Source organism: Pseudomonas sp. BN415 (genome assembly GCF_029871195.1).
GTDB lineage: Bacteria > Pseudomonadota > Gammaproteobacteria > Pseudomonadales > Pseudomonadaceae > Metapseudomonas > Metapseudomonas resinovorans.
The window spans coordinates 56674-169539 of the sequence record NZ_SSOK01000053.1 but is presented as its reverse complement, the minus strand read 5'-3'; the positions used below and the strand labels follow the sequence as shown (position 1 = coordinate 169539).

Below are 112866 nucleotides of genomic sequence, written 5' to 3'. Positions count from 1 at the left end.
ATCGGGTAGCTGGGGTTAGGGACCAGCACCGTGTCGCCATGATCCAGGGTGGCGAGCATCAGGTGCGCCAGGCCTTCCTTGGAACCGATAGTCACGATGGCTTCGGACTCTGGATCGATCTCCACGTCGTAACGGTCCTTGTACCAGCGCGAGATGGCTCGGCGCAAGCGGGGAATACCGCGGGAAGTGGAGTATCCGTGGGTGTCTTCACGCTGGGCGACCTGCACGAGCTTTTCCACGATATGCGGCGGAGTGGCGCCGTCGGGGTTGCCCATGGAAAGGTCGATGATGTCCTCGCCGCGACGGCGCGCTGCCATCTTGAGTTCGGCGGTGATGTTGAAGACGTAGGGGGGGAGACGATCGATGCGCGCAAAACGGCGCGGTGAACGCTGGTCAGCCATGCTTTCCTCGGATACGTAAGCGCCCGGAACCGTCCGAGCGACGTCGGCCACTGTGGTGGCCTGGCGGCGAAGATAAGGGCTTCGCAGTGCCCTTGTCGAGGTCTGTTTCGCCTGCGCCCACGGATTAGCCTGATGGCGCACCGTCGGGCAGGAGCGGGCTGCGCTTCCCAGAGAGGAGCCCGCGCTTACAAGAAGGGCCGGGTCCGGGCTTCAGTTTCCCAGCATGTCGTGCATGGCGATGATCTGTTCGGCTACCTGGATCAGCTTCTGCTGGCGACTCATGGCCTGGCGCCGCATCAGGGTATAGGCGTCTTCCTCGTTGCAGTTTTTCATCTTCATGAGCAGCCCCTTGGCCAGTTCGATGCGCTTGCGCTCGGCCAACTGCTGATCGCGCACGTTGAGCTGTGCGCGTAGGGCTTGGTCGCTCTCGAAGCGGGCCATGGCGACGTCGAGGATCGGTTGCAGGCGGTCGGTCTGGATGCCTTCGACGATGTAGGCACTGACGCCGGCCTGGATGGCCTGGCGCATGACCTTGGGGTCGTGCTCGTCGGTGAACATGACGATGGGGCGGGGCTGGTCACGGGTGACCAGAACAACCTGTTCCATCACATCTCGGCCCGGGGATTCGGTGTCGATCAGGACCACGTCTGGGCGAATAGCCTCGACTCGGGCCGGCAGGTCGATCGTCAGACCGGATTCGTCGATGACTTCGAAGCCGGCTTCCACCAGGGCGGCCTTGAGGCGGCCGACTTTCTTGGCAGTGTCGTTGATCAGCAGGATGCGCAGCATGGCGGCGGTCTTCCCTAACGGCTACTGGGCAATGGCGCGGGCATTGCCGGCCAGGGAATGGATGGGGAAGCTGCGAGCGTAGCCAGCGGGGTCATTGCCGTCCCAGGTACGACCGTCAATCAGTGTGGCGCTGCGCATCGGGGCGGGAACGGGGATACCGAGGGCTTCGGCGGCTTCGCGGTAGCGATCCAGCCGCTGGACACGCTGGGCGATGGCGAAATAGTCGGGGTCTTCCCGCAACAGGCCCCAGCGGCGGAACTGGGTCATGAACCAGATTCCGTCAGAGAGATAGGGCATGTTCACCTGGCCGCCCTCGAAGAAGCGCAGCGGGTGATCGTCCTCCCAGGCGTTGCCCAATCCATCCTCGTAGTGGCCAAGGAAGCGCGGCTCAACGGCCGACAACGGGACGTCCACGTAGTCGCTGCCGCTGATCAACTGGGCGGTGCTGCGCCGGTTCTCAAGGCTGGCGTCGATAAAGCGGCTCGCTTCAAGGACGGCCATGGCCAGGGCTCGGGTAGTGTTGGGGTATTGCTCGGCGAACTCGCGGGTGACGCCGAGGACTTTCTCCGGATGGTCCGGCCAGATCATCTGGCTGGTGGCCAGGGTGAACCCCTGGCCCTGGTCCACCGCCAATGCGCCCCAGGGGCCGCCAGCGCAGAAGCCATCAATGCGAGCGGCCTTGAGGTGAGCGACCATCTGCGAGGGCGGTACAACGACCGTATCGACATCCCGCAACGGATGGATGCCCTGGGCGGCCAGCCAATAGTTCAGCCACATGGCGTGGGTGCCGGTGGGGAACGTCTGGGCGAAAGTCAGTCGTGCACCACCATGGCGCACGTAGCGGGTCAGTGCCTCGGAACTGGTCACGCCGATGCGCTTGAGTGGTTCGGAGAGGTTGATGGCCTGGCCATTCTGGCAGAGGCCCATGAGGATGGCCATTTCGGCGCAGGGGCCGCCAATGCCCAGCTCTATCCCGTAGATTTGTCCGTAGAGTGCCTGTGCGGCGTCCAGTTCGCCGGAGAGCAGCTTGTCGCGCAGCGTGGCCCAGGACGATTGGCGCTGGAGGTTAAGGGTAAGGCCATATGGCTGAGCGAAGCCCTGGGTGGCGGCGACTATGAGGGAGGCCGAGTCGGTCAGGGGCATGAAGCCCAGGTTGAGCATGCACTTCTCTGGCGCGTCGCTGCCTGCGACCCAGGCCAGATTGTCTGCGCGCGTGGTGTTCTGCTTGTCGGTCATCTTGGTTGCCACCTATCAGCAAAATGGCGCCGATCCGGAGCAGCCGGGGCCGGCCGGAATCGACGCCATTGTCATCAACTCGCTCCGCCGTTGGAGTGAGTATTGTTGATGCTGAGCAAGCAAGCGATATGCCAGAGGGGGAAGAAGACCTCGCAGGGTAGTGGTTCGAACTCGGAGCCACCTCAGCGTTCGATGATCTGTTTCACCTGTGCTTGCGGGATTTGCTGACTGCGGCCTTCGTCATCCTCGAATTCGAGCATGCCGGTGTCCCTGTCCAGTTCGGGTTTCTCGTGGGTCGTGATGATCTGGCCGTCGGTCGTGGCGATCAGGTATTCGCTGGAGCAACCAACCAAGCCAAGGGCGCAGAACAGGATCAGGTTCCAGAGTTTCATGACGACGCTCCCCGTCGTGGCAACTGATAACTGGAACATAGCTGCTGACGGAGCAGCTGCAAGGCAGAGAGGTCGCCCTTCTGTCGAAAGTGTGGGGCCTGGCGGAGGCGTTCGGTGCGGCTCTGATCGACCTGAGGTCGCCTGACGGCGCAAAGAAAAAACCCCGCGCAAGGCGGGGCTTCTTCGTTACCGGGATACCGATGCAGGCTTAGGCCTGGACCACCGGAATCTTGGCGTTTGCAGCGGCTTCCTTGTACTCGGCGATCTGGTCGAAGGACAGGTAGCGGTAGATATCGGCAGCCATGCTGTCGATGTTCTTCGCGTATTCCATGTACTCCTCGACGGTCGGCAGTTTGCCCAGGATCGAGGCAACAGCCGCCAGCTCGGCGGAGGCCAGGTAGACGTTGGTGGCGTCGCCCAGGCGGTTCGGGAAGTTACGGGTGGAGGTGGAGACCACGGTGGCACCGGTCTGTACGCGAGCCTGGTTACCCATGCACAGCGAGCAGCCCGGCATTTCCATGCGCGCGCCAGCCTTGCCGTAAATGCCGTAGTAGCCTTCTTCGGTTAGCTGGTGCTGGTCCATCTTGGTCGGCGGGGCCAGCCACAGGCGGGTCGGGATACCGCCCTTGACCTTGTCCAGCAGCTTACCGGCAGCGCGGAAGTGGCCGATGTTGGTCATGCAGGAACCGATGAACACTTCGTCGATCTTGTCGCCGGCCACGGTGGACAGCAGGCGGGCATCGTCCGGGTCGTTCGGCGCGCAGAGCACGGGCTCCTTGACGTCGGCCAGGTCGATCTCGATCACGGCAGCGTATTCGGCGTCCTTGTCGGCTTCCAGCAGATTCGGCTTGGCCAGCCAGGCTTCCATCGCCTGGGCACGACGTTCCAGGGTGCGGGCGTCGCCGTAGCCTTCGCCGATCATCCAGCGCAGCAGGGTGATGTTGGAGCGCAGGTACTCGGCGATGGCCTCTTCCGGCAGCTTGATAGTGCAACCGGCAGCGGAACGCTCGGCCGAGGCGTCGGACAGCTCGAAGGCTTGTTCTACAGTCAGCTCGTTCAGGCCTTCGATCTCGAGGATGCGGCCGGAGAAGATGTTCTTCTTACCTTTCTTCTCGACAGTCAGCAGGCCGGACTGAATGGCGTAGTAGGGGATGGCGTGCACCAGGTCACGCAGGGTGATACCGGGCTGCATCTTGCCCTTGAAGCGCACCAGTACCGATTCCGGCATGTCCAGCGGCATTACGCCGGTGGCGGCGGCAAAGGCGACCAGGCCGGAACCGGCCGGGAAGGAGATGCCGATCGGGAAACGGGTGTGGGAATCGCCACCGGTGCCGACAGTGTCAGGCAGCAGCATGCGGTTCAGCCAGCTGTGGATGATGCCGTCGCCCGGACGCAGGGACACGCCGCCGCGGGTCTTGATGAAGTCCGGCAGGGTGTGGTGGGTGTTGACGTCGATGGGTTTCGGATAGGCGGCGGTGTGGCAGAAGGACTGCATTACCAGGTCGGCGGAGAAGCCGAGGCAGGCGAGGTCTTTCAGCTCATCGCGGGTCATCGGGCCGGTGGTGTCCTGGGAACCGACGGTGGTCATCTTCGGTTCGCAGTAAGTGCCCGGACGTACGCCCTGGCCTTCCGCCAGACCGCAGGCGCGGCCAACCATCTTCTGCGCCAGGGTGAAGCCTTTGCCGCTGTCAGCCGGGGACTCCGGCTTCTTGAACAGGTCGGAAGCACCCAGGCCGAGTTCGGCACGGGCCTTCTCAGTCAGGCCGCGGCCAATGATCAGCGGGATACGGCCGCCGGCGCGGACTTCGTCCAGCAGGACCGGGGTCTTCAGTTCGAAGGTGGTGACCACTTCGCCGCTGTCGTGGCGAACGACCTTGCCTTCGTACGGGTACACGTCGATGACGTCGCCCATGGCCAGGTTGGTGCAGTCGAATTCGATCGGCAGGGCGCCGGCGTCTTCCATGGTGTTGTAGAAGATCGGGGCGATCTTGGTGCCGAAGCAGAAGCCACCAGCGCGCTTGTTCGGAACGTACGGGATGTCGTCGCCGAAGAACCACAGCACCGAGTTGGTGGCGGACTTACGGGAAGAGCCGGTACCGACCACGTCACCGACGTAGGCAACCGGGAAGCCCTTGGCCTTGACCGCTTCGATCTGATTCAGCGGGCCGACGGAGCCCGGCTGGATCGGCTCGATGCCATCGCGGGCCATTTTCAGCATGGCCAGGGCGTGCAGCGGGATGTCGGGGCGGGACCAGGCGTCAGGAGCCGGAGACAGGTCGTCGGTGTTGGTTTCACCGGGGACCTTGAACACGGTCAGAGTGACTTTATCCGGTACGGCAGGCTTGTTGACGAACCACTCGCCGTCGGCCCAGGACTTGAGCACGGCTTGCGCGGAGGCGTTGCCTTTCTTGGCACGCTCGGCGACGTCATGGAAGGCGTCGAACATCAGCAGGGTGTGCTTGAGCTGTTCGGCGGCAGTGGTGGCCAGTTCGGCGCTATCCAGCAGCTCGACCAGGGTGGCGATGTTGTAGCCGCCCTGCATGGTGCCCAGCAGTTCGGTTGCGCGGGCCTTGCTGATCAGCGGGGAGGTGGCTTCGCCTTTGGCGACAGCGGAAAGGAAACCGGCTTTGACATAGGCGGCTTCGTCGACGCCCGGCGGAACACGGTTGGTAATCAGGTCGAGGAGGAAGGCCTCTTCGCCGGCCGGCGGGTTCTTCAGCAGTTCGACCAGGCCTGCGGTTTGTTCGGCGTTCAGCGGCTGGGGCACAACGCCCTGGGCGGCACGCTCTTCTACGTGTTTGCGATAGGCTTCAAGCACAGTTTTACCCTCATCAGTGGCCCTGGAATGTCCAGGGCGCTCATCCAGGAATCCGCCGAACGCATGCGCCGCACAGCTTTTTGGGCTGTCTGGCCAAGGTTGCGGCGGCCTCCATCGAGAAGCTGTTTTCAAAGTTTTACGCCGGAAGGAAGACCTGATGAGGGCTGGCGGCGGACATCCCTGGCGGGATGCCCGGCGCCATTATTTCCTGCCGGATGAACTGTGCTCGTGACGCTTTGAAAACAGCTTCCAACGGATATCGGCGCCTTAAATGGCGGGCTGATTCTAAAGGAAAGGCTCGGCAAAGTTAAGACGAAATCCCGAATTCACTGAGGGTGACCCTGATTAGACAAAGGGCTAAGATGGCTGGCCTGTTTTACCTGCCGAATGCTCCTTCACCATGTCAAACCAGCGCATCAAGACGCCTTGCGTCGGCCTCTGTTCCACTGTCTATGGCGATCATGTCTGCCGGGGCTGCAAGCGTTTTCACCATGAAGTGGTGAACTGGAACCTGTACAACGAGGACGAGAAGCGAGCGGTGTGGCGGCGCCTGGAAATCCTCCTGGTGCAGGTGATGGCGGCCAAGCTGGAGGTATTCGATCCAGTGCGACTGCGTCATCAGCTGGAGCTGCACCAGGTGCGATTCGTACCCGAGCAGTCCCATTATTGCTGGGCATATCAGTTGATCGCGCGGGCCTCACGCATGATCAGTCGCCTGGATGCCTATGGCGTCGCGCTCCTCCCCGAGTTTCGCGACTGGGCCTTGCCGGACGTGCGGGAAGCCATCGATCGGGAATTTTTCCTGCTGTCCGAAGCTCACTACGAGCGTTACATCGCGCCGCGCTTCCTGCGCGAAGGTGTCGAGATTCGCGTCTGACGTCACGAAAGAAGCTGCCATCAGGCGGCCTCTTTCGTTCAGGTGGAGTTAGCGCTGGGCGACCAGCTCTTCCAGGTGGGCGATGATGGCCTCGGGCTTGAGCACCAGCACATCGCTCTCCAGGGCATCCAGCACCACCTCAGCGGTATTGCCAATCAGCGCGCCGGAAAGGCCGGAGCGGGCTACGGTGCCGATCACCGTGACCACTGCTTCCAGTTTGTGAGCGACATGGGGGATGAGTACATCTGCCGGACCTTCCTCGATATGCAACCGTTCGTCGCTGACGTCGTACTCTGCCTGGAAAACGCGACATTCGTCGCGGTAGCGGGCTTCAATGGTTTCCTTGAGCTGGAACGTTGGGTCCGCCGCCGAGAGCATGGGGGAGGGGTGGGCGCTGATCACGTGCAGGGTGCCGTGGGCGAGTCCGGCGATGTCGTAGCCGTGGCTAACGATGGTGGCGTGCAGCGTGCGGTGCTCGCCATCGCTATTGCCCACGTCGACCGCGGCGAGAATATTGCCGTTGGTCCAGGGTTTGTCAGTCTTTACCATCAGCACGGGGCCTGGGCAGTAGCGCAGGAGCTTCCAGTCATCTGGAGTGAGCAGGGCCTTCTTCAGCGGGTTGTCCGGCACATGCTGTTTGATCACCAGACCGCAGCCCTCGGCCTGCTGGGACGCGATGATGGTCAGGTGCTGACTGTCCAGCCAGCTCTGCTGGGTGCTGACGCTATAGCCCTCGGCCTTGAGCGAGTCGGCCAGATCGCTGAGGTAGTCGGTGTGGTCGCCCTTGCGGTCGCAGATCAGGAGGTGCAAGTGCGATTGGGTCACCCCTGCGATCAGTTTTGCCCTTTTCAGGGCAAGGCCCTCCGGCCGGTCCGGTTCCAATACCACCAGAATGCTGCGAATGGCTTGCATGGTCCTCATCTCCCTGTCGATGGCTTATAGCCAAATCAAATGTAGTCCCGATTCGGCTTTTGCGTTCTTGACATATATCAAGTGTGTCGGGCTGGTCGTCGAGTCCTGCATTCGTATAATGCTCCGCCTTCGGGAGCCCGGCCAGTGTGGCGCCCAGCATGATGAGAGCTACTTGTGAACTTGCCTGATATCCATGATTTTCTTGGCTGCCGTACCCCTGATGCCTGGGTAGCGGCTGCACTGGCCGATCAGGAAACCCTGCTGATCGACCACAAGAACAACGAGTTCAAGGCGGCATCCACGGCCATGGCGCTGATGGCCAAGTACTCGACTCATCTGGATTTGATCAACTTCATGTCGCGACTGGCTCGCGAGGAACTGGTACACCACGAGCAGGTGCTGCGCATTATGAAAAGGCGCAGGATCGACCTCATACCCGTGTCTGCGTCGCGCTACGCCTCTGGACTGCGCAAGCTGGTGCGCAGTCATGAGCCTCAGAAGCTGGCGGATACGTTGGTGGTGGGTGCCTTCATCGAGGCTCGGTCCTGCGAGCGTTTCGAAGCCTTGGTGCCGCATCTGGATGAGGAACTGGGCAAGTTCTATGGTGGCTTGCTGAAAAGCGAATCCCGTCACTACCAAGGCTATCTGAAGCTGGCCTACCAGTACGGCGAGACTCAGGACGTTGATCGCACCATCGAGAAAGTGAGGGCGGCGGAGCGGGAGCTGATCGAGTCGACGGACGAGGAGTTCCGCTTCCACAGTGGCGTGCCGGCCTGACCGACCTACAAAAAGCGCCCGGGTGGGCGCTTTCGTTCGGTTGGGTTCTAATCCTTGACCTTCATGTCCAGGGCCAGGTCTCGGGCGGCTTTGGTGGCGAGCACGCCCATCAGTTGGCCGATCTCGTCCTGTCGGCTGCTGGCGGAGGTCTGCCCGCCGGCCATCATGACGCTGGGCACTGGTGCTTGGGCGGCGGCTTCGGCCCAGACCTTGTTGATCGCAATCAGCGCATCCAGCTTGGGTTGCAATGCGCCGTCCGCCTTGATGACGGCTTCGCGGGCATAGGCTTCAGCGTCGGCGGTGATCTTGGTGGCGTCGGCGGTGATGGAGGCCTTGTCGCGCAATAGCTCTGCAGTCTGCTTCTCGATTTCGGCGCGGCCTTTTTCCCTTTCGGCGTTGATGATCGCGAGTTGCTTCTCGGTTTCCGCCTGGGTGGTGCGCTCGATCTGGTCGCGCAGGGTTTCCTGGCGGCGTGCTTCGACTTCCTTCTCGCCGCGCGCGGTAACCAGCAGTTTCTCTTCCTCTTCCTTCAGGCGGTTCTGCCGGGCCACGGCGAGTTCGGCGAGGGCCTGCTGCACCTTGACCATGCGTTGCTTGTACTGCGGGTTGGGGTCGACGTTGGTGATCCGCGCTTCCACCACTTCCACGCCGTATTTGCGGAACTGCTGTTGCTTGCGGACGGGAATGCCTTTGGTATCGGTGACCTTCTCGGTGACGAACTGGCTGGCGCTGTTGTCGCCGAAGGCACCTTGCTCGGTGCCAGCCTGAAGGATGGCCGTCTGGTGAGGCATGGCGCCACGGGGGGCGCGGACTTCCTTGCGTTTGATCAGGTAGAGGCCGTCGTTGAGCTGGTTTTCGAACTCGGCGGCGAACTCGCTGCGCGCACCCGCGTAAAAGTCGTCGGCACTCATCAAGGACGCCGTGGCTTGCAGGGTTTCCTTGATGGCAGGTACCAGTGCGGTGCCGATGAAGTTCTCGGGATTGCGGTATTCCTGGGCAATTCTCAGGAACTGGTCGCCGCCGGGCAGGCGGAAGCGTGCGGAGGACTCCACCTTGGCGTCGACGTTGCCAAGGAAGACGATCGGGAAGGCTTCGATGGTGGCGCCGAGAGAATCGTTATCGCTGTCGTCGTTGCGGCTTTTCTGGAGTGCCTCGGTCAACACCGACTGCACGCTAAGTGCTTTCTTCCAGGCCGTTGCGCGGCCGAACCACTTGGTGGCGTAGCCGACGTCATCGACTACCTTTTCCTCGCCGAAGATGGTTCGCACGTGAGTGGAGAAGCCGGCCTCGTTATAAAAGAAGATGCCGTTGAAGAGGGCGAAGGCGAGGGTGGCGAGGACGACGGGGCCGCCCGCGTATTTGATGAGTTGTGCCTTGGTAAGAGGCATGGTCGCTCCTTGACGTTGAATCGGAGCGGCGATGCTGCTGGCCGATGGCCACCCCGTCAAGAGGCGGCGAGTCGGCCTGCGAGGAACATCTCGCAGGAAATGTCAGACGAGGTTGAATGGGGTCTGCAGGAATCCATGCTCGTCTACCTGCAGCGCCCAGCCTTGTCGGTCCCAGTCCCCCAGGACGATGCGTCGGGCGGATTGACCGTCAAGGTCCAGTTCGTGGACGTCCGGGCGGTGAGTGTGGCCGTGGATCAGAGTCCTGACGCCATATTGGCGAAGGATGCGCGGGATTTCTCCAGGGGTGACGTCGGTGATTTCCGCAGCTTTCTGGCGGGTTTGCATCCGACTTTCCTTGCGCAACTTGCGTGCGAGCTTATGGCGGGTGGTCAGCGGCAAGTGGCGCAGGATAAACAGGGTCACGGGATTGCGCAGCCACCGGCGCAAGCGCATGTAGGCTTTGTCCTGGGTGCACAGGCTGTCGCCATGCATCAGCAGCACCGGCTCGCCATTCATCTGTACCAGGCTCGGGTCCGGTAGCAGGGTGCATCCTGCTTCGCGACAGAAGTCATTGCCGATCATGAAGTCGCGATTGCCATGCATCACGTAGATGCGCGTACCGCCATCGGCCAGCGTGCGCAGCGCCTGGGCGATGGCGTGCTGGAACGGTGTCATGGCATCGTCCCCGATCCAGGCTTCGAAAAAGTCGCCGAGTATGTATAGAGCTTCAGCGCGCGGGGCGCGGGTCTGCAGGAAAGAAAGAAACGCCCGGGTGATGTCCGGGCGTTCCTCTTCAAGATGCAGATCGGAGATCAGCAATATCACTCGATGATCTCGGCCTTCTCGATGATCACGTCATCAACCGGAACGTCTTGGTGGCCGGACTTCATGGTGGTGGCCACGGCTTTGATCTTGTTCACCACGTCCATGCCTTCGGCTACTTCGCCGAACACGGCATAGCCCCAACCCTGGACGGTCGGCGCGCTGTGGTTCAGGAAGGTGTTGTCGGCGACGTTGATGAAGAACTGCGCGGATGCCGAGTGCGGCTCCATGGTGCGGGCCATGGCGACGGTGCCGACCTTGTTGGACAGACCGTTGTTGGCCTCGTTCTTGATCGGGGCACGGGTGGACTTCTGCTTCATGCCCGGCTCGAACCCACCGCCCTGGATCATGAAGTTGCCGATCACGCGGTGGAAGATGGTGCCGTCGTAATGGCCGGCCTTCACGTACTCCTTGAAGTTGGCCACGGTATCCGGGGCTTTGTCTTCAAAGAGTTGCAGGGTGATGACGCCGTGGTTGGTATGCAGCTTGATCATTTGGCTATTCGCTCTATCGAGAAATCCAAGGCCTGTCAGGGGATTGACAGCTTCGGCTATGATAAGCGCTTTGATTTGGCCGGCCTACCCTGAGCCGCGCACCAGCTAGATGTAAGGACCCCATGAGCAAGCCAGAGACTCCCGCCGCTTCCAACTTCCTGCGCCAGATCGTCCAGGCGGATCTGGACGCCGGCAAGCACACCAAGATCGTCACCCGCTTTCCGCCGGAGCCCAACGGCTACCTGCATATCGGTCATGCCAAGTCGATCTGTCTGAACTTCGGCCTGGCCAAGGAGTTCGGCGGTGATTGCCATCTGCGCTTCGATGACACCAACCCGGCCAAGGAAGACCAGGAGTACATCGACGCCATCGAAAGCGATGTGAAGTGGCTGGGCTTCGATTGGGTCGGCGAGGTGCGTTACGCCTCCAATTATTTCGACCAACTGCACGACTGGGCCGTCGAGTTGATCAAGGCCGGCAAGGCGTTCGTTTGCGACCTGTCGCCGGAAGAGGCGCGCGAGTTCCGCGGCAGCCTGACCGAACCGGGCAGGAACAGCCCCTTCCGTGATCGTTCGGTTGAGGAGAACCTGGACCTGTTCGCCCGTATGAAGGCCGGTGAGTTCCCGGATGGCACCCGTTCCCTGCGCGCGAAGATCGACATGACTTCGCCGAACATGAACCTGCGCGATCCGATCCTCTATCGTATCCGCCATGCCCACCATCACCAGACTGGCGACAAGTGGTGCATCTACCCGAGCTATGACTTCACTCACGGTCAGTCGGACGCCATCGAGGGCATCACTCATTCCATCTGCACCCTGGAATTCGAGGATCACCGCCCGCTCTACGAATGGTTCCTGGAGCATCTCTCGGTCCCGGCCCAGCCTCGCCAGTACGAGTTTTCGCGCCTTAACCTGAACTACACCATCACCAGCAAGCGCAAGCTCAAGCAACTGGTTGATGAAGGTCACGTCAGCGCTTGGGACGACCCGCGCATGTCGACCCTGTCCGGCTACCGTCGCCGCGGCTACACCCCGGAGTCCATCCGCAACTTCTGCGAGATGATCGGCGTGAACCGTGCCAGTGGCGTAGTGGATATTGGCATGCTGGAGTTCAGCATCCGCGATCACCTCGACGCCACCGCACCGCGTGCGATGTGCGTGCTGAAGCCCCTGAAAGTGGTCATCACCAACTACCCGGAAGGCCAGGTTGAGAACCTTGAGTTGCCGCGCCATCCGAAGGAAGACATGGGCGTGCGCGTCCTGCCGTTCTCCCGCGAGCTGTACATCGATGCCGGTGACTTCGAGGAAGTCCCGCCGGCCGGTTACAAACGCTTGATCCCTGGCGGCGAAGTACGCCTTCGTGGCAGCTATGTGATCCGCGCTGACGAGGCGATCAGGGGTGCTGACGGTAGTATCGTTGAGTTGCGCTGCTCCTATGACCCGGACACTCTTGGGAAGAACCCCGAAGGTCGCAAGGTCAAGGGTGTGATCCATTGGGTTCCGGCTGAAGGCAGTGTGGAGTGCGAAGTGCGTCTGTACGATCGCCTGTTCCGTTCGTCGAACCCGGAGAAGTCGGAAGAGGGTGGTAGCTTCCTCGACAACATCAACCCGGATTCCCTGCAGGTGTTGACCGGTTGCCGTGCTGAGCCGTCCCTGGTCCAGGCAATGCCTGAGGATCGCTTCCAGTTCGAGCGTGAGGGCTATTTCTGCGCCGACCTGAAGGACTCCCGTCCCGGCAAGCCTGTTTTCAACCGTACCGTGACCCTGCGTGACTCCTGGGGCCAATGATGACGCTGTCGATCTACAACACTCTGAGCAAGATCAAGGAACCGTTGAAGCCGCTGGTCGGCAATCAGGTTCGCATGTATGTCTGCGGCATGACGGTCTATGACTTCTGCCATATCGGCCACGCTCGTGTGATGGTGGCTTTCGACGTGGTGGCGCGCTGGCTGCGTCATCGAGGTTACGACCTTACCTACGTGCGCAACATCACCGACATCGACGACAAGATCATTCGTCGCGCCAATGAAAATGGCGAGCCATTCGAGGCGCTGGTGGAGCGCATGATCTCCGCGATGCATGAGGATGAGGCGCGTCTGTCGGTGCTGCGTCCGGACATGGAGCCGCGTGCCACTGGCCATATCGCTGGCATGCACGAGATGATCCAGGCGCTGATCGACAAGGGTTTCGCCTATGCCCCGGGTAATGGCGATGTCTACTACCGGGTCGGTAAGTTCGTCGGTTACGGAAAGCTCTCGCGCAAGAAGATTGAAGATCTGCGCATCGGTGCCCGAATCGAAGTGGATGAAGCCAAGGAAGATCCACTGGATTTCGTGCTCTGGAAAGGCGCCAAGCCTGGTGAACCTAGTTGGGAATCGCCCTGGGGTCCCGGTCGCCCGGGTTGGCACATTGAGTGCTCGGTTATGTCCACCTGCTGCCTGGGCGAGACCTTTGACATACACGGCGGTGGTCCGGACTTGGTATTCCCGCATCACGAAAACGAGATTGCCCAGAGTGAGGCGGCCACCGGCAAGCTCTATGCCAATGCCTGGATGCATGCGGGGGCTGTGCGGGTGGATGGTGAGAAGATGTCCAAGTCCCTGGGCAATTTCTTCACCATTCGCGAGGTGCTGGAAAAGTACCATCCCGAGGTAGTGCGCTACCTGCTGGTGTCCAGCCACTACCGCAGCCCGATCAACTACTCCGAAGAGAGTCTCAAGGAAGCCAAGGGCGCCCTCGAGCGTTTCTACCATGCTCTGCGGGGGCTGCCCGATGCGCCTCCGGCAGGTGGCGAGGCTTTCATCGAGCGATTTGCGGCAGCTATGGACGATGACTTCAACAGTCCGGAAGCCTGTGCGGTGCTCTTCGAGATGGTGCGTGAGGTGAATCGCCTGCGTGATAGCGATCTGCGGGCTGCTGCTGCCCTGGCAGCGCAGCTCAAGACATTGGGGGGATTGCTCGGTGTTCTGCAGCTGGAGCCGGACGCCTTCCTGCGCGCAGGTGCTGAAGGCAAGGTGGACGCTGCTGAGGTCGAAAGGCTGATTCAGGCGCGTCTGCAGGCGCGTGCGGAGAAGAATTGGGCCGAATCCGACCGCGTCCGCGACCAGCTGAGCGCCATGGGTGTAGTGCTGGAAGATGGGAAGGGTGGTACCACTTGGCGCCTCGCTGACTGAGTCGACTCAATCGGATTCGCCCAATAGAAAAGGCCGCTTGATGCGGCCTTTTCTATTGGCTGGTGTCTTACGCGTGAAGCGTTTCGGCGGCGTAGAGAGTGTTTTCCAGCAGGCAGGCGCGAGTCATGGGGCCGACGCCGCCTGGGACCGGAGTGATCCAGCTGGCGCGCTGTTCGGCTACATCATATTCCACGTCCCCCACCAGCTTGCCATCGTCCTGGCGATTGATGCCGACATCGATGACGATCGCGCCGGGCTTGATCCACTCGCCTTTCACCAGGCCGGGCTTGCCGGCGGCCACTACCACCAGGTCTGCGTTGGCTACGTGGCCGGCTAGATCCTTGGTGAATCGGTGTGTAACCGTTACGGTGCAGCCAGCGAGCAGAAGTTCGAGGGTCATGGGGCGGCCGACGATGTTGGAGGCGCCCACAACAACGGCGTTCATGCCGTAGAGGTCGGCGCCGGTGCTTTCCAGGAGGGTCATGATGCCCTTGGGAGTGCAGGGGCGAAGCAGGGGGATGCGTTGGGCCAGGCGGCCGACGTTGTAAGGGTGGAAACCGTCCACGTCCTTGTCGGGGTGGATGCGCTCTAGCAGCTGCGAGGCGTCCAGGTGTTCCGGCAGCGGTAGCTGAACCAGGATGCCGTCGATCGCCGGGTCTTCATTGAGGCGATCGATCAGGGCCAGCAGCTCAGCCTGGCTGGTGCTGGCGGGCAAGTCATGGGCCTGCGACAGAAAGCCGACTTCCTCGCAATCCTTGCGCTTGTGGGCGACATAGACCTGGGAGGCGGGATCGCTGCCGACCAGGATCACTGCGAGGCCGGGGACGCGAAGTCCTTGCTGGCGACGCTCGGCGACACGTAGGGCTATCTGCTGGCGGAGGCGGGCGGCGATCGTTTTGCCGTCGATCAGTTGTGCGGTCATGACGCTAGATTAACCATCGGGAAGGGCTAAAAAGGGCGCGTATTCTCGCATGGAGGGGCGGGCGGGCAAAGGCGGGCGGTCGGCATTTTGTCCTGACGCTTATATCTTTCTGATTTTTTTCAATTTTCCAGTTGACGAGGGGTAGGGCTGGCTATAAGATGCGCCCCGCTTGTCGAGCACAGCCTGTCGCTGGGTAAGACGGTAAAGACGAATCCAAGTGATTCGGTCTTGGCCGAAGCTTTATAGTCTGCTCGCAGATATAAGCGCCCGTAGCTCAGCTGGATAGAGCATCCGCCTTCTAAGCGGATGGTCGCAGGTTCGAGTCCTGCCGGGCGTGCCATTTGGCACATTTGGCTCAAGCAATGCGTAATATGGTGGGCGTAGCTCAGTTGGTAGAGCACAGGATTGTGGCTCCTGGTGTCGTGGGTTCGATTCCCATCGTCCACCCCATATTCCAGAGAGCGCCAGGCAACGTGCCTGGCGTTTTCGTTTCAAGTGTTGTCTCTGCGGACGTGGTGGAATTGGTAGACACACTGGATTTAGGTTCCAGCGCCGCAAGGCGTGAGAGTTCGAGTCTCTCCGTCCGCACCATGATGTTCGAGTCGTGCTGAATAGTGGATGCTCCGCGGGTTCTTGGCGATTCTGGTTGTAAAACGGTGGCCCCAGTGGCTACCGTTGCTGATGAAAATCAGTGAATGCGCGATATGGTGGGCGTAGCTCAGTTGGTAGAGCACAGGATTGTGGCTCCTGGTGTCGTGGGTTCGATTCCCATCGTCCACCCCATATTCATGAAGACGCCAGGCTCAGTGCCTGGCGTTTTCATTTCCGGATCGAGGCGCCCCCGACGCAGTGTGGAGTCGGGGCACTGCCCGCCCTCGCGAAGCATCGCGAATTCCTTTCTTCTCTCTCTTCAATTTTCCGGCTGTTTCTGGCGGGTGACTTCTGTAAATCGAGCCACTAGAATGCATGCCCTTGATTCTGGGGCCGGAACGGCCGGCTTATGTCTGTGCAACGAGGATTATCCATGCAAGTTTCTGTAGAAAGCACCTCCGCTCTTGAGCGCCGCATGACCATCGGCGTGCCGGCCGAGCGCGTCGAGAACGAAGTGACCAAGCGCCTGCAGCAGACTGCCCGCCGCGCCAAGGTTGCCGGTTTCCGTCCGGGCAAAGTGCCGATGAGCGTCATTCGTCAGCGCTTCGAGGACTCCGCTCGTCAGGAAGTCCTGGGCGACCTGATCCAGTCTTCCTTCTATGAAGCTGTTGTCGAGCAGAAGCTGAATCCGGCCGGTGCCCCGTCTGTCGAGCCTAAAGTGTTCGAGAAGGGCAAGGATCTTGAGTTCATCGCCACTTTCGAAGTGTTCCCCGAATTCAAGGTTGCCGGTTTCGAAGAGATCGCCATCGAACGCCTGCAGGCTGAGGTTGGCGACGCTGATGTCGACAACATGCTGGACATCCTGCGCAAGCAGAACACCCGTTTCGAGGCTGTTGAGCGCGCCGCCGAGAACGGTGATCAACTGAACATCGATTTCGTCGGTAAGGTTGACGGTGAGGCCTTTGCTGGCGGCTCCGCCAAAGGCACCCTGCTGGTGCTGGGTTCCGGTCGCATGATTCCGGGCTTCGAAGAGGCTCTGGTTGGCGTCAAGGCCGGTGAAGAGCGTGTGATCAATCCGACCTTCCCGGCTGACTACCAGAACCTGGACCTGGCTGGTAAGACTGCAGAGTTCACCGTGACCGTGAACAGTGTTTCCGCTCCTCAACTGCCTGAGTTGAACGATGAGTTCTTCTCCCTGTTCGGCATCAAGGAAGGTGGTCTGGAAGGCTTCCGCGCCGAAGTTCGCAAGAACATGGAGCGTGAGCTGCGTCAGGCCACCAAGTCCAAGGTGAAGAACCAGGTGATGGACGGTCTGCTGGCTGCCAACGCCGTTGAAGTGCCGAAGGCCCTGATCGGCAACGAAGTGAATCGTCTGCGCGTCCAGGCTGTTCAGCAGTTCGGTGGCAACATCAACCCCGAGCAACTGCCGGCTGAGCTGTTCGAAGAGCAAGCCAAGCGCCGCGTGGTCCTGGGCCTGATCGTGGCCGAAGTGGTCAAGCAGTTCGAGCTGAAGCCGGACGAAGCTCGCGTGCGCGAGCTGATCGAAGAGATGGCCTCCGCCTATCAGGAGCCTGAGCAAGTCGTGGCCTGGTACTACAAGAACGACCAGCAACTGAACGAAGTCCGTTCGGTTGTGCTGGAAGAGCAAGTTGTAGATACTGTCCTGCAGAAGGCCAAAGTGACCGACACGTCGGTTTCCTACGAAGAGGCAGTCAAGCCGGCAGAAGCTCCGAAAGCCGACTGATCGTTCCGCCTCCTTCGAATACACCATAAGCCAGCCTCCGAGCTGGCTTATGCGTCTTTGAGACATGACTATCTAATTAGGGAGTGATCGCAGGACATGTCCCGCAATTCTTTCGTGCAGCAAATGCCTGACATCCAAGCCGCTGGCGGTCTGGTGCCGATGGTGATCGAGCAGTCCGCCCGTGGCGAACGTGCTTATGACATTTATTCGCGCCTGTTGAAGGAGCGCGTGATCTTCCTGGTGGGCCCCGTAGAAGACTACATGGCCAATCTGGTGGTGGCGCAGCTGCTTTTCCTCGAGGCCGAGAACCCTGACAAGGACATTCAGCTCTACATCAACTCCCCGGGTGGCTCGGTGACTGCCGGTATGTCGATCTACGACACCATGCAGTTCATCAAACCCGACGTTTCAACCCTTTGCATTGGTCAGGCGTGCAGTATGGGAGCCCTGCTGCTGGCTGGTGGTGCTGCGGGCAAGCGTTTCTGCCTGCCGCATTCGCGCATGATGATTCACCAGCCGTTGGGCGGTTTCCAGGGGCAGGCCTCGGACATCGAGATTCATGCCCGAGAGATACTCACCATTCGCGAGCGCCTGAACAAGATCCTGGCCGACCACACTGGTCAGCCGATTGACGTGATCGCGCGCGATACCGACCGCGACAATTTCATGAGTGGTGACGAGGCAGTCAAATACGGCCTGATCGATCAGGTGCTCAGCAAGCGCCAGCTCGTGGGCTAAGCCCATCCGCAAGACTGCGGCCGGAGAATATCCGGCCGTTTCGCGGGGTTGAAAATGCCCGCATTTGCCTTCATCTTGTGTTTCAAGCCTACCCGATTGGATCGATCGAATGACTGACACCCGCAACGGCGAGGACAACGGCAAACTGCTTTATTGCTCTTTCTGCGGCAAAAGCCAGCACGAAGTACGCAAACTGATTGCCGGTCCCTCCGTATTTATCTGCGACGAGTGCGTCGACCTGTGCAACGACATCATCCGTGAGGAGGTGCAGGAAGCCCAGGCCGAGAGCAGTGCGCACAAACTGCCCGCGCCCAAGGAAATTCGCACCATCCTCGACCAATACGTGATTGGTCAGGAGCGCGCGAAGAAGGTTCTCGCGGTAGCGGTGTACAACCACTACAAGCGTCTGAACCAGCGCGACAAGAAAGATGACGTCGAACTGGGCAAGAGCAACATTCTGCTGATCGGGCCCACCGGCTCGGGCAAGACGCTGCTGGCTGAAACCCTGGCTCGCCTGCTTAACGTACCCTTCACCATCGCTGATGCCACTACCCTCACAGAGGCGGGTTACGTTGGCGAAGACGTTGAGAACATCATCCAGAAGCTGCTGCAGAAGTGCGATTACGATGTAGAGAAGGCCCAGATGGGTATCGTCTATATCGACGAGATCGACAAGATTTCCCGCAAGTCGGACAACCCCTCCATCACCCGCGACGTATCGGGCGAGGGTGTGCAGCAGGCCCTGCTGAAGCTGATCGAAGGCACCGTCGCCTCGGTTCCGCCGCAAGGCGGTCGCAAGCATCCGCAACAGGAATTCCTGCAGGTTGATACCCGCAACATACTGTTCATCTGCGGTGGTGCGTTTGCTGGCCTGGAAAAAGTGATCCAGAACCGTTCGACCAGAGGTGGTATCGGTTTCAATGCCGAAGTCCGCAGCAAGGATCTGGGCAAGAAGGTGGGCGAAGCCCTCCGTGAAGTCGAGCCGGAGGACCTTGTGAAGTTCGGCCTGATTCCGGAGTTCGTAGGTCGACTGCCGGTCATTGCCACCCTCGACGAACTGGATGAGGCTGCGCTGATGCAGATCCTCACCGAGCCGAAGAACGCGCTGACCAAGCAATACGCCAAACTGTTCGAAATGGAAGGAGTGGACCTCGAGTTCCGCCCGGATGCGCTCAAAGCCGTTGCCCATCGGGCGCTGGAGCGTAAAACCGGTGCACGCGGCCTACGCTCCATCCTCGAAGGTATCCTGCTCGACACCATGTATGAGATTCCCTCTCAAACAGATGTAAGCAAGGTAGTCATCGACGAAAGTGTCATCGAAGGATCGTCCAAGCCTCTGTTGATCTACGAGAACAACGAGCAGCCTGCCAAGGCGGCGCCTGACGCTTGATGAAACAAAGGGGCCTACGGGCCCCTTTGTATTTACTGCCTTAAAGCTTGTTTTTTCCCGGGCCTAACCCCATCTTAGGGCCAAGGGTTTTCCCATCTGTTTACGGCCCAAGGGCCGCCGTAGAGCTGATACCATGAATACGACTGCCGAATTACCTCTCCTGCCATTGCGCGATGTCGTGGTCTATCCGCACATGGTCATTCCCCTTTTCGTGGGGCGTGAGAAATCCATCGAGGCTCTCGAAGCTGCGATGACGGGGGACAAGCAGATCCTCCTGGTTGCCCAGAAGAACCCGGCCGACGATGATCCGGGCGAAGATGCCCTGTATCGCATGGGTACTGTCGCCACCGTTCTGCAACTCTTGAAGCTACCCGATGGCACAGTGAAAGTGCTGGTTGAGGGCGAGCAGCGGGGCGCCATCGAGCGTTTCATCGAAGTTGACGGTCATTGCCGCGCCGAAGTCAGCCTGGTCGACGAAGTCGATGCAGGCGAGCGCGAATCTGAAGTATTTATCCGCAGTTTGCTCAGCCAGTTCGAACAGTACGTTCAATTGGGCAAGAAAGTCCCGTCCGAGGTGCTTTCGTCGCTGAACAGCATCGATGAGCCGGGTCGCCTTGTGGACACCATGGCTGCCCACATGGCGCTGAAGATCGAGCAGAAGCAGGAAATCCTCGAACTGACCGACCTTTCCGAGCGTGTCGAGCATGTCTTGGCGCTGCTGGATGCCGAGATCGATCTGCTGCAGGTCGAGAAACGTATTCGTGGCCGCGTCAAGAAGCAGATGGAGCGTAGCCAGCGCGAGTACTACCTGAATGAGCAGATGAAGGCTATTCAGAAAGAGCTGGGCGACATCGATGAAGGCCACAACGAAGTCGAGGAGTTGAAAAAACGCATCGACAACGCTGGGTTGACCAAAGAGGCGCTTGCCAAGGCTAATGCCGAGCTGAACAAGCTGAAGCAAATGTCGCCAATGTCCGCCGAAGCGACTGTGGTGCGCTCCTATATCGATTGGCTGGTCAATGTCCCATGGAAGGCCGAAAGCAAGGTTCGACTGGATCTGGCCAAAGCCGAGGATATCCTCGACGCTGATCATTACGGCCTGGAGGAGGTCAAGGAGCGTATCCTTGAATACCTCGCCGTGCAGAAGCGCGTGAAGAAGGTCAAGGGGCCAGTTCTCTGCCTGGTGGGCCCGCCCGGTGTCGGCAAGACCTCGCTGGCCGAGTCTATTGCACGTGCCACCAATCGCAAGTTCGTGCGCATGGCCCTCGGCGGCGTACGTGACGAGGCCGAGATTCGCGGTCATCGTCGTACCTACATTGGTTCCATGCCCGGTCGTTTAATCCAGAAGATGACCAAGGTCGGTGTGCGCAACCCGCTTTTCCTGCTCGACGAGATCGACAAGATGGGCAGCGACATGCGCGGTGATCCTGCGTCTGCGCTGCTGGAAGTGCTTGATCCCGAGCAGAACCACAATTTCAACGACCACTACCTGGAAGTCGACTACGACCTCTCGGACGTGATGTTCCTGTGCACTGCCAACTCCATGAACATTCCGGCACCGCTGCTGGATCGTATGGAAGTGATTCGACTGCCTGGTTACACCGAAGACGAGAAGGTCAACATCGCCGTCAAGTACCTCGCACCCAAACAGACCAAGGCAAACGGCCTGAAGAAGGGTGAGTTGGAGTTCGACGAAGAGGCCATTCGCGACATCATTCGTTACTACACCCGAGAAGCCGGTGTACGCAGCCTTGAGCGTCAGCTCGCCAAGGTCTGCCGCAAGGCTGTGAAGGAACACGCTCGCGAGAAACGCTTCGCCGTGCAGGTCACCGCCGAATCGCTGGAGCACTTCCTTGGCGTGCGTAAATATCGCTACGGTCTGGCCGAGCAGCAGGATCAGATTGGTCAGGTAACTGGGCTGGCGTGGACTCAGGTTGGTGGCGAATTGCTGACCATCGAGGCAGCAGTCGTTCCTGGAAAGGGGCAACTGACCAAGACCGGTTCGCTGGGTGACGTGATGGCAGAATCCATTACGGCAGCTCTTACCGTGGTGCGTAGCCGGGCGAAGAGCCTGGGTATTCAGGCGGACTTCCACGAGAAACGGGATATCCACATCCACATGCCCGAGGGCGCTACTCCGAAGGATGGCCCCAGCGCTGGTATCGGCATGTGCACTGCGTTGGTTTCGGCCATGACGCAGATTCCGGTTCGTGCTGATGTGGCTATGACCGGGGAAATTACACTGCGGGGTCAGGTACTGGCGATTGGCGGTCTGAAAGAGAAATTGCTGGCCGCACATCGTGGTGGAATCAAGACCGTGATCATTCCCGAAGAGAATGTGCGCGATCTGAAAGAAATTCCCGAGAATATCAAGCAAGACTTGGCGATTAAACCAGTTAAATGGATTGACGAGGTCCTGCAAATTGCGCTGCAATACGCCCCGGAGCCCTTGCCCGATGCGGCTCCGGAGATGGTTGCAAAGGATGACAAACGCGAGACTGATTCCAAGGAGCGAATCAGCACGCATTAGCCGGGGGGCTTCCTTGACACATTTTTAGAGCCCTTGTTATAAAGCGGCTCTTATGTGTTAGCAGGCCAACCAGCACCCGCTTTGCTTACACCAAACAACTAAGAAACAACTCAACAGAAATAAGGGGACTTAAGAGTGAACAAGTCGGAACTGATTGATGCTATCGCCGCATCTGCTGACATCCCGAAAGCTGTAGCTGGCCGCGCGCTGGACGCAGTTATCGAATCCGTTACTGGCGCTCTGAAGGCTGGTGACTCCGTGGTCCTGGTTGGCTTCGGTACTTTCGCAGTTAAAGAGCGTGCCGCTCGTACTGGCCGCAACCCGCAGACCGGCAAGCCGATCAAGATTGCTGCTGCCAAGATCCCTGGCTTCAAGGCCGGCAAAGCTCTGAAAGACGCCGTCAACTAAGCGTCTTTCGGGCTTTGCCCGACCGGGCCGGGCAAGCCTGGCCTGATAGCGGAGCGGTGGAAGCGAAGGGTTTCTTCCTACCACCAGAGAGGTCGAATCTCAGACTCCGCAAGCTACGAGAAGGCGCATCCTAGGATGCGCCTTTCTCTTATTCGGATACTCTACCCGCGTTACTCGGCTGCGACTCAATGTGGCCGTTTCTGGGGGACCCATGCTGCAGAACATACGGGACAATTCACAGGGGTGGATTGCCAAAACCATCATTGGCGTCATCATCGCGCTGCTGGCGCTGACCGGCTTCGACGCCATCTTCAATGCCACCAGCAATCGCCAGAGCGCGGCTGAGGTGAACGGTGATGAGATCACTCTGGACCAACTGAGCGAAGCCGTGAACATGCAGCGCCGCCAGTTGCAGCAACAGTTGGGTAAGGACTTCGATGCCTCCCTGTTGGACGAGAAGCTGTTGCGTGAAGCCGCGCTGAAGGGGTTGATCGAACGTAAGCTCTTGCTGCAAGGCGCTGGAGAGGCCGACTTTGCCTTCTCGCAGAGTGCTATTGACCAGTTGATCCTGCAGACGCCGGAGTTCCAAGTGGACGGCAAATTCAATGCCGACCGCTTCGATCAGGTGATTCGTCAGATGAACTACAGCCGCCTGCAGTTCCGCCAGATGCTCGAGCAGGAGATGCTCATCGGCCAACTGCGTGCTGGTCTGGCTGGTAGTGGTTTCGTGACCGATGCAGAAGTTGAAGCTTTCGCTCGTCTGGAGAAACAGACTCGCGATTTCGCGACACTGACCCTGAAAGCTGACCCGGCTGCAGTCAGCGTTTCTGATGATGAGCTCAAGGCCTACTACGACGGTCACGTCGACCAATTCATGAGCCCCGAGCAGGTGGTGATCGAGTACGTCGAACTGAAGAAAGCTGCCTTCTTCAGTCAGGTTGAAGCCAAGGAGGAAGACCTCCAGGCCCAGTACCAGAAAGAGATCAGCAACCTTGCCGAACAGCGTCAGGCCGCCCACATCCTGGTAGAGGTCAGCGACAAGCTCAGCGAAGAGCAGGCCAAGGCCAAAGTCGAGCAGATCAAGCAGCGTCTGGACAAGGGTGAAGACTTCGCCGCCCTGGCCAAGGAGTTCTCTGACGACTCCGGCTCCGCTACCAATGGCGGGGACTTGGGCTTTGCCGGCCCTGGCGTCTATGACCCGGCTTTTGAAGAGTCGCTGTACGCGCTGAAGCAGGGCGAGGTTTCCCCTCCGGTGCTTACCCAGTACGGTTGGCACCTGATCAAACTGCTGGGTGTGCAGGCGCCCGAGGTACCGAGTTTCGAGAGCCTGAAGCCGAAACTGGAACACGACATCAAGGCTCAGCAGGTCGAGCAGCGCTTCGTCGAGGTAAGCAAGGAACTGGAAGATGCCGCATTCGAGGCTTCGGACTTGGCGCAGCCTGCGCAGGAGTTGAACCTTGAAGTGAAGACCAGCGCCCCGTTCGGTCGTGAAGGTGGCGAAGGCCTGACTGCAAATCGCCAAGTCCTCCAGGCCGCGTTCAGTCCGGAAGTGCTGGAAGACGGCGCCAACAGTTCTGCCATTGAGCTCGATCCGGACACCGTAGTCGTTCTGCGTGTGAAAGAGCACAAGAAGCCCGAACAGCTGTCGCTGGACAAGGTCAGTGACAGTATCCGCCAGCACCTGATGGAGCAGAAGGCCGGCGAAGCCGTCAAGACCAAAGGTGACGCCCTGATTGCCAGCCTGCGCGAAGGTAACACCCCGGTTGAGCAGGCCCAGGACGGTCAATCCTGGCAGGTGGTAGAAGCCGCGACCCGTAGCCAGGAAGGTATCGAGCCGGTTGTGTTGCAGGCCCTGTTCCGCATGCCGAAACCTGCGGCCGCCGACAAGCCCGAGTTCACTGGCGTGAAACTTGGCAACGGCGACTATGTGGTGATCCGTCTGAACGGCATCAGTCAGTCGGAAGAGAAGCTTTCGGAGCAGGAGAAGGCGATGTACAGCCGCTTCCTCGCCTCGCGCAGTGGCCAGCAAGACTTTGCTGCCTACCGTCGCCAGTTGGAAGAGAAGGCGAAGATCGAACGTTTCTGACGTGTGATGTATGAAAGAGGCCGCTCTATGCGGCCTTTTTCTTTGGTCGGTGTCCCAGACCGTTCGAATGGCGGGGTGAAGCGTTAGCCTTGCTCAGGTATCACGGTTCCGCTCAGCTCGGTATGGTGGATTGATTAAACGTGATTGGTCCGGTAACAGGCTCCGCTTGGCCATCGCCCACAAAAAAGCCCGCACTTGAGTGCGGGCTTCTTCGTAAGTGCGGCTATCAGTCTTCGATGTTGCCCATGGCTGTGGTGTTGAAACCGCCGTCCACGTACATGATTTCGCCGCTGATACCCGAGGCCAGGTCGGAGCAGAGGAAGGCACCGGCGTTGCCGACTTCCTCGATGGTCACGTTGCGACGCAGGGGGGTCTGTTTCTCGTTCGCAGCGAGCATCTTGCGGAAGCTCTTGATGCCGGAAGCCGCCAGGGTCCGGATCGGGCCAGCGGAGATGGCGTTCACGCGCGTGCCTTCCGGGCCGAGGCTGCCGGCCAGGTAACGTACACCGGCTTCCAGGCTGGCCTTGGCCATGCCCATGACGTTGTAGTTCGGCATGGTGCGCTCGGCGCCCAGGTAGGACAGGGTCAGCAGGCTGCCGTTGCGGCCTTTCATCATTTCGCGACCGGCCTTGGCCAGGGCCACGAAGCTGTAGGCGCTGATGTCGTGGGCGATGCGGAAGCCATCACGGGTGGTGACTTCGGTGAAGTCGCCGTCCAGTTGGTCGCCTGGAGCGAAACCGACCGAGTGGACGATGCAGTCCAAGCCGTCCCACTTCTTGCTGAGGGCCTCGAAGACAGCGGCGATTTCTTCGTCGTTGGCCACGTCGCAGGGGAAGCAGAGCTCGGCATTGGAGCCCCAGCTTGCGGCGAATTCTTCGACGCGGCCTTTCAGCTTGTCGTTCTGGTAGGTGAAGGCGAGCTCGGCGCCTTCGCGATGCATGGCTGCAGCGATGCCCGATGCGATGGACAGTTTGCTGGCTACGCCAACGATCAGTACGCGCTTACCGGCGAGAAAACCCATGTGCTTTCATCCTCTTCTGGTTAATGGGCAGTTTCTGGAACCAGGAATGCGGCTTCCAGCAACTGCTTCGTATAGCTGTGCTGCGGTGCGGCGAAGATGCCTTCGGCTGGACCCTGCTCGACCACCTGCCCGTGCTTGATCACCATCAGTTGGTGGCTCAATGCTCGGACCACCGCCAGATCATGGCTGATGAACAGGTAGGTCAAGTCGTACTTGGTCTGCAACCTACGCAGCAACTCCACCACTTGGCGCTGAACCGTCCGGTCGAGCGCCGAGGTGGGCTCGTCCAGCAGGATCAGTGCCGGTTTCAGCACCAACGCCCGGGCAATGGCAATCCGCTGCCGCTGCCCGCCGGAAAACTCGTGGGGGTAGCGGTGCCGGGTTTCCGGGTCCAACCCTACCTCCAGGAGCGCGTCGATGATGGCCTGTTCCTGCTCCGCCTCGGTGCCGATGCGGTGGATCCGAAGCCCCTCGCCGACAATCTGGCCCACGCACATGCGCGGGCTGAGACTGCCGAAGGGATCCTGGAAGACCACTTGCATCTCGCGCCGGAACGGCCGCACGTCCTTCTGCGACAGTCCGTCCAGTGCCTGGCCCTGGAAACGGATGCCGCCCCGGCTGCCCAGCAGCCGAAGAATCGCCAGGCCCAGCGTGGACTTGCCGGAGCCGCTTTCGCCCACGATACCCAGGGTCTGGCCCTGCAGCAGGCTGAAATTGACGCCGTCCACGGCCTTCACGTGATCCACGGTGCGTCGCAGCAAGCCCTTCTTGATCGGGAACCACACACGCAGGTCATCGACCTCCAGCAGTGGTGCTCCCACCGGGTTCTGTGCCGGCTGGCCCGACGGCTCGGCGCCGATCAGTTCCTTGGTGTAGGGATGCTGCGGTGTATGGAACAGCTCATCACACGACGCTTGTTCGACGATGCAACCTCGCTGCATGACACATACGCGATGCGCAATTCTCCGCACCAGGTTGAGGTCGTGGCTGATCAGCAGCAACGCCATGCCCAGGCGTGCCTGCAGTTCCTTTAGCAGCTCGAGGATTTTCAGCTGGACGGTGACATCCAGCGCAGTAGTGGGTTCGTCGGCGATCAGGAGTTCCGGCTCGTTGGCCAGTGCCATTGCGATCATCACCCGTTGCCGTTGCCCACCGGAGAGTTCGTGTGGAAAGGCCTTGAGGCGTTTGTGCGGCTCGGGGATGCCGACCAGCTCCAGCAGTTCCAGTGTGCGTTTGGTGGCGGCCTTGCCAGTCAACCCCTTGTGCAGGCCCAGTACTTCGTTGATCTGCTTTTCGATGCTGTGTAGCGGATTGAGCGAGGTCATGGGCTCCTGGAAGACCATAGCGATGCGGTTGCCACGAATACCGCGCAGCTTGTTTTCGGGTAGCTTCAGCAGGTCCTTGCCGGCGTAGTTGATGCTGCCGTTCGGGTGGCGGGCGAGCGGGTAGGGCAGAAGGCGCAGGATGGAGTGCGCGGTTACCGACTTGCCGGAGCCGCTTTCGCCCACCAGGGCCAGGGTTTCGCCTTTGCGGATGTCGAAACTGACGCCTTCGACCACGCGCTGGACCTTCTCACCGGTGACGAACTCGACGGCGAGGTCGCGTATTTCGATCAGGTTCTCGCTCATTTCACTTCCTTGGGTCGAACGCATCGCGCGCGGCTTCGCCGATGAACACCAGCAAGGTCAACATGGCCGCCAGCACCAGGAAGGCAGAAATGCCCAGCCAGGGAGCCTGCAGGTTGGATTTGCCCTGGGCTACCAACTCGCCGAGGGAAGGGGCTCCCGGTGGAAGGCCGAAGCCAAGGAAGTCCAGCGCGGTCAGGGTGCCGATGGCGCCGGTGAGGATGAATGGCATGAAAGTCATGGTGGACACCATGGCATTGGGCAGGATGTGGCGGAACATGATGGCGCCATTCTCCATGCCCAGTGCGCGGGCCGCGCGCACGTATTCCAGGTTGCGGCCACGAAGAAACTCGGCACGCACCACGTCCACCAGGCTCATCCATGAGAACAGCAGCATGATGCCCAGCAGCCACCAGAAGTTCGGCTGCACGAAGCTGGCCAGGATGATCAGGAGGTAGAGCACGGGCAGGCCGGACCAGATTTCAAGGAAGCGTTGGCCGGCCAGGTCCACCCAGCCGCCGTAAAAGCCCTGCAAGGCTCCGGCGATCACGCCGATGATGGAGCTCAGCAAGGTCAGGGTCAGGGCGAACAGCACCGAGATGCGAAAGCCGTAGATGATCCGAGCCATCACGTCGCGCCCCTGGTCATCCGTACCCAGCCAGTTTTCCGCCGAGGGCGGCGCCGGAGCCGGTACCTTGAGTTCGTAGTTGATGGTGTCGTAGCTGAAGGGAATGGGGGCCCAGATCATGCTGCCGCCCTTGGATTCGATCAGCTCGCGGATATAGGGCGTCTTGTAGTTGGCTTCCAGCGGGAACTCGCCGCCGAAGGTGGTTTCCGGATAGCGCTTGAGGAAGGGGAAGTACCACTGGCCGTTGTAGTCGACCATCAACGGTTTGTCGTTGGCGATCATTTCGGCGCCCAGGCTCAGGATGAAGAGGATCAGGAACAGCCAGAGCGACCACCAGCCGCGCTTGTTGGCCTTGAAACGTGCGAAGCGGCGCTGGTTGATGGGGGAGAGGGCCATGCTCAACCCTCCCGGTTTTCGAAGTCGATGCGAGGATCGACCAGGGTATAGGTGAGATCGCCGATCAGTTTCACGACCAGTCCCAGCAAAGTGAAGATGAAGAGTGTGCCGAACACCACGGGGTAATCGCGATTCAGCGCGGACTCGAAGCTCAGCAGACCCAGGCCGTCGAGGGAGAAGATCACCTCGATCAGTAGTGATCCCGTGAAGAACAGGCCGATGAAGGCCGCCGGGAAACCGGCGATGATCAGCAGCATCGCATTACGGAACACGTGGCCATAAAGCACGCGGTTTTCCGATAGGCCCTTGGCGCGGGCAGTGGTCACGTACTGTTTGTTGATCTCGTCGAGAAAGCTGTTCTTGGTCAGCAGGGTGAGGGTGGCGAAGTTGCCGATCACCAGCGCAGTCACTGGCAGGGCCAGGTGCCAGAAGTAGTCGAGCATCTTGCCGGTCAGGCTCAGTTCGTCGAAGTTGTTCGAGGTGAGGCCGCGAAGGGGGAACCAGTCGAAGTAGCTACCGCCAGCAAACAGCACGATCAGCAGGATGGCGAACAGAAACGCCGGGATGGCGTAGCCGATGATGATTGCCGTGCTGCTCCAGACGTCGAAGGCGCTGCCGTGGCGCACGGCCTTGGCGATCCCCAGGGGTATGGAGACCAGGTACATGATCAGGGTGCTCCAGAGCCCGAGGGAGATGGACACCGGCAACTTCTCGATGATCAGGTCGGTGACCTTGGCATCACGGAAGAAGCTATTGCCGAAATCCAGTTTCAGGTAGTTGGTGATCATCAGCCAGAAGCGTTCCGGAGCCGGCTTGTCGAAGCCGTACATCTTCTCGATCTCGGCCACCAGTTCCGGGTCGAGGCCCTGGGCGCCGCGGTAGTTCGAGCCCGCCGTGGCCACTTCCGAGCCGCCGCCGGAGATGCGTCCGGTGGCGCCACCGGCCGCGGCATCGAAGCCTTCCAGTTTCGCGATCATCTGTTCCACCGGACCACCGGGAGCGGCCTGGATGATGATGAAGTTGATCAGCAGGATGCCGAACAGGGTGGGAACGATCAGCAGCAGTCGACGCAGTATGTAGGCGAGCATTTACTGGGCATCCGGCTCGGAGATGGCTTGCTCGGACTCGTTAGCAGTTTCCGTGCCCGGTTTCTGCCACCAGGTCATCAGGCTGTAGTCATAGAGCGGCGTCGTTTCGGGGCGCTGGAAGTGGTTCCAGTAGGCCACGCGCCAGGTGTCGACGTAGTAGTTGGGCACCACATAGTGACCCCAGAGCAGTACCCGATCGAGGGCGCGGGCGTGTTTCACCAGGCTTTTGCGTGAGTCGGCGCGGATCAGGCCCTCCACTAGCTTGTCGATGGCAGGGTCGCGCAGGCCGATGAAGTTGCGGCTGCCGGCACTGTCGGCGCTGCGCGAGTGCCAGAACTCCATCTGTTCGTTGCCCGGCGAGCTGGACTGCCCCCAGGTGGCCGGGATCATGTCGAAGTCGCGCGAGCGCAGGCGGTTGATGTACTGGGAAACGTCCACGCGGCGAATCTGCAGGTCGATGCCTAGCTCCGCCAGGTTGCGCTTGAAGGGCAGGATCACGCGTTCCAGGTTGGCCTGGGCGATGAGGATCTCGAAGGCCAGGGGCTTGCCGTCCGGGCCGACCATCTTGTCGTTCTCGATCTTGTAGCCGGCCTCCATGAGCAACTGGTAAGCGCGGCGTTTCTGGTCGCGGATGATGCCGCTGCCGTCACTCACCGGCGGTTTGAACACCTGGGTGAAGACTTCGCCCGGCACCTGGTCACGCAGCGGCTCGAGGATTTTCAGCTCCTCGGCATCAGGCATCTCGTGGGACGCCATCTCCGAGTTCTCGAAGTAGCTGCTGGTGCGTTTGTAGGCGCCAAAGAACAGCTGCTTGTTGGCCCATTCGAAGTCGAACAGCTGGGCGATGGCCTCGCGTACCCGGCGGTCCTGGAATGCTGGTCGGCGAATGTTGAAGGCAAAGCCCTGCATCCCGGTCGGGTTATGGTTCGGGATGGCTTCCTTGACGATCTTGCCAGCGCGCAGGGCAGGGCTTTCGTAGCCGGTAGCCCAATCCTTGGCGGAGTACTCCAGGTTGAAGTCAAACTGGCCGGCCTTGAAGGCCTCCAGTGACACCGACATGTCACGGTAGTAGTCGACGGTTATCGCATCGAAGTTGTAGTAACCGCGCGTGACCGGAAGGTCTTTGGCCCACCAGTCCTTGACCCGCTCATAGCGAATGGAGCGGCCAGCGTCCACCTTGGCGATTCGGTAAGGGCCGCTGCCGAGCGGCGGGGCGAGGTCGGTCTTACCGAAGTCGCGACCCGCCCAGAAGTGCTTGGGCAGTACCTGGATCTGGCCGAGGATCAGCGGCAGTTCACGATTGCCCGCGTGCTTGAAGTCGAAGCGCACGCGCAACGTGTCCTCGGCCTCCACCTTGTCCACGTCGGCGTAATAGTGGCGGTACATGGGGTCGCCATGCTCGACGAGGGTGTTGAAGGTGAATATCACGTCCTCGGCCGTCACCGGCTGGCCATCGTGGAAGCGCGCCTTGGGATTCAGGTAGAAGCGCACGTAGCTGTTGTCCGGCGCCTTTTCGATCTTCTCCGCCAGCAGGCCGTACTCGGTGAAGGGTTCATCCGGGGAGTGGAAGGTCAGGCTGTCGTAGATCAGGCCGATCTGGTCGGCCGAATTGCCCCGCGGAATGAAGGGGTTGAGGCTGTCGAACCCGCCGACGCCGGCGAGACGCAGGGCACCACCCTTGGGCGCATCCGGGTTGACCCAGGAAAAGTGCGTGAAGTTCGCCGGGTACTTGGCAGGCTCGTCATACAGGGTGATGGCGTACTTGGGTTCGGCCGTGGCGAGGCCGGCCAGGGACAGCAGCAGGGCGCCACAACCTTGCAGGCATTGGTTGCGCAGCGTTTTGCTCATCGGGCGTTCTCCGTGGGCTTCAGCCACCAGGCACGCAGGCCCAGGGTGTAGGGCGGTGTGGTGACGAAGGCGAACCGGTTGCGGTAGGCCAGGCGGTGATAATTGATGTACCAGTTGGGGACGCTGTAGTGCTCCCAGAGCAGGGTGCGGTCGAGTGCTCGCGCGGCGGCCAGTTGTTCGTCGCGGCTCTGGGCGCCGAGAAGTTTGTCGATCAAGTCGTCGGCCACCGGGTTGGCGACGCCCGCGTAATTCTTGCTGCCCTTCACGCCCACCTGGCTGGAGTGGAAGTAGAGGTATTGCTCCAGGCCCGGACTCAGGGTCTGCGGCAGGGTCATCAGGATCATGTCGTAGTCGAAGTGGTCGAGGCGCTGTTTGTACTGCGCGCGGTCCACGGTCCTCAGGCTGACGTCGATGCCGATGCTGGCAAGGTTTTCGCGATAGGGCTGGAGGATACGTTCAAGGTTCGGGTTGACCAGCAGGATTTCAAAACGCAGCGGCTGGCCACGATCATTCACCAGGCGCTGGCCGGACAGTTTCCAGCCGGCTCCGGCCAATAGACCTAGGGCGCGGCGAAGGGTTTCCCGCGGGATGCCGCGCCCCTCGGTGGTGGGTACCTGGAACGGCCGGATGAACAGCGACTCCGGCAACTCCTTGCGGTGGGGTGACAGCAGCAACCACTCGTGCCCTTCGGGCTTGCCCTGGGCGCTGAACTCGCTATTGGGGTAGTAGCTCGTGGAGCGCATATAGGCGTTGTTGAACAGGGTACGGTTGGTCCATTCGAAGTCGAACATCAGTCCCATCGCTTCGCGCACCTTGCGGTCACTGAATATGGCGCGGCGGGTGTTCATGAACAGGGCCTGGGTCTGGGTCGGGATCTGGTGCGGGATCTCGGCGCGTATGACGTCGCCACGGGCGATGGCCGGGAAACGATAGCCATTGGCCCAGTTCTTCGCCTGATGCTCGATGTAGAAATCGAACTCCCCAGCCTTGAAGGCTTCGAACGCGACGTTGCTGTCGCGGTAGAACTCCACTTCGACCCGATCAAAGTTGTACTTGCCACGGTTGGCCGGCAATTTCTCGCCCCACCAGTCCTTCACCCGCTCGAATACCAGGCTGCGTCCCGGCCGAACCTGAGCGATGCGATAAGGGCCGCTGCCCAGGGGGGGCTCGAAGGTGGTGGCCTTGAAGTCGCGGTTTTCCCAGTAGTGCTGGGGGAGAACGGGCAACTCGCCAAGGCGCAGGATCAGCAGCGGGTTGCCGGCGCGCTTGAGTACGAAGCGAATGCGGTGGCGGTTGAGGATGTCGACCCGCTTCACTTCCTGCAGGCTGGTGCGGTATTGAGGATGGCCGTTCTCGACCAGCGTGCGGTAGGAGAAGGCCACGTCATAGGCGGTAATCGGCTTGCCGTCGTGGAAGCGGGCTTCCTCGCGCAGGTTGAACACCACCCAGCTTCGGTCCTCGCTGTATTCGACGCTCCTGGCGATCAGCCCGTAGCTCGAGGCGGGTTCGTCCCCGGAGGGGTCGTACTGGCCGGTACCCACCATCAACGGCTCGTTCAATTCGGTGACGCCGTACTGCAGGAAGTTGGGCGTGGCCGCCGGGCTGGTGCCCTTGAAGGTGTAGGGATTGAGGGTGTCGAAGTTGCCGAAGGCCATGACCCGCAGTGTTCCGCCCTTGGGGGCACTGGGGTTGACCCATTCGAAATGGTCGAAGTTGGCGGGGTACTTCAGCATGCCGAACTGCGCATAGCCGTGGCTTTCAATCAGGCTGGCGAAGCTGGGTTGGGCCAGCAGGCCGATGAGCATGAACGCAAGGCGACGCATCAGGCGGGGGTCCGATCCATGGCTGTTGTGTCGGGCATATGAGCGCTGGCCTCGCTGGCGGGAAGGCGCGGGCCTCGGGCCGGCGAAATCGTGTCGGGGGTCACGCGCTGCGGGTGTCGGCGGTGACGGCTGGCAAGTACAGTAACAGCTTGTACAGGCAAGAAAAAAGGGCCAGCCTGCGGCTAGCTGGCCAGCATTCTGACCACAATCCGGAAATTTTCGCAGAGGTACCAATCTTGGGTGAACGTAGCCATGGTTTGCAGTCATGGATCGACCGCCTCAACGAGGCCGAATTGCCCGCGCTGGCCGCGGTGGTGCAGGACTTGCACCAGATGGCCCAACAGGACAAATCCTCCGTGCAGCAGTTGGCCGATGTGCTGCTACGTGACGCGACCTTGACGTCCAAGGTGCTGAAGGTCGCCAACAGCGTCTATTACAACCCCTCCCAGGAGGCGATCCGCACGATCTCCCGCGCCATCGTACTGATCGGTTTCGAGAGCGTGCGTCTGATAGGTCTTTCAGTGAGCCTGATCGACAGCCTGCTGACTTGCGGCCCGCGGGAGCAATTGCCGGCGCTTCTGGCGCGTTCCTTCCATGCCGCAGTGCAGGCACGCAACATTGCAGGCTACCTGCTGGCGCGCAGCCAGGAAGAGGTATTCATTGCCGCCCTGCTGCACAACCTGGGGGAACTGGCGTTCTGGGGCTGTGGCGGCGATCAGGCCGACGAGCTGGCTGCCGCCCTGTCGCAACCGGGGATCGACGAAGAGCAGGCCGTACGCGACGTGCTGGGTACCAGCTTTCGCCAACTCACCTTGGGTCTGGTGCGCAGCTGGAACCTGGGGGAGCTGGCGAGCCTCGCCCACGCCGGCTCGTCCCAGAGTGACCCTGCGGTGAAGGCTGTGAGCTTGGGTGTGCGCATCAGTGAGTCAGCCCTGCAGGGCTGGGACTCTCCAGCCATGACGCTACTGGTGGAGCAGTTTGCCAGCCTGGTGGGCCTCGGTCGGGAGGAGGCGATGCAGCAGGTTCTGGCCAATGCCGATGAGGCGGTCAAGGTGGCGACGACCTTTGGCGCCAGCAAGCTTTGCCACCTGATTCCTCACACTGACCCGGAACAGATTCGCGTGCAGCGCGAGCAGCGCCAGGCGCGGTTGCTTCAACCCAACCTGCTGGTCATGCAACAGGCCCTGCAGGAACTGGGCATGCTGGTGTCGCGCAAGGCAGACGTCAACCTGGTGCTGGATACCCTGCTCCAGGGCTTGCACAGGGGGGCCGGGATAGAGCGGGTAATGGTGGCGGTGCTGGCAGACCAGCGCAGTCGCTTCACGGCGCGCCGCGCAGTGGGTGAGGGCAGCGAGCGATGGCTGAGTGACTTCGCCTTGCCGGCCGACCTGCCCGAACAGGCCAATCTGTTCAGCTACGTCTTGCGTACTCGCGAGACCTTGTGGATGGGCGTTCCCGCCAGTTACAGCCTGAACGACCTGGTGACGCGCCCGATGCGCGAGTGGCTGGGGCAGGGGATGTTCTTCGTCGCGCCACTGCTGGCCGGCAAGCGCGAGATCGGGGTGATCTACGCTGATTGCCGACTTTCGGGCCGGGCGCTCAGGCATGAGCAGTTCGTGGCATTTCAGCATTTCGCCCAGGCAGCGGGGCGGTGCCTGGCGGCGATGGCGCAAAAGTAGCCGCGGGCAGCGGGCGCGAGGCTCAGCGGGCGGGCTGCAGGCGTATTGGGGGCGCGCCTTGGTCGGCGCCCATCTGTGCCCTATGGGCGGAGGGTGTCAGGGCAGGTAGACGGTCAGGGTCTGGCCCGGCTTCAAGCCGGTGCCACTGCGCGGATTCCAGCGTTGCAGGTGTTTCATCTCGACGTTGAAGCGCTTGGCGATCAGGTAGAGGGAGTCGCCCCGCTTGACCTTGTAATAGGTCACTGATTCACGGTCCTTGCCCTTGGACTTGCTGCCTTGGCTGGCGCTGGCGACCTGAATGGCGCCGCCTTGCAGTTTCAGGACCTGACCGGTCTTCAGGTGATTGCCCTTGAGCTGGTTCCAGCGCTTGATGTCCTGCACATTCACCTTGTAATCGCGAGCGATGGTCCAGAGGTTGTCGCCACTCTTCACCTTGTGGCTGCGCGTTGGGGTGGGTGCAGGAGCATTGGCGACGTTCTGGAACAGCGGTTGTCCGGGCTTCAGTCCTGGCTCGACCGGAATGCTCAATTTCTGGCCTACACGCAGGTGGTTGCCGGAAAGGCCATTGATTTCCTTCAGGGTCTTGACCGTTACGTGATAGCGGTTGGCGATGCCGTGCAGGCTGTCGCCATTGCGCACCCGGTACTGCTGCCAGTCCACCAGCTCCTGGGGTTTCATCAGGGCGAGGTTGGCGGTCAGTAGCTCGGCCTTCTCGGTCGGCACCAGCAGGTGCTGCGGGCCGTCCATGGTGATGCGCTTCTTGAAGGCCGGGTTGAGCTGGTACATCTCGTCGGCGTCCATGTCGGCCAGCTCGGCCACCTGCGACAGGTCGAGGCGCTGCTGCTTGACTTCCACCACTTCGAAGTAGGGTTCGTTGGCGATGGGATCGAGGTTCACGCCATAGGCTTCAGGTGCCATCACCAGTTGCGATAGTGCCAGCAGCTTGGGCACATAATCCTGGGTTTCCTTGGGCAGCGGCAGGTTCCAGTAGTCGGTCGGCAGGCCGAGCTTCTGATTACGCTCGATGGCACGGCTGACGGTGCCTTCGCCCGCATTGTAGGCGGCCAGTGCTAGCAGCCAGTCGCCGTTGAACATCTCGTGCAGGCGTTCCAGGTAGTTCAGCGCGGCGTTGGTGGAGGCGGTGATATCGCGACGGCCGTCGTACCAGTTGGTCTGGCGCAGGTTGAAGTAGCGGCCCGTGGACGGAATGAACTGCCAGATGCCCACGGCTTGGCTGCGCGAATAGGCAAAGGGGTTATAGGCGCTTTCCACCACCGGCAGCAGGGCAAGCTCCAGGGGCATGTTGCGCTCTTCCAGGCGCTCTACCACGTAGTGGATATAGAGGCTGCCACGCTCGCTGGCGCTTTCCAGGAAGGAGGGCTTGCTGACGTACCAGAGGCGCTGGCGCTCAATACGCGGGTTTACGCCGATTTCATCCTGCAGCTTGAAACCGTTGCGCATGCGGTCCCAGATGTCCTGAGGCTCGCGCTCGGTTTCGGCTTCTTCCAGCCACTGGGGATGCTGGTTCATGCCCAGCGCGCGGTCTGTGTCGCGGCCCTGGTCATCGTCCTTCTGGCCCATGCCAGAACAGCCTGCAAGCGTAGCCGCACACACCACAACGAGCGCTCGCGCGGCTCGTGCCAATGCATCCAGGTCGAAGGTTCTGAACGGCGTAGATAACATTGGCTGTGAGGTTTTTCCGGCAAAAAAGTCCGGCGATTCTAGAAATCGACCTATGGTTGGTCAAGTTTTCACCAGTCCGCCAAAGCTTGACCGACTGTTCAGAACTGGTCTTTCCAGGCTCGGAGGGTGGCGAAGACCTCGGTTGGCGTAGGGTTATCCCGGCCGGCCCGCTCGTCGGCCATTTGTTTAACGGATGTTTCGGTTACCCGCAGGAAGGGGTTGGTGGCCAGTTCCAGGGCGATGGTAGATGGCAAGCTGATCCCCCCTTGCTCGCGCAGCCGGGTGACTTCGTCGAATCGCGTGGACGTAGCACGGTTGGTGGGCTCCACTGCCTTGGCAAAGCGCAGGTTGCTGAGCGTGTACTCATGGGTGCAGTAGATGCGGGTGGTCACCGGCAGTGCTGCCAGACGGGTGAGGGAGTGGTGCATCTGTTCCGGGGTGCCTTCGAACAGACGGCCACAGCCGGCGGCGAATAGCGTATCGCCGCAGAACAGTAGCGGTTGCCTGGCGTCCGCATGGTAGTAAGCGATATGGCCCAGGGTATGGCCAGGGACTTCGATCACCTGGAACTCCAGGCCCAGCACCTGTACCCGGTCGCCTTCGTCCAGGGCCTGGTCGCGCGAGGGGATCTTTTCCCGGGACGGCCCCAGCACGCGGGCGCCGCAGGCTTCCTTCAGGCGAGCCACGCCGCCGATGTGATCGTGGTGGTGGTGGGTGACCAGGATGTCCGTCAGCTGCCAGCCGGGATGGGCTTCAAGCCAGGCCAGTACCGGCCCGGCGTCACCCGGGTCGACCACCGCGCAGCGGCGGTTTTCGGCATCTTGCAGCAGCCAGAGGTAGTTGTCGGAGAAGGCGGGGAGGGCATCAATCTGGATCATGAAGGGAGTCGCCAAGCAGAGAGCAATGGAGCATCTTAGGGCTCTGACGCAGGAGATTGCCATGACCGAGAAAGCATTCGCTCAAGCCGATGCCGACTGGCTCGAGCTGATCACCGGGGCTCGTTCCTGGTTTGCAGGCCCGTTGGGCGGGTTGATGCTGTTCGAAGAGCAGCGGTTGCTGGAGGACGAACTGGCGCGCTACTTCGGCGGTTACCTGGTGCATTACGGCCCGCGCGCGGAATTACCACCCGGCGCCAAGCAGATCCAGCGCTGCGTCCACTTGGGTGCGCCCCTTCCGGGGGTGGAAATCGCCTGCGAAGAGGCCGCCTGGCCCTTGAGCGAGCATGCCGCCGACGTTGTGGTGTTGCAGCATGGCCTGGATTTCTGTCTTTCTCCCCATAGCCTGTTGCGCGAGGCTGCACGCAGTGTGCGGCCCGGCGGTCACCTGATCATCGTCGGGGTCAATCCATGGAGTGCCTGGGGCGTGCGCCATTTCTTCGCTCGCGATGCCCTGCGCCAGGCGCGCTGCATCTCGCCAACGCGGGTCAACGACTGGCTCAACCTGCTGGGGTTCGCGCTGGAGAAACGACGCTTCGGGTGCTATCGTCCGCCGCTCGCTTCAGCCGCCTGGCAATCCCGCCTGGCCCGCCTGGAGCGTTGGGGCGCCGCCGGACAAGGATTCGGTGCGGGCTTCTATCTATTGGTGGCGCGCAAGTTGGTGATCGGCTTGCGGCCACTGCGTCAGTCCCGGCGTGAGCCCATGGGCAAGCTGGTTCCGATGCCGGTGGCCAAGGTCAGCCGGTGCGATTCGAAACATGAGGCATAAGTGAGCGATCTGGTCGAGATCTATACCGATGGCGCCTGCAAGGGCAATCCCGGCCCTGGCGGCTGGGGTGCGCTGCTGGTCTACAAGGGCGCCGAGCGCGAACTTTGGGGTGGCGAGCGCGATACCACCAACAACCGCATGGAGCTGATGGCCGCCATCATGGGGCTGGTCGCGCTAAAGCGTTCATGCGAGGTGAAAATCATCACCGACTCCCAGTACGTGATGCAGGGCATCACTGAATGGATGCCCAACTGGAAGAAGCGCGGCTGGAAAACCGCGTCCAAGCAGCCGGTGAAGAATGCCGATCTCTGGCAGGCCCTGGACGAGCAGGTGAATCGCCACAACGTGCGCTGGCAGTGGGTGCGCGGCCATACCGGCCACCCCGGCAACGAGCGGGCCGACCAGTTGGCCAATCGGGGTGTCGCTGAGTTGAATGCCCGCTAGAATTCCGCCCCTGCGGCAATCTCCTTCATAGGTTCTGAACATGCGTTATGTAGTGCTCGACACTGAAACCACCGGCATGCCGGTTACCGATGGTCACCGGGTCATCGAGATCGGCTGCGTCGAGATGGAAGGTCGGCGCCTGACCGGGCGGCACTTCCACGTTTACCTGCAACCTGATCGCGAGGTGGATGAAGGCGCTATCGCGGTGCACGGTATCACCAACGAGTTCCTAGTGGGCAAGCCGCGCTTCAAGGATGTTGCCGATGAGTTCTTCGAATTCATCAAGGGCGCCGAGCTGATCATCCACAACGCGGCGTTCGACATCGGCTTCATCAATAACGAGTTCGCCCTGTTGGGGCAGTCCGACCGCAGCGACGTCACCGAGCACTGCACAGTGCTCGACACCCTGATGATGGCCCGCGAGCGCCATCCGGGGCAGCGCAACAGTCTGGACGCCCTGTGCAAGCGCTACGACGTCGACAACTCCAACCGTGAACTGCACGGCGCATTGCTCGACGCCGAGATCCTCGCCGACGTCTATCTGGCGATGACCGGTGGCCAGACCAACTTGTCCCTCGCCGGCGATGGTGGCGACGGCAGCGGTGGTCGTGCTCAGGCTTCGCCAATCCGCCGTCTGCCCGCCGATCGCCCACGCAGCCGAGTGATCCGCGCCAGTGAAGAAGAGCTGGCTGCCCATGCTTCCCGCCTGGCGGCCATCGAAAAGTCTGCCGGCTCACCCGCACTCTGGGTTCAGATGGACGCGCCGCCGGCTTCCTGATTGCGACTTTTACGTACAGCCAGTGGCAGCAGGGGTACCGCCCCTGCGAACGAGCTTCTACCCTGAGGGCATAGGCGGGCAGGCCCGCCCCTCAGGGAGCCGCAATGTATAAAGAGCTCAAGTTCCCCGTCCTCATCGTCCACCGCGACATCAAGGCTGACACTGTTGCCGGCGACCGGGTGCGCAGCATCGCCCGTGAGCTCGAGCAAGAAGGCTTCACCATTCTCTCCACCGCCAGCTCCGCCGAAGGGCGCATCGTTGCTTCGACCCATCATGGTCTCGCTTGCATCCTGGTCGCTGCCGAAGGCGCCGGGGAGAACCAGCGGCTGTTGCAGGACATGGTGGAGTTGATCCGCGTTGCGCGGGTGCGTGCGCCGCAGCTACCGATCTTCGCCCTCGGCGAGCAGGTGACCATTGAGAATGCGCCGGCTGAGGCCATGGCGGACCTCAACCAACTGCGCGGCCTGCTTTATCTTTACGAAGACACCGTGCCTTTCCTGGCACGCCAGGTGGCCCGCGCCGCTCGCAGTTATCTGGAAGGGTTGCTGCCGCCGTTCTTCCGCGCCCTGGTGGAACACACCGCGCAATCCAATTACTCCTGGCACACGCCGGGGCATGGTGGCGGCGTCGCTTATCGCAAGAGCCCGGTAGGCCAGGCGTTCCACCAGTTTTTTGGCGAAAACACGCTGCGCTCGGACCTTTCGGTATCGGTGCCGGAACTGGGGTCTCTGCTCGATCACACCGGTCCGCTGGCCGAAGCCGAAGCGCGGGCGGCGCAAAACTTCGGGGCCGACCACACGTTCTTCGTGATCAACGGCACCTCCACTGCGAACAAGATCGTGTGGCACTCCATGGTGGGCCGCGATGACCTGGTGCTTGTGGACCGCAACTGCCACAAGTCCATCGTCCACTCGATCATCATGACAGGCGCCATTCCGCTGTATCTGACGCCGGAGCGCAACGAGTTGGGCATCATCGGGCCGATCCCGCTCAGCGAGTTCAGCCGTGAGTCGATCCAGGCAAAAATCGACGCCAGCCCCCTGGCCAAAGGCCGCGAGCCCAAGGTCAAGCTGGCAGTGGTGACCAACTCCACCTATGACGGCCTCTGCTACAACGCCGAACTGATCAAGCAGGCCCTGGGCGACTCGGTGGACGTGCTGCATTTCGATGAGGCCTGGTACGCCTATGCCGCCTTCCACGAGTTCTACGCTGGGCGCTACGGCATGTGTACCGGCCGGGATGAACGCTCGCCGCTAGTGTTCACCACCCACTCCACCCACAAGCTGCTGGCGGCGTTCAGCCAGGCTTCGATGATCCACGTGCAGGATGGCGGCGCGCGCCGGCTGGACCGGCATCGTTTCAACGAAGCCTTCATGATGCACATCTCCACCTCGCCCCAGTACGGCATCATCGCCTCGCTCGATGTGGCGTCGGCGATGATGGAAGGGCCCGCCGGGCGCTCGCTGATCCAGGAAACCTTCGACGAGGCGCTGCGTTTTCGCCGGGCACTGGCCAATGTGCGACAGAACCTGACGACCGACGACTGGTGGTTCGGCATCTGGCAACCGCCGCGGGTGGAAGGCGCCGACAGCGTAGCCACGGTGGACTGGCTACTGCGCCCGGATGCCGATTGGCACGGTTTCGGCGATGTGGCGGAAGACTATGTGCTGATCGACCCGATCAAGGTCACGCTGGTAACGCCGGGCCTGACCGCCGATGGCAAGCTGGGCGATCAGGGCATTCCCGCGGCCGTCGTCAGCAAGTTCCTCTGGGAGCGTGGGCTGGTGGTGGAGAAGACCGGCCTCTATTCCTTCCTGGTGCTGTTCTCCATGGGGATCACCAAGGGCAAGTGGAGCACGCTTCTCACCGAGCTGTTGGAGTTCAAGCGCGGCTACGACGCCAACCAGAGCCTGGCCGAGGCGTTGCCCTCGATCGCTACCGCCCATGCGGCCCGTTATGCCGGCATGGGGTTGCGCGACCTCTGCGACGCGTTGCATGCCTGCTACCGCAACAGCGCTACGCCAAAAGCGTTGCGACGCATGTACACGAAACTGCCGGAGCTGGCGATGAAGCCAGCCGATGCCTACGACAACCTGGTGCGTGGCGAAGTGGAGGCCGTGCCGCTGGACAAGCTGCAAGGGCGCATTGCGGCTGTGATGCTGGTGCCCTATCCGCCGGGCATACCGCTGATCATGCCGGGTGAGCGCTTCACCCCGGAAACCCGCGCAATAATCGACTACCTGGAATTCGCGCGCACCTTCGACCTGAGCTTCCCTGGGTTCGATATCGATGTGCATGGCCTCAACTGTCAGGAAAGTCCTACAGGTCGCTGCTATACAGTGGACTGCATCAAGGAATAAATCGGCCAGCGGGGGACGCGATGGCGACTGGGGAAGGGGAGAAGATGCGGGGCAGCATGGGCTTCTGGACCTGCACCGCGCTGGTGGTCGGCAACATGATTGGCTCGGGGGTGTTCCTGTTGCCTTCCAGCCTTGCGGCCTACGGTGGGCTTAGCCTGTTCGGCTGGCTGATCTCCAGCACTGGCGCCGTGATCCTCGCCCTCACCTTCGCCCGCCTGGCGCGGCTCAGTCCGGCGGCTGGCGGACCTTATGCCTACACGCGAGACGGATTCGGCAACTTCGCCGGCTACCTTTGTGCCTGGACCTACTGGAAGGCAGCCTGGATCGGCAATGCCGCCATTTCGGTGACGCTGGTCGGTTACCTGCAGGTATTCATCCCGGCCTTGCGCGACCCGGTGCTGATGGTGGCCACGGCGATCGGCGCCATCTGGCTCTGTACCCTGATCAACCTGCGTGGCATCGGTGCCTTCGGCCTGGCGCAGAACCTGCTGACGGTGCTCAAGCTGGTGCCCCTGCTGCTGGTGGGCGTGCTGGGCTGGTTTTCCTTCAATCCCGAGTACCTGCGAATACCCGAGGCAAGCGAACTTCCCGGTGGGGTTGGCTACGCCCAGGCCATCGCCACCACGGCGGCGCTGACGCTCTGGTCCTTCATTGGCCTTGAGTCGGCAACCGTGCCGGCGGACCACGTGGAGAACCCGAAACGCACCATCCCGCGGGCCACGGTGTTCGGCACCCTGGTGGCGGCCGGCGTGTACATCCTTTCGATCACTGCTGTGCAGGGCGTGTTGCCACCCGAGGTGCTGGCGCGCTCCACCGCACCCTTCGCCGACGCGGCGCGGGTGCTGGTAGGGGAGTGGGGCTACCACCTGGTGGCCGGTGGCGCGGTGATCGCGTGTCTCGGTGCGCTGAACGGCTGGGTCCTGCTGCAGGGCCAGATCCCCATGGCCACCGCCCGCGACGGCCTGCTGCCGGAGTCCCTGGCCAAGACCAACAAGCACGGCGTGCCGGCCAATGGCCTGCTGATTTCCGGGGTGCTGGTCACCGCGCTGGTGCTGGTGGATGGCCAGGGCGATCTGGTGGACGTGTTCAACGTGATCATCCTGCTCGGCACCATGACGGGCGTCGTGCCTTATGCCTTCTGCACCGCCGCCCTGCTGCAGCAACTGGCGGTGAAACCCGGCGATTTCTCCGAGGGCGAGCGTGGGCGGCTGGTGGCTATCGGCGTGCTGGGTTTCGTCTACTCCATCTGGGCCCTGTATGGCACCGGTGAGCAGGCCATCTTCTGGGGCTTCCTCGTGCTGATGGCCGGTATCCCGCTCTACACCTGGCGCCAGTGGCGCAACCGGGTGCAGGCGGACGCCGCCGTCAGAGCCAATGGCTGACAGCCCACCAGCCGAGCACGCCCATCACGATGGTGTAGGGCAGCGCCATCCACACCATGCGTCCGTATGACAGGCGCACCAGCGGTGCGATGGATGAGGTGAGCAGGAAGAGGAAGGCTGCCTGGCCGTTGGGGGTCGCCACACTGGGCAGGTTGGTGCCGGTATTGATGGCCACTGCCAGGGTGTCGAAGTGCTCGCGGGTCATGCCGCCGGAGTCCAGCACGTTCTTCACTTCTGTGATGTAGATGGTGGCGACGAAGACGTTGTCGCTGATGGCCGAGAGCAGGCCATTGGCGATGAACAACATGCCTGGCTGCTCATCCGCCGGCAGTGCCAACACCGCGTGAATGATCGGGGTGAACAGGTGCTGCTGCTGGATGACCGCCACCACCGCGAAGAATGTCACCAGCAGGGCGGTGAAGGGCAGGGCATCCTGGAAGGCGCGGCCGATCTGGTGTTCATCGGTCACACCGTTGAGGCTGGTGATCAGCACGATCACCAGCAAGCCGATCAGGCCCACCTCGGCCAGGTGCAGCGCCAGGCAGAGGATCAGGATCAGCGCCGCCGCGCCTTGCACCATGAGAGCGATGCGCTGGGACTGGGTGCGTCGGGCATTTTCTTCAGCGTCGAAATGGGCCAGTACCTGGCGCACGCTCTCCGGCAGTTCGGCGCCGTAGCCAAACCAGCGCAGCTTCTCCAACAACACGCAAGTCAGCAGGCCCGCAGCCAGCACCGGCATCGAGACCGGTGCCACGCGCAGGAAGAACTCCTTGAAGTGCCAGCCGGCCTCATGGCCGATCAGCAGATTCTGCGGCTCGCCCACCAGGGTGCAGACGCCGCCCAAGGCGGTACCCACAGCGGCGTGCATCAGCAGGCTGCGGAGGAAGGCGCGGAAGGCGTCGAGGTCATCACGGCTGGCGCTGGTCACTTCATGGTCGGAGTCGTGGCTGTGCTCGTCACCCGCGCCCTTGCCGGAGGCCACGCGGTGGTAGACGGCATAGAAGCCCACGGCAACGCTGATGATCACCGCGGTCACGGTCAGGGCATCGAGGAAAGCCGACAGGAAGGCCGCCAGCAGGCAGAACATCAGCGCCAGCACGGTCTTGCTGCGCACCCCGAGCAGCAGGCGGGAGAACAGCAGGAGCAGCAGGTCCTTCATGAAATAGATCCCCGCCACCATGAACATCAGCAACAGGAGCACCGGGAAATTGTGCTCCAGCTCCTTGTACACCGCGTCGGGAGTCGCCAGGCCGAGTAGCAGGGCCTGTATCACGAGCAGGCCGCCGGGCAGCAACGGATAGCACTTGAGCGCCATCGCCAGGGTGAAGATGAACTCGCCCACCAGCAACCACGAACACAGAACGGGGCCCAGCAGCCAGAGCACCAGCGGGTTCAGCAGCAGGAACGCGATGATCGACAGCTTGTACCAGCGGGGTGAGTTGCCGAGGAAGTTGCGACCGAGGGCGGCGGCGGGCGAGGCGGGCATTGAGGTTGTCCTTGGTCTTCTAATTGTTGGAGGGCGCTGGGAAGGTGCCAGCCCGGTCCCTGTAGATCAAGCGTTTAAGCCGGGTTTTCGATGTGAAGTGGCAGTTGCATGGCGTGGTCTGCGTCACAGTGGGCAGCATCGACTTTTACATCGTGCTTGTTATAGTTGCCGGGCTTCCTGAACGACTCCATTTCTGTGGCGCACGCCGAGGACTGTCCCGTGCCTGATTACAAAGCCTTCCGCGTAGAGTTGGCAGACAAGATCGCCCATGTGCAAATCAATCGTCCGGAAAAGATCAACGCGATGAACGCCGATTTCTGGAAAGAGATCGTCGAGATCTTCCGCGAGATCGAAGACAACGACGAAGTGCGGGTGGTGGTGCTTTCCGGTGCGGGCAAGCATTTCTCGTCCGGCATCGACCTGATGATGCTGGCTTCTGTCGGCGCGCAATTGGGGCCGGACGCGGGCCGCAATGCGCGGGCCTTACGACGCAAGATTCTCGAACTGCAGGCCTCGTTCAACGCGGTCGACAACTGCAGCAAGCCAGTGATCGCAGCTATCCAGGGCTATTGCCTGGGTGGTGCCATCGACCTGATCTCCGCCTGCGATATGCGCTATTCGACTGTCGACGCGCAGTTCTCCATCAAGGAAATCGACATCGGAATGGCGGCAGATGTCGGCACTTTGCAGAGACTGCCGCGGATCATCGGTGACGGCATGATGCGCGAGCTGGCCTACACCGGCCGCACTATCGACGGTGAAGAGGCGCAGCGCCTTGGGCTGGTCAACCGCACCTACTCCGACCAGGACAGCCTGCTCGATGGCGTGTTCGGCATCGCCCTTGAGATTGCCGCCAAGTCGCCCATTGCAGTGCGCGGCACCAAGGAAATGATCCGCTACATGCGTGACCACCGCGTCGACGATGGCCTTGAGTACATCGCTACCTGGAACGCCGCCATGCTGCAATCGGCCGATTTGCGCGTGGCCATGACAGCCCACATGAGCAAACAGAAGCCAGAGTTCGCTGACTGATGCGCTACCGCACACTCGCGCGGGAGGCGCATTAAGGCATGGTCACTGGAGTCACTTCGCTTGGGCTGGTGCGCGACGAATTGTTCGCCACCATGGAGCAGGCTGAACACAGCCTCGAGCAGTTCATCGCCGAACGCCAGAATGGCAGCCTGTTGCAGCAGGCGGTAGAGGCCATGCACCAGGTGCGTGGCACACTCAAACTGATTGAGCTGACCGGCGCTGAACTCCTGGCCCAGGAACTGCTGGACCAGGCGACGGACATTCCCACCGGAGCAGGTGAGGAGCGCGACGTCCAGTTGGCAGCCCAGAGCAATGCGCTGCACGTGCTGCGTCGCTACCTGGAAAACCTGGATGTGCACCGCCAGGAAATGCCTGAGTTGCTGCTGCCGGCGATCAACGACCTGCGCCAGGCCGGCGGCCAGCCGCCGCTGCCGGAAAGCTATTTTTTCAGCGTGCGCCTGGACCAGACGCGCCAAGGGGCGACTGCATGCAGTTTGCCGGCTGGTGCTGATCCGGAGGCTTTGGCCCGACGTTTCCGTCAAGCCTACCAGCAGGGTCTGCTTGGCTTCCTGCGCGGGCAGAAGGTACCCAGTGCCCTGCGCATGATGGAGCGCGCCCTGGGTGGCCTGGAGCGCCTGTTCGCCGAGCAGTCCCGTGGCCGTCTTTGCTGGATCGGCGCGGCCGCCATCGAATCGCAGCTGGACGGCCAGTTGCTGGCGCGCAAGTCGCGCAAGCAACTGTTCTCGCGCCTGGACCGAGAACTCAAGCTGCTTTTGGCCAACTCGGCCTACGAGGCGCCACGCAGCTTGCAGAAAGAACTCCTCTACCTGGTGGCGCTTGCCGACAGCAAGGGGTCACGCTCCCGCGAACTGCGCGAAGTCTTCGGCATGACCGCGCTACCGTTCTCCGATCAGCTCCTGGAACAGGAATACCAGCGCCTGTCAGGGCCGGGGCAGGCGGTGATGCGTTCGTTGTCCTCGGCCATCTTCGAAGAGCTGAACAGCGTCAAGGACATGATCGACCTGATCGAGCGTGGCACCGCGCCGATGGAGTCCTTCGAGAGTCTTCATACCCTGCTGGGCAAGCTGGCCAAGACCTTGGTCATGGTTGGCTTGAACTCCCCCGGCAACGCCTTGCAGTCGCAATTGCCGATGGTTGTCGCCTGGAGCGCAAGCGCGCCGGTTGAGCCCAGTGAGTTGCTCAAGCTGGCCGATGCCGTGCTCTATGTGGAAAGCATGGTGGCCGGTCTCGACAGTGGTGAGCGTCGGGGTGCTCGGCTGGTGGCTGAACCCGGGCACGAGGCGGAATCCTTTGCAAACCACCAACTGGCCGAAGCGCGTATCGTGGTACTGGACGAGGCCCAGGCCGGACTGGCATTGGCCAAGCGCGCCATTACCGCCTACCTCGAGTCCAACGGCGAAAAACCGCACCTGGCCAACGTGCCGGTGAGCCTGCAGGCCGTTCGCGGAGGGCTCTGGTTCCTTGGTCAGGAGCGTGCTGCTGCCTTGGTCGGTGCCTGTGCCGAGTACATCCAACAGCAGATGCTGGAGACCTCTCTCATGCCTTCGGAGCAGATGTTGGAAACCCTGGCGGATGCCCTGACCAGCCTTGAGTACTACCTCGAAGGCGGTGCCGGAATGCGCCGTGGCTTCCAGGTCGACGTCCTCGACCTGGCTGCCAACAGTGTGCGGGCCCTGGGCCTGCCAGTGGCGGCCTGACATGACCGGTGAACGCTGGCATTCCGGCTTGCTGGATGTCTCCAAGCCTGGAGGCTGGGCTGTGGCCCATTGTCGCCAGCAGTTTCTCACCGACAGCAACGGCGTGCTCTTCCCACGTGAGTGGCTGAAGCGCCAGGAACTGCCGGTGTTGGCCGAGCATGGAATCGGCCACTTCGACGGCGATTCCATCTACCTGCTTGAACTGGCCCATCCAACTGAAGTGCCTGGCTGCCATTGGCAGGGCCTGCGCCAGGTCATGCTGCAGGGTGATCCCGATGTATTCCGCATGCTCGGCTATGCCAGCCAGATCGGAACCTGGGCTGACCAGAACCGCTTCTGTGGTAGCTGCGGCCAGCGCATGGAGCCGGTTGCGGGCGAGCGGGCGATGCGCTGTCCGAGTTGCGAAGTCCACCACTATCCGCGACTGTCGCCGAGCATGATCGTGCTGGTCAGTCGTGGTGATGAACTTTTGCTAGCGCGTTCTCCGCGCTTCGTCAGCGGCGTCTACAGCACGCTGGCCGGCTTCGTCGAACCGGGTGAGTCGGTGGAGGAGTGCGTGGCCCGCGAAGTGCGGGAAGAAGTCGGCGTGGAAATCGGCAATATCCAGTACATCGCCAGCCAGAACTGGCCTTTCCCGCATTCGCTGATGCTCGGTTTCCATGCGGAGTACCGTAGCGGCGGGATCGTGCCGCAACCGGGTGAGATCGAAGACGCCCGCTGGTTCCCGGTGGATGCGCTGCCGCCCTTGCCGGCTCAGCGCTCCATCGCGCGCTACCTCATCGACCTCTACGTGGCGCGGCGCCTCGGCTTAGCCGATCCAGTGCTGCCACGCTAGGCGCGCGGTCAGCGCCAACACCACCAGTATGAACACCGGGCGGATGAACTTGGCACCGCCCTTGATGGCGGTCCGCGCGCCCAGGAAAGCACCTGCCATCAATGCCACCCCCATGCTGATGCCCAGCGCCCAGGCCACCTGTCCTGCGGCGATGAAGACCACCAGGGCCATGGCATTGCTGACAAAGTTCATGCTGCGGGCGACGCCACTGGCGCGTACCAGGTCCAGCGGGTAGAGCAGCAGGCTGCTGACGGTCCAGAAGGCACCCGTGCCCGGGCCGGCCACACCGTCGTAGAAACCGAGGCCGAGGCCCTGGGGCCACTGGCGGCCGCGAGGGATGACAGCATCCTGGCTATGCGCCACGTCCGGGGTCTTGCCGAAGAGCAGGTAAAGGCCGCATCCGAAGACCACCACTGGCAGCATCTGATTGAGCCAGGCAGCGGGAAGCCAATGGGCGATCACTGCGCCCAGGGCCGCGCCGATGGCCGTGGCAATCAGTGCATGGCGCCATTTGCCGGGATCGAACAATTTGCGCCGATAGAAGGTGAAGCTGGCGGTGGCCGAGCCGAAGGTGGCGCAAAGTTTGTTGGTGCCCAGTACCAGGTGCGGCGGCAGCCCGGCGGTAAGCAAGGCGGGGATGGTCAGCAGTCCGCCGCCACCGGCGATGGCGTCGATGAATCCGGCGAGAAAGGCGACAGCGGCGAGAATCGCCAGTGTGGCGGGATCGACCGCCAGCTCGAAGGGGAATGGCATGGAAAACGAGGTCCGTGTCTACAACTGCCGCGTGGCTTGTGGCTGCGGCGTGGGGAGTTGCGCATAATGCCGGCATTTTCACGCATAAGGAATGGGCTCCATGCAGTATGACGGCCTGGCCTGGGTAACCGCCCTGCTGGCAGTGTTGGTCGCGGTGGTGGCGGGACGTATCCTCTTCGATCGCGGCTGGTTTCTGGGTTGGCTTCGCGGTACCTGCGGCTTGGCATTCCTGGTTCTGGCGCTGCTGGTGGCATTGGTAGCCAAGGACCTGTGGAGCTACAACGCACTGCCTGAAGACAAGCCGCTGGTGACCCTGAACTTCAAGTCCACGGGCTCGCAGAGCTACCAGGTCACGCTACTGGAGGGCGGCACCGAGCGTGAGGTGTTGCTGGATGGCGACCTGTGGCAATTGGATGCGCGACTGTTCAAGTGGAAAGGCCTGGGTGAGTTGCTCGGCCTGCAACCGGGCTACCGCCTGGAGCGACTATCCGGGCGCTTCCTCGCCATCGAACAGCAGGCGCTGGCCCAGCATCCTCGTGTGCAATTGGCGGCGAGCCCATACGGCGTTGATCTGTGGCGCTGGTTGCGACTGGACCAGCGTGACTTCTTCCTGTTCGTGCCAGAGGCGCAGCGCGTGACCTATCTGCCAATGGCCGATGGGGCCGTCTATTCCGTGAGCCTGTCGCCCACAGGTCTGCTGGCTCAACCGTTGAATCAGGTGGCCAAGGAAGCATTGAAGGACTGGCGCTGATTCCGGGCTCGTTGTCTGGGAAACCGCACTTTGGGCTAATTCGCGCAGGATGCGACGCCCAAAGATCGATTCAGCGGTAGGGTGGACCACGCTTCACCGGTCCACCAATCGAGGACCGGCCTGGCGCAGCCGATGGATGAAAAGCGCCGTCCACCCTACTGGATTACGGCGTTGACATTGAATCTCCCACTAAATCGCAGACATGAAAAAGGGAGCCCTCGGGCTCCCTTTTTTCATGGGCGACATCCTCAGGAAAGGAAGCCGCCGTCGACGTTCAGGGCAACGCCGGTCGTGTAGCTGGAGGCATCGCTGGCGAGGTAGAGGACCGTGCCGGCCATCTCGCTTGGGTCCGCGACGCGCTTGAGCGGGATGCGTTGCAGGGCGACGTTGAGGATGGCGTCGTTCTTCACCAGGGCCGAGGCGAACTTGGTGTCGGTCAGGCCCGGCAGCAGGGCGTTGCAGCGAATGCCGAACTGGGCGCATTCCTTGGCGAAGACCTTGGTCATGCTGATCACGGCGGCCTTGGTCACCGAATAGATGCCCTGGAATTCGCCCGGGGATACGCCGTTGATGGATGCGACGTTGATGATGCTGCCGCCGCCGTTCTGCTTCATCAGCTTGCCGGCTTCGATGGACATGAAGTAGTAGCCACGGATGTTGACGTCCACGGTCTTCTGGAAGGCCGACAGGTCAGTGTCCAGCACGTTGCAGAACTGCGGGTTGGTGGCGGCGTTGTTGACCAGGATGTCGAGGCGGCCGAACTTCTCGCGGATCTCGGCGAAGACGCTCTGGATCTGCTCCATTTCGCCGATGTGGCAGGCGATGGCGGTGGCCTGGCCGCCTTCGGCGATGATGGCGTCAGCAACGGCCTGGCAGCCTTCGATCTTGCGGCTGGAAACGATTACGTGGGCGCCTTGCTGGGCCAGCAGCTTGGCAATGGCTTCACCGATACCGCGGCTGGCGCCGGAAACGAAGGCGATCTTGCCGTCGAGGTCGAACAGATGGGTCTTGGACATGGGGTACCCCTTGTTGTAAGCCGGTTTACAGCCGTGATTGGTTGATGACTTGCAGGCTCATCTGCTCCAGCAGCTTGTTCATGTGAATGAACTGTGCGAAGCGCTTGTCCTGCGTCTGCCCGTGGAAGTAGCGGTAGTAAATCTGCTGCACAATGCCGGCCAGGCGGAACAGGCCGTAGGTGTAGTAGAAGTCGAGGTTGTCGATGCGCGGCAGGCCGGCGCGCTCGGCGTAGTAGTCGGCGAACTCCTGGCGGGTCAGCATGCCTGGCAGGTGGCTCGGCTGACGACGCATCAACTGCACGGGGGCCGGGTCTTTGGCTTCAATCCAGTAGGCGAGGGTGTTGCCCAGGTCCATGAGCGGATCCCCGATGGTGGTCAGTTCCCAATCCAGTACCCCGATGATCTCCATCGAGTTGTTCGGATCGAGGATCACGTTGTCGAAGCGGTAATCGTTGTGGACGATGGCCGGCTTGTGGTGGTCGGCCGGCATCTTGTCGCGCAGCCACGCCTTGACCGGTTCCCAGGTCGGGGCGTCCGGGGTCAGGGCCTTCTCGTAGCGGTCGGTCCAGCCGGCGATCTGGCGCTGCACATAGCCTTCTGGCCTGCCCAGATCGCCCAGGCCGCAGGCCTTGTAGTCGACATTGTGCAGCTCCACCAGCTTGTCGATGAAGCTCAGGCACAGTTCGCGGGCCTGGCCTTCATCGAGCGTCATGTCGGCCGGCAGGTCGGCGCGCAGGATCACGCCGTTGACGCGTTCCATCACGTAGAACTCGGCGCCGATCACCGATTCGTCGGTGCAGTGCACATAGGCCTTGGGGCAGTACGGGAAACCGGCGTTGAGCTGGTTGAGGATGCGGAACTCACGGCCCATGTCGTGCGCGGACTTGGCCTTGTGGCCGAAGGGCGGGCGGCGCAGCACGAACTCCTGGTTGGGGTATTCCAGCAGGTAGGTCAGGTTGGAGGCGCCGCCAGGGAACTGGCTGATGCGCGGGGTACCTTCCAGGCCGGGAATGCTGGCCTTGAGGTATTGGTCGATAACGGCGGCGTCGAGCTCTTCGCCTTCGCGGATACGGGTGGACTGATCAGTAAGCGTCATGCTTATCCCTTCTACTTATGATGGGGGCCCGAGACTATTCGCTAATCTAATGCCGCTTCAGGGGCGTCACAAGCCGAACGAGCCGTTATAGACAAAGGTGTTGCAGCACAATCAGGCTGCCTGATTCGCCCGTGCCGCTTGCGTCGGGCGAAAAAAAACCGGAGCCCATGGACTCCGGTTTCTTGGTGCATGGCTTGTCGCGAGGAAAGCTTAGACCGGGAACAGTTCGCCGAGCTTCATGGCCAGCATCATGTCGCCTTCGGCGCGCAGCTTGCCCGCCATGAAGGCCTGCATGCCGTCGGTTTCGCCGGTCATGATGCCCACCAGGGTGGCGCTGTCCATGATCAGGGTGACGTTCGGGTTCGGGGCATCGCCTTGCTGTACGTCGCAGGTGCCGTCCTTGACCACCAGGTAGTGGTTGTCGCCGTCTTCGATGTTGAACTGGAATACCAGGTCCAGGCCAGCGGCGGCACCGGCGTTGAACTTGGACTGCATGGTTTTGACGATGTCAGCAACGTTGGTCATGGTGTTTTCCTTTTTCTAGGGTTTTTTCTAGCGGCTTGTTCCAGCCGCAATGGGCCGGGCTCAGCGATAAGTGATGAGCTCCGGCGCCTTCAACAGTTCCAGGTGCACATGACTGTTGAAGGAAGCCAGGGTCACCTCGCTACCGCGGAACTTCAGGCGATTGAGCGAGGTGTTGACGATCTGCCAGTTGAGCCCGAAGGCGCTTTCGGCCGGAATGCCGGCAACCAGGTGGAGCAGGGCGGTGATAGTGCCGCCGGAGGTGAATACGGCAATATTCTGTTTGCTGTCCGCCTGGGCCAGGATGCGCTCCAGGCCTCCGCGAACCTGTTCGACGAACTCCAGCCAGCTTTGTAGCCCCGGCCTGTGGTGGGTGCCTGAGACCCAGCGCAGGATCAGCTTGGAGAACAGTCGTTGGAACTCGGCGCGGTTTTGCGCGGCATTGCGCAAGACGTGCAAGGCTTCGGGCTCTTCCGGTAGCAGGTCGGGGAGCAGGGCGCGGATCACCGCGTCTGCATCGAACTCGTTGAAGGCCGGGTCGATATCGATGGCGGGCGCTGCCAGGCCGGCAGCGCTGAATTGCGCCAGGGCAGATTGCGCCGTGTGCTGTTGGCGGCGGAGGTCACCGCTGTAGCAGCGATCAAAGCGCAAGCCCAGTTGGGCGAGGTGCTCGCCGAGTATCTCTGCCTGACGAATGCCGATGGGCGAAAGCACATCGTAGTCGTCGGCGCCGAAGGAAGCCTGGCCATGTCGAATCAGGTAGATGCTGCCCACGTACGCTGCCGTCCCGCGAGGTTGAAAGTTCCGCGAGGGTATGAGGAAGCCTTAGGCCTGTCAACGAAAAAACATACGCTTGTTTGAATGCATTCCCACTGTTTATGCAGACGTTTCAGCTCGCTGGCGAGCAGGGGTTCGCACCGTTATGCTTGCTGGTCTTTGCGCCGCCGAAAGGCTGGCGCCAGTGGGGATGACAAGGGGGATACACGTGGAATTCTTTGCCGAGTATGCAGGCTTTCTGGCCAGGACGGTGACCGTGCTGGTGGCCATCCTGGTGGTGCTGGCGGCTATCGCCGCACTGCGTGGTCGCAACCGGCGCGTGGCCAGCGGCCATCTGGATGTCCGCAAGCTCAACGATTTCTACAAGGACTTGCGCGAGCGCCTGGAGCACTCGGTATTGGACAAGGCGAGCCTGAAATCACTGCGCAAGGCCGAAGCCAAAGCGGCGAAACAGGCGAAGAAGTCGGCAGGGCAGAAGTCGCGGATCTTCGTGTTGGACTTCGATGGCGATATCAAGGCCTCGGCTACCGATCACCTGCGTCATGAAGTGACTGCACTGCTGTCCATGGCCACGGACAAGGACGAGGTGGTGGTGCGCCTGGAGAGCGGTGGCGGCATGGTGCACAGCTACGGCCTGGCGTCGTCGCAACTGGCCCGCATTCGTGACGCCGGTGTGCCGCTCACCATCTGTGTGGACAAGGTGGCTGCCAGCGGCGGATACATGATGGCGTGCATCGGCCAGAAGATCCTTGCCGCGCCGTTTTCCATCATCGGCTCCATTGGTGTCGTGGCACAGCTGCCCAATGTGCACCGCTTGCTGAAGAAGCACGATATCGACTTCGAAGTGCTCACTGCCGGCGAGTACAAGCGCACCCTCACGGTGTTTGGTGAGAACACCGAGAAGGGACGACAGAAGTTCCAGGAAGACCTCGAGACCACCCATGAGCTGTTCAAGGGTTTCGTCAGTCGCTACCGACCTGAGCTGGACATGGCCGAAATCGCCACGGGCGAGGTCTGGCTGGGCATGGCGGCGTTGGAGAAGCAACTGGTGGACGAGCTGCGCACCAGCGACGAGTACCTGGCTGAACGCGCCAAGGAAGCCGAGCTGTTCCACCTGCACTATGCGGCGCGCAAAAGCTTGCAGGAGCGCGTCGGCCTTGCCGCCAGTGTGGCCATCGATCGAGTGCTGCTGAACTGGTGGGGACGCCTCAGTCAGCAGCGTTTCTGGCAATGAGCCCAACGGGCCCGGACTGGTTCAGGCCAGTTCGGGCAGCAGCACGCTTTGCCACAGGGAGCGTTCGTACTGCGGTTTGAAGAAGCCGAAGTGACCGATGCTTTTCTCGCCCACATCCGCCGGGGCGATGCGCTTGAAACTCTTCTGCGCCTGGCGATAGAAGCTGTGCAGCGACTCGGTGTTGCGCCCGGACATCATCTCGTCGTCGGTGAAGGAGATGGAGGTAATCGGGGTGCGTACCGCGGAATAGGCTTCCCGCACACGCTCACCTTCGGCGCCCACCGCGTATTCCGGGTTCAGGCACCAGCGGCGCCACTGTTGAATCACGCCCTTGGGCAGGTCGCCCACCATGCCCAGGCGCTTGCCAGGGAAGTAGCCGGCCAGAGGCGTGACCAGCGGTGCCACCAGGAACCACAACAGCCAGACCCGACGACGCAGCTCAGCGGTGTTTTCCCGCCAGTAGCCGCTGCCGGTGGCGATGGTCAGCACCTTGCTGATGCGCTCGGCTCCTTCGACGAAAGGCAGGATCTGCCCGCCCAGGCTGTGGCCGATCCAGTACAGCGGCTTGTCCCCGGCCGCGTTGGCCACGAGCGAAAGCATGGTGCTGCAGTCATGGCGGGCCCAATCGAGGATATCCACGTCCAGGTCTCGCAGGTGACCGTTGCGAGATTGGCCCATACCGACATAGTCGAAAGTGGCAACCAGATAACCGCGTTCCGCTAGCCAGGTGGCAAAGGGAGCGTAATAGCGCTGGGGTACGCCCATGGCGGGTACTATCAGCACCGCGGCCAGGGCCTCGCCTTCGGGGCGGAACCAATTGGTGCTGATGAGGTGGCCGTTGCCGTTGTCGATCCGGGATTCTGTCGAACTGATCATTGCATCCGTCCTGGCGTTGGAAAGGGCTTCTGGGAAAACGCGAACCCGGGCAGTATACGAAAGCTAGAAAGTTATTCTAGAAAAATATTCTAGTTTCATTAGAGGAATCCAATGAGCCGTCCCTCCCGAAAAGACGACATCCTCCAGGCTGCGTTGGCCTGCTTCAGTGAGCAGGGCGTGGATGCCACCACCATCGAGATGATCCGCGACCGATCCGGTGCCAGCATCGGCAGCCTCTACCACCATTTCGGCAACAAGGAACGCATCATTGCCGCTCTCTATCTGGAGGGGGTGAGTGGCTATGCGCGTTTGCTGGAGGCTGGGTTCGCCAAGGTGGATAGCGCCGAGGGTTGCATCAAGCTGTTGGTGGCCTGTTATGTCGACTGGGTGCTGGAGAACCCGGACTGGGCGCGGTTCATCCTGCACAGCCGGGGGAGGGTGGAGGCGAGCGAGCTGGGTGAGCAGCTGCGGGAAACCAACCGCCTGCACCATGGGCGCATTGAAGAGATACTGCGGCCTTATCGCGAATTAGGTGCCTACCGTGAAATGCCTCGCGACTGCTTCGTTTCTGTTGTCATCGGGCCGGTCCAGGACTTCACCCGTAACTGGCTGGCGGGGCGCACCCGCACCAGTCTGGCCGATTGCCGCGAGCTGTTCATACAGGTGGCCTGGGATGCGGTTCGCGCACCGTAAGCTGGAAACTGCAGGGGCGGATTCATTTGAACTTGGGAAACCACTAGCAACATGAAATCGGGTTTTCTGTAGGAGCGAACCTGCTCGCGAACAGCCCAGGCACGAAGTTTCGCGAGCAAGCTCGCTCCTATACGTCAGTAGCCCGGATGAGGTCCGGGAAAAGTCCAACCGCCTCTATCGGATTTCATCTGGGCTACGATTTGCCGGCCGCCTCCGAGACGCTTCCTTATAGGGGCAAAAGCAAGTCCACGTTCTACGAACGTGGATGTTTACTCGCACCTGCAAGAGATCGATTGGCCAAACAAAAAGCCCCGCGTGTGCGGGGCTCTTCGTTGGTGCATGACTCAGGCCGTGCGGCGACGGAACAGCGGCAGGGGCTGGTCGCTGGATGCCTGGTAGACCTCAGAGAACTCTTCGAAGGCCTTGAGGGCGTCGTAAGGGTCCTTGTCCGCCCGCAGTGCAAAGGCGTCAAAGCCACAACGCTGGAGGGCGAAAAGCTGGTCGCGCAGTACGTCGCCTATGGCGCGTACTTCACCCTTGTAGCCGTAGCGTTGGCGCAGCAGGTAGGCGGTGGAGGAGTGGCGGCCGTCAGTGAAGGCCGGGAAGTTCAGCGCGATGACCTGGAAGTGTTCCAGGTCGTCGGCGATCTCTTCGATCTCTTCGTCGCTGTCCAGCCAGACACCGAGGCCACCGTCGCGGGCTTTCAGTGCATGGGCGTGATCGCGCCAGAGCGCCAGCGGGATGATGATGTCGTCACAGTTGGGGATACCGTCCAGGGTCGCGTCCTTGGCCAGCAGGTGCCAGGTTTCGTCGATGACCTGACCGTTCTTAATGATTCGCTGCATAAACGCGCTCCTTGAACGGGTCGATACCGATGCGGCGGAAGGTGTCGAGGAATTGCTCGTCTTCGGTGCGCTGTTCCACGTAGACCTTGATGATCTTCTCGATCACGTCGGCCATTTCGTCCTGGGCGAAGGACGGGCCGAGGATCTGGGCCAGGCTGGCGTCACGGCCGGCGCTGCCGCCGAGGGACACCTGGTAGAACTCCTGGCCCTTCTTGTCCACGCCGAGGATGCCGATGTGGCCGACGTGGTGGTGGCCGCAGGCGTTCATGCAGCCGGATATGTTCAGGTCGAGGTTGCCGATGTCGAACAGATAGTCCAGGTCGTCGAAGCGACGCTGGATGGCTTCGGCCACCGGGATCGACTTGGCGTTGGCCAGGGAGCAGAAATCGCCGCCCGGGCAGCAGATGATGTCGGTCAGCAGACCCACGTTCGGGGTGGCGAAGCCAAGTTCGCGCAGCTCGCCCCAGAGGGTGAAGAGCTGGGCCTGCTCAACATCAGCCAGGATGATGTTCTGGTTGTGGCTGTTGCGCACTTCGCCGAAGCAGTAGCGATCAGCCAGGTCGGCGATAGCATCCAGCTGCTTGTCGGTGACATCGCCCGGCGCGACGCCAGTGGGCTTGAGCGACAGCGTCACGGCGGCATAGCCGGGCTTCTTGTGGGCAATCACGTTGCGCTCGCGCCAGCGGGCAAAGCCCGGGTGCTCGGCATCCAGGGCAGCGAGGGTAGCGTCCTGGTCTTCCAGGGTCTTGTACGTCGGGTCCACGAAGTGCTTGGCGACACGCTCCACTTCGGCTTCGGTCAGGGTGGTCGGGCCATCCTTCAGGTGTACCCATTCGGCGTTCACGCGCTCGGCGAACACTTCCGGGGTCAACGCCTTGACCAGGATCTTGATGCGCGCCTTGTACTTGTTATCGCGACGGCCGTAGCGGTTGTACACGCGCAGGATCGCGTCGAGATAGCTGATCAGGTGCTGCCAGGGCAGGAACTCGTTGATGAAGCTGCCGACGATCGGGGTACGGCCAAGGCCGCCACCGACCGATACGCGGAAGCCCAGCTCGCCGGCTTCGTTCTGCACCGCTTCCAGGCCGATGTCGTGGACTTCGATGGCGGCGCGGTCGCTCACCGCGCCGTTGACGGCGATCTTGAACTTGCGCGGCAAGTGGGAGAATTCCGGGTGGAAGGTGGACCACTGACGGATGATCTCGCACCAGGGGCGCGGGTCGACGAGTTCGTCACGGGCAACGCCAGCGAACTGGTCGGTGGTGGTGTTACGGATGCAGTTGCCGCTGGTCTGGATGGCGTGCATCTGCACGGTGGCCAGCTCGGCGAGGATTTCCGGCACGTCTTCCAGTTCCGGCCAGTTGTACTGGACGTTCTGGCGGGTGCTGATGTGGGCGTAGCCCTTGTCGTAATCGCGAGCGATCTGCGCCAGCTTGCGCACCTGGACGGAAGAGAGCAGGCCGTAGGGCACGGCGACACGCAGCATGGGCGCGTAGCGCTGGATGTACAGGCCGTTCTGCAGGCGCAGCGGGCGGAATTCCTCACCCGAAAGCTCGCCTTCCAGATAGCGGCGGGTCTGATCGCGGAACTGCTTGACGCGGTCCTCGACGATCCGTTGATCGTACTCGTCGTATACGTACATGAAATGTCCTGTTGTCAGGCTGCTTACAGCTTTTCTGCGCGCACGGCCGCGCACTCCCCGCGGAGCCGGAGGAAGATACCAGTTCGGGGTTATGCGCAAAAGTGATGTTTGAGTATATATAAAGAACCAGAAGTTATTGCCCTGGGACCGCGCATAACCCTTTGGCTTGAGGCCCGGCGGGGGGTGGTCTTTACTCGAAGTGCAAGCCGCCTATAACCACAACAATTGGGGGACGTCATGACCGAGCATTCCGAAGATTCCAGCCACGACAGCAAGGTCGATGCCTGGGCCATCTTCTTCTTGATCCTGATCGCCGTTTCCACTGCGGTGTTCTGGGTCAGCCACCAGTAAAGAGCGGGGCCTGGCGGCCCCGTTGCCTCCGATCACCCGGTAAGAAGCAGTTATACTGCGCCGCCGATTTTTCCTGGGTGATGGAATGAAAGGACTGGGTGTCTGCCTTCTACTGTGCCTCTGCCTGGGCGTTAGCCAGACGCTGAGTGCCGCTTCCGTTGTTTTTCTCAACCCGGGGCGTCACAACGAACCCTTTTGGGCGAGTTATGCGCAGTTCATGCAGGCGGCCTCCAATGACCTCGACATGGACCTTGAAATCCGCTATGCCGAGCGCGACCTGGACTTGATGCTCGACCAGGCCCGTGAAGTGCTGCAGGGGGCGGATCGTCCTGACTATCTGGTGTTCGTCAACGAGCAATATGCGGCGCCCGAAATCCTGCGTCTGTCGCGCGGCAGTGGGGTCAAGCTGTTTACCGTGAACAGCAACCTGACGCCTGATCAGCAGTCACTGACCGGGGGCACCCGGGAGCGCTACCCCGACTGGATTGGCAGCATGGTCCCCAATGACGAGGAGGCCGGCTACCTGATGGCGCGCTCGCTGCTGGAACAACAGGAGCGCCTGGCACCTGGCCAGCCCTTTGACATGCTGGCGTTTTCCGGCGTCAAACAGACGCCCGCGGCCCAGCGACGTGAGCGGGGCCTCAGGCAGGCCCTGGTCGAATTCCCCAATGCCCATCTGCGCCAGTTGGTCTACAGCGAATGGAGCCGTGAGCGCGCCTACACCCAGGCCCTGCAACTGTATCAGCGCTATCCGGACGTGAAACTGGTGTGGTCGGCCAACGATGAAATGGCCTTTGGCGCGATGCAGGCCGCCACCGAGCTGGGGCGCAAGCCTGGGCAGGACCTCCTTTTCTCTGCACTGAACAATTCACCGGAAGTCTTGCGTACTTATCTTGATGGGAAGATCAGCGCCTTGGTCAGTGGGCACTTCACCTTGGGCGGCTGGGCCATGGTGCTGTTGCATGACTACGACGCTGGCTTGGATTTCGCCCGTCACGGTGGCAAGGATCGTGAAGTGCGGTTGTTCATGGCCCTGGACCGGGACAAGGCAACGCGGCTCTTGCGACATATCGAGCGGTATGGCTTCGACCTGGACTTCCGGGCCTTCAGCCTGGTGGGCAAGAAAGGCGCGCGTGACTATCGCTTCTCCCTGGCGCCTCTGATCGACTAAGGCTTCAGATGCCGGCGAAGTGGAGCACCAGGCGCACCAGGCCATAGAGCACCAGCACGAAGGCCGCGGTGAAGAGCACGCCGAGGATGATGAAGTGGCTGGGCTTGCCGCGACTGAAGTCGCGGGTGCGATTCTTCCCGCTCTGCACGCCGAAGGCAGCTGCCAGCACGCTCTGCAGCATTTCGCGGAAGCTCAGGGGTTGGTCGTGATTCTTGTCGTCCATGGGACACCTCCTGGCCTGAGCTTAGCTCGTCGGCACGAACCTGTTGTCCGATCGCTCAGGAGGCGGGGCGACGCAAGCGGCGAGTGTTGACCAGGTCTACGGCACGGGCGCGCAACTGGCCGCAGCCACCCTCGACGTCCTGGCCAGCAGAGTTTCGCACCTTGGTAAGGATGCCGCGACTGTGCAGGTAGCGGACCATCTGCACGATTCGGTCACCATCGGGGCGCTGGTATTCGTCTGCATCCAGGCTGTTGTAGGGGATGAGGTTCATCACCGCGTACTTGCCCTTGAGCAGACGAAGAATGCCGTCCATTTCTTCCTGGCTGTCGTTGATGCCCTTGAGCAGCGTCCACTGGTACTGGATGGGATAGCCAATGGTGCGGGCATAACGCTCGCCCAGTTCAACCAACTCATCCGGAGCGATGCGCGGTGCCTTGGGTAGCAGCTGTTCGCGCAGGTCGGCACGGGTGGTGTGCAAGGACAAGGCCAGGGCTGGCTTGACCCGCTCCTGGGGCAAGCGCTCGAAGACGCGCATGTCGCCGACGGTGGAGAACACCAGGTTCTTGTGGCCGATGCCGCCGTCAGTGCCCAACAGATCAATGGCTTCGAGCACGTTCTCCAAGTTGTGCGCCGGCTCGCCCATGCCCATGAACACGACTTTCTTCACTGGCCGGAAGCGGCGGGCGAGGGCAACCTGGGCGACGATCTCGGCGCTGCCCACCTGGCGCAGCAGTCCGCTCTTACCTGTCATGCAGAACACGCAACCCACTGCGCAGCCGACCTGGGTCGAAACGCAAAGCCCGTCGCGGGGCAGCAGCACGCTCTCCACCATCTGGCCGTCGCGCAATGCCACCAGCAGGCGGGCGGAGCCATCTACGCCGGGGTGCTCCGAACGAAGGTGAACCAGTGCCTCCAACTCGTCGGCCAGCGCGGGCAAGCCGTCACGGACGCTGAGCGGCAGGAAGTGCTCGGTGTGTTGGCGGCGGGTGCCGGCATCCAGGGGCTTGCCCTGCAGCCAGCAACGCACCACCCGTCCGCTGTGGACGGGGAGGGCGCCGAGGTCGGCGAGGCGTTGGTGGATATCGCTGATACGCATGGGGCGCGCATCCTACCACTGTCCCCAATGAGGTGGCAGACCCGCCGACCAGCCGGTTGGCGCGCGTCAGGGTGCCTCAACGCTGATGGCCAGGGCCGAGGTCAGTCGAATCACCACTTCCTGGTTGAGGTAGGTGGGTTTGAGCTCAATGTCAGGACGCACTCTCACAACCTTTCGGCTGCCATCGGCGAACTCCAGGGTGGCGGTGTGCTGGGTGGTGTCGATGGCCTTGACCACTGCGGTGATTTCCACGGTGTCCGCGATCAGCATCCCCGGCTTGCTGCCTTCCGGTGCCGTCGCCACCAGTCCGGCCGCGCCATCTTCCTGGGCTTCGCCTGGTGCGCGCAGTTGGATAACGCGCTCGTGAGTCACCACCGCCTTGACCCGGTCACCGGTTTTGAGCTGCGAGAAATTGCGCATTTCCGGCACCGCATTGAAGGTCTGGCGGTTACCTTGCTCGTCCTCGAGAGTGAAGGTCCGCTTCTGATGATCGACAGCCGTGACAACCGCCGAGATCTGCTCGGTTTCGGACGCGACGCCGCCGGGCACCCCCTGGGCGTAGACGTCGGCTGCGCTGGTGGTCACGTTCAAGCCATCGTTCTCGGCATGGCTGCTGCAGGCCGTGATTAGTCCGAAGGCAATCAGGAGTGCGGGAATTCGGCTGGCGTAGGGCATGTTGTATTCACCTTGGTCGGTCGGGTTCCTGAAGAATTGGATGCGCACGTTGCGAACATTCCGTTTCGCCCGGGCAATCCGCCTGGTCGGCTTGTTCAGCGTAGGCGAGGCGGTGGCATTTGCCTCCGTGGTATTCTGGCGCGCTGTTCGATTCAGCGATTCTGGAGCTGTTCATGAAGTTCATCCATCAACGCGAGCACCTCAGCGAGGGCGATCTGGTCGTCATCCAGTGTTCGCAGACCTGCAACATCCGTTTGATGAGCGATGCGAACTTCCGCAGCTTCAAGAACGGCGGTCGCCACAGTTACCACGGCGGCGCCTTCGACCGCTTCCCGGCGAAGATCGTGATCCCCAGCACGGGCTTCTGGAACGTCACCCTCGACACCGTTACCCGCCGCGCCATCAGCGTCACGCGCAAGCCCAACTTCGAGTGGTCGATCAAGTTCGTGCGGCGCACCAAGTCGTGATTTGACCTGAGCGGCAGAGCCAGTGGATCAGTTCGCCTGACCCTGCTTCAGCAATTGCTCTGCAAGCCTGGCCGCATGCTGACGCAACTCGGGTACCGCAGTTGCCTCCCAGTAGCGAGCGCGCAGCATGGGGCTCAGCAAGAACAGTCGCTCATGGGCGGCCTGGTCCTTAGCGAGTAGTCGGTAGTCCTCCGTGGCCTCCAGGCCCAATCCTTCCGCGTCCCGTTGCACCTCGCTGCGGGCGTGGAGCCTGTTCAACAACGGTTCATCCAGCTTTGAAAGGTCGCTGCACGGCCCCGTGCAATTGATGACGTAATCGACTTCCAGTCGGCAAGGCTGCTGCTTTCCGCGCATTTTTACGTTCAGGAGCAGAGCCTCGTCGGAGACCTTTGCGACGCTCAAGCGTCCGGCTTTCACAGTGAGGAGGTTGTGCAGAAGCATTGCCTCGATCCGCTTTGCAATGTTCGGTGCAGCCCTGTGGCGATGGACTTCCCAGTAAGGTTGCAGATGGCGGAGAAAACGTCGGCGCTCGCTGCACGCCAAGCGTTGCCAGAGCGACGGGGTCGCTGGACGCAGGGCAGCGACTACATCGCGCCAGTCATACCCGTCGCGTTGGGCTGCGTCGACGAAGGCCCGGATGTCGGACAGCAGGTGCCGCATCGTCGTTCGGTCCAGCAGTGATTCGGGCACCGAGGGAAGGGTCGGAGATTCCAGGTTGGTGCGGTGCGGCTGGGGGAGCAGGGCTCGGCGCGACACAGCAAGAAGCGGACTCTGATGGCCGTGGTCCTGCAGGCTCAGAGCAACGTCGAGCATGGTCAGTCCAGTTCCGACCAGCAATATCCGCGCATTTCGGTCGATAGGATCGAGGACTCCTGGCAGCCACGGATCGCGAATGAAACGTGGATCAGCGGCAATGCCGGCAAGCGGGGCAGGTATTGCCGGGGCAAAGTTTCCTGTGGCGATGACCGCTTGAGTCGCCTCCAGAGTGCGGCCGTCTTGCAATTCCAGGGCGACTTTGTCGTGAGTCACGACGCTATCGATGACCTGCGCTTCGACATGCTCGAAGGAAACCGCTGGAGACTTGTCAGCGATGGCTTCGGCCAGACGATGCTCCAGGTAGTCCCCATAGAGGCTGCGGGGCAGGAAATCGCCAGTTCGGGATTCGGGAAGCCGGGACTGAGCGTACAAGAGGAAGTCATCGGGGCGATCCGGAAACAGGCTCATTCGCCCGGCAGGAACATTGAGAAGGTGGCTGGATGACCGGGTGCCATAGGCCAGCCCCCTTGCCAGGCGACCGGAGCGGTTAATCAGCTGCACATGCAGCGGCCCCTTCGCGTGGCGTAGCAGTTGGATGGTCAATGCCGTCCCACAGAATCCACTGCCGATAATGCTGATGTGTTGTTGCAACGTCACTTCCATCCCCTCTTGGGGTCTGTGGCCGCATTGCACCATTGCGACGGACCAGATCCGTCGTAATGGTGCAGCACGGGTCGTTCTAGTTCTCGTAACCCAGATTCGGCGACAGCCAGCGCTCGCTTACGGCCTGGTCCTGACCCTTGCGTTTACTGTAGCTCTCAATCTGGTCGCGCTCGATTTTGCCCACCGCGAAATACTGGGCTTCGGGGTGTGCGAAGTACCAGCCGCTGACCGCGGCCGCCGGGAACATGGCGTAGTGCTCTGTGAGCGTCACGCCGCTGGTGCCCTGTGGGTCGAGCAGGTGGAAGAGGGTACCTTTCTCGGTGTGATCCGGGCAGGCCGGATAGCCCGGAGCGGGGCGGATGCCTTTGTACTGTTCCTTGATCAGCGCCTCGTTGTCCAGGCGCTCGTCGGCAGCGTAGCCCCAGTATTCCTTACGCACGCGCTCATGCAGCCACTCGGCGCAGGCTTCGGCCAGACGGTCTGCAAGCGCTTTGACCATGATGGCGCTGTAGTCGTCGCCTTTGGCCTCGTACTGCTTGGCCAACTCCTCGGCGCCGATGCCGGCGGTGGTGATGAAGCCGCCGACGTAGTCCGTGATGCCGCTCTCCTTGGGCGCCACGTAGTCGGCCAGGCAGAGGTTCGGCTTGCTGTCGGGCTTGATGGTTTGCTGGCGCAGGTGGTGCAGGCGCGCGAGGGCCTTGCCGTGGCCGTCGTACACCTCAACGTCGTCATGATCCACCTGGTTGGCCGGCCAGAAGCCGAATACTGCGCGGGCCTTGATCAGCTTGCCGTCGATCAGTTGCTTGAGCATGGCCTGGGCGTCGTTGAACAGGGCGGTGGCCGCTTCGCCTACCACTTCATCGGTGAGAATGCGCGGGTACTTGCCGGCCAGATCCCACGAGATGAAGAAGGGAGTCCAGTCGATGTACTGGGCCAACACCGACAGGTCGATGTCTTCCAGCATTTGCACACCGGTGAAGCTCGGCTTGGGTGCGCGGTAGCCTGTCCAATCGAACTGAGGTTTGTTTGCCAGGGCGTCGGAATAGGCCAGGCGCTCGGTGCGTGCTGCGCGGTTGGCGGTGCGCTCACGCACCTCGACATAGTCAGCGCGGGTCTTCTCGACGAAGCCGGCCTTCAGCTCCTTGGACAGCAGTTGGGTGGCCACGCCCACGGCACGAGAGGCGTCGGTGACATACACCACGGCGTCGTTGCTGTACTGCGGGTCGATCTTCACCGCTGTATGGGCTTTGGAGGTCGTGGCGCCGCCGATCATCAGCGGCAGGCTGAAGCCTTGGCGCTGCATTTCCTTGGCGACATGGACCATCTCGTCCAGTGACGGGGTGATCAGGCCGGAAAGGCCAATGATGTCGCACTTCTCGGCAATGGCGGTCTGGAGGATCTTCTCTGCCGGAACCATTACGCCGAGGTCGACGATGTCGTAGCCGTTGCAACCCAGCACCACGCCGACAATGTTTTTGCCGATGTCATGCACATCACCCTTCACCGTGGCCATGAGAATCTTGCCCTTGGCTTCCGGCTTGTCGCCTTTTTCCTCTTCGATGAAGGGAATGAGGTGGGCAACAGCCTGCTTCATGACACGGGCGGACTTCACCACCTGGGGCAGGAACATCTTGCCGGCGCCGAACAGGTCGCCCACCACGTTCATGCCTGACATCAGAGGCCCTTCAATCACCTCGATCGGGCGTGCGCATTGCTGGCGGCACTCTTCGGTATCTTCGACGATGAAGGTGGTGATGCCTTTCACCAGAGCGTGCTCCAGGCGCTTGCCCACCGGATAGCCGCGCCATTCCTCGTTCTCGGCTTCCTTGACCGCTCCGCCGCCTTTGTAGTTGTCGGCGATGGCCAGCAGGGCCTCGGTGGAGTCAGGGTTGCGGTTGAGTACGACGTCTTCGACCTTTTCGCGCAGCTCGGCGGGAATTTCGTCGTAGATCTCCAACTGGCCCGCGTTGACGATGCCCATGGTCAGGCCGTTCTTGATCGCGTGGTAGAGGAAGACCGAGTGGATCGCCTCGCGCACCGGGTTGTTGCCGCGGAAGGAGAAGGAGACGTTGGACACACCGCCCGAGGACAGCGCATAGGGCAACTCGTCGCGGATGTAAGCGCAGGCTTCGATGAAGTCCACCGCGTAGTTGTTGTGCTCCTCGATGCCGGTGGCCACGGCGAAGATGTTCGGGTCGAAGATGATGTCTTCCGGCGCGAAGCCCACTTCGTTGACCAGGATGTCGTAGCTGCGCTTGCAGATTTCCTTCTTGCGCGCGGCGGTATCGGCCTGGCCGACCTCGTCGAAGGCCATCACCACGACTGCGGCACCGTAGCGCTTGCACAGGCGGGCGTGGTGCTTGAAGGCTTCCACGCCTTCCTTCATGGAGATGGAGTTGACGATGCCCTTGCCCTGGATGCATTTCAGGCCAGCCTCGATCACTTCCCACTTGGAGGAGTCGATCATGATCGGCACGCGGGAGATGTCTGGCTCGCCGGCGATCAGGTTCAGGAAGGTGACCATGGCCGCCTTCGAGTCCAGCATGCCCTCGTCCATGTTGATGTCGATCACCTGGGCGCCGGCCTCAACCTGCTGCAAGGCGACTTCCAGGGCCTCGGTGTAGTTCTCTTCGCGGATCAGTCGGGCGAACTTGGCGGAGCCCGTGATGTTGGTGCGCTCGCCGACGTTCACGAACAGCGAGTTGCGATCGATGGTGAAGGGCTCCAGTCCCGACAGGCGACAGGCCTTGGGGATATCCGGGATAGCGCGCGGCGGATACTTGGCCACGGCTTCGGCGATGGCCTGGATGTGCGGCGGGGTAGTGCCGCAGCAACCGCCGACGATGTTGAGGAAGCCGCTCGCCGCGAACTCCTCGACCACCGAGGCCATTTCCGCCGGCGTTTCGTCGTACTCGCCGAAGGCATTGGGCAGGCCGGCGTTCGGGTGGGCGGAGACGTGGGTCTCGGCCTTGTTGGACAGCTCTTCGAGATACGGGCGCAGGTCCTTGGCGCCGAGCGCGCAGTTCAGGCCCACGGAGATCGGCTTGGCGTGGCGCACCGAGTTCCAGAATGCCTCGGTGGTCTGGCCCGACAGGGTGCGGCCGGAGGCATCGGTGATGGTGCCGGAGATCATGATCGGCAATTCGAAGCCCAACTCCTCGAACACGCCCTGCACGGCGAAAATCGCTGCCTTGGCATTGAGGGTGTCGAAGATGGTCTCGATGAGGATCAGGTCCGAGCCTCCCTCGATCAGTGCGCGGGTGGCTTCGGTGTAATTCTCCACCAGCTCATCGAAGGTGACGTTGCGGTAGCCGGGGTTGTTCACGTCCGGCGAGATGGAGCAAGTGCGGCTGGTTGGGCCGAGTACGCCGGCAACGAAGCGCGGCTTGGCCGGATTCTCTGCAGTCTTGGCGTCGGCCACTTCACGGGCCAGGCGTGCACCTTCGACGTTCAGCTCATAGACCAGCGCTTCCATGCCGTAGTCGGCCTGGGACACGCGAGTGGCGTTGAAGGTATTGGTTTCGAGAATGTCCGCACCGGCGTCCAGGTAAGCCTTCTCGATGGCCTGGATCACATCCGGGCGGGAGAGCAGCAGCAAGTCGTTGTTGCCCTTCACATCGCTCGGCCAGTCGGCGAAGCGGGTACCCCGATAGTCCTCTTCCTGCAGCTTGTAGCTCTGGATCATGGTGCCCATGCCGCCGTCGAGGATCAGGATGCGCTCTTTGAGCGCCTGTTGCAGGGCTTGCTGGCGGGCGATGCGGTCGGACATGGGAACTACCTGAGGGATGGCGTGAACAAAGGCGGGGATGATAACAAAACCTTAGTAATTTTTAGCTTGTTCGCCATTTTCATGAATTTTGTTCATGTTGATGGTGGGGCGAGATCACCGCTCCGATCTGCAAGCCAGTAGAATCCGCGCATTTGCTCCTCATGGATCGAGTCATGTCGCTGCGAACCCTCGCCACCCTGGTTGTCTTGCTCATGCTGTGGATTCGCCCGACGTTGGCGGGCGAGCTGTCCTACAGTCGTGACATCCAGCCGATCTTCACCCAGAAGTGCGTGGCGTGCCACGCCTGCTACGACTCACCCTGCCAGCTCAATCTTGGCAGTGCTGAAGGTGCAGCGCGCGGCGCAAATAAGCTTCCGGTTTATGACGGTGGACGCACCAAGGCCCAGGAAACTACTCGTCTGTACGTCGATGCCCAAGGCGCGGATGCGTGGAGACGCAAAGGTTTCCATTCCGTACTGGATGCCAACGGCGCCCAGGCCGCGCTGATGGCGCGGATGCTGGAGCTGGGGCGATCTGTCCCGCCGAAACCCAACGCCAAACTCCCGGCCGATCTCGATATCAGTATCAACCGGCAGAATCAGTGCCCCTTACCTGGGGAGTTTGACGACTACGCACGCAAGCACGCCCGAGCCGGAATGCCTTTCGCCGTTACTGGCCTCAGCGAGGCGGAGTATCAGAAGCTGCAACGCTGGATCGCCGAAGGTGCCAAGGTAGAAGAGCAGGTGGTACAGCCCAGCATTGCCGAAGCGCGCCAGGTCGCTGAGTGGGAAGCGCTGCTCAATGCTCCAGGTGCCCGTGAAACGCTGGTGGGACGCTGGTTGTTCGAGCACCTGTTCCTTGCGCATCTCTATTTCGAGGGCGAAGAGTCCGGTCATTTTTTCCAGTTGGTGCGCTCGCGCACTCCCAGCGGGCAACTCATCGATCCCATTGCTACGCGCCGGCCTAACGAAGATCCGGGTAATACGTTCTATTACCGTCTCTGGCCCATCCAGGGCGTGATCGTGCACAAGACCCACATCACCTATCCGCTGAGCGCGACAAAGATGGCGCGGGTCAAAGAGCTGTTCTATTCCGGCGACTGGGCCGTGGACCAGGTGCCTGGCTATGGCGCGCAGCGTCGTGCCAATCCCTTCGAGACTTTTCAGGCCATCCCGGCACAAGCGCGCTACCAGTTCATGCTGGATAACGCCGAGTACTTCGTGCGTACGTTCATCCGCGGCCCCGTCTGCCGTGGGCAGATTGCCACCGACGTCATCCGCGATAACTTCTGGGCGCTGTTCCAGGCTCCGGCCCACGACCTCTACATCACCGATGCCGAGTACCGTGCGCAAGCGACGCCGCTGCTGGCGATGCCGGGTCAGTTCGACGACATCGGTGACTTGCTCGGCCTCTGGCGCACCTACCGCGACAAGCGCAACGAGTACGAAGCGCTACGCATGGAGGCATACGCCGATGCGCCGCCGCCAAGCTGGGCGCACATCTGGACCGGCAACGACAATGCGCTGTTGTCCATCTTCCGCCAGCACGACAGCGCCTCGGTGCGTAAAGGCCTGATCGGCGAAGTCCCCCAGACCATCTGGTGGATGGACTATCCGCTTCTCGAACGCACTTACTACCAACTGGTCGTCAACTTCGACGTGTTCGGCAACGTTTCCCATCAGGCACAGACACGACTCTATTTCGACCTGATCCGCAATGGCGCTGAGGTCAACTTCCTTCGTCTGATGCCGGCCGAATCTCGCGCGGCCTTGCTGGGCGACTGGTACCAGAAAAGCGGCAAGGTGAAGATGTGGATGGATTATCAAAGCATCGACAAGGACAGCCCCACCGCTTTGTCCTTGCCCGAGAAGGACCCGAAGCGCACCTTTGCCCAGGAACTGCTGATGCGCTATGCGGGCCTCAATGCGCGTCCTGATCCGATCAATCGCTGCCTTGACGGCCGCTGCTACCGGCCTGGCATCGTGCCGGAGCTGCAGGATGTGGAGCAGGTGCTCAGTCGCCTGGTGAGCCGGCCGGCAGCGGGCTTGAAGGTGATCGAGCAATTGCCGGAAGCAACCCTGCTGCGTGTCGAGCTCCCCGACGGACAACGCGAGGTCTACAGCCTGTTGCGCAATCGCGCCCACAGCAACGTGGCTTTCATGCTGGGTGAGGCGTTGCGCTACCAGCCGGGGCTGGACACGCTGACCCTCTATCCCGGTGTGCTCTCCAGCTACCCGAACTTCTTGTTCAACCTCAAGGCGGGGGAGGTGGAGGCTTTCGTTAACGCCTTGGAACAGGCAAAGGATGGTGCCGCGTTCGACAAGCTGGTGAAGCGTTGGGGTATTCGGCGTACCCATCCGCAATTCTGGTTCTATTTCCATGACCTGGCCGCCCATATCCGCGAAACGGAGCCGGTGGAGGCGGGGGAGTTGGACATGAACCGCTATCAGAACCTGTGATTGCCGGCCCATGACCTGCTTCGCGTCAGAACAGCTGCGTTGAGAGTGGCTTCGGCTGTGTGCTTCAAAGCGCGTAAGCCCAGCATTCTCGGCCATTCTCGCCCTGTCCTTTGCTAGCTCGCCAAATCGTGAGCAGCTTCCAGGGCCGAGCTGGACGCGAATTATTCCTACTAAATTGGTAGGGCTTTAACCCCTGTTCCCCTTTGGCGTACACTGCGCCCATGTTTGCGAGGAGTTGCCATGAGCGCCATCACCATTACCCAAGCTGCCCAGGATTATCTGGCTGATCTGCTGGAGAAGCAGAACACCCCAGGCATCGGTATTCGAGTCTTCATCACCCAGCCGGGCACCCAGTACGCCGAAACCTGCATTGCCTACTGCAAGCCGGGCGAACAGAAACCCGAGGACAACGCCGTTGCGCTGGCCGCTTTCACCGCCTGGATCGATGGTGTCAGCGAGCCCTTCCTGGAAGATGCCGTGGTGGACTACGCCACTGATCGCATGGGTGGTCAGCTCACCATCAAGGCGCCGAACGCCAAGGTGCCGATGGTCAACGAAGAAAGTCCGCTCAACGAGCGCATCAACTACTACCTCCAGACCGAGATCAACCCCGGCTTAGCCAGCCACGGCGGCCAGGTGAGCCTCGTGGATGTGGTCGAAGAGGGCATCGCTGTGCTGCAGTTCGGCGGTGGCTGCCAGGGCTGCGGCATGGTCGACATGACCCTGAAGGATGGCGTCGAGAAGACTCTGATGGAGCGCATTCCGGAGCTGAAAGGCGTGCGCGACGTCACCGACCACAGCAACCGCGAGAACGCCTACTACTAATAAGGCGTGCAACGCATTGAAAATGGCGACCCTCGGGTCGCCTTTTTCATGCTCATGAGCCCTCCTCGGCGCAGTTTGCGGCTGAGCCGCGCGAAGCCCAATGCTTTGAAAGCAGACAGGAACGCCCCGAGGATCTGCTTGCGGAACACCTCAAAGCGGTACTCCAGCGACAAGCCGCCAATCTTCATCGCAAGCGGCGTGACAATCGTCACTAACAGCATCAATCCAGCTTGTTGTGCTGGTCTTCAGCTCGGGCAGCCGGTGGGTTTCAGGATGCGCCGCTCGGAAGCGGGATACTTCGCGAGCGCCGTCGCTGGACGGATCGGCCGTCGAAGCAGCTCACCACCGCAGTTGGGGCAGGTGCCGTGCAGGCGCTGATCGGCACAATCGCGGCAGAACGTGCATTCGAATGAGCAGATCACTGCCAGGGTGGACTCGGGCGGCAGATTCTTGTCGCAGCATTCGCAATTGGGGCGCAGTTCGAGCATGGCGGGATCCTCAGTCAGATGTCGGGCGTCCGAAGCGCTCCGCGTATTCCTGCGGGCTGACGGACAGGTGTTTGTGAAACGTGCGACGCAGATTCTCGGGGTGGCCGAATCCGGTCAGTTGCGCCACCCTGGCGATGGATGCCTGGGCGTCCTGCAGTAGCGTGCGGGCCGCTTCCACACGGACCCGTTCCACATACTTGCCAGGGCCCATGCCCAGTTCCTGGGCGAAGAGACGCGAAAGACTACGCGGCGCCATCTTCGCCTGGGCCGCAAGGGCTTCCAGGGACAAGTCGGCACCCAGGTTGGCGGGAATCCATTCCAGCAGAGCGGCCAACCGCGGAGTGCGGCTGGGGTCCGGGGTGAGCAGACCGCTGAACTGCGTCTGTCCGCCGGGGCGGCGTAGGAACAGCACCAGATGCCGGGCCACTGCCAGCGCAATCGGACGACCCAGGTCCGCCTCCACCAGGGCCAGCGCTAGGTCGATGCCGGCGGTGACACCGGCAGACGTAAAGACATGCGTATCGCCGTCCCGGCCCTCCGGGTCGTAGGTATGCAAGCGGTCTCCTTGCACGTCCACCTCGGCGTGGCGGCTAAGCGCCTTTACATCCGACCAGTGCGTCGTGGCTTGGCGGCCATCCAGTAGCCCGGTCGCAGCCAGGACTAAGGCGCCTGAGCAGATCGAGCCCAGGCGGCGTACATGGGGCTCGGCCTGTCGCAGCCAGTCCAGAAGCTCGGTGTCTTCGCAGAGGCTTTGCATTTGCATGCCGCCAGGAATCAACAGCGTGTCCAGGCTGGCAGGGTCGACCTCTCGCCAAGCCTGCTCAGCAACCAGGCCGAAGCCGGCCGAGGTTTTCACAGGACCTGCTTCGGGGCCGAGTAGATGCAGCACATAAGAGGGGGGGCAGGCCCTGGCGCTGGCGCTCGACGTTGGCCGAGGCAAACACTTGCAACGGGCCAGTGACGTCCAGGCTCATCACCTCGGGAAAGGCCAGGCAGGCGATGTGGCGAATCGGGTCCATGACGATCTCGAAGAAGGAGATGGCGTCAGTCTGCAGCGAATGGAGGGTGGCAACAATGACAATAAGCCCACAGATATCGCCAGTGGCGGCGAAATCAATCACCTGCTGGGGTGGTCAGTGTGCTTGATGGTTTGGGGGAGGGGTGACTACAGGGAAAGAACGGCCGGGGCGAGCAGGGAAGTCCTGCCCGCCGCGCATTGGGCACTGGCGCTGGTGCGATTATTCCGGCATCGACCAGGGCTCGAGGTCGTAGCCTTTGCGGCTCAACTCCTCGCGGGACTGCTTGAGGATGCTTGCCAGTTGCTCCGGATCGGAATACGTGCTGCTAGGGATCTTCGAACGGCCGAGCAGGCGGGTGCTGGTACGGTCGATCACGCTGATGCTGAGTTCACCGGTGCCGTCTTGCAGGGCCCAGGCAACACACTGAAAGGGTTTGAATGCACGACCTGCGATGATCAGTGCTTCGTTGAAACGCAGCGGAGTATTCATGGGAGGGGTCTCTCCATATTGTGCCCAATGAAGTTGACGGTGCGGCTTCACGCCTTTGTTGCACTGTCGTGAATGTGGATGGCGAGACCCGACTGATAAGTCACAGCACGTCGTGAAAAACTAAGTTTTTGTCGCTGAAATGAACGGGTAAGCGACTTTTGTACCGGGCGTTGTGCGTTTTTGTCGGTTTGCAGGGTATACAGAGTGCTCTGGCATTGTTCCTGATAGCACCGGGCTGGCGCCGCAATGTACCCGGCGGGCTCCTGCCAGTATCATCTTCGATCGTTCGAGGTTGCCTACAGCGAGTGTTGCCGTGCCCGTCCTGAGCCGTTTGTTTCGCCCTGTCGTAGTTGCCGCATGCGTTGCCGCGCTGGTCGGTTGTGCCGCCCAGCCGCTGTCGCCGAAATTGCGGGCGGGCCCGGAGCGGGTCGAGCTGAGCGGCGTGCCGTTCTTCGCCCAGAATGCTTACCAGAGTGCGCCGGCTTCCATGGCGGCCTTGCTGACTCAGCAGGGGGAAGAGGTAACGCCGGGCATGATCGAAAAGGAGCTGCAACTGCCCCAGAAGGAAGCCTCCCTGCGTGAGGGGCTGGTGGCGACGGCGCGCCAGCATGGCTTGATGGTTTATCCGCTGGGCAACCAGATGGATGAGTTGTTGGAGCAGGTGGCTGCGGGCAATCCGGTGCTGGTGCATTTGCGCGAAGGCTTTGGCTGGTTGCCCTCCTGGCGCTATGCCCTGCTGATTGGCTACGACCGTGCCAACCAGCAAGTGCTATTGCGCCACGGTCATGAGCGCCGCGCCCTGATGAGTTTCAGTGCATTTGAGTCGGGCTGGAGTGAAGCGGGGAACTGGGCAGTGCTGGTGCAGGCGCCGAACCAGTTGCCGGCATCGGTGGAGCGAGCTCGCTGGCTGAAGGCGGCCGATGAGCTTGCTGCGGCGGGACAGGTCAATGCGGCGAAGATGGCACGACTGCAAATGCCCTGACCGGCAGACACGGAAACGGAAACGGCGCCTTGGGGCGCCGTTTTCGTTTGCAGGCGAATCAGACGCCCAGCTTGTCGCGCAGGCTGTAGTACCACGCGCCCATTGCAGTGAACGGCACGCGGAACATGCGACCGCCAGGGAAGGGGTAGTGCGGCAGGCTGGCGAAAGCGTCGAAGCGCTCGGCCTGGCCGCGCAGGGTTTCGGCGATCACCTTGCCGGCGATGTGGGTGTAGGTAACGCCGTGGCCGCTGCAGCCTTGGGAGTAGTAGATGTTGTCGCCGATCCGGCCGACCTGGGGCAGGCGCGACAGGGTCAGCAAGAAGTTACCGGTCCAGGCGAAGTCGATCTTCACGTCTTTGAGTTGCGGGAAGGTCTTCAGCATCTTCGGCCGGATGATGGCTTCGATGTTCGCCGGGTCGCGGGCACCGTAGACTACGCCGCCGCCGTAGATCAGGCGCTTGTCGCCGGAAAGACGGTAATAGTCCAGCAGGTAGTTGCAGTCTTCGACGCAGTAATCCTGCGGCAGCAGGGTCTTGGCCAGTTCATCCGAAAGCGGCTCGGTGGTGATCACCTGGGTGCCGCAAGGCATGGATTTGCTGGCCAGTTCGGGAACCAGGTTGCCCAGATAGGCGTTTCCGGCCACGACGACAAACTTGGCTTTCACACGGCCTTTCGGGGTGTGCACCACTGGGTTGGCGCCGCGTTCAATGCGAGTGGCCGGGCTTTGTTCGTGGATGACTCCGCCCAGGGACTCGATGGCTGCAGCTTCACCCAGGGCCAGGTTGAGCGGGTGGATATGGCCACCGCTCATGTCCAGCATGCCGCCAATATAGTTGTCGGTCGCCGCAACCTCGCGAATGCGTTTGGCGTCCAGAATTTCGAGCTGGGTGTGACCAAAGCGCTCCCACAGCTTCTTCTGGGCTTCCAGATGACCCATTTGCTTCCTGGTGATGGCTGCGAATACGCCGCCATCCTTCAGATCGCACTGGATGTTGTACTTGCTGATGCGGTCGCGAATGATGCGGCCGCCCTCGAAGGCCATGTCGGCCATCAGTTTGGCGTTCTTTGGGTTAGCGGCGCGCTCAATTGAATCGATGTCGCGGCTGTAGCTGTTCACGATCTGGCCACCGTTGCGGCCGGATGCGCCGAAACCCACCTTCGCGGCTTCGAGGATCGTGACCTTGAAGCCGTTCTCCAGAAGGAAGAGGCCGGTGGATAGGCCGGTGTAGCCTGCGCCAATGATGCAGACGTCGGTTTCGGTCTCGCCTTGCAGTTCAGGGCGAGCCGGTGCTGGGTTGGCCGAGAACGCGTAATAGGACTGAGGGTAGGGAGTGTGCGTCATAATGGAATCTCTGTTTTTTATTTTTTACAGATGTGCTGATGCTACCTGAGTTAAAAGGGGCCGGCTAGCCTCTGTGCAAAATATTCAACGAGGTGGTGAACAGTAAAAAATCCACTTTTTCAGAGGGTTAGCGAAAAAAGGTGTTGACAGGGAAAAGTTAACCCGTAAAATGCGCACCCATCGAAGGCACATAGCTCAGTTGGTTAGAGCACCACCTTGACATGGTGGGGGTCGTTGGTTCGAGTCCAATTGTGCCTACCAAATCGAACCCGCAGCGCGCGGGGCTAAGAGGGGCGATCCGAAAGGGTCGCCCCTTTTTGTTTTCGCGACTTCTTCATGGTGCCCATCTTTTGGTGGGTGTCCAGGCAAGTCCGAGGGGTGGGCTTGGTCTCGTCAAGCGCCTCGCGCTTTGCCATGGTTTTGGTGAGCCCGTCCTGTTTAGTGCTGCCACGTCCGGGCCTCCAGGTTCGTGCGAGGCCTGCGCTGGATGCCGAGTTCATTGCTCAGTTGTGGGTGGCCTTACTGCGGGTGTTGGTGTCGGCAAGCTCTGCAAGGGTCGCGAGTCGACGGGTGGGGCTGATCTTCGGTATCAGCTTAGGCCTATTTGGTCTGCCGACATCTGCTATACCGCGGAGCCTTTATGCTGGCGGCCCTTTTCTCGCGGTAGGTACTTAGTGACTGTGACGCTGGTTTTTCGGTTGGTCGTTTGGGGGAGGGGGGGGGCGATCATCGAGGGGTGGGCATTTGCGTTGGCCTGCTTGTGGTACCTGTCTCCTTGTTCTGCCGTGCTGTCACACCTTTCGCGAAAACGGGGAGGGGTTGTCTACAGGCTAAGTGCCCGCTTCAAATTCTCAAGGTTGAAGGACACAATCTCGAGATGATGTGAGCCTGAGGCTTCAAGGTGTTTGAGCCTGGAGGTGATTTCGGTCAAGTCTGCCTTGGTGGGGAGGGTGGGCGTTTCATCAGCTGCAATGCAGGTGCTGAGGGTGGAGTTCGGCGCACCATGGGTTGTGGAAGTCATCCTTGGGGTCTCAATGGCAGAGGAGGTGGTGGCTTTTTGATGTCTTAGTGCCTTCATGTCAAGTCCGTTGATGGTTTCGAGTCTTGATTGGCGATGAGCGGTCGAGCGCTGTTGTGTCGAGAGTCGAGGTTGGGGGTGTTGGATGTCGCCCGGTGTCGCTCTATTGATTGCTCGCGTCAGCCTCGGGTTGGGAGCAATTGTCGTGGCGTTGGTGTCTTAGGGATAACTGGCATTTTTCAGTTCATGTGAGGCCTTTATCTGGGTGCGTTGTTGGGGGGGGTGTCATGGGGGCTGGGTCTTTGGTGGGTGCGTTTCTGGCGTTCTCTTTCCTTTCTGGTTGGGCTGTCGCGGATCATCGTGATGAAAAGTGGGAAGACGAGTACCGGGATGGGCCCTGTCGTGTGAAAGAGGTCTCTGACAAGGGCGACTACAAGCTGGAGGTCAAGTGCCCGGATGGGCGCGGCAGGACTTGGCGCCGGGGTGAGTGGAAGGACGAATACTGGGATGGCCCCTGTCGGGTCAAGGTTGAAGCCAAGCGTGACGAGTACAAGAAAGAGGTCAAATGCGAGGGTGATGATTGACTTGGGGGGGGGGCTTCAATTGTGTGCTTCGTGCGTTGCGGGTCGTTCAATTCGCTAGCAATCTTTGTGGGGAGTCGGCTCGTCATTCCGGTCGGGAGTTGTCTCTTTCCCGGGTGGCTTCGCTATCGTTGTCCGCGAATACATCGCTAAGCTATTGATTCTGTTGTGCTAGACTGCCGCTTTCGTGACGTTTACAGCGTGTCTTTCCCTTTGGCGTAAGGCGTTTTGGGGCAGGTTGTCACCATTGGCGTGATGTCCGGCTCGCTCGGAAGGTGGGGGTTCTCGTGTGGCCCTTTCTTTTTTTGGCGCTTGTCAGGGGTTTGGCTTTCTGAAAGCATCCCGCTCTTAATTATTACCTCCAGTGACTCTGGTTCGGCTTTGGTTTGCCGCAAGGCTCCTGCCACCGTATGGCAGGCATGCCGTCGAATCGCGTACTGGCTCATCCCAACCCATGTGGCCTTTGGTAGAGGTCACCACTAGGAGAGGAGGCGCCATGCCCATCATCACTCTTCCTGACGGCAGTCAGCGCACTTTCGACAAACCTGTTTCCGTGCTTGAAGTGGCTCAGTCCATTGGTGCGGGTCTGGCCAAGGCAACCCTGGCCGGCAAGGTCAACGGCAAGCTGGTCGATGCTTGCGATCTGATCGAAGGCGATGCCTCGCTGCAGATTGTGACTCCCAAGGACGAGGAAGGGCTGGAGATCATTCGCCACTCCTGCGCGCACCTGGTAGGCCATGCCGTCAAGCAGCTCTATCCGAGCGCCAAAATGGTGATCGGTCCGGTTATTGAAGAGGGCTTCTATTACGACATCGCCTTCGAACGCTCCTTCACGCCCGAGGATATGGCGGCCATCGAAAAGCGAATGGCCGAGCTGATCGACAAGGACTACGACGTCATCAAGAAGATGACCCCGCGCGCCGAAGTCATCGAGCTGTTCAAGTCGCGTGGAGAGGATTACAAGCTGCGCCTGGTTGACGACATGCCGGACGAGACCGCCATGGGCCTGTATTTCCATGAGGAATACGTGGACATGTGCCGTGGTCCGCACGTGCCGAATACTCGCTTCCTCAAGGCGTTCAAGCTAACAAAGATTTCCGGTGCCTACTGGCGCGGCGACTCGAAGAACGAGCAGCTGCAGCGTGTATACGGCACTGCCTGGGCTGACAAGAAGCAGCTGGCTGCCTATATCCAGCGCATCGAAGAGGCTGAAAAGCGCGATCACCGTCGTATCGGCAAGCAGCTGGACCTGTTCCATCTGCAGGAAGAAGCGCCGGGCATGGTGTTCTGGCATCCGAGTGGCTGGACTGTTTACCAGGTTCTGGAACAGTACATGCGCAAGGTTCAGCGCGATCACGGCTATGTGGAGGTGCGTACTCCGCAGGTGGTCGACCGTATTCTCTGGGAGCGTTCGGGCCACTGGTCCAACTATGCCGAGAACATGTTCACCACTTCGTCGGAAAGTCGTGACTACGCGGTGAAGCCGATGAACTGCCCGTGTCATGTGCAGATCTTCAATCAGGGCCTGAAATCCTACCGTGACTTGCCGCTGCGTCTGGCTGAGTTCGGTGCCTGCCACCGTAACGAGCCGTCCGGCGCCCTACATGGCATCATGCGCGTGCGTGGCTTCACCCAGGACGATGCTCACATCTTCTGCACTGAAGATCAGGTGAAGAAGGAAGCGGCTGACTTCATCAAGCTGACCCTGCAGGTCTACAAGGACTTCGGTTTCGCCGATATTTCGATGAAACTGTCCACTCGTCCGGTCAAGCGCGTAGGTTCCGACGAGCTGTGGGATCGAGCTGAAGGTGCCCTGGCGGATGCGCTGAACGAGTCCGGTCTGAGCTGGGAATACCAGCCGGGCGAGGGTGCGTTCTACGGTCCAAAGATCGAGTTCACCCTGAAAGACTGCCTCGGTCGTAACTGGCAGTGCGGTACCCTGCAGTACGATCCGAACCTTCCTGAGCGTCTGGATGCCAGCTATATCGCCGAAGATAACAACCGTAAGCGTCCGGTAATGTTGCATCGTGCGATCCTTGGTTCCTTCGAGCGCTTCATCGGCATGCTGATTGAGCACTATGCTGGTGCATTCCCAGCCTGGCTGGCGCCGACCCAGGCGGTGATCATGAACATCACCGACAAACAGGCCGATTTCGCCCTCGAAGTGGAGCGCGCGCTCAACGAAAGCGGGTTCCGTGCCAAGTCCGACTTGAGAAACGAAAAAATCGGCTTTAAAATCCGCGAGCATACTTTGCTCAAGGTTCCCTATCTCTTGGTTATTGGAGACCGGGAGGTTGAGACTCGATCCGTTGCTGTGCGCACCCGAGAGGGTGTCGATCTGGGTTCCATGCCCTTCGAAAGCTTCTCTGAATTGCTCGCACAAACGGTTTCCCGGCGTGGTCGCCAAGAATTGGAGTAATCACTATTAAGCGTGAAATGAGACAGGACAAGCGGACTCAACCGAAGGCCCCGATCAACGAGAATATCTCTGCTCGTGAGGTGCGGTTGATTGGTGCTGACGGCCAGCAGATTGGCGTCGTCTCGATTGATGAAGCGCTTCGCGCTGCTGAAGAAGCCAAGCTGGATCTGGTAGAGATTTCTGCCGATGCGGTGCCGCCTGTTTGCCGGATCATGGATTACGGCAAGCACCTCTTCGAGAAGAAGAAGCAGGCCGCTGCGGCGAAGAAGAACCAGCACCAGCAGCAGATTAAAGAAATCAAGTTTCGTCCAGGGACGGAAGAAGGGGATTACCAGGTAAAACTACGCAACCTGGTACGTTTCCTAAGTGAAGGGGACAAGGCCAAGGTATCCCTGCGATTCCGCGGTCGTGAGATGGCCCACCAGGAGCTGGGCTTGGAGCTGTTGAAGCGGGTCGAGGCTGACCTCGTCGAATACGGCACCGTAGAGCAGCATCCTAAGCTGGAAGGACGCCAGCTGATGATGGTCATCGCCCCCAAAAAGCGAAAATAACCCCCAGGGCACTGGCAGGCCTTGCGGTTATATGTATTGATTGAATGCGGAGTATCCGAACATGCCAAAGATGAAAACCAAGAGCGGTGCTGCGAAGCGCTTCAAGAAGACTGCTTCCGGCTTCAAGCATAAGCACGCTTTCAAGAGCCACATCCTGACCAAGATGACTACCAAGCGTAAGCGTCAGCTGCGCGGCTGCACCCTGGTGCACCCGTCTGACGTCCGCAAAGTAGAGCGCATGCTGCGCGTTCGTTAATCTGGTCAAGATTTTAGAGGAGTTTACTCATGGCTCGTGTTAAGCGTGGCGTCATCGCTCGCAAGCGTCACAAAAAGATTCTGAAACTCGCCAAAGGCTACTACGGCGCACGTTCGCGTGTGTTCCGCGTTGCCAAGCAGGCGGTAATCAAGGCTGGCCAATACGCCTACCGTGACCGCCGTCAGCGCAAGCGTCAGTTCCGCGCTCTGTGGATCGCTCGTATCAACGCTGGTGCTCGTCAGAACGGTCTGTCCTACAGCCGCCTGATCGCTGGCCTGAAAAAAGCTGCCATCGAGATCGACCGTAAGGTTCTGGCCGACCTGGCAGTGAACGAAAAAGCGGCGTTTGCTGCGATTGTCGAGAAAGCTAAGGCCATTCTGGCTTAAGTCCCCCGACAATCACCGGGCTTGCCCGGTGCTGAACGTCACCGATAGGGGAAGGGCCTTGCGCTCTTCCCCTATTTCGTATCTGGAGTCTGTACATGGAAAATCTGGATGCGCTGGTCTCGCAAGCGCTTGAGGCCGTGCAACAAACTGAAGACGTGAATGCCTTGGAGCAGATTCGCGTTCACTACCTTGGCAAGAAGGGTGAACTGACCCAGGTGATGAAGACCCTGGGTGACCTGCCCGCAGAGGAGCGTCCCAAGGTAGGCGCCCTGATCAATGCTGCCAAGGAGCGCGTTCAGGACGCATTGAACACCCGCAAAGAGTCGCTTGAGCAGGCAGCCCTCACGGCCAAGCTCGCGGCCGAGCGTATCGACGTGACCCTGCCGGGTCGCGGTCAGGCCTCTGGCGGCCTGCACCCGGTGACTCGTACTCTGGAGCGCGTCGAGCAGTTCTTCACCCGGATCGGCTACGGCATTGCCGAAGGCCCTGAGGTCGAAGACGACTATCACAACTTCGAAGCACTCAACATCCCTGGCCACCACCCGGCCCGGGCAATGCACGACACCTTCTACTTCAATGCGAACATGCTGCTGCGTACCCACACCTCGCCGGTACAGGTGCGCACCATGGAGTCCCAGCAACCGCCGATCCGCATCGTCTGCCCCGGCCGTGTCTATCGCTGCGACTCGGATATCACCCACTCGCCGATGTTCCACCAGGTCGAAGGCCTGCTGGTAGACGAAGGCATCAGCTTCGCCGATCTCAAGGGCACCATCGAAGAGTTCCTGCGTGTTTTCTTCGAGAAAGACCTCGGCGTTCGCTTCCGTCCCTCCTTCTTCCCCTTCACCGAGCCGTCCGCCGAAGTCGACATGCAGTGCGTGATGTGTTCCGGCAAGGGCTGCCGTGTGTGCAAGCAGACCGGTTGGCTGGAAGTGATGGGCTGCGGCATGGTTCACCCGAACGTGCTGCGCATGTCCGGCATCGATCCGGAGAAATACCAGGGCTTCGCCTTCGGGATGGGTGTGGAACGTTTGGCCATGCTGCGTTATGGCGTCAACGACTTACGCCTGTTCTTCGACAACGACCTGCGCTTCCTCGCGCAATTCCGCTAGGTCGTAGTGTCCGAACCGATTCCCTTAGGAGAGCAGGATGAAATTCAGTGAACAATGGCTGCGGAGCTGGGTAAACCCGCAGGTATCCCGCGACGAGCTGGTGGCTCGTCTGTCCATGGCTGGCCTTGAAGTCGACAGCGTTACTCCGGTAGCCGGTGCCTTCAGTGGCGTGGTCGTGGGCGAGGTGCTGAGCACCGAACAACACCCGGACGCCGACAAGCTGCGCGTTTGCCAGGTGAGCAATGGCACCGAGACCTTGCAGGTTGTGTGTGGCGCGCCGAATGTGCGCCCCGGCCTGAAGATCCCCTTCGCCATGATCGGCGCTGAACTGCCGGGCGACTTCAAGATCAAGAAAGCCAAGCTGCGTGGCGTCGAGTCCAACGGCATGCTCTGTTCTGCTTCCGAACTGCAGATCAGCGATGAAAACGATGGCCTGATGGAACTGGCTGCCGATGCGCCTGTTGGGCAGGACATCCGTGCCTACCTGGGCCTGGATGACGTGATCATCGAGCTGGGCTTGACCCCGAACCGTGGCGACTGCCTGAGCCTGTCTGGCCTCGCCCGCGAAGTGGGTGCGCTCTATGCCACTCCGGTTACCCGTCCGCAAGTTGCCGCTGTTGCGCCGGCCCATGACGAAGTGCGTCCGGTCGAAGTGTCTGCACCGGCTGCCTGCCCGCGCTATCTCGGCCGCGTGATCCGCAATGTCGACCTGTCCCGCCCGACTCCGCTCTGGATGGTCGAGCGCCTGCGTCGCTCCGAAGTGCGCAGCATCGATGCCGCAGTCGACATCACCAACTACGTGATGCTTGAACTCGGCCAGCCGATGCACGCCTTTGATCTCGCCGAAATCAATGGTGGCATCCGCGTACGCATGGCGGAGGAGGGCGAGAAGCTCGTCCTGCTGGACGGCCAGGAAGTCACCCTGCGTCCCGACACCCTGGTCATCGCCGACCACAACCGCGCCCTGGCCATCGCCGGCGTTATGGGTGGCGAGCACAGCGGCGTCAGCAACAAGACCTGCGATCTGTTCCTGGAAAGCGCCTTCTTCGACACCATTGCTGTTGCGGGCAAGGCACGTTCCTACGGCCTGCATACCGATTCGTCCCACCGCTTCGAGCGTGGTGTCGACTTCCTACTCGCTCGCGAAGCCATGGAGCGCGCCACCGGCCTGCTGCTGGAAATCGTTGGCGGCGAAGCCGGTCCGATCATCGAAGCCGCCAGCCAGGAGCATCTGCCGAACGTTGCGCCGGTAACCCTGCGTGCCGATCGCATCACCCAGATGCTGGGTATGGATATGGATGCTGCTGAAATCGAGCGTCTGCTGACAGCCCTCGACCTCAAGGTCACCGCTGAAGGTGTCGGCCAATGGCGCGTTGAAGTGCCGAGTCACCGCTTCGACATCAGCCTGGAAGTGGATCTGATCGAAGAGCTGGGCCGCCTCTACGGCTACAACCGCCTGCCGGTTCGTTACCCGCAAGCCCGCCTCGCGCCCCGCGCACGTTCCGAGGCTGCTGTCGAATTGCCGGCGCTGCGTCGCCTGCTGGTGGCTCGCGGTTACCACGAAGCCATTACCTACAGCTTCATCGATCCGAAGCTGTTTGAGCTGTTCAATCCGGGCGTGAAGCCGCTGATGCTGGCCAACCCCATCTCCGCTGATATGGCTGCCATGCGTTCTTCGCTGTGGCCGGGCCTGGTCAGTGCGCTGCAGCACAACCTCAATCGCCAGCAGTCTCGTGTGCGCCTGTTCGAAAGCGGTCTGCGCTTTGTTGGCCAACTCGAAGGGTTGAAGCAAGAGCCGATGCTGTCTGGCGTTCTGTGTGGTTCCCGTTTACCGGAAGGCTGGGCTCATGGCCGTGACGCGATCGACTTCTACGATGCCAAGGCGGATGTAGAGGCCATCCTCGGCGCCGCTGGCAACCTCGGTGCGTTCAGCTTCGTCGCGGGCGAGCATCCTGCTCTTCATCCGGGCCAGACTGCTCGCATCGAAAGAGAAGGGCGCCTGGTTGGCTTCCTCGGTGCACTGCACCCGGAACTCGCCAAAGCCCTGGACCTGGATCAGCCGGTCTACATGTTCGAGCTGGTGCTGGCCGATGTGATGCAAGGCAAGCTGCCGAAGTTCAGCGAACTTTCGCGCTTCCCTGAAGTGCGCCGTGACCTCGCCCTGCTGGTGGATCGCGACGTTGCCGCCGAGTCGGTGCTCGCCACCATCCGTGAGGCGGCTGGCGAATGGCTGACTGACCTCAGGCTATTTGACGTGTATCACGGTAAAGGCATTGATCCGCTTAGAAAAAGCTTGGCGGTCGGCTTGACCTGGCAGCATCCATCGCGCACTCTTACTGACGATGAGGTGAACAACACAACGCAAAACATCGTCACCTCGCTGGAAGACAGGTTCAATGCCACGTTAAGGAAGTAGCGTATGGGGGCTCTGACGAAAGCTGAGATGGCTGAACGTCTTTATGAAGAGCTTGGCCTGAATAAACGGGAAGCCAAGGAATTGGTGGAGCTGTTCTTCGAGGAAATCCGTCAGGCGCTGGAGCACAACGAACAGGTGAAGTTGTCCGGGTTCGGCAATTTCGACTTGCGCGACAAGCGTCAGCGGCCTGGCCGAAACCCGAAGACAGGAGAGGAAATCCCGATCACGGCTCGCCGTGTGGTCACTTTCCGTCCAGGGCAGAAACTCAAAGCCAGGGTCGAAGCTTATGCTGGAACCAAGTCATAACGACGAGTTACCGCCGATTCCAGGCAAGCGTTACTTCACTATTGGCGAAGTTAGTGAACTCTGCGCAGTCAAGCCCCATGTGCTGCGTTACTGGGAGCAGGAATTTCCCCAGCTCAACCCGGTAAAGCGGCGCGGGAACAGGCGCTACTACCAGCGTCAGGATGTGCTGATGATTCGGCAGATCCGGGCGCTGCTATACGATCAAGGCTTCACCATCGGCGGGGCGCGCCAGCGCCTCTCCGGAGACGAAGCCAAGGAAGACACCACGCAGTACAAGCAGCTCATCCGCCAGATGATCTCCGAGCTCGAGGATGTCCTCCACGTATTGCGGAAGTGAAGTTTTCAAAAAAACCTTCCACAATTCAAAAGCTTAATGTATAGTTCGCTCCGCTTCCGGTGATCCGGAGCGAGCTACAAAACGTCGGGGCGTAGCGCAGCCTGGTAGCGCACTTGCATGGGGTGCAAGGGGTCGAGTGTTCGAATCACTCCGTCCCGACCAACAAATCCCTACATTAGAGCCTGGTCAGTGATGACCAGGCTTTTTTGTGTCAGGGACTTTTGCGGGACTTTTTTCATCCTGCCATCCTCCTCAAAATTGTCAGGGCCGGCCCACGCGAGTCGGTAGCCGAAATCCTGTTGGCTTCATCGATCAGTTTGCCCAGCTCGGCGGCTGAATAGTGACTGGTGATGCTGCCGTTCTTGTGGCCCAGCAGAGCCTTCCTGTCTTCCTCCGTCACACCCGCTGCTCGCAGTCTTCGACCGAAGGTGTGCTTCAGATCGTGAACGCGGATCGAAGTAAACCCAGGTGGAGCAGGGCGCATGAAGCGCTCCTGGAATTTCTTCGCAGCTCTGACCCTGGCCTTCTTCCATGCCGAATCGTTCATCCGGTGAACCGGAGTGGCCTTGCCGTTTCGATCGGGTTGTCCATAAGGAAACACCCAGACCGGATCAAGCCCGCGCTGCCCCTCGATGACCGACTTGGCTACGCTGTTGAGCACCACGAGTCGCTCGTCGCCGTTCTTGACCCCGGAGCTCTCATGTCGGCCACCAAAATCCGCCGGTATGAGAAATACGCTGGTGTTGAGCTCAGGAATCGGTATCTCCCAATCCCAGCGAAGCTTAACGACTTCCTGCTCGCGTGAGCCGCTGTTGACCTTGTACAGGGCCATGCGGCGCAAATGATCGGGCAGTTCGGCGAAGAGAATCGACTGCTCTTCCCAGGACATAGGGTAAGGGAGTCGCCTCGTCTTCTTCTCCTCCAGCTTGGTGATCATCGGCACAACGTCGAGCCAGGGACGCTTCTGCTCATCACGCCATTTTCGGGCGCACAGGTTCAGGATGCGTATGACGCGCTCCAGAGCAATGTTCACCGTGCGGTGTGAAACGCCAGGCTTCAACTTGCCATCGCTGGTTCTGGTGCTCTTGAGTCGATCCCTGATGTAGGGAGCCAGGGTCTCGTCGTCGACATGAGTCAGAGGCTGGTCGCCAATATAAGGGTCCAACTGCTCCAGATAGATGGCTGTGAGGCCTATCGACGGCTGATCCTTGTACTCGACCAGGTAACGCGTAGCGGCTTCCCGCCAGGTTCTGATCGTGCGGACGCCGTAGATCTTCTGTTCCCGGAGCTTCTCCAGCTTGTGTATCAGGTACTGCTCTGCCTCCTTCCTATCGCTTGATCCAGTGCTTTCCTGAATTCGCTGACCTCTGAAGACCTTGTCGATGTGCCAGATCCCGTTCCTTTGGTAGAGGCCGCTAATGGTTTTTCGCGCCATGGCTTTTCTCCTTGGCGCTCGCTGCGGGAGTGATCATGTCCCTTGGCACCTTCCTTTTCAATGATGGCCCGGTTGATGTAGGCGTCTGCCCAGGCATCCAGTTCTTCGCGATCAAAGCCGATGCCTTGCACTCCAATGCGGAATTCCCGCACGTAAGGCCGGACGGTTTTGTTGAACTCTGTGCGGCACATGCCGAGGTAGGCTGGGGCGGCACTTGCTCGCAGGATTCGGGGTGGGCAGGTGATCAAGCGTGCGGCTATCTGTTCAGATGATGTGGGCATGAATATCGCCTCCTTATCGCCCCTGATCCGTTCTGCAGATGCTGTCCCCTGCTGGCCGGGCGAACAACGTGGTAGAGGGAGCCACGGAGGGTTTGGTACAACAGCCGTTTGGGTTCGGTTTGACCTGATGGATCGTGGCGTATGGCCTGTCGTTGGCTGGTACGGTGATATCAGGCTTAAGGATTGATGCGTGTCTTCCGAAGAGGTATCCCAGCAACCTGGTTCCAGTCCTGGTGGCCCAGTCAGTCGTGAGGAGATGTACGCAGAGGTGTGGCGGCTTCCCATGACCAAGATCGCGGATCACCACAGTGTTTCTTCCAGCTTCTTGGCGCGCGTGTGTACCCGCATGAATGTCCCGCGGCCGCCGCGTGGGCATTGGGTAAAGCTGGAGAATGGAATACCGAGTCCTCAGCCATCCTTGCCTGAGGCTGGGCCTGGTGACCTTCAGGTATGGCGCAGGGGAGATGCTCTTGGTGCTGTTTCTCGACCGGTACCGAAGGCACCTGTACCGCGCAAAATCAAACCCGAACAGCTCCGTATATCGCAATCAAGGCAGCATCCTGTTGTCGTGGGGGCCTATGAGGTCTTTGAGCAGGGGCGCGTCATCGACCAAGGATTCCTCAAGCCAGGTAGGCAGCGCCTGGTGGATGTCGTGGTGACCAAGCCTCAGCTTGAGCCTGCCCTGAAGCTGGCGAATCAGCTGTTTCTCAAGCTGGAGGCTGCCGGCCATCGCGTGATGTTTGCACCGAGTGACCGAATCTATGCCCGGGCCTCGTTTGATGAACATGAGCACCCACCCAAGAAGCCAAGGCACCGGCATCCGGCGTTGTGGTCACCATCCAAGCCCACAGTGGTTTTCGTCGGGACGGTTGCCATTGGGTTGACGTTATTTGAGATGACTGAGGAGCTGGAGGCCCGCTACATCGATGGCAAGTACATCCCCACCTCCAAGATACCGTCGCAGCAAATGCGCCGCTTAAGCTCAACCTGGAACTGGTCGACTCGCATGGACTTTGCGACCGGCCGCCTATGTATAAGGGCGTTCTCGCCATATCCGTGGACTGATTGGTCTCAGAGTTGGAAGGATGCCAAGCAAGGCTCGCTACGTGGCCAATTGGATGAGATCGTCCAGCAGCTCACGGACGCCGCGCCTGTAATTGCCCGATTGGTAGAGGAGGCCGAGGAGCAGGCCAGAATTCGGCAACAGGAGGGAATGGAACAGATTCGCCGGCGTGAGGAGAGAGAGCGGATTCGACTGCAAAACGAGGCAAGGGAGCAGGCGAGGGCTGACTTGCTGTGTGCCATCAAGCAGTGGGATGACATAAAGCGGATCCAGGCCTTTTTCAGTGATGCGGAGAGCTCCGTATCGAATCTGCCCGAAACCGAGCGATGCATTGCGATGGACAAGCTCGCCCAAGCGCGTGAGCTTGTTGGCGAGCTGGATCCGCTACAGGCGTTGCTGGAATGGAAGGGGCCTAGGGAGCGCCTATAGCAATGTTCAAGAGTTCCTTGTGTGGTTTATAAAAACTAAATTTTGCTCACTATTGGTGAGTATTTTTTGGTTTTTCTAAACCTTCTTCTTGCTGAGGGTTTAGAAAAGCTCTATTTTGCTCACTATGAGTGTGCAAAAATCTGAAAAGCTAAACTCCTTGCTTGCAGGGCTCGGCGACAGCGACCTGGTATCCAGTGGCTGGTTGAAGGCTCATGGCTACAGCAGCAACCTGGTAGCGCGATATATCGCGAGCGGCTGGCTGGAATCGCCTGCGCGTGGAATATATCAACGACGAGGCGGACGTCTCACCTGGGCTGCTGTAGTGCACGCGCTGCAGGAAGGAGAGCGATTGCCGCTGCATGTTGGCGGGCGTTTTGCCTTGGCTTGGCATGGGCACGAGCACTACCTGCGGTTGGGCGAGCGTGAGAGGGTCACTCTATATGGCCCTGGAAGCCTCCCTGGCTGGGTGGAAAAACTTCCCTTGAAGGCTGAGGTGGTGCTGTGCGGCAAAAGCCCATTCAATCTGTCGGCATTGTCATTCCAGGCCGACATGGATGACGAAGCCCTAAGGGGGCTTGGGCTCGAGTGGGTGGATGCTAATGGCGACCGCGGCCGCATCGTAGTCGCGACACCTGAGCGCGCAATCCTCGAGTTGTGTGATGGCGTGTCAGACGCGTCGCTCGTTTATGAAGTGGATGCGCTGATGCAGGGCGCGGACAACCTTCGTCCCCAAAGGGTAAGCATGCTGCTGCGACATTGCTCCAGCATAAAAGCCAAGCGCTTGTTCCTAGCCCTCGCAGAACGCCACCAGCACGCCTGGGTGGATCATCTCTCGTTGGACGGCGTCTATCTAGGGAAGGGAAAGCGTTGCCTGGTTCCCGGTGGTCGCTTGAACCCAACCTACCAAATAACCTTGCCGGCGGATCTTGATGAGCACCTGGGATAAGCGCTACACCGACCGAGTCCAGTTATTGGTGGAAATTCTGCCGACCTTGGCGAAAGAAACACGATTTGCCCTCAAAGGGGGGACGGCGATCAACCTGTTCGAGCATGACTTGCCCAGGTTGTCTGTGGATATCGATCTGACTTGGTTGCCGATGCAGGACTATGCGCAGGATGCTGGTCAGATCTCCGATGCATTAGAAAGTCTGGGAAGGGCGCTTGGCTCTGCGCCATTAAGGCTACAGGTACAAACATCGGCGCCAGAGAGAGGTGGCTTCATAAACAGACTGATAGTGAGTCGTGGACGATCCCGAGTCCAAATAGAAACGACTCCGGTGATGCGCGGTTCCGTGCATCCGGTGCGGACAATGGTTGTCCAGCCGCAGGTCCAGGAGGCCTTTGGCTTTGCCTCGATCCAGGTGCTCGACTTTGCGGATCTATATGCGGGGAAAATGGCAGCAGCATTGTCGAGGCAGCATCCGCGCGACTTGTTTGATATCAGTTTGCTTCTGGCCGATCCGCGCACAGATGAGCGACTTTGGCGAACCTTCCTGATCTACATGACCTGTAGCCCGAAACCTGCCTGGGAGATGCTGGTTCCCAATGAGCCCAAGGATTTCGAGGCGATATACCAGACCCACTTCCGTGGTATGACTGCAGCACCTGTCAGCTCAGAGATACTGCTGGAACACCGCGCCAGGCTTCTTCTGCAAATTTCGGAGTGGCTGACTCCGCGGTCGAGAGCATTTCTGGAGTCCGTCGAGATGGAAAATCCAGATTTTGACTTGATCGAGTTGCCACAGGCAGCAGAGCTCCCTGCTATAAAAAGGAAACTGCAGAATCTTGCTTCACGATCAGCTACGAAGCGGGCTTCCGACCATTCTCAGCTGCAATCGGCCTTCGAGATGTTTGATCGTCGGTAGTGTTCGCGGACTGCCCAGCCGTTGTTATCTCGGCATGTACTGAGTGGGCGTCGCTGGAAAGGCTAATCCCTCAAAGCCGGATGTGGATAGCGGCGCTCGGTGGCGCGACGAACACTTCAGGCTATTGCCTTGGCTTCTCGAATGCTTTTCGCTTCTTCGAGTACATTGCGCTGACTTTCGATGGCAAGCTCAGCTGCTGCGCCATAAGCAGCGCGCTTGGCTGTATCAGAGCTGTTCCTGAAGAAGGTCGACAGCGGGCTTGAATTGCTCCCAAGAATCTTTTTTCTCATCGATGTCGCCTCCCTCGTTATCAGTCGTCATCTTCCATACGGAATTAAGCAATCGCAGCAAAGCGCTCGATGTGCGGCTGTTCGCGATGCCTGGCTTGCCAAAGGTCGTAGTCGGCTTGCACTCCGAGCCAGGTGCGAGCTTTGCCGATGCCAGCCAACTCTAGGCGAACAGCCAAATCTGGACTGACCGGCGCATGGCCGTGCAAGATGCGAGACAGGGATTCCCGCGCAAAACCAAGGCGGCGGGCAAGTTCGGCAATGCTGATGCCCAGTTCGGGGAGCACGTCCTCAAGCAGGGTTTCACCAGGATGCGGTGGGTTGAACATGGTCATGGATAACCCCCTCCTGTTTAGTGGTAGTCAAGGTAGTCGACGAGCTCGATGTCGCTACCCACGAATCGAAAGATCACTCGCCAGTTTCCAGTGACGGTGAGCGACCAGAACTCTTCCAGTTCCCCTTTGAGGGGATGTAGCCGCCAACCGGGCATGTCGTGGTCGGCGGGTTCATTGGCTCTATCCATAAAACTCAGCATTCGGCTCAGGCGCTTTGCGTGGTCGGCCCGGATGTCTTTGGTTGAGCCAGATTCAAAGAAAATGCGTAGACCTTTGTGCCGGAAGCTTACGATCATGGCGATAAGTGTGATGTATTAGGTCACGGTTTTCAACCGTGTGTGGGTTTTCTGCCGTTGTCATCACGGCAGCTGGGAGGGGATGCAGGCTTATCAATTGCCGGTGCAAGATTGTGTATTTGTTCTCCTGAACACCCGATCCCTCGCCATGAAGGCCTCCAGCATGTGCGGAATGAGCGTCAGGGCGTCGACTTCTTCACCGTAGGTCTGTGAGTGCAGCGCCGCGTAGCGCTCAAGGTCGGCCTTCAGGCTGGCCGGGCAGGTGAAGGTCAGCTTCAGGTTCTCGGTTCTCGGCAGTGGGCCGAGGCGCAGCTTGGTCATGCTCATTGCGGGTTCCTCTGTTGAGTGGAGAAAGGCTGATAGGGACGCAGCACCAGATCGCGGTTGACGATCACGCGCAGGGGCAGGCCAGGGCGCTGGGTCAGCGTGGGCTGGATGTCGAGGTTGCGGCGGGTGACCTCCTGGCCGACCTGATTCACCGTGTCCTGCAGGCTGTCGCGTCCGGCGATTATGATGCGGTTGCCATCGGTGCGACTGGTCGGTGCCGCCAACTCGGCTCCTATGCCCAGCAGGCTGGTCATGGCCGCGCCGGCGACGATCCGATCCCAATGCCAGTCGACGCCATCCTCGAGACCGGCATAGCCGGCGGCGTCGGTACCGACCAGGTTGTCGAGCTGGAAAGACGAGGTGTCCGGCAGGATCACTCGCTGCCACACCACCTGCACGCGGCTTTGTCCGTAGCTCACCTGGCTGTTGTAGCGGCCCAGCAGGCGCGAGTCCTGGGGAATCAGCACGTGCTGACCGGTGGCACTGTCGTAGACCGGCTCGGTCACTGTGGCGATCACGTCGCCGGGTAGATCCGACTTGATGCCGGTTACCAGTGCTGCCGGGATGACGGTGCCGGCCATCACCTGGTAAGGCGACTCAGGCATCTGCAGCAATCCGGAATTACGGATTTGTGCGTTTACGGATTTACTGAGAAGCGCCTCGTTCCGCTCCTGCTGCGTTGGTGTTCCTGCGGTGGCTACTGCGCCTGACGAAGCCATACCCAGAGCCGGGGAATCGAGTTGAGCGCCACCACCAGATGCGATATTCGATTTCCGCGCGCTGGTGGTCTGGAAAAACACCGAGGACTGCGCTGCTTCCTCAGCTTCCTTGAGCACGGCAAGGCGCTCAGCTTCGGCGGTATCTGGCCCATGTCCATAACCTTGCGCCTGCTGCTCCGCCCTGAGGATTGGCCCGCCCAGATCACCGGGCAGCGGTGGGCCCAGTTGCGGTACCTCGGGTGCAGGGGGAGGCGGCAGTTGCGAGTAGTCAGCCGGCAACTGCTCCAGCCCCTCGGAGCGCGCTACGCGGTCGACGTTGTACAGCTCGTTCGGCTCGGCGCCCTGGCGGCGCTGTTGCGGTTGCAGCGACCACAGCATGGCTCCAAGTACCGCAGCCGATAGGCTACCCACCACTACCGCCAGCATGCGTGGGTTGAGGCGGGTGACAGGGCGAGGCTTGGCGCGCAGCTCCAGCGACTCAGGCGCCTCCTTGGTCGGTAGCGAGGTTGCCGCGTTTTGGTCGTTGTCCTTACCCGTCATGCTCAGCGCCTCCGTGCCACGCCATCGGTGCGCTCGATCCGCACCACGTCACCCTTGTCGGCACCCAGGCGCAGCTCGGCCGCGCCGAACAGGCGGTCGACGATGTAGTAGGGCGAGCGGAAACGATAGTTGACCAGCTGTCCGTCACCTTCGGGGCCAATTACGAACAGCGGCGGCAGCTCGCCTTGGGCGATACCGGCGGGGAACTGGATATACACCTTGCGGCCGTCGTCGAAGGCGTGCAGCGGTTTCCAGGGCGGATTGCTGCCGCTGATTGCATAACGAAAGCGCAGCTGCTCCAGCGCCAGGCCGGCATCCACCGGCGCCGCGGCCCGGGCGGTGCTGGCGCGGTGTTGCAGGGCGAGCATGCGATCCTTCGGATAGTCCCAGGACACCGAAGCCATCCAGGCGTTTTCGGTGGAACTCAGCTCGATCAGGTAGGTGCGACGCGTGGTAGTGATCATCAGGTTGGTCTTGAGATCGACCCGCGTCGGCTTGATCAGCACGCTGGTGCGTAGCTCGTCTCCGCTTCCGCTGGTGGTGTCGCCGACGATCCAGCGCACGGTGTCGCCAGCGGCTACGGTGATCAGCTCCTCGCCGGGCTGCAGGTTGATTGCGGTCAACCGGCCCGGGCTGGCGTACACCTGATACAGCGCTCCATCGGAGTAGGGCCATACCTGGATGGCGTTGATATAGCCCTCGCGACTCGGAGCCACGCGGGCGTCGCGATTGGCACGCGAGACCCGCTCGCGCTCATCGGCCGGCTTCTTGGCCGGCTTGCTGTGCTGAGTTTCCGGCAGTGGCTTGAGCTGGGCGGGCAGGGCCAGGGGCTTGGGCACTTCCACTACCTCGATGGGCTTGGGCGGCTCCGGCAGGCGCTGCGCTTCTACTGGTTCATCCAGCGCGATCACTGGCGGTTCCTGGCTGGCGCAGCCGGCCAGCACGCTCAGCAGCAGAGGGCAGATGTAAATGCTCTGGGTAGTTCTCATGGTTTCTTGGCTCCTTCCATAGTGTCCAGCTCACGGCTCCAGGACAGGCCGTTGACGTAGATGCCGAGCGGGTTGCGGCGCAGCTTTTCCTCGGTGCGCGGAGGCTGCAGTACCACCGAGATCACCGCGGTCCAGCGCTCCAGGCCGGCGGCCGAACCGTTCACGAAACGGCGTTCGATCCAGCGCACCTGGAACGAGCTATCGCTGACACGCACCACGCTGGTGACCTCAACCGATACCGACTCCTTGCCGACCCGGCTGAAGGGATCGTTGGCGCGGGCATAGTCGTTGAGGGTGGCCGCGCCGCGGTCAGTGGTGGAGTGATAGGCCTCCAGCCAGTTCTGCCGCACCACCACCGGATCGATCGATAGCGAGCGCACCTGCTCGATAAAGCGCGCCAGGTGATGGGCGATTTGCGCATCCTGGGGCTGGTAGGGACTGGCGGCTTCGCCGACGGCGCGCACCTGGCCGAGGTTGTCGACCTCCACCACGTAGGGCGTCACCGTTGACTGCGCCGAACGCCAGACCAGTCCGCCAGCCATCAGCAGCGCCAGGCCCAGACAACCGAAGGCCATCAGTCGCCAGTTGCGTGCCTGCGCCAGGCTGCTGCCCATGCGCAGGTCCCAGGCCTGTGCCGCGGTCTGGTAAGGGGTGACAGGTTGAGGGGTGTCGCTGTAGCGCACCCGTGGGCGTCTGAATCGCATCTTCGTCCTCCTTTACGAATTCGATGGGTCGCGAATCTGCGGCCCTGGTGATGAACCACCGCCATCGCCACCACGCAGGGTGTGAGCGACCGTGCTGGTGGCCTGTGAGAGTTGCTGCCTGCGCTGCAGGCGCCTGGCCCAGTCGGGCTGTTTGGCTGGAGCAGTTGCAGGATCGGAAGCTGCGGGGGCGCCACCTGCTGCTGCGCCGGAGGGGGCACCTGCCAGAGAGCGAGCGCCGCCCATTGCCAAGCGTGCTGCACCGGGTGCCATACGGGCGCCGGCCAATACCGCGCCCCCGACACCTGCGGCGACTGCAGCAGCACCAGCAGCCATGCCCGCCGCGCCGAGCGCGGTACCGGCTGCTGCACCAGCACCCAGTTGCGGTGCGCCGGAAACCAGGCCGGTGGCAATGGCCGGGCCGAAGATTCCCAGGCCCAGCAGGGCCAGCGAGGCGAGCATGACCACCAGTGCATGGTCGATGGAGGGCTCGTCCGGCACGGCCTGGACCTCGGCGAACAACCCGCTGCCAATGCCGACGATCACGGCCAGCACCAGCACCTTGATGCCGGACGCCACCACATTGCCCAGCACCTTCTCGGCGAGAAAAGCGGTCTTGTTCCACAGCGCGAAGGGCACCAGCACGAAGCCGGCGAGGGTGGTCAGCTTGAATTCGACCAAGGTCACGAACAGCTGAATGGCCAGGAAGAAAAAACTGACGATCACCACCAGCCAGGCCAGAAACAGCACCAGAATGCTGTGCAGGTTGCTGAAAACTTCGGGAAATCCACTGAGCTTGCTGATCTGCTCAAGCAGCGGCCCTCCCGCATCAACCCCAATCGCGGCCAATCGCCCTGGCTGCAGAAACTCCGCATGACTCAGCCCGGAACCTGAGGCCAGCAGACCCAACCCGGCGAAGGAGTTGAAGACGATCTTCGCCAGGGCATTGAAGTTGCCGATGATGAAGGCGAAGGCACCGACATAGAGGGTCTTGCGGATCAGCTTGGCGCTGACATCCTCACCACCCATGGCCCAGAGCAGCCCGGCCAGGGTCATGTCGATCACCACCAGGGTCATGGTGAGAAAGGCCACCTCACCGCCGAGCAGGCCGAAGCCGGTGTCGATATACAGCCCGAACACCTCGAGGAAACGGTCGATCACGCTGACGTCGTTCATTGCGCGTCCTCGTCGAAGCTCGGCGGGATCGCGGGCAAGTCGGTAAGCCGCAGAAACTCGCCGGGCCGAGCACAGCCGGAGTAGAAGCGCTCAGTCGCATCGTCTTGCCGAGCAATGACCCCGTTGTCGCCCTGTCCACAGGCGACCAGCACCAGCAGCGGCAGCAGTGCCAGGAATCTCATGGAGTCGCCTCCCTACCGATAGAACTGCACGGGGTAGGGGGTATAGGGCGTGCCGTTACCCATAAAGCGACGCCGCCGTTCCCGTGCCTCCTCGGCCGCGGCAGCCTGACGGGCGAGCTCCAAGGCGACGGCGCGGTTCTGGGTGATCTGCAGTTGCTGCGCCTGGATCGACTGCTTGGCCTGCAGGGCCAGCAACTGGTTGGTAGCCTGGGCAGCCTGCAAGGCGCCACCAGCGGACTGGCTCTGCTGCACCAGAGCGGCCAAGGCGCTTTCATCCTCGGCCAGGCTCTGTGTCACCTGAACCTGCACGCGCAGCGCCGTATGCAGCCCATCGAGGCCCTGCTGCCAGCGTTCGCGTGCTTCTTCTGCCAGGCGTTGGCTGCTGACGTCGCCGGTGTACTCGTTCGGGTAGAGTCGGCTGAACTCCTGATCCAGGCGCTGCACTTCGTAGGACAGCCCTCGTGCTTCGGCGAGCAGCCGCTCGGTATTGGCCAAGCTCGCGCGTAACTGGCTGACCACGTTGTAGTCCAGGCGCTGCAGGTGACGTGCCTGGTTCAGCAGCATCTGGGTCTCGTTCTGTAACTGGCGAACCTGGTTGTTTGCCATCTCCAGGGTGCGCACCGCAGTCAGCGTGTTCTGCACCAAGTTGGTCGGATCAATTACGGTGAAGGCGTTGGCCGGTTTCACAGCCAGGAGAGCAAGCACCAGCAGCGTCGCGCTGGGGAAATGGTGGACAGGGGATCTCATGGCAGACACTCCTTGAGTGACGAGGGATAAGCGGTTAGCAGGTCGGCGGCCCAGTCCAGGCCGCGGTGACGCAGCCAGGCAGGGGCGAAACCGGCGGCGCCGGACGACTGTTGGATGCGGTCGATCTCGCGCTGCTCGGCCGGGCTGGCCGAGGTGGCGAAGGCCAGCGCCACCGGCCCCAGGTCGAGGTCGAACAGGCGGTTGCCCAGGCGCGACTGGTAGTAGTAATCACGCTTGGGCGTGGCCTGGGCGATGATCTCGATCTGCCGGTCGTTGAGGCCGAAGCTTTGGTAGATGCCTCGGATCTGAGGCTCTCCCGCCTGCGGGTTGGGCAGGAAGATGCGGCTGGCGCAGCTCTCGATGATTGCCGCAGCGATGCTGGAGTCCTTGATATCGGCCAGCGACTGGGTGGCGAAGATGACGCTGACGTTCTTCTTGCGCAGGGTCTTGAGCCACTGGCGGATGCGCGCGGCGAATAGCGGATCGTCGAGAAACAGCCATGCTTCGTCGAGGATCAGCAGGGTCGGCGCGCCGTCGAAGCGCTCCTCGAAACGGGCGAACAGGTAGCTCAGCACGGCGGCCACCGCCGCCTTGCTGTGCATCAGTTCCTCCATCTCGAAGCACTGCACGTCGGCGCTGCCCAGCCGATCCTGATCGGCATCCAGCAACGGGCCATGGGCGCCGCCCAGCACGTAGGGTTGCAGTGCCTGGCGCAGGGCGTTGTCCTGTAGCAGCACGGACAAGCCGGTCAGCGTGCGCTGCGTCTCCGGGGCGCCGGCCAGGCTGTCCAGCGCCGTCCACAGCGCGGCTTTCTGCTCAGGGCCGACGGCCACGCCCTCCTGCAGCAGGCGAGCCTCCAGCCACTCGGCGGCCCAGGTTCGGTACCCCGGCTGATCGATGCGCGCGAGAGGCTGGAAGGCCAGGTCGCCGTCGCCGCCGAGGTCGTAGTGCTCGCCACCCAGGCCCAGCACCGTCGCGCGCAGCGAGCGCCCCATATCGAACAGAAAAAGGCGCGAGCCCGGGTAGCGTCGAAACTGCAGGGCCAAGGTCGCCAGCAGCACCGATTTGCCCATGCCCGTGGGGCCGGCCACCAGCGTGTGGCCGACATCGCCAACGTGGGTAACCAGGCGAAACGGTGTTGCGCCATCGGTGCGGGTGATTACCAATGGCGGGCCATCCAGATGTTCGTTGCGTGCCGCGCCAGCCCAGACTGCTGAGACCGGTATCAGGTGCGCCAGATTGAGCGTGGAGATAAGCGGCTGGCGGACATTGGCGTAGACGTTGCCGGGGATGGACGACAGCCAGGCCTCCACGGCGTTGAGGCTCTCGGCAAGTGTGACGGAGCCGCGTCCCTGGATCACCCGCTCCACCAGTCGCAACTTCTCGTCAGCGACCTGGGCGTCGGCATCGCTCACCGTCACGGTGGCCGTCACATAGCCGAAGGCGACCTGGTCGGCGCCAAGCTCCTGCAGCGCCGCGTCGGCGTCGCTGGCCTTGTTCGCAGCGTCGCTGTCGAGCAGTGGGCTTTCCTGCTGGAAGATCGCTTCGCGCAGCAACGCAAGGACGCCCTTGCGCTTGGCGAACCACTGCCGGCGCAGGCGCACCAGTTCCTTCTCGGCCTCGTCCTTGTCCAGGCAGATGAAACGGGTCGACCAACGATAGGCGAAGCCCAGGCGGTTGAGGTCGTCCAGCACGCCGGGCCAGGTCGAGGTGGGGAAGCCGCGTACCGACAGCACGCGCAGATGCTGCTCGCCGAGGCGCGGCGCCAGGCCGGTGGTCAGCGGACTGTCGGCCAGCAGGGTATCGAGGTGGAAGGGCACCTTGGGCACGACCAGCCGCTGGCGGTGAGTCGAAACCGTGGCATGCAGGTAGGTCAGCGTCTGGCTGTCGTCGAGCCAGGCGAGTTCCGGCATCACCCCGTCCAGCAAGTCGAAGAAACGATCCGTCTCGGCGACGAAGTTCGTCAGCCGTTCGCGCCAGTCGACGCCGCGCTGCGGCCGGTGCTCGTAGAGCAGGCCGGCGGCGCGAGAGCGCGACTCCTCCGGCGGCAGGTAGAGCAGTGTCAGGTGATAACTGCTCTCGAAGTGGCAGCCCTGGGCCTCGAAGGTAGCGCGGCGCTCCTCGTCCACCAGCCAGGACAATGGCTCGGGAAAGTCGCTGTCAGGGTAGTCGGCTGCCGCCAGGCGCTCGGCCTCGACAAACAGCGCCCAGCCCGAGCCGAGGCGACGCAGGGCATTGTTCAGGCGCGCCGAGGTGGCTACCAGTTCGCCTTGGGTGGCGCTGTCCAGGTCCGGCCCACGAAAGCGCAAGCTGCGCTGGAATGAACCGTCCTTGTTCAACACGACGCCGGGGGCGACCAGGCCGGCCCAGGGCAGCCAGTCGGCGAGCTGGGCGGGGCGGCGCTGATATTCGGTGAGGTTCAGCATGGCAGCGCTCCTCACACGTCCAGCAGCGGGGGCTGCTTGATATGCCGGGCGAACACCTGCAGGAACTGCGGATCCAGGCGGGCGCCCCAGACGGCCAGCGAGTGGCCGACCAGCCAGAGCGCCAGGCCCGGAATCCATAGCTGCAGGCCCAGGCCGACCACCGCCGCGAGGGTGCCGTTGAGGATGGCCACGTTGCGTGGCGCGCCGCCGAGCAGGATGTGCTCGGTCAGTGCGCGGTGCAGCGGCACTTCGAAACCGGGGATGAGAGTACGTTCGCCGTTCATGCGACCACCGCCCCGCCGGCGAAGCTGAAGAAGCTGAGGAAGAAGGACGACGCGGCGAAGGCGATCGACAGGCCGAAGACGATCTGGATCAGCTTGCGAAAGCCGCCGCTGGTGTCGCCGAAGGCCAGCGTCAGGCCGGTGGTAATGATGATGATCACCGCGATGATGCGCGCCACCGGGCCCTGTACGGATTCGAGGACTGCTTGCAGCGGTCCCTCCCAGGGCATGCCGGAACCGGCGGCGAGCACGGGCAGGGAAGCGCCCAGGCAGAGGGCGCCGAGCATCAAGGCACTGACGACGCGGCGACGATAAACAGCGAAAGCATGGAGGGCAGTCATGGCTGATTTCCCGAGGCAGAGGAGGAGCGAAGGAGGGTGTCGAGGGAGCTGAGTTGGTAGCCGCGCTCGTCATGGCCGATGACGCGGGCGATCTGCTGGACATGGCGCGCTCGGCCGCGCCCGGCGAGGAACACCACCAGGTTGATCGCCTCGGCGATCAGCGCCCGCGGCGCGGCCAAGGCGACCTCCAGGATCAGTTGCTCCAGACGCAGCAGCGCGCCCTGGGCGGAACCAGCGTGGATGGTGGCTATGCCACCGGGATGGCCAGTGCCCCAGGCCTTGACCAGATCCAGTGCCTCGCCGCCGCGCACCTCGCCGACCACCACGCGGTCTGGGCGCAGGCGCAGCGTGCTGCGCACTAGGTCGGCCATGGACACCACGCCAGGCTTGGTGCGCAGGGCGACGTGATCGAAGGCCGGGCACTGCAGCTCGACCGTGTCCTCCAGCACCAGCACGCGGTCACCACTACCGGCCACCTCGGCCAGCAACGTGTTGGCCAGGGTGGTCTTGCCGCTGCTGGTGCCGCCGGCCACCAGGATGTTCTGCCGCTCGTGAACGGCCACGCGCAGGTATTCGGCTTGCGCCGCGCTTAGGATGCCGTCGGCGACGTACTGTTGCAGCGGGATGACCCCGGCGGCACGCTTGCGCAGGGCGAAGGTCGGCCCGGCCACCACCGGCGGCAGTACGCCCTCAAAGCGTTCGCCGGTTTCCGGCAACTCGGCGCTCAGCAACGGCCGGCCACGATGCACCTCCGCCCCGACATGCGCGGCCACCAGGCGGATGATCCGCTCGCCGTCGGCCGCCGCCAGTGTGCCCAACCGGGCGCGGCCGACTGACAGGCGATCCAGCCAGAGCACGCCGTCGGGGTTGAGCATTACCTCGACCACGTCAGGATCATCCAGGGCGGCAGCGATCAGCGGACCCATCGCCGTGCGCAGCATGCGCGTGCGGCGATCCAGGGAAGTCGCCGTCGCGCTCAGCACGATGGAAGAGGAGCAGTTCATAGGCGCTCTCCAGTGGCCTGAACCTCTTCCTGCACGTCCCTGACCAGGCTGCGTCCGCGCTGCAGGTGACGCCCCAGTTGCTCGACGAATTGGCTGAAGCGCAGCTTGCCCTGCGCGCGCGCCGCCTCCTGATGCGCCTCAGGCACCGGCGTGCTCACCGTGAGGTAGTAGCGCACGTACAGCGCCACGGTTTCGATCAGGATGTGCTGGTCGCGCTCCAGGCGTTCGAACTGACGTGACAGCCGGTCCAGGCGTTTGGCAATGGCCACCTCGCGCTGCTCGCCGGACTCGGGCGACAGCCAGGAGGCAAGGGCCGCGGCGATGATCGAGGACTTCGACACGCCCTTGGTGATCGCCAGTTCGTTCAGGCGCTTGGCATGCTCGGGTTGGATAAACAGGTTGAGGCGGGCTCGGCTCATAGGGCTATTCCATCGTCAGGGTCGAGGGCGGCCAGCCGCGCCATGCGCTGCAGGCGTGGGTCCGGCTGAGAGGGGAAGGGCGCTGGGACGTCGTCCTCGTCGAGCAGCAGCAGATCGCTGGCCATCTCGTCGTGATCCGGCAACTGGGCGAGTTCCGCGAGCTCGGGCTGACGGCGCAGGCTGCCGTCCTCGACGGTCTCGTCGTCAGTCAGCCCGGCCGGCGACGCGCCAACGGCTGCCGGCACGACCAGGCTGCTCCAGTCGTCTGCGCGTGGCGCCGGTGCATCGGCATAGCGGCCCGGCTGCAAGCGCGGCGCCGTCAGTACCCGGCTCTGGAAGTTGGCGTCGGTGAAGTAGCGCAGCTTCTTCGCCCGGATCGGCGCCAGGCCCGAGAGCATCACCACGGCCTCGTCGCTGGGCAGCTGCATCACCTCGCCCGGGGTCAGCAGCGGGCGGGCGGTTTCCTGGCGCGACACCATCAGGTGGCCCAGCCAGGGCGCCAGACGGTGGCCGGCGTAGTTGCGCTGCGCGCGCAACTCGGTGGCAGTGCCCAGGGTCTCGGAGATGCGCTTGGCGGTGCGTTCGTCGTTGGTGGCGAAGGTCACCCGCACATGGCAGTTGTCGAGGATCGAGTGGTTCTGGCCGTAGGCCTTGTCGATCTGGTTCAGCGACTGCGAGATCAGGAACGCGCGCACCCCATAACCGGCCATGAAGGCCAGCGCCGTTTCGAAGAAATCCAGCCGTCCCAGCGCCGGAAATTCATCGAGCATCAGCAGCAGCTTGTGACGGCGCTCGATGCCGTCGGAGCCGTCGAGCGACTCGGTCAGGCGCCGGCCGACCTGGTTGAGGATCAGGCGGATCAGTGGCTTGGTGCGGCTGATGTCCGAGGGCGGTACTACCAGGTACAGCGATACGGGATGCTCGGCTGAGATGAGGTCGGCGATCCGCCAGTCGCAACGCGAGGTGACCTCGGCGACCGTCGGATCACGGTAAAGGCCGAGGAAGGACATGGCCGTCGACAGTACGCCCGAACGCTCGTTCTCACTCTTGTTCAGCACCTCGCGCGCGGCCGAGGCCACTACCGGATGGGGCGCATCACCCAGGTGCGGCGTGGTCATCATCCGGTGCAGGGTCAGTTCGAAGGTGCATGCCGGATCGGAGAGGAAGTTGGCGACACCACGCAGGGTCTTGTCCTGGCCGGCGTAGAGCACGTGCAGGATGGCGCCGACCAGCAGCGCATGGCTGGTCTTCTCCCAATGGTTGCGCCGCTCCAGCGCGCCCTCCGGGTCGACCAAGATATCGGCGATGTTCTGCACGTCGCGCACCTCGTGGGCGCCGCGACGCACTTCCAGCAGCGGGTTGTAGGCGGCCGAGTCCAGGTCGGTGGGGTTGAACAACAGGCAGTGGGAGAAGCGCGAGCGCCATCCCGCAGTCAGGCTCCAGTTCTCGCCTTTGATGTCGTGGATGACCGCCGAGGCCGGCCAGGAGAGCAGGGTGGGTACCACCAGGCCAACGCCTTTGCCCGAGCGCGTCGGGGCGAAGGTCAGCACATGCTCGGGGCCTTCGTGACGCAGGTACTGGTCGTCGAACTGGCCGAGGAACACACCCGCGGGCTGAGTGAGGCCGGCCTTGCGCACCTCATCGGCATCGGCCCAGCGCGCTGAGCCGTAGGTGGTAACTCGGCGTGCCTGGCGCGCGCGCCAGATTGCCATGCCGATGGCCACCACCAATGCCAGCAGGCTGCTGCAGGCGGCAATGCTGCCGCCGACGTTGAAGACGTCCGGCGCATAGGCATCGAAGACGAACCACCACTCGAACAGACGCCACGGGTGATAGACCGGCGTGCCCAGCAACTCGAACCAGGGCGCCCCCAGGTGGGCCTGGTAGCCGAGCGCGGCCGCCGTCCACTGCGTGGCACCCCATACCCCGGAAAGGGTGATGGCCAACACCACCAGCACTTGGCCATACAGCACCGTCGTCGCATGCATCCCTGAACCCAACCTCCCTGGCAAAACGCACGGCACGCCGATGTGCCGCGGGCGAGAGGTTCGGTAATGGGGGAGGAGGGGTCAAAGACCGTTTCGGGGATGATTAAGAGTGTTAAGAGAACAGTTCAGGTTTCGGAGGCTGACGGATGATTTCGGCAGGGAGAGGCATACTTTGAGGGATCAACCAGAAGATGTTGATCCAACAGCTCAAACAGCTAGAGAAGGATGGCATCGTGCTGCTGACGGCTGTCGAGACGAGATTGCCGACGCTTACATTTCAAGGCCTTCGGCCAGGCGATCAGGTCATCGCGAATGGTTTCAGCGGTCTGCAGTCAGGGATTTGGTGTCAGTGCAGTCGCATCAGGCCGACTTAAGCAGCAGGATGCTGGAGTGGCTCTTAGCCTCAGTGAGTGGTAGTTATAAGGCAGTTTTATCCTCGATAGAACTTACAAATAGGCTCAGCGCTCGGCAGGCTGTTTCGGTTTCTTCCTCAAGTCGCTCTGGGTCTCCATGAGCGAACCAGGACAGTATCAGTCCGTCGAACAGTTGAACGACAAGGCGGCTAATGTCATTCACTGTGGTCTTATCTATCTTTTTGCCAATGGCAAGTGACATGGAGTTTTCGGTGACGCTAATGCCGACCGAGTAAATCCTATTTGTCATCTCTGGATTATTGCGCATCGTCCATAGGAAGAGTTCGGATTGGGCTCTGGCCATCGCGGGGTTTTCAATGAACCAATCGATTGTTTGTCGCAACATCCGGGTTACCGTCTCGGCAGGAGTGGAGCCCGCCTCGACTAGTTCTAGTGCTTGTTGAGGAAGGTTGAACAGCGACTCGTATACGGCGTAGAACAGGTCGTCTTTGGTGTGAAAAACATAGTGCAAGGATGCTAGTGGGGCGTTCGCGGCGGCAGCAATTCGCCGAGTTGTTGCATTTGCGACGCCATGCTCTGCAATCACATTGATTGCCGCTTTTACGAAGTCCTGTCTCCGCAGGTCAGCACCTATTCTAGCCATTTGGCTTATCTCCCTTGAGCGGTGATGCTTATATCAACATGGTTTGGTATTAGCGCTGGAGATGCTACCTAACCCCCGCCATTGCTGTCGTGGTCTCCACTGTTACGGGACGTTCACTTGCCGTTAGAAAGTGTGCGACTCCGACTCAGTGCGCCAAAATGTAACACGTGTTACGTAAATTCACGCACCATTGCCCTCGAGTGGGGCGAGCTTGGTGAGTCTGGGTGTCAAGGTATCACAAAACATTTGTTAGAAAAAATATAAGATATTGATAAATAAGGTAAAAAAATACTCTTGTCCCAGTGGCATGGCCCTTGCTCTGGTCATACGACTTGGTCGCATGACCAACATTCGTGACCTAGAGTCTGGCACAGCAAATCCCTTCCCTCCAGGAGGGCTGAGCTGCCGATCCAAGCCCCATGAGGACCCTCAAAATGAAAGAAGTTACTGAGCGCCCAAGCATCGGACCCGCCACCTTTGGTGGCGTCAAGTTTCTGCTCGGCTGGCTAGCAGCATCAGCTGTAGTCACAGCGACTCAAGCTGCGGAAGTAGACGTTGCGCTGTTGGGGACAAAGCTGACTCCATTAGGCGGGGAGGTGGCGGCGAGCGCTGATGGCGAGATTCCCGCTTGGGTCGCACCAGGTGCGCAGGATGTGGGCTGGAGTCACGGGCAAGTTCGCGGAGAGCACTGGCGTTATAAAGATGACAAGCCGCTCTACAGCATTGATGCTAGCAATGTTGCGCAGTACGCCAGCAGGCTGTCGCCCGGGCAGTTGGAGCTGCTCAAGAAGTTGCCCGGCTATCGCATGGATGTTTATCCCACCCGACGCAGTTGTGGGGTGCCAGACTTCGTTGCGGAGAATACCAAGAGAAATGTTGGCTTCGCATCGCTTGATGCTGATGGCCTGGCGCTGAAGGAGGCACATGTGCCAGGAATTCCGTTCCCTATGCCAACCACAGGGGCGGAAGTGATGTGGAACATGAAGATGCGCTATCGCGGCGTCGGTTTCCACATGACCAAGACGGTTTCGGGGATCTCTCCGCGGAAGGCGGGCAGCGATTGGCTGAACACCTCATTGGATTGGACTGTTTTCTTCCCTTGGGCAGAGCGCGGGAGCAAGCTGTTTTCGTCAACCGATGGCACAGAGGCAGCGACCTACTTCTCTTATTTTGATCCAGTGTCTCTGGCTGGACAGGCGGGAGTGGTTACCGCCATGGCAGGCGAGCAGCCCACGACCTTCTACTACTTCCCTGGCCAGCGCCGTGTGCGTCGCATGCCGGCCTATTCCTATGATGCGCCACAAATTGGCTTGGACAACCAGTACACCATCGACGAGTCCAATATCTTCTTCGGTCCCCTGGATCGCTTCGACTGGAAGCTGATCGGCAAGCAAGAGCTGATCGTGCCTTACAACTCCTTCGGTGCTTACGACACGTCTGCCAAGACCGAAGATTTTGCCAAGCAAGACTTCATCGCGCCCGAATTCCGCCGCTACGAGGCTCACCGTGTGTGGGTGGTCGAGGCGACTGTGCGCCAGGGTATGCGCCATCAGGCGCCGAAGCGAGTCTTCTATATCGATGAGGACAGCTGGACCGGGCTCATGGCTGTTGACTACGACAAGCAAGGGCAAATTTGGAAGGTGCGTGAGGGCTTCTCCATTCCAGTGTATGAGACCGGTACCTGCGATATGGAGGCCCAGGTTCAGTACAACCTGGCCGATGGTCGCTACCTGTATGACATGACCTCGGTTGGCGTGGGTAAGGATGACCATCGCTGGATCACTGAGAACGGCGGCAATCCCCGCATGAAGCGTGGCTTCTATACCTCCGATAACCTGCGAACCATCAGCGAACGCTAATTGCGAACTTTGGGAGCCGACATGAAAAGAATAATTTCTAAAGCATCGGGTCTGGTCATTGCGTGCACAGCACCGCTGGCTATGGGCTTCACCTTCGAGACGGAGAATATCCGCGGTTCGTTCGATTCCACCATTGGCTGGGGCATGGGGGTGCGCACCCAGTCTCCAGGGTGCGACCTGATCAACGCCGGCGCGACCGGGCATGGCGCTCCTGGCGGATGTCTGGATCCGACCGTCTCCGGGATCGGTGACCAGGGCAACCTGAACTACGGCAAGGGCGACCTGTTCACCAACTACATCAAGGGCGTGCACGAACTGGTGTTGAAGTTTCCCGAGGACTTCACCTTCATGGCGCGCGGCAGCTGGAAGCGTGACTTCGCCGCCACCGACACCACGGGAACGCTGGGGGCGGAAACCCAGTTCTGGCAGGCCATGGGCTCGGATATCGGCAGCGACGGGCTGACCGATGACGCGCGTGACGAGCTCAAGTTCAAGGCGCGCCTGCTCGATCTGTGGGTAAGCAAGAGCTTCGATGTGGCGGATCATCGGGTGCGTGCGCGTCTGGGTAACCAGGTGATCAACTGGGGCGAGAGCCTGTTCGCCATTGGCGGCATCAATGCCACCAACGCCTATGACTTCCAGGCCCTCTCGAGCCCGGGGGTGCAGCTCAAGGAAGCCGTGCTGCCGGCGCCGATGCTCAGCGTCGCCACCGGGCTCGGTTACGGCGTGAATGTCGAGGCCTACTACCAGTTTGGCTGGAACAAGAGCGAACTGCCGCCGGTGGGCAGCTACTGGTCGACCTACAACGTGATCGGCGAGGGCATGGAAGAGTACGGGTACGACGACAAGGATGCCCGTGACAGCGGTCAGTGGGGGCTCTCGGTGCGCTGGCAGCCTGAAGACAGCGACGTCAACTACGGCTTCTACGTGATGCGCTATCACGACAAGCTGCCGCAGGCACGCTACGACCAGGCCACCTTCGCGCCCACCTGGGTCTACCCGGAAGACCGCATGCTCTATGGCATCAGCGCCAACCTGCCGGTTGGCGACTGGGCCGTGGGTACCGAGCTGTCCTATCGACCCAAGGAGGCGGTGCCGCTCAACCCCTTGCCCGGCCTCGCCTTCGGCCCTGCGCCTTGCTCGGGACGGGGAGGGGAGTGCTGGAAGGACACCAAGAAATTCCAGTGGCACCTGACCGGCATCTACAGCCTGACCAACGCCAACTCCCCGGATTTGCTCGAGTTCACCGGGGCGAGCACCGGCACCCTGCTGACGGAACTGGTGTTGGTGAAGTACCCAGGACTGCATGACAGCTACGACGGCGAGCTGGTCGCCCCGGGGGCCAACACCTGGGTCGAGGACCTGTCGCAGTTCCCGCCCAAGGCCCACGGCGACGCGACCTCCTCGGGGATCCATCTCGACTTCAGCCTGACCTATGACGGCAGCCTGATCCCGGGCTGGACGGTGACCCCGGGCATCTACTACCAGCAGTCGCTGGGCAATGGTCGCACGCCATCGAATTACTCGACCTACACCCGCGATGCCAGCGCGATGAACCTGTACCTGAACTTCGTGCGCAACCCGGGTAACTGGCAGGTCAGCTTGAACTACGCGAAGTTCAACGATGGTGACACCCCCTACGACCAGATGCTGCGTGATCGCGATTACGTTGGCCTGGCGATTTCGCACTCGATGTGAGGCATGCAGTGAATACTCCTCTTGTAGACAAGTCCGACCAGAGGGGGCGTGGCGTGCTGCCACGCCTGGAGGGCTGGCTGTTCCGCCAGCGCCGGCTGGTGCTGGTGCTGCTCGCTCTTTTCACCCTGGGCATGGCCTGGTTTGCCGTGCAGCTGCGCATGGATGCCGGCTTCGAGAAGCAATTGCCGATCGGCCATGAATATGTCGAGACCTTCCAGGCCTACCGCAGCGACCTGATCGGAGCGAATCGCCTGACCATAGTGGTCAAGGCCCGCAACGGCTCGATCTGGAACGTGGCCGGGCTCAAGCGGCTCTACGACGTAACCCAGGCGGTGACCTTCCTGCCTGGCGTTTCGCGCAGCAGCGTGCAGTCGTTGTGGACACCCAACTCCTTCGTCAACGAGATCACCGAAGAGGGCTTTCGCGCCGATCCGTTGATCCCCGGCACGGTGACACCCGAGCGTCTCGACCAGGGGATCATCGACAAGATCGCCAATTCCACGGCCCAGGGAGGTTTCGTCGGCACCCTGGTGGCGCGTGATCAAAGCAGTGCGATGATCACCGCCGAGCTCAACGAACTTGACGAAAATGGCAAGCAACTGGACTACGTGGCCTATAATCAGGTCCTGGAGCAGCAGATTCGCGCGCAGTTCGAGGACGACGCGTTCGAAATCCAGATCATCGGTTTCGCCAAGCAGATCGGCGATATCGCCGACGGCGCCTCCGCCGTGCTGGAGTTCTGCCTGCTGGCGCTGCTGCTGACCGCGGCGGCGGTCTACTGGTACTGCCATTCCGTGCGCTTTACCTTGTTGGCGCTCGGCTGCTCGCTGACTTCGCTAGTCTGGCAGTTCGGCAGTCTGCGCCTGCTCGGCTACGGCCTGGACCCGCTCGCCGTGCTGGTGCCCTTTCTGGTGTTCGCCATCGGCGTGTCCCACGGCGTGCAGCAGATCAACTACATAGTGCGGGAAATCGCCTGCGGCAAGAGCGCCGAGGAGGCTGCGCGCTCCAGCTTCAGTGGCCTGCTGATTCCGGGCACCCTGGCGCTGGTGACAGCCTTCGTGTCTTTCGTCACCCTGCTGCTGATTCCAATTCCGATGGTACGCGAACTGGCCATCACCGCATCGCTCGGCGTGGCCTACAAGATCGTCACCAACCTGGTGATGCTGCCGCTGGTGGCGTCGATGCTCAAGGTCGACGGCAACTACGCCAGCGCCGAGGAACTGTCGCGTGAGCGCCGTGCCCGCTGGCTGCATGGGTTGGCGCGCCTCGCCGAGTGGCGCAATGCTCAACTGGTACTCGGCGTCGCCCTGCTGGTGTTCCTCACGGCGATCTGGCAGAGCCATGACCGGGTCGTCGGCACGCTGCAGGCCGGTGCGCCGGAGTTGCGTGAGGACGCCCGTTTCAACCTTGATGCGGTGTCTATCGCCAGCAACTACGACATCGGTCTGGACTGGCTCAGCGTGGTCTTCGAGATCGCGCCGGACGACTCCGGCGAGATCACCGGCGCCTGCGAGAACGTGGCCCTGGGGCAGTACCAGGATCGCTTCGTGTGGGCCATGCAGGGCGTTCCCGGGGTGCTGTCGGTCGCTTCGTTTTCCAGCGGCATGCGCCAGTTCAACGAGGGCTACAACGAGGGCAATCCGAAGATGAGCGCGGTGCCTATCGACTCCATGAACTACTCATCGCTGGCCACCGAGGTCGCCCGAATCTCCGGCATCATGCGCGCCGATTGCAGCATGACCGCCGTGCACCTGTACCTGGCGGACCACAAGGCGACCACCATCAATCGGGTGATCGAAGCGGCCAAGGCGTTTCGCGCCGAGTTCCCCATGCCGGGCGTCTCGGTGCGCCTGGCATCGGGCAATGCCGGCGTGCTGGCGGCCATCAACGAGGAGGTGGAGAAGAGCGAAATGCCGATGCTGCTGTATGTCTACGCCGCCATCGCGCTACTGGTGTTCGCCGTCTACCGCGACCTGCGCGCCGTGCTGGTGTGCTGCCTGCCGCTGACCATCGGTACCTTCATCGGCTACTGGTTCATGAAGGAGCTGCAGATCGGCCTGACCATCGCCACCCTGCCGGTGATGGTGCTGGCGGTGGGTATCGGTGTCGATTACGCCTTCTACATCTATAACCGCCTGCAACTGCACCAGGCCAATGGCCAGCCGATCGTCAAGGCCGTCGAGCATGCGCTGCTCGAGGTCGGCGTGGCGACCATCTTCACCGCCATCACTCTGGCCATCGGCGTCGCCACCTGGGCGTTCTCCGAGCTCAAGTTCCAGGCCGACATGGGCAAGCTGCTGGCCTTCATGTTCATGGTCAACATGGTCATGGCCATGACGGTGCTACCGGCCTTCGCCGTTTGGCTGGAGCGGGTGTTCCCGCGCAAGCGCCCGGTGCGCATGATCGGCGCCCTGTCGCATTGAGGAAAGATAGATGAGATACGCGATTTCATTAATTGCCGCACTGTTTGCTGCTACGCCAGTTCATGCGGAGCCTCTGCAGCCTGTGCCGGCTGCGTCGGTGGAACATGCCAGTGCGGCAACTATGCTGGACGCCACGTGGGCAGGTGAGCGCATCGTGGCGGTCGGCGACCATGGTGTAGTTCTGTTTTCCGATGATCGGGGTGTGAGCTTTCAGCAGTCAGCTTCTGTACCCATTTCCACGCCACTGACGGGCGTTAGCTTCGTCGATGCCCGTCATGGTTGGGCCGTTGGGCATTGGGGGGCGATCCTGGCTACCGCCGATGGAGGTGGGTCCTGGCAGATCCAACGCCTTTCCAGTGAGGAGGATCGACCGCTGTTTGCGGTGCATTTCTTTGATGCTCAACGCGGCGTCGCTGTGGGGCTCTGGTCTTTGGTTCTGACCACCGATGATGGTGGTCGTACTTGGCAAGAGCAGAGCCTGCCTCCGCCGCCCGGATTCCGGCGGGCCGATCTCAACCTGATGGGACTGTTCGCAGACCAGGATGGACATCTCTATGCCACCGCAGAGCGCGGCCAGTTACTGCGCTCCTCTGATCGGGGGCGCTCTTGGAACTACCTCGACACGGGATACGAAGGCACCCTTTGGGCTGGAGTGGCACTTGCGGATGGCCGTCTCCTTGTCGGGGGGCAGCGCGGCACGCTCTTGCATGGCTCGGCGGACGGCCTGTCGTGGCAACGCGTGCCGTTGCAGAGCAAGAGCTCCATCACCGCGATCACGGTTTCAGGAAGACGTATAGCCGCAGCTGGGCTCGATGGATTGATGGTGAGCAGCTCGGATGGCGGTCGTACCTTTGAGGAGCAGCAAGCGGCTGATGGCAGCTCCCTGACTGCTGCCCTTTTTATCGGGCGCGAGACGCCATTGCTGTTCTCGCGCCGGGGTGTCATCGCGCTGCCCGGCTCTTGAAATTTTGGTGGTCTGAGCAATCGCTCTGATTGTTTGCCTAGGGGTGTGATTGCGACATTTTGGGGAGCGTGAGCTCCCCTTTTTTTCTCCTGTTTGACCGCATTTTAGGAATGGCATGCGTGCACGATAAAAACATAACAACTGTTGCGTAAAAGGTTGCTCAGCAGTAGAGTTCAAGTAAGCAATGTGGAAATCCCCCAGGGCTTTCCGGGAACAGTTTGAAGGGCAACAGCCACCTAAACCGCTGGTGTGGACAGCTTGTAGAGCTGGTTCATCAACATCCGGACATTGGGTGGGTGAGAGGAGAGGCACTCATGTCGGTTGCTAGTTTCAACGATTCAATTAAGGAAGGAGCCAAGACGGATCCTTTCCGGCTAATCGGTGGGTGGGTCGAACGGCCGGAAGATATTCAGCCTGCGCTGGAGGGCGATGTCCGGGCTGATGTGGTTGTCGTAGGCGCCGGTTTCGCCGGGCTTTCTGCTGCGCTGGAGCTCAGGGCGTTGGGGGCGGAGGTCGTCGTACTCGAACAGGAGTTCACTGGCTTTGGCGCCAGTGGCCGCAATGCTGGTTACCTCGCTGGAAGCATGGGCGTTGAGTTCGAGCTCTTCGTTAGGCGTGTTGGCGTCGAGCAGGCTACGAAGATCGTCAGTTTCTATGACGAGGGTGTGGCCTATGTGGAGAAACGCCTCGTCGAGCTTTCCATTGATTGTGACTACAGGCCGAGCGGCATCATTCGCGCAGTGGTGCATCCGTCGCAGGAGAAGAAGCTACGCCACGACATGGAACTCGGCGCAAAACTGGGCTCGGACACTCGTTTCGTAGATTCCTACGAGATGCGCGCGCGTGGCATTCCTCCGGCTTTCCTTTTCGGCTGCACCCAGCACGGAGGTACTCTGGACCCCGGCAAGTATGTGATGGGACTGCGGCGTGCGGCGCTCGGGGCCGGCATAAAACTCTACGAGCAAACCCCGCTGCTGTCCTACAGCGAAGGCCCGACTATTACCTGCAGGACCGCCCGGGGCTCTGCCAGCGCGCCGTTTATGGTGCTCGCCACCAATGCCTACACGCCGCAGCTCGGCCTGTTGCGTGACAAGGTGGCTCCGATAAGGGTCTCGGCGATCGAAACAGAGCCGTTGTCCAAGGCCCAGCTTGCCTCGCTTGGCTGGTCGCACCGAGAAGGCCTCGTAACGCCGCATTTAACAATGGAAAGTCACCGTCTTACGGCGCGCGACACGCTCCTATTGACAACCAAGAAGCTGGGATATGCCTATGGCTCAAGCACACCAAACGTGCCTGACAGCGCTGCCTATTCCGCTCTAGCTCAGACACTGGATAAGCGATACCCGACCCTACGGGGTATTTCTCTTCGCGCCTGTTGGAGCGGCTATATCAGCTTGGCGTATGACGCCCTGCCGGTTGTTGGGCAAACCGGGCCGCAACAGAACATTTTCTATACAGCTGGCTGCTCCGGCCATGGAGTCGGTACCCAGTCACTAGTCGGTAGCCTGCTCGCCGAGAGGATAGGCGGCATCGAGCATCCACTGCTATCGGCCTTGCGCCACAAGACACCGCGCACGCTGCCCGAGCCGCTGCAATGGTGCCTCATGAATGCCGCACTGATGGGGGCTAATGCTCTGGATCACCTTGTTAACCGCAAGGTGAAGTCATCAGCGAACGGATGATTCCGAAACTAGCGCGTGGGGCTGCCACCGCATCCGGACCACTAATTTACTTAAGGAAAACCTATGAAGACCTGTACTAACGAGGCTGAACGCTTGACGGCCTGGGCCGCGATCGCGGGCGGCATCTTTGCTTACCTCAACATCATCTTTATGGTCATTCTGACCCGTGCAGACATGTCTCTCACGTTGGACGGTGGCTGGATGCTGACGTTGCCGGCAGAGGCGCGGGAGTACTTCAGGCTGTCGATGTTCGCCGACGTTTTGGGCTTCTACCTGCCCGTGCTGGTGATTGGCGGCTATCTGTGGAATCGCTTTCGTCATGAGGCTGGCGCCAAGGGTGATATGGCCGTGCTGGCCATTACGACTTACGTAGTGCTCGGGGTTACTGGAGCGAGTCTTCAGTTGGCCGTGCTCAATCCGCTAGCAGAACTCCACGCCGCAGGAAGTGAGGCCGTAAAGGCTGCCGCCGAGACTACTTGGACGGCCATCGCTGTGGGCAGCCAGCGTGGCCTCTGGTGGTGCGAAGGGCCCGTGGTTCTTTTCTGGGGGTTGGTTGTTGCGCCGCATCTGAAAAAAGAGGGTTGCCCGGCCTCGTTGCTTTGGCCTCTGACGGTGGTCGGCTGGAGCTTTGTACTGTTCTTTGTAACCGGCTTCTTTCCCGTTCTTGAGCAGCTCTCTTACCTATGCCTTGTGATCGCAGTGGCGTTTTTCCCGATGTGGATGCTCATGTTCGGCCTGCATTTGCGTCACCGACAGGCATCCAGCCCTCTCGGGGCCTGAGTACGCACACCTTACAGACGGCTCTCTGACGATGAGTGGCCTTCCTAAAACAACCACGAGTGAGACTCCGCAAATGTCTGACAAGTCAACCTCAAAGCCACAATATGAGCTCAATCGGCGGCGCTTACTGAAGCTTGCTGGCGCGACAGCCGCCGTAGGTGGTCTAGGCCTCAGTGCAGGGCTGGCCAGCGCTGCAGAAGGCACGATGAGATCTCGTGACAATGCAGACG

101 protein-coding genes, 6 tRNA genes and 1 pseudogene (2 of these 108 cut by a window edge) are annotated in these 112866 nt (G+C 61.3%); 53 read left to right on the top strand and 55 right to left on the bottom strand.

Annotation, left to right across the window (positions count from 1 at the left end):
• The 5 genes from alaC to acnB form a co-directional block, all read right to left on the bottom strand.
• Positions 1-401 carry the 5' end (the start) of an alanine transaminase gene (alaC, locus tag E8F20_RS13930; RefSeq protein WP_280284225.1) on the bottom strand. 844 nt of this gene lie to the left of the window's left edge, so 401 of the gene's 1245 nt are visible here — the first part of the coding sequence; its start codon is at positions 399-401; the stop codon falls past the left edge of the window.
• 210 nt (positions 402-611) lie between these two features.
• Positions 612-1190, bottom strand: a complete 579-nt coding sequence (locus E8F20_RS13925; protein WP_280284224.1) for an ANTAR domain-containing response regulator — start codon at positions 1188-1190, stop codon at positions 612-614.
• Between the two features lie 21 nt (positions 1191-1211).
• Positions 1212-2426: a CmpA/NrtA family ABC transporter substrate-binding protein gene (locus E8F20_RS13920; RefSeq protein WP_280284223.1), complete on the bottom strand. Its 1215-nt coding sequence runs from the start codon at positions 2424-2426 to the stop codon at positions 1212-1214.
• A gap of 182 nt (positions 2427-2608) precedes the next feature.
• Positions 2609-2818, bottom strand: coding sequence for a YgdI/YgdR family lipoprotein (locus E8F20_RS13915; RefSeq protein ID WP_280284222.1), 210 nt, complete (start codon positions 2816-2818; stop codon positions 2609-2611).
• Between the two features lie 208 nt (positions 2819-3026).
• Positions 3027-5636, bottom strand: a complete 2610-nt coding sequence (acnB, locus tag E8F20_RS13910; RefSeq protein ID WP_280284221.1) for a bifunctional aconitate hydratase 2/2-methylisocitrate dehydratase — start codon at positions 5634-5636, stop codon at positions 3027-3029.
• Positions 5637-6036: 400 nt separating this feature from the next.
• Here acnB and E8F20_RS13905 point away from each other — a divergent pair, with 400 nt between their 5' ends.
• The gene (locus E8F20_RS13905) at positions 6037-6513 is read left to right on the top strand and encodes a DUF1289 domain-containing protein (protein WP_280284220.1); all 477 of its coding nucleotides are present in this window, start codon (positions 6037-6039) and stop codon (positions 6511-6513) included.
• Positions 6514-6561: 48 nt separating this feature from the next.
• Here E8F20_RS13905 and E8F20_RS13900 read toward each other — a convergent pair whose 3' ends face one another.
• Positions 6562-7425 carry a universal stress protein gene (locus E8F20_RS13900; RefSeq protein ID WP_280284219.1) on the bottom strand — a complete coding sequence of 288 codons (864 nt, stop codon included), beginning with the start codon at positions 7423-7425 and terminating at the stop codon, positions 6562-6564.
• A 174-nt stretch (positions 7426-7599) separates the two neighbouring features.
• On the opposite strand from E8F20_RS13900, the gene miaE reads away from it, so the two are divergent.
• Positions 7600-8202 (top strand): tRNA isopentenyl-2-thiomethyl-A-37 hydroxylase MiaE, encoded by a 603-nt coding sequence (gene miaE, locus E8F20_RS13895; RefSeq protein WP_280284218.1) that lies wholly within the window; start codon positions 7600-7602, stop codon positions 8200-8202.
• 47 nt (positions 8203-8249) lie between these two features.
• On the opposite strand, the gene E8F20_RS13890 is transcribed toward miaE, so the two are convergent.
• The 3 genes from E8F20_RS13890 to E8F20_RS13880 all read right to left on the bottom strand — a co-directional run bounded on the left by E8F20_RS13890 (position 8250) and on the right by E8F20_RS13880 (position 10906).
• Positions 8250-9590, bottom strand: coding sequence for an SPFH domain-containing protein (locus E8F20_RS13890; RefSeq protein WP_280284217.1), 1341 nt, complete (start codon positions 9588-9590; stop codon positions 8250-8252).
• A 102-nt stretch (positions 9591-9692) separates the two neighbouring features.
• Positions 9693-10415: a UDP-2,3-diacylglucosamine diphosphatase gene (gene lpxH, locus E8F20_RS13885; protein ID WP_280284216.1), complete on the bottom strand. Its 723-nt coding sequence runs from the start codon at positions 10413-10415 to the stop codon at positions 9693-9695.
• On the bottom strand, positions 10412-10906 hold the full coding sequence (locus tag E8F20_RS13880) for a peptidylprolyl isomerase (RefSeq protein ID WP_280284215.1): 495 nt from the start codon (positions 10904-10906) through the stop codon (positions 10412-10414). The genes lpxH and E8F20_RS13880 overlap by 4 nt, the downstream gene beginning before the upstream one ends.
• 122 nt (positions 10907-11028) lie before the next feature.
• On the opposite strand from E8F20_RS13880, the gene E8F20_RS13875 reads away from it, so the two are divergent.
• The gene (locus E8F20_RS13875; RefSeq protein WP_280284214.1) at positions 11029-12696 is read left to right on the top strand and encodes a glutamine--tRNA ligase/YqeY domain fusion protein; all 1668 of its coding nucleotides are present in this window, start codon (positions 11029-11031) and stop codon (positions 12694-12696) included.
• Positions 12696-14081 (top strand): cysteine--tRNA ligase, encoded by a 1386-nt coding sequence (gene cysS / locus E8F20_RS13870; RefSeq protein ID WP_280284213.1) that lies wholly within the window; start codon positions 12696-12698, stop codon positions 14079-14081. The genes E8F20_RS13875 and cysS overlap by 1 nt, the downstream gene beginning before the upstream one ends.
• Before the next feature lie 67 nt (positions 14082-14148).
• Here the strand turns inward: cysS and folD are convergent, their stop codons facing one another.
• Entirely contained in the window at positions 14149-15003 is an 855-nt protein-coding gene (gene folD, locus E8F20_RS13865; RefSeq protein ID WP_280284212.1) for a bifunctional methylenetetrahydrofolate dehydrogenase/methenyltetrahydrofolate cyclohydrolase FolD, read from the bottom strand.
• 263 nt (positions 15004-15266) lie between these two features.
• Between folD and E8F20_RS13860 the strand changes: the two genes are divergently transcribed.
• The 10 genes from E8F20_RS13860 (at position 15267) to E8F20_RS13815 (ending at position 24490) form a co-directional block, all read left to right on the top strand.
• A tRNA-Arg gene (locus tag E8F20_RS13860) sits at positions 15267-15343 on the top strand.
• A 34-nt stretch (positions 15344-15377) separates the two neighbouring features.
• Positions 15378-15453, top strand: a tRNA-His gene (locus E8F20_RS13855).
• A 56-nt stretch (positions 15454-15509) separates the two neighbouring features.
• Positions 15510-15594 (top strand) — tRNA-Leu (locus tag E8F20_RS13850).
• Positions 15595-15710: 116 nt separating this feature from the next.
• Positions 15711-15786: transfer RNA gene (locus tag E8F20_RS13845), tRNA-His, on the top strand.
• Between the two features lie 241 nt (positions 15787-16027).
• On the top strand, positions 16028-17338 hold the full coding sequence (gene tig, locus E8F20_RS13840; protein WP_280284211.1) for a trigger factor: 1311 nt from the start codon (positions 16028-16030) through the stop codon (positions 17336-17338).
• 96 nt (positions 17339-17434) lie between these two features.
• Positions 17435-18076 (top strand): ATP-dependent Clp endopeptidase proteolytic subunit ClpP, encoded by a 642-nt coding sequence (gene clpP, locus E8F20_RS13835; protein WP_028627764.1) that lies wholly within the window; start codon positions 17435-17437, stop codon positions 18074-18076.
• A gap of 109 nt (positions 18077-18185) precedes the next feature.
• Entirely contained in the window at positions 18186-19466 is a 1281-nt protein-coding gene (gene clpX, locus E8F20_RS13830; protein ID WP_028627763.1) for an ATP-dependent Clp protease ATP-binding subunit ClpX, read from the top strand.
• Between the two features lie 133 nt (positions 19467-19599).
• On the top strand, positions 19600-21996 hold the full coding sequence (gene lon, locus E8F20_RS13825; RefSeq protein WP_280284210.1) for an endopeptidase La: 2397 nt from the start codon (positions 19600-19602) through the stop codon (positions 21994-21996).
• A 135-nt stretch (positions 21997-22131) separates the two neighbouring features.
• Positions 22132-22404 carry a nucleoid-associated protein HU-beta gene (hupB, locus tag E8F20_RS13820; protein ID WP_003087931.1) on the top strand — a complete coding sequence of 91 codons (273 nt, stop codon included), beginning with the start codon at positions 22132-22134 and terminating at the stop codon, positions 22402-22404.
• A 211-nt stretch (positions 22405-22615) separates the two neighbouring features.
• A complete protein-coding gene (locus E8F20_RS13815) occupies positions 22616-24490 on the top strand; it encodes a SurA N-terminal domain-containing protein (RefSeq protein ID WP_280284209.1) in 1875 nt (624 codons plus the stop codon).
• 226 nt (positions 24491-24716) lie between these two features.
• Here E8F20_RS13815 and fabI read toward each other — a convergent pair whose 3' ends face one another.
• From fabI to E8F20_RS13785, 6 genes are read right to left on the bottom strand one after another with little or no spacing between them, the layout of a single operon-like run.
• The gene (fabI, locus tag E8F20_RS13810) at positions 24717-25511 is read right to left on the bottom strand and encodes an enoyl-ACP reductase FabI (protein ID WP_280284208.1); all 795 of its coding nucleotides are present in this window, start codon (positions 25509-25511) and stop codon (positions 24717-24719) included.
• A gap of 20 nt (positions 25512-25531) precedes the next feature.
• Positions 25532-27139, bottom strand: coding sequence for an ABC transporter ATP-binding protein (locus E8F20_RS13805; RefSeq protein WP_280284207.1), 1608 nt, complete (start codon positions 27137-27139; stop codon positions 25532-25534).
• Position 27140: 1 nt separating this feature from the next.
• Positions 27141-28160 carry an ABC transporter permease gene (locus tag E8F20_RS13800; RefSeq protein WP_280284206.1) on the bottom strand — a complete coding sequence of 340 codons (1020 nt, stop codon included), beginning with the start codon at positions 28158-28160 and terminating at the stop codon, positions 27141-27143.
• Between the two features lie 2 nt (positions 28161-28162).
• Positions 28163-29248 (bottom strand): microcin C ABC transporter permease YejB, encoded by a 1086-nt coding sequence (locus E8F20_RS13795; RefSeq protein ID WP_280284205.1) that lies wholly within the window; start codon positions 29246-29248, stop codon positions 28163-28165.
• A complete protein-coding gene (locus tag E8F20_RS13790; RefSeq protein ID WP_280284204.1) occupies positions 29249-31096 on the bottom strand; it encodes an extracellular solute-binding protein in 1848 nt (615 codons plus the stop codon). It lies immediately after the preceding gene.
• The gene (locus E8F20_RS13785; protein WP_280284203.1) at positions 31093-32919 is read right to left on the bottom strand and encodes an extracellular solute-binding protein; all 1827 of its coding nucleotides are present in this window, start codon (positions 32917-32919) and stop codon (positions 31093-31095) included. The genes E8F20_RS13790 and E8F20_RS13785 overlap by 4 nt, the downstream gene beginning before the upstream one ends.
• A gap of 236 nt (positions 32920-33155) precedes the next feature.
• On the opposite strand from E8F20_RS13785, the gene E8F20_RS13780 reads away from it, so the two are divergent.
• Positions 33156-34598, top strand: a complete 1443-nt coding sequence (locus E8F20_RS13780) for an HDOD domain-containing protein (protein ID WP_280284202.1) — start codon at positions 33156-33158, stop codon at positions 34596-34598.
• Positions 34599-34694: 96 nt separating this feature from the next.
• Here the strand turns inward: E8F20_RS13780 and E8F20_RS13775 are convergent, their stop codons facing one another.
• Both E8F20_RS13775 and gloB read right to left on the bottom strand, forming a co-directional pair.
• Positions 34695-36281 (bottom strand): LysM peptidoglycan-binding domain-containing protein, encoded by a 1587-nt coding sequence (locus E8F20_RS13775; protein ID WP_280284201.1) that lies wholly within the window; start codon positions 36279-36281, stop codon positions 34695-34697.
• A 98-nt stretch (positions 36282-36379) separates the two neighbouring features.
• Complete coding sequence (gloB, locus tag E8F20_RS13770; protein WP_280284200.1) at positions 36380-37159, bottom strand: hydroxyacylglutathione hydrolase; 780 nt, start codon at positions 37157-37159, stop codon at positions 36380-36382.
• A gap of 61 nt (positions 37160-37220) precedes the next feature.
• Here gloB and E8F20_RS13765 point away from each other — a divergent pair, with 61 nt between their 5' ends.
• The 5 genes from E8F20_RS13765 (at position 37221) to E8F20_RS13745 (ending at position 42949) form a co-directional block, all read left to right on the top strand.
• Positions 37221-37985 carry a methyltransferase domain-containing protein gene (locus E8F20_RS13765; RefSeq protein ID WP_280284199.1) on the top strand — a complete coding sequence of 255 codons (765 nt, stop codon included), beginning with the start codon at positions 37221-37223 and terminating at the stop codon, positions 37983-37985.
• Positions 37986-38429, top strand: a complete 444-nt coding sequence (rnhA, locus tag E8F20_RS13760; RefSeq protein WP_280284198.1) for a ribonuclease HI — start codon at positions 37986-37988, stop codon at positions 38427-38429.
• A 40-nt stretch (positions 38430-38469) separates the two neighbouring features.
• Positions 38470-39207 carry a DNA polymerase III subunit epsilon gene (dnaQ, locus tag E8F20_RS13755; RefSeq protein WP_280284197.1) on the top strand — a complete coding sequence of 246 codons (738 nt, stop codon included), beginning with the start codon at positions 38470-38472 and terminating at the stop codon, positions 39205-39207.
• 104 nt (positions 39208-39311) lie between these two features.
• The gene (locus tag E8F20_RS13750; protein ID WP_280284196.1) at positions 39312-41567 is read left to right on the top strand and encodes an arginine/lysine/ornithine decarboxylase; all 2256 of its coding nucleotides are present in this window, start codon (positions 39312-39314) and stop codon (positions 41565-41567) included.
• A 20-nt stretch (positions 41568-41587) separates the two neighbouring features.
• Complete coding sequence (locus E8F20_RS13745) at positions 41588-42949, top strand: amino acid permease (protein ID WP_280284195.1); 1362 nt, start codon at positions 41588-41590, stop codon at positions 42947-42949.
• On the opposite strand, the gene nhaB is transcribed toward E8F20_RS13745, so the two are convergent.
• The gene (gene nhaB / locus E8F20_RS13740) at positions 42933-44435 is read right to left on the bottom strand and encodes a sodium/proton antiporter NhaB (protein ID WP_280284194.1); all 1503 of its coding nucleotides are present in this window, start codon (positions 44433-44435) and stop codon (positions 42933-42935) included. The genes E8F20_RS13745 and nhaB overlap by 17 nt on opposite strands.
• 219 nt (positions 44436-44654) lie before the next feature.
• On the opposite strand from nhaB, the gene E8F20_RS13735 reads away from it, so the two are divergent.
• The 3 genes from E8F20_RS13735 to nudC are packed head-to-tail and all read left to right on the top strand — an operon-like array spanning position 44655 to position 48020.
• Positions 44655-45467 carry a crotonase/enoyl-CoA hydratase family protein gene (locus tag E8F20_RS13735; RefSeq protein ID WP_280284193.1) on the top strand — a complete coding sequence of 271 codons (813 nt, stop codon included), beginning with the start codon at positions 44655-44657 and terminating at the stop codon, positions 45465-45467.
• Between the two features lie 38 nt (positions 45468-45505).
• Positions 45506-47185 carry a ferrous iron transporter B gene (locus E8F20_RS13730; protein ID WP_280284192.1) on the top strand — a complete coding sequence of 560 codons (1680 nt, stop codon included), beginning with the start codon at positions 45506-45508 and terminating at the stop codon, positions 47183-47185.
• 1 nt (position 47186) lies between these two features.
• Complete coding sequence (gene nudC, locus E8F20_RS13725; protein WP_280284191.1) at positions 47187-48020, top strand: NAD(+) diphosphatase; 834 nt, start codon at positions 47187-47189, stop codon at positions 48018-48020.
• Here the strand turns inward: nudC and E8F20_RS13720 are convergent.
• Positions 47994-48773 carry a TSUP family transporter gene (locus tag E8F20_RS13720; RefSeq protein WP_280284190.1) on the bottom strand — a complete coding sequence of 260 codons (780 nt, stop codon included), beginning with the start codon at positions 48771-48773 and terminating at the stop codon, positions 47994-47996. The genes nudC and E8F20_RS13720 overlap by 27 nt on opposite strands.
• A 100-nt stretch (positions 48774-48873) precedes the next feature.
• Between E8F20_RS13720 and E8F20_RS13715 the strand changes: the two genes are divergently transcribed.
• Positions 48874-49524 (top strand): hypothetical protein, encoded by a 651-nt coding sequence (locus E8F20_RS13715; RefSeq protein WP_280284189.1) that lies wholly within the window; start codon positions 48874-48876, stop codon positions 49522-49524.
• A 248-nt stretch (positions 49525-49772) separates the two neighbouring features.
• On the opposite strand, the gene E8F20_RS13710 is transcribed toward E8F20_RS13715, so the two are convergent.
• From E8F20_RS13710 to E8F20_RS13695, 4 genes are all read right to left on the bottom strand, one after another.
• Entirely contained in the window at positions 49773-50540 is a 768-nt protein-coding gene (locus tag E8F20_RS13710; RefSeq protein WP_280284188.1) for an SDR family oxidoreductase, read from the bottom strand.
• Between the two features lie 25 nt (positions 50541-50565).
• Positions 50566-51636, bottom strand: coding sequence for a phosphotransferase family protein (locus tag E8F20_RS13705; protein WP_280284187.1), 1071 nt, complete (start codon positions 51634-51636; stop codon positions 50566-50568).
• 210 nt (positions 51637-51846) lie between these two features.
• Positions 51847-52161: an SCP2 sterol-binding domain-containing protein gene (locus tag E8F20_RS13700; protein WP_077526001.1), complete on the bottom strand. Its 315-nt coding sequence runs from the start codon at positions 52159-52161 to the stop codon at positions 51847-51849.
• A 60-nt stretch (positions 52162-52221) separates the two neighbouring features.
• On the bottom strand, positions 52222-52932 hold the full coding sequence (locus tag E8F20_RS13695) for a histidine phosphatase family protein (RefSeq protein WP_280284186.1): 711 nt from the start codon (positions 52930-52932) through the stop codon (positions 52222-52224).
• 211 nt (positions 52933-53143) lie between these two features.
• Between E8F20_RS13695 and sohB the strand changes: the two genes are divergently transcribed.
• The gene (gene sohB / locus E8F20_RS13690) at positions 53144-54169 is read left to right on the top strand and encodes a protease SohB (protein ID WP_280284185.1); all 1026 of its coding nucleotides are present in this window, start codon (positions 53144-53146) and stop codon (positions 54167-54169) included.
• Positions 54170-54190: 21 nt separating this feature from the next.
• Here sohB and E8F20_RS13685 read toward each other — a convergent pair whose 3' ends face one another.
• Positions 54191-55045 carry an alpha/beta fold hydrolase gene (locus tag E8F20_RS13685; RefSeq protein ID WP_028627737.1) on the bottom strand — a complete coding sequence of 285 codons (855 nt, stop codon included), beginning with the start codon at positions 55043-55045 and terminating at the stop codon, positions 54191-54193.
• Between the two features lie 111 nt (positions 55046-55156).
• Here E8F20_RS13685 and E8F20_RS13680 point away from each other — a divergent pair, with 111 nt between their 5' ends.
• Entirely contained in the window at positions 55157-55738 is a 582-nt protein-coding gene (locus tag E8F20_RS13680; protein ID WP_280284184.1) for a TetR/AcrR family transcriptional regulator, read from the top strand.
• Positions 55739-56082: 344 nt separating this feature from the next.
• On the opposite strand, the gene E8F20_RS13675 is transcribed toward E8F20_RS13680, so the two are convergent.
• On the bottom strand, positions 56083-56583 hold the full coding sequence (locus E8F20_RS13675) for a DUF934 domain-containing protein (RefSeq protein WP_028627735.1): 501 nt from the start codon (positions 56581-56583) through the stop codon (positions 56083-56085).
• Entirely contained in the window at positions 56567-58225 is a 1659-nt protein-coding gene (locus E8F20_RS13670; RefSeq protein WP_280284183.1) for a nitrite/sulfite reductase, read from the bottom strand. The genes E8F20_RS13675 and E8F20_RS13670 overlap by 17 nt, the downstream gene beginning before the upstream one ends.
• Positions 58226-58661: 436 nt before the next feature.
• Here E8F20_RS13670 and E8F20_RS13665 point away from each other — a divergent pair, with 436 nt between their 5' ends.
• Complete coding sequence (locus E8F20_RS13665; protein WP_280284182.1) at positions 58662-59747, top strand: ABC transporter substrate-binding protein; 1086 nt, start codon at positions 58662-58664, stop codon at positions 59745-59747.
• Positions 59748-59751: 4 nt separating this feature from the next.
• Here E8F20_RS13665 and E8F20_RS13660 read toward each other — a convergent pair whose 3' ends face one another.
• From E8F20_RS13660 to E8F20_RS13650, 3 genes are all read right to left on the bottom strand, one after another.
• Positions 59752-59970 carry a DUF2970 domain-containing protein gene (locus tag E8F20_RS13660; RefSeq protein WP_280284181.1) on the bottom strand — a complete coding sequence of 73 codons (219 nt, stop codon included), beginning with the start codon at positions 59968-59970 and terminating at the stop codon, positions 59752-59754.
• Between the two features lie 55 nt (positions 59971-60025).
• Complete coding sequence (locus E8F20_RS13655) at positions 60026-61066, bottom strand: RNA methyltransferase (RefSeq protein ID WP_280284180.1); 1041 nt, start codon at positions 61064-61066, stop codon at positions 60026-60028.
• A 66-nt stretch (positions 61067-61132) separates the two neighbouring features.
• A complete protein-coding gene (locus E8F20_RS13650) occupies positions 61133-61741 on the bottom strand; it encodes a hypothetical protein (RefSeq protein WP_280284179.1) in 609 nt (202 codons plus the stop codon).
• Between the two features lie 173 nt (positions 61742-61914).
• On the opposite strand from E8F20_RS13650, the gene E8F20_RS13645 reads away from it, so the two are divergent.
• A complete protein-coding gene (locus tag E8F20_RS13645) occupies positions 61915-62208 on the top strand; it encodes a DUF1883 domain-containing protein (RefSeq protein ID WP_280284178.1) in 294 nt (97 codons plus the stop codon).
• 27 nt (positions 62209-62235) lie between these two features.
• Here E8F20_RS13645 and E8F20_RS13640 read toward each other — a convergent pair whose 3' ends face one another.
• Both E8F20_RS13640 and metH read right to left on the bottom strand, forming a co-directional pair.
• Positions 62236-63615: an FAD/NAD(P)-binding protein gene (locus tag E8F20_RS13640; protein WP_280284177.1), complete on the bottom strand. Its 1380-nt coding sequence runs from the start codon at positions 63613-63615 to the stop codon at positions 62236-62238.
• A gap of 88 nt (positions 63616-63703) precedes the next feature.
• Complete coding sequence (metH, locus tag E8F20_RS13635; protein ID WP_280284176.1) at positions 63704-67396, bottom strand: methionine synthase; 3693 nt, start codon at positions 67394-67396, stop codon at positions 63704-63706.
• 212 nt (positions 67397-67608) lie between these two features.
• On the opposite strand from metH, the gene E8F20_RS13630 reads away from it, so the two are divergent.
• The gene (locus E8F20_RS13630; protein WP_280284347.1) at positions 67609-69855 is read left to right on the top strand and encodes a fatty acid cis/trans isomerase; all 2247 of its coding nucleotides are present in this window, start codon (positions 67609-67611) and stop codon (positions 69853-69855) included.
• A 240-nt stretch (positions 69856-70095) separates the two neighbouring features.
• Positions 70096-70680, top strand: coding sequence for a Fe-S biogenesis protein NfuA (nfuA, locus tag E8F20_RS13625; RefSeq protein WP_028627725.1), 585 nt, complete (start codon positions 70096-70098; stop codon positions 70678-70680).
• On the opposite strand, the gene E8F20_RS13620 is transcribed toward nfuA, so the two are convergent.
• From E8F20_RS13620 to E8F20_RS13605, 4 genes and pseudogenes are all read right to left on the bottom strand, one after another.
• Entirely contained in the window at positions 70677-70901 is a 225-nt protein-coding gene (locus E8F20_RS13620) for a hypothetical protein (protein WP_280284175.1), read from the bottom strand. The genes nfuA and E8F20_RS13620 overlap by 4 nt on opposite strands.
• Before the next feature lie 24 nt (positions 70902-70925).
• Positions 70926-71168 (bottom strand): DUF1272 domain-containing protein, encoded by a 243-nt coding sequence (locus E8F20_RS13615; protein ID WP_280284174.1) that lies wholly within the window; start codon positions 71166-71168, stop codon positions 70926-70928.
• Between the two features lie 10 nt (positions 71169-71178).
• Positions 71179-72187: pseudogene (locus E8F20_RS13610) on the bottom strand (GlxA family transcriptional regulator).
• A 219-nt stretch (positions 72188-72406) separates the two neighbouring features.
• Entirely contained in the window at positions 72407-72676 is a 270-nt protein-coding gene (locus tag E8F20_RS13605) for a hypothetical protein (protein ID WP_028627722.1), read from the bottom strand.
• 313 nt (positions 72677-72989) lie between these two features.
• Here E8F20_RS13605 and E8F20_RS13600 point away from each other — a divergent pair, with 313 nt between their 5' ends.
• The gene (locus E8F20_RS13600) at positions 72990-73658 is read left to right on the top strand and encodes a PA2778 family cysteine peptidase (protein ID WP_280284173.1); all 669 of its coding nucleotides are present in this window, start codon (positions 72990-72992) and stop codon (positions 73656-73658) included.
• Positions 73659-73716: 58 nt separating this feature from the next.
• On the opposite strand, the gene E8F20_RS13595 is transcribed toward E8F20_RS13600, so the two are convergent.
• On the bottom strand, positions 73717-75000 hold the full coding sequence (locus E8F20_RS13595; protein ID WP_280284172.1) for an FAD-binding oxidoreductase: 1284 nt from the start codon (positions 74998-75000) through the stop codon (positions 73717-73719).
• A 184-nt stretch (positions 75001-75184) separates the two neighbouring features.
• Between E8F20_RS13595 and E8F20_RS13590 the strand changes: the two genes are divergently transcribed.
• The 11 genes from E8F20_RS13590 to E8F20_RS13540 all read left to right on the top strand — a co-directional run bounded on the left by E8F20_RS13590 (position 75185) and on the right by E8F20_RS13540 (position 84544).
• Positions 75185-75261, top strand: a tRNA-Val gene (locus tag E8F20_RS13590).
• Positions 75262-76422: 1161 nt separating this feature from the next.
• On the top strand, positions 76423-76602 hold the full coding sequence (locus E8F20_RS13585; RefSeq protein WP_245586481.1) for a hypothetical protein: 180 nt from the start codon (positions 76423-76425) through the stop codon (positions 76600-76602).
• Between the two features lie 493 nt (positions 76603-77095).
• On the top strand, positions 77096-79018 hold the full coding sequence (gene thrS / locus E8F20_RS13580; protein ID WP_280284171.1) for a threonine--tRNA ligase: 1923 nt from the start codon (positions 77096-77098) through the stop codon (positions 79016-79018).
• Positions 79018-79569 (top strand): translation initiation factor IF-3, encoded by a 552-nt coding sequence (gene infC, locus E8F20_RS13575; protein WP_171016514.1) that lies wholly within the window; start codon positions 79018-79020, stop codon positions 79567-79569. Before thrS ends, infC begins: the two co-directional genes overlap by 1 nt.
• A 61-nt stretch (positions 79570-79630) precedes the next feature.
• Complete coding sequence (gene rpmI / locus E8F20_RS13570; RefSeq protein WP_016493509.1) at positions 79631-79825, top strand: 50S ribosomal protein L35; 195 nt, start codon at positions 79631-79633, stop codon at positions 79823-79825.
• A gap of 29 nt (positions 79826-79854) precedes the next feature.
• Positions 79855-80211, top strand: coding sequence for a 50S ribosomal protein L20 (rplT, locus tag E8F20_RS13565; RefSeq protein ID WP_069084431.1), 357 nt, complete (start codon positions 79855-79857; stop codon positions 80209-80211).
• 95 nt (positions 80212-80306) lie between these two features.
• Complete coding sequence (gene pheS, locus E8F20_RS13560; protein ID WP_077526030.1) at positions 80307-81323, top strand: phenylalanine--tRNA ligase subunit alpha; 1017 nt, start codon at positions 80307-80309, stop codon at positions 81321-81323.
• A 37-nt stretch (positions 81324-81360) separates the two neighbouring features.
• Entirely contained in the window at positions 81361-83739 is a 2379-nt protein-coding gene (pheT, locus tag E8F20_RS13555; RefSeq protein WP_280284170.1) for a phenylalanine--tRNA ligase subunit beta, read from the top strand.
• 3 nt (positions 83740-83742) lie between these two features.
• Entirely contained in the window at positions 83743-84045 is a 303-nt protein-coding gene (gene ihfA, locus E8F20_RS13550; protein WP_003282572.1) for an integration host factor subunit alpha, read from the top strand.
• Positions 84026-84382: a MerR family transcriptional regulator gene (locus E8F20_RS13545; protein ID WP_028627713.1), complete on the top strand. Its 357-nt coding sequence runs from the start codon at positions 84026-84028 to the stop codon at positions 84380-84382. The genes ihfA and E8F20_RS13545 overlap by 20 nt, the downstream gene beginning before the upstream one ends.
• A gap of 85 nt (positions 84383-84467) precedes the next feature.
• Positions 84468-84544 (top strand) — tRNA-Pro (locus E8F20_RS13540).
• A 73-nt stretch (positions 84545-84617) separates the two neighbouring features.
• Here E8F20_RS13540 and E8F20_RS13535 read toward each other — a convergent pair.
• Positions 84618-85817: a tyrosine-type recombinase/integrase gene (locus E8F20_RS13535; RefSeq protein ID WP_348529626.1), complete on the bottom strand. Its 1200-nt coding sequence runs from the start codon at positions 85815-85817 to the stop codon at positions 84618-84620.
• Positions 85818-85852: 35 nt separating this feature from the next.
• Here E8F20_RS13535 and E8F20_RS13525 point away from each other — a divergent pair, with 35 nt between their 5' ends.
• The 4 genes from E8F20_RS13525 (at position 85853) to E8F20_RS13510 (ending at position 89455) form a co-directional block, all read left to right on the top strand.
• A complete protein-coding gene (locus E8F20_RS13525; protein WP_280284353.1) occupies positions 85853-86089 on the top strand; it encodes a hypothetical protein in 237 nt (78 codons plus the stop codon).
• Positions 86090-86381: 292 nt separating this feature from the next.
• Positions 86382-87590: a hypothetical protein gene (locus E8F20_RS13520; protein ID WP_280284169.1), complete on the top strand. Its 1209-nt coding sequence runs from the start codon at positions 86382-86384 to the stop codon at positions 87588-87590.
• A 124-nt stretch (positions 87591-87714) separates the two neighbouring features.
• A complete protein-coding gene (locus E8F20_RS13515) occupies positions 87715-88536 on the top strand; it encodes a type IV toxin-antitoxin system AbiEi family antitoxin domain-containing protein (protein WP_280284344.1) in 822 nt (273 codons plus the stop codon).
• A complete protein-coding gene (locus E8F20_RS13510) occupies positions 88520-89455 on the top strand; it encodes a nucleotidyl transferase AbiEii/AbiGii toxin family protein (protein ID WP_280284168.1) in 936 nt (311 codons plus the stop codon). Before E8F20_RS13515 ends, E8F20_RS13510 begins: the two co-directional genes overlap by 17 nt.
• Positions 89456-89571: 116 nt before the next feature.
• Here E8F20_RS13510 and E8F20_RS13505 read toward each other — a convergent pair whose 3' ends face one another.
• From E8F20_RS13505 to E8F20_RS13425, 17 genes are all read right to left on the bottom strand, one after another.
• The gene (locus E8F20_RS13505) at positions 89572-89745 is read right to left on the bottom strand and encodes a hypothetical protein (protein WP_280284167.1); all 174 of its coding nucleotides are present in this window, start codon (positions 89743-89745) and stop codon (positions 89572-89574) included.
• 44 nt (positions 89746-89789) lie between these two features.
• Positions 89790-90077: a HigA family addiction module antitoxin gene (locus E8F20_RS13500; RefSeq protein ID WP_003108490.1), complete on the bottom strand. Its 288-nt coding sequence runs from the start codon at positions 90075-90077 to the stop codon at positions 89790-89792.
• Between the two features lie 17 nt (positions 90078-90094).
• Positions 90095-90373: a type II toxin-antitoxin system RelE/ParE family toxin gene (locus E8F20_RS13495; protein ID WP_280284166.1), complete on the bottom strand. Its 279-nt coding sequence runs from the start codon at positions 90371-90373 to the stop codon at positions 90095-90097.
• Positions 90374-90466: 93 nt separating this feature from the next.
• Positions 90467-90700 carry a DUF2274 domain-containing protein gene (locus E8F20_RS13490; protein ID WP_280284165.1) on the bottom strand — a complete coding sequence of 78 codons (234 nt, stop codon included), beginning with the start codon at positions 90698-90700 and terminating at the stop codon, positions 90467-90469.
• On the bottom strand, positions 90697-91959 hold the full coding sequence (locus E8F20_RS13485) for a TrbI/VirB10 family protein (RefSeq protein ID WP_280284164.1): 1263 nt from the start codon (positions 91957-91959) through the stop codon (positions 90697-90699). The genes E8F20_RS13490 and E8F20_RS13485 overlap by 4 nt, the downstream gene beginning before the upstream one ends.
• Before the next feature lie 2 nt (positions 91960-91961).
• Complete coding sequence (trbG, locus tag E8F20_RS13480; protein ID WP_280284163.1) at positions 91962-92948, bottom strand: P-type conjugative transfer protein TrbG; 987 nt, start codon at positions 92946-92948, stop codon at positions 91962-91964.
• Complete coding sequence (gene trbF / locus E8F20_RS13475; RefSeq protein WP_280284162.1) at positions 92945-93652, bottom strand: conjugal transfer protein TrbF; 708 nt, start codon at positions 93650-93652, stop codon at positions 92945-92947. The genes trbG and trbF overlap by 4 nt, the downstream gene beginning before the upstream one ends.
• A gap of 12 nt (positions 93653-93664) precedes the next feature.
• Positions 93665-94825, bottom strand: a complete 1161-nt coding sequence (gene trbL / locus E8F20_RS13470) for a P-type conjugative transfer protein TrbL (protein WP_280284161.1) — start codon at positions 94823-94825, stop codon at positions 93665-93667.
• Positions 94822-95007: a hypothetical protein gene (locus E8F20_RS13465; protein ID WP_280284160.1), complete on the bottom strand. Its 186-nt coding sequence runs from the start codon at positions 95005-95007 to the stop codon at positions 94822-94824. Before E8F20_RS13465 ends, trbL begins: the two co-directional genes overlap by 4 nt.
• Before the next feature lie 12 nt (positions 95008-95019).
• Complete coding sequence (gene trbJ, locus E8F20_RS13460) at positions 95020-95754, bottom strand: P-type conjugative transfer protein TrbJ (RefSeq protein WP_280284159.1); 735 nt, start codon at positions 95752-95754, stop codon at positions 95020-95022.
• Positions 95751-98180, bottom strand: a complete 2430-nt coding sequence (gene trbE / locus E8F20_RS13455; RefSeq protein WP_280284158.1) for a conjugal transfer protein TrbE — start codon at positions 98178-98180, stop codon at positions 95751-95753. Before trbE ends, trbJ begins: the two co-directional genes overlap by 4 nt.
• 11 nt (positions 98181-98191) lie before the next feature.
• A complete protein-coding gene (locus E8F20_RS13450; protein ID WP_280284157.1) occupies positions 98192-98464 on the bottom strand; it encodes a VirB3 family type IV secretion system protein in 273 nt (90 codons plus the stop codon).
• Positions 98461-98802, bottom strand: coding sequence for a TrbC/VirB2 family protein (locus tag E8F20_RS13445; protein WP_280284156.1), 342 nt, complete (start codon positions 98800-98802; stop codon positions 98461-98463). The genes E8F20_RS13450 and E8F20_RS13445 overlap by 4 nt, the downstream gene beginning before the upstream one ends.
• Complete coding sequence (trbB, locus tag E8F20_RS13440; protein WP_280284155.1) at positions 98799-99806, bottom strand: P-type conjugative transfer ATPase TrbB; 1008 nt, start codon at positions 99804-99806, stop codon at positions 98799-98801. Before trbB ends, E8F20_RS13445 begins: the two co-directional genes overlap by 4 nt.
• Positions 99803-100225, bottom strand: a complete 423-nt coding sequence (locus tag E8F20_RS13435) for a CopG family transcriptional regulator (RefSeq protein ID WP_280284154.1) — start codon at positions 100223-100225, stop codon at positions 99803-99805. Before E8F20_RS13435 ends, trbB begins: the two co-directional genes overlap by 4 nt.
• Positions 100222-102213: a conjugal transfer protein TraG gene (locus tag E8F20_RS13430; protein WP_280284153.1), complete on the bottom strand. Its 1992-nt coding sequence runs from the start codon at positions 102211-102213 to the stop codon at positions 100222-100224. The genes E8F20_RS13435 and E8F20_RS13430 overlap by 4 nt, the downstream gene beginning before the upstream one ends.
• Before the next feature lie 417 nt (positions 102214-102630).
• A complete protein-coding gene (locus tag E8F20_RS13425; RefSeq protein ID WP_280284152.1) occupies positions 102631-103230 on the bottom strand; it encodes a TetR/AcrR family transcriptional regulator in 600 nt (199 codons plus the stop codon).
• 434 nt (positions 103231-103664) lie between these two features.
• Between E8F20_RS13425 and E8F20_RS13420 the strand changes: the two genes are divergently transcribed.
• From E8F20_RS13420 to E8F20_RS13390, 7 genes are all read left to right on the top strand, one after another.
• The gene (locus tag E8F20_RS13420) at positions 103665-105089 is read left to right on the top strand and encodes a DUF1329 domain-containing protein (protein WP_280284151.1); all 1425 of its coding nucleotides are present in this window, start codon (positions 103665-103667) and stop codon (positions 105087-105089) included.
• A gap of 21 nt (positions 105090-105110) precedes the next feature.
• Complete coding sequence (locus tag E8F20_RS13415; protein WP_348529625.1) at positions 105111-106787, top strand: DUF1302 domain-containing protein; 1677 nt, start codon at positions 105111-105113, stop codon at positions 106785-106787.
• Between the two features lie 8 nt (positions 106788-106795).
• Positions 106796-109210 (top strand): efflux RND transporter permease subunit, encoded by a 2415-nt coding sequence (locus tag E8F20_RS13410; protein WP_280284149.1) that lies wholly within the window; start codon positions 106796-106798, stop codon positions 109208-109210.
• Between the two features lie 10 nt (positions 109211-109220).
• Positions 109221-110174: a YCF48-related protein gene (locus E8F20_RS13405; RefSeq protein ID WP_280284148.1), complete on the top strand. Its 954-nt coding sequence runs from the start codon at positions 109221-109223 to the stop codon at positions 110172-110174.
• Between the two features lie 314 nt (positions 110175-110488).
• Positions 110489-111856 (top strand): FAD-dependent oxidoreductase, encoded by a 1368-nt coding sequence (locus E8F20_RS13400; protein WP_280284147.1) that lies wholly within the window; start codon positions 110489-110491, stop codon positions 111854-111856.
• A gap of 63 nt (positions 111857-111919) precedes the next feature.
• A complete protein-coding gene (locus E8F20_RS13395) occupies positions 111920-112636 on the top strand; it encodes a hypothetical protein (RefSeq protein WP_280284146.1) in 717 nt (238 codons plus the stop codon).
• Positions 112637-112709: 73 nt separating this feature from the next.
• A protein-coding gene (locus E8F20_RS13390) for an FAD-dependent oxidoreductase (protein WP_280284145.1) crosses the window boundary here: on the top strand, positions 112710-112866 show its start. Its footprint extends 1343 nt past the window's final position; the window shows 157 of its 1500 coding nt (coding positions 1-157); the start codon lies at positions 112710-112712; the stop codon falls past the right edge of the window.

What these genes read in the sequence shown, in the direction of transcription:
- E8F20_RS13925 (WP_280284224.1), bottom strand. Translation starts at nt 1,190, where the DNA reads ATGCTGCGCATCCTGCTGATCAACGACACTGCCAAGAAAGTCGGCCGC.
- E8F20_RS13920 (WP_280284223.1), bottom strand. Translation starts at nt 2,426, where the DNA reads ATGACCGACAAGCAGAACACCACGCGCGCAGACAATCTGGCCTGGGTC.
- E8F20_RS13915 (WP_280284222.1), bottom strand. Translation starts at nt 2,818, where the DNA reads ATGAAACTCTGGAACCTGATCCTGTTCTGCGCCCTTGGCTTGGTTGGT.
- E8F20_RS13905 (WP_280284220.1), top strand. Translation starts at nt 6,037, where the DNA reads ATGTCAAACCAGCGCATCAAGACGCCTTGCGTCGGCCTCTGTTCCACT.
- E8F20_RS13900 (WP_280284219.1), bottom strand. Translation starts at nt 7,425, where the DNA reads ATGCAAGCCATTCGCAGCATTCTGGTGGTATTGGAACCGGACCGGCCG.
- E8F20_RS13890 (WP_280284217.1), bottom strand. Translation starts at nt 9,590, where the DNA reads ATGCCTCTTACCAAGGCACAACTCATCAAATACGCGGGCGGCCCCGTC.
- E8F20_RS13880 (WP_280284215.1), bottom strand. Translation starts at nt 10,906, where the DNA reads ATGATCAAGCTGCATACCAACCACGGCGTCATCACCCTGCAACTCTTT.
- E8F20_RS13875 (WP_280284214.1), top strand. Translation starts at nt 11,029, where the DNA reads ATGAGCAAGCCAGAGACTCCCGCCGCTTCCAACTTCCTGCGCCAGATC.
- cysS (WP_280284213.1), top strand. Translation starts at nt 12,696, where the DNA reads ATGACGCTGTCGATCTACAACACTCTGAGCAAGATCAAGGAACCGTTG.
- folD (WP_280284212.1), bottom strand. Translation starts at nt 15,003, where the DNA reads ATGACCGCACAACTGATCGACGGCAAAACGATCGCCGCCCGCCTCCGC.
- tig (WP_280284211.1), top strand. Translation starts at nt 16,028, where the DNA reads ATGCAAGTTTCTGTAGAAAGCACCTCCGCTCTTGAGCGCCGCATGACC.
- clpP (WP_028627764.1), top strand. Translation starts at nt 17,435, where the DNA reads ATGTCCCGCAATTCTTTCGTGCAGCAAATGCCTGACATCCAAGCCGCT.
- clpX (WP_028627763.1), top strand. Translation starts at nt 18,186, where the DNA reads ATGACTGACACCCGCAACGGCGAGGACAACGGCAAACTGCTTTATTGC.
- lon (WP_280284210.1), top strand. Translation starts at nt 19,600, where the DNA reads ATGAATACGACTGCCGAATTACCTCTCCTGCCATTGCGCGATGTCGTG.
- E8F20_RS13815 (WP_280284209.1), top strand. Translation starts at nt 22,616, where the DNA reads ATGCTGCAGAACATACGGGACAATTCACAGGGGTGGATTGCCAAAACC.
- fabI (WP_280284208.1), bottom strand. Translation starts at nt 25,511, where the DNA reads ATGGGTTTTCTCGCCGGTAAGCGCGTACTGATCGTTGGCGTAGCCAGC.
- E8F20_RS13805 (WP_280284207.1), bottom strand. Translation starts at nt 27,139, where the DNA reads ATGAGCGAGAACCTGATCGAAATACGCGACCTCGCCGTCGAGTTCGTC.
- E8F20_RS13800 (WP_280284206.1), bottom strand. Translation starts at nt 28,160, where the DNA reads ATGGCCCTCTCCCCCATCAACCAGCGCCGCTTCGCACGTTTCAAGGCC.
- E8F20_RS13795 (WP_280284205.1), bottom strand. Translation starts at nt 29,248, where the DNA reads ATGCTCGCCTACATACTGCGTCGACTGCTGCTGATCGTTCCCACCCTG.
- E8F20_RS13790 (WP_280284204.1), bottom strand. Translation starts at nt 31,096, where the DNA reads ATGAGCAAAACGCTGCGCAACCAATGCCTGCAAGGTTGTGGCGCCCTG.
- E8F20_RS13785 (WP_280284203.1), bottom strand. Translation starts at nt 32,919, where the DNA reads ATGCGTCGCCTTGCGTTCATGCTCATCGGCCTGCTGGCCCAACCCAGC.
- E8F20_RS13775 (WP_280284201.1), bottom strand. Translation starts at nt 36,281, where the DNA reads ATGTTATCTACGCCGTTCAGAACCTTCGACCTGGATGCATTGGCACGA.
- gloB (WP_280284200.1), bottom strand. Translation starts at nt 37,159, where the DNA reads ATGATCCAGATTGATGCCCTCCCCGCCTTCTCCGACAACTACCTCTGG.
- E8F20_RS13765 (WP_280284199.1), top strand. Translation starts at nt 37,221, where the DNA reads ATGACCGAGAAAGCATTCGCTCAAGCCGATGCCGACTGGCTCGAGCTG.
- dnaQ (WP_280284197.1), top strand. Translation starts at nt 38,470, where the DNA reads ATGCGTTATGTAGTGCTCGACACTGAAACCACCGGCATGCCGGTTACC.
- E8F20_RS13750 (WP_280284196.1), top strand. Translation starts at nt 39,312, where the DNA reads ATGTATAAAGAGCTCAAGTTCCCCGTCCTCATCGTCCACCGCGACATC.
- E8F20_RS13745 (WP_280284195.1), top strand. Translation starts at nt 41,588, where the DNA reads ATGGCGACTGGGGAAGGGGAGAAGATGCGGGGCAGCATGGGCTTCTGG.
- nhaB (WP_280284194.1), bottom strand. Translation starts at nt 44,435, where the DNA reads ATGCCCGCCTCGCCCGCCGCCGCCCTCGGTCGCAACTTCCTCGGCAAC.
- E8F20_RS13730 (WP_280284192.1), top strand. Translation starts at nt 45,506, where the DNA reads ATGGTCACTGGAGTCACTTCGCTTGGGCTGGTGCGCGACGAATTGTTC.
- nudC (WP_280284191.1), top strand. Translation starts at nt 47,187, where the DNA reads ATGACCGGTGAACGCTGGCATTCCGGCTTGCTGGATGTCTCCAAGCCT.
- E8F20_RS13720 (WP_280284190.1), bottom strand. Translation starts at nt 48,773, where the DNA reads ATGCCATTCCCCTTCGAGCTGGCGGTCGATCCCGCCACACTGGCGATT.
- E8F20_RS13715 (WP_280284189.1), top strand. Translation starts at nt 48,874, where the DNA reads ATGCAGTATGACGGCCTGGCCTGGGTAACCGCCCTGCTGGCAGTGTTG.
- E8F20_RS13710 (WP_280284188.1), bottom strand. Translation starts at nt 50,540, where the DNA reads ATGTCCAAGACCCATCTGTTCGACCTCGACGGCAAGATCGCCTTCGTT.
- E8F20_RS13705 (WP_280284187.1), bottom strand. Translation starts at nt 51,636, where the DNA reads ATGACGCTTACTGATCAGTCCACCCGTATCCGCGAAGGCGAAGAGCTC.
- E8F20_RS13700 (WP_077526001.1), bottom strand. Translation starts at nt 52,161, where the DNA reads ATGACCAACGTTGCTGACATCGTCAAAACCATGCAGTCCAAGTTCAAC.
- E8F20_RS13685 (WP_028627737.1), bottom strand. Translation starts at nt 55,045, where the DNA reads ATGATCAGTTCGACAGAATCCCGGATCGACAACGGCAACGGCCACCTC.
- E8F20_RS13680 (WP_280284184.1), top strand. Translation starts at nt 55,157, where the DNA reads ATGAGCCGTCCCTCCCGAAAAGACGACATCCTCCAGGCTGCGTTGGCC.
- E8F20_RS13675 (WP_028627735.1), bottom strand. Translation starts at nt 56,583, where the DNA reads ATGCAGCGAATCATTAAGAACGGTCAGGTCATCGACGAAACCTGGCAC.
- E8F20_RS13670 (WP_280284183.1), bottom strand. Translation starts at nt 58,225, where the DNA reads ATGTACGTATACGACGAGTACGATCAACGGATCGTCGAGGACCGCGTC.
- E8F20_RS13665 (WP_280284182.1), top strand. Translation starts at nt 58,662, where the DNA reads ATGAAAGGACTGGGTGTCTGCCTTCTACTGTGCCTCTGCCTGGGCGTT.
- E8F20_RS13660 (WP_280284181.1), bottom strand. Translation starts at nt 59,970, where the DNA reads ATGGACGACAAGAATCACGACCAACCCCTGAGCTTCCGCGAAATGCTG.
- E8F20_RS13655 (WP_280284180.1), bottom strand. Translation starts at nt 61,066, where the DNA reads ATGCGTATCAGCGATATCCACCAACGCCTCGCCGACCTCGGCGCCCTC.
- E8F20_RS13650 (WP_280284179.1), bottom strand. Translation starts at nt 61,741, where the DNA reads ATGCCCTACGCCAGCCGAATTCCCGCACTCCTGATTGCCTTCGGACTA.
- E8F20_RS13645 (WP_280284178.1), top strand. Translation starts at nt 61,915, where the DNA reads ATGAAGTTCATCCATCAACGCGAGCACCTCAGCGAGGGCGATCTGGTC.
- metH (WP_280284176.1), bottom strand. Translation starts at nt 67,396, where the DNA reads ATGTCCGACCGCATCGCCCGCCAGCAAGCCCTGCAACAGGCGCTCAAA.
- E8F20_RS13630 (WP_280284347.1), top strand. Translation starts at nt 67,609, where the DNA reads ATGCTGTGGATTCGCCCGACGTTGGCGGGCGAGCTGTCCTACAGTCGT.
- nfuA (WP_028627725.1), top strand. Translation starts at nt 70,096, where the DNA reads ATGAGCGCCATCACCATTACCCAAGCTGCCCAGGATTATCTGGCTGAT.
- E8F20_RS13620 (WP_280284175.1), bottom strand. Translation starts at nt 70,901, where the DNA reads ATGCTGTTAGTGACGATTGTCACGCCGCTTGCGATGAAGATTGGCGGC.
- E8F20_RS13615 (WP_280284174.1), bottom strand. Translation starts at nt 71,168, where the DNA reads ATGCTCGAACTGCGCCCCAATTGCGAATGCTGCGACAAGAATCTGCCG.
- E8F20_RS13605 (WP_028627722.1), bottom strand. Translation starts at nt 72,676, where the DNA reads ATGAATACTCCGCTGCGTTTCAACGAAGCACTGATCATCGCAGGTCGT.
- E8F20_RS13595 (WP_280284172.1), bottom strand. Translation starts at nt 75,000, where the DNA reads ATGACGCACACTCCCTACCCTCAGTCCTATTACGCGTTCTCGGCCAAC.
- thrS (WP_280284171.1), top strand. Translation starts at nt 77,096, where the DNA reads ATGCCCATCATCACTCTTCCTGACGGCAGTCAGCGCACTTTCGACAAA.
- rpmI (WP_016493509.1), top strand. Translation starts at nt 79,631, where the DNA reads ATGCCAAAGATGAAAACCAAGAGCGGTGCTGCGAAGCGCTTCAAGAAG.
- rplT (WP_069084431.1), top strand. Translation starts at nt 79,855, where the DNA reads ATGGCTCGTGTTAAGCGTGGCGTCATCGCTCGCAAGCGTCACAAAAAG.
- pheS (WP_077526030.1), top strand. Translation starts at nt 80,307, where the DNA reads ATGGAAAATCTGGATGCGCTGGTCTCGCAAGCGCTTGAGGCCGTGCAA.
- pheT (WP_280284170.1), top strand. Translation starts at nt 81,361, where the DNA reads ATGAAATTCAGTGAACAATGGCTGCGGAGCTGGGTAAACCCGCAGGTA.
- ihfA (WP_003282572.1), top strand. Translation starts at nt 83,743, where the DNA reads ATGGGGGCTCTGACGAAAGCTGAGATGGCTGAACGTCTTTATGAAGAG.
- E8F20_RS13545 (WP_028627713.1), top strand. Translation starts at nt 84,026, where the DNA reads ATGCTGGAACCAAGTCATAACGACGAGTTACCGCCGATTCCAGGCAAG.
- E8F20_RS13535 (WP_348529626.1), bottom strand. Translation starts at nt 85,817, where the DNA reads ATGGCGCGAAAAACCATTAGCGGCCTCTACCAAAGGAACGGGATCTGG.
- E8F20_RS13525 (WP_280284353.1), top strand. Translation starts at nt 85,853, where the DNA reads ATGTCCCTTGGCACCTTCCTTTTCAATGATGGCCCGGTTGATGTAGGC.
- E8F20_RS13520 (WP_280284169.1), top strand. Translation starts at nt 86,382, where the DNA reads ATGACCAAGATCGCGGATCACCACAGTGTTTCTTCCAGCTTCTTGGCG.
- E8F20_RS13515 (WP_280284344.1), top strand. Translation starts at nt 87,715, where the DNA reads ATGAGTGTGCAAAAATCTGAAAAGCTAAACTCCTTGCTTGCAGGGCTC.
- E8F20_RS13510 (WP_280284168.1), top strand. Translation starts at nt 88,520, where the DNA reads ATGAGCACCTGGGATAAGCGCTACACCGACCGAGTCCAGTTATTGGTG.
- E8F20_RS13505 (WP_280284167.1), bottom strand. Translation starts at nt 89,745, where the DNA reads ATGAGAAAAAAGATTCTTGGGAGCAATTCAAGCCCGCTGTCGACCTTC.
- E8F20_RS13500 (WP_003108490.1), bottom strand. Translation starts at nt 90,077, where the DNA reads ATGACCATGTTCAACCCACCGCATCCTGGTGAAACCCTGCTTGAGGAC.
- E8F20_RS13495 (WP_280284166.1), bottom strand. Translation starts at nt 90,373, where the DNA reads ATGATCGTAAGCTTCCGGCACAAAGGTCTACGCATTTTCTTTGAATCT.
- E8F20_RS13490 (WP_280284165.1), bottom strand. Translation starts at nt 90,700, where the DNA reads ATGAGCATGACCAAGCTGCGCCTCGGCCCACTGCCGAGAACCGAGAAC.
- E8F20_RS13485 (WP_280284164.1), bottom strand. Translation starts at nt 91,959, where the DNA reads ATGACGGGTAAGGACAACGACCAAAACGCGGCAACCTCGCTACCGACC.
- trbG (WP_280284163.1), bottom strand. Translation starts at nt 92,948, where the DNA reads ATGAGAACTACCCAGAGCATTTACATCTGCCCTCTGCTGCTGAGCGTG.
- trbF (WP_280284162.1), bottom strand. Translation starts at nt 93,652, where the DNA reads ATGCGATTCAGACGCCCACGGGTGCGCTACAGCGACACCCCTCAACCT.
- trbL (WP_280284161.1), bottom strand. Translation starts at nt 94,825, where the DNA reads ATGAACGACGTCAGCGTGATCGACCGTTTCCTCGAGGTGTTCGGGCTG.
- E8F20_RS13465 (WP_280284160.1), bottom strand. Translation starts at nt 95,007, where the DNA reads ATGAGATTCCTGGCACTGCTGCCGCTGCTGGTGCTGGTCGCCTGTGGA.
- trbJ (WP_280284159.1), bottom strand. Translation starts at nt 95,754, where the DNA reads ATGAGATCCCCTGTCCACCATTTCCCCAGCGCGACGCTGCTGGTGCTT.
- trbE (WP_280284158.1), bottom strand. Translation starts at nt 98,180, where the DNA reads ATGCTGAACCTCACCGAATATCAGCGCCGCCCCGCCCAGCTCGCCGAC.
- E8F20_RS13450 (WP_280284157.1), bottom strand. Translation starts at nt 98,464, where the DNA reads ATGAACGGCGAACGTACTCTCATCCCCGGTTTCGAAGTGCCGCTGCAC.
- E8F20_RS13445 (WP_280284156.1), bottom strand. Translation starts at nt 98,802, where the DNA reads ATGACTGCCCTCCATGCTTTCGCTGTTTATCGTCGCCGCGTCGTCAGT.
- trbB (WP_280284155.1), bottom strand. Translation starts at nt 99,806, where the DNA reads ATGAACTGCTCCTCTTCCATCGTGCTGAGCGCGACGGCGACTTCCCTG.
- E8F20_RS13435 (WP_280284154.1), bottom strand. Translation starts at nt 100,225, where the DNA reads ATGAGCCGAGCCCGCCTCAACCTGTTTATCCAACCCGAGCATGCCAAG.
- E8F20_RS13430 (WP_280284153.1), bottom strand. Translation starts at nt 102,213, where the DNA reads ATGCATGCGACGACGGTGCTGTATGGCCAAGTGCTGGTGGTGTTGGCC.
- E8F20_RS13425 (WP_280284152.1), bottom strand. Translation starts at nt 103,230, where the DNA reads ATGGCTAGAATAGGTGCTGACCTGCGGAGACAGGACTTCGTAAAAGCG.
- E8F20_RS13420 (WP_280284151.1), top strand. Translation starts at nt 103,665, where the DNA reads ATGAAAGAAGTTACTGAGCGCCCAAGCATCGGACCCGCCACCTTTGGT.
- E8F20_RS13415 (WP_348529625.1), top strand. Translation starts at nt 105,111, where the DNA reads ATGAAAAGAATAATTTCTAAAGCATCGGGTCTGGTCATTGCGTGCACA.
- E8F20_RS13405 (WP_280284148.1), top strand. Translation starts at nt 109,221, where the DNA reads ATGAGATACGCGATTTCATTAATTGCCGCACTGTTTGCTGCTACGCCA.
- E8F20_RS13400 (WP_280284147.1), top strand. Translation starts at nt 110,489, where the DNA reads ATGTCGGTTGCTAGTTTCAACGATTCAATTAAGGAAGGAGCCAAGACG.
- E8F20_RS13395 (WP_280284146.1), top strand. Translation starts at nt 111,920, where the DNA reads ATGAAGACCTGTACTAACGAGGCTGAACGCTTGACGGCCTGGGCCGCG.